The organism is Frankia sp. EI5c (assembly GCF_001636565.1).
Classification (GTDB): domain Bacteria; phylum Actinomycetota; class Actinomycetes; order Frankiales; family Frankiaceae; genus Parafrankia.
Genome location: NZ_LRTK01000028.1, coordinates 1 through 115,343 on the forward strand (window position 1 = coordinate 1; position 115,343 = coordinate 115,343).

General features: G+C 72.8%; 69 protein-coding genes, 1 tRNA gene and 45 pseudogenes (1 of these 115 running past the window's edge). 56 read left to right on the top strand and 59 right to left on the bottom strand.

The annotated features are described in order from the left end of the window. Positions 1–593 precede the first annotated feature (593 nt). Positions 594–666 (bottom strand) — tRNA-Asn (locus UG55_RS14630). A gap of 197 nt (positions 667–863) precedes the next feature. Between UG55_RS14630 and UG55_RS14635 the strand changes: the two genes are divergently transcribed. Further along, complete coding sequence (locus tag UG55_RS14635; RefSeq protein ID WP_066068520.1) at positions 864–1,148, top strand: hypothetical protein; 285 nt, start codon at positions 864–866, stop codon at positions 1,146–1,148. Positions 1,149–1,463: 315 nt separating this feature from the next. After that, entirely contained in the window at positions 1,464–1,823 is a 360-nt protein-coding gene (locus UG55_RS14640) for a helix-turn-helix domain-containing protein (protein ID WP_066068523.1), read from the top strand. Between the two features lie 77 nt (positions 1,824–1,900). On the opposite strand, the gene UG55_RS14645 is transcribed toward UG55_RS14640, so the two are convergent. Then, complete coding sequence (locus UG55_RS14645) at positions 1,901–3,454, bottom strand: LCP family protein (protein WP_066068526.1); 1,554 nt, start codon at positions 3,452–3,454, stop codon at positions 1,901–1,903. Positions 3,455–3,855: 401 nt separating this feature from the next. Here UG55_RS14645 and UG55_RS14650 point away from each other — a divergent pair, with 401 nt between their 5' ends. Beyond that, complete coding sequence (locus UG55_RS14650; protein ID WP_066068529.1) at positions 3,856–5,538, top strand: alkaline phosphatase; 1,683 nt, start codon at positions 3,856–3,858, stop codon at positions 5,536–5,538. A gap of 21 nt (positions 5,539–5,559) precedes the next feature. On the opposite strand, the gene UG55_RS37120 is transcribed toward UG55_RS14650, so the two are convergent. From UG55_RS37120 to UG55_RS14665, 4 genes and pseudogenes are all read right to left on the bottom strand, one after another. Beyond that, on the bottom strand, positions 5,560–6,351 hold a 792-nt coding region (locus tag UG55_RS37120; protein WP_242424379.1), incomplete at its 5' end, for an ABC transporter ATP-binding protein. A gap of 1 nt (position 6,352) precedes the next feature. Continuing rightward, positions 6,353–7,335: pseudogene (locus UG55_RS37125) on the bottom strand (ABC transporter ATP-binding protein); the annotation flags it as partial. Position 7,336: 1 nt separating this feature from the next. Then, positions 7,337–7,524: pseudogene (locus tag UG55_RS37130) on the bottom strand (ABC transporter ATP-binding protein); the annotation flags it as partial. A gap of 1,552 nt (positions 7,525–9,076) precedes the next feature. Next, positions 9,077–9,544: an SCP2 sterol-binding domain-containing protein gene (locus UG55_RS14665; protein WP_066068537.1), complete on the bottom strand. Its 468-nt coding sequence runs from the start codon at positions 9,542–9,544 to the stop codon at positions 9,077–9,079. Positions 9,545–10,123: 579 nt separating this feature from the next. Here UG55_RS14665 and UG55_RS14675 point away from each other — a divergent pair. Both UG55_RS14675 and UG55_RS14680 read left to right on the top strand, forming a co-directional pair. Continuing rightward, entirely contained in the window at positions 10,124–11,065 is a 942-nt protein-coding gene (locus tag UG55_RS14675; RefSeq protein WP_066068545.1) for a ParA family protein, read from the top strand. Further along, entirely contained in the window at positions 11,055–11,762 is a 708-nt protein-coding gene (locus UG55_RS14680) for a hypothetical protein (protein ID WP_066068549.1), read from the top strand. Before UG55_RS14675 ends, UG55_RS14680 begins: the two co-directional genes overlap by 11 nt. 11 nt (positions 11,763–11,773) lie before the next feature. On the opposite strand, the gene UG55_RS14685 is transcribed toward UG55_RS14680, so the two are convergent. Further along, a complete protein-coding gene (locus UG55_RS14685) occupies positions 11,774–12,181 on the bottom strand; it encodes a PPOX class F420-dependent oxidoreductase (protein WP_066068553.1) in 408 nt (135 codons plus the stop codon). An 862-nt stretch (positions 12,182–13,043) separates the two neighbouring features. Between UG55_RS14685 and UG55_RS14690 the strand changes: the two genes are divergently transcribed. Further along, on the top strand, positions 13,044–13,784 hold the full coding sequence (locus UG55_RS14690) for a hypothetical protein (protein WP_242424382.1): 741 nt from the start codon (positions 13,044–13,046) through the stop codon (positions 13,782–13,784). A 286-nt stretch (positions 13,785–14,070) separates the two neighbouring features. Here UG55_RS14690 and UG55_RS14695 read toward each other — a convergent pair whose 3' ends face one another. The 3 genes and pseudogenes from UG55_RS14695 to UG55_RS14700 form a co-directional block, all read right to left on the bottom strand. Continuing rightward, complete coding sequence (locus UG55_RS14695; protein WP_066068558.1) at positions 14,071–14,793, bottom strand: hypothetical protein; 723 nt, start codon at positions 14,791–14,793, stop codon at positions 14,071–14,073. 428 nt (positions 14,794–15,221) lie between these two features. Next, positions 15,222–15,292: pseudogene (locus UG55_RS37140) on the bottom strand (DUF397 domain-containing protein); the annotation flags it as partial. Between the two features lies 1 nt (position 15,293). After that, a pseudogene (locus UG55_RS14700) lies at positions 15,294–15,458 on the bottom strand (DUF397 domain-containing protein); the annotation flags it as partial. A gap of 1,480 nt (positions 15,459–16,938) precedes the next feature. Here UG55_RS14700 and UG55_RS14705 point away from each other — a divergent pair. From UG55_RS14705 to UG55_RS37160, 5 genes and pseudogenes are all read left to right on the top strand, one after another. Beyond that, complete coding sequence (locus UG55_RS14705; protein ID WP_066068563.1) at positions 16,939–17,805, top strand: helix-turn-helix transcriptional regulator; 867 nt, start codon at positions 16,939–16,941, stop codon at positions 17,803–17,805. 303 nt (positions 17,806–18,108) lie between these two features. Next, positions 18,109–18,322: pseudogene (locus UG55_RS37145) on the top strand (DUF1772 domain-containing protein); the annotation flags it as partial. Between the two features lies 1 nt (position 18,323). Beyond that, positions 18,324–18,414: pseudogene (locus UG55_RS37150) on the top strand (DUF1772 domain-containing protein); the annotation flags it as partial. Between the two features lie 388 nt (positions 18,415–18,802). Next, positions 18,803–22,945 (top strand): ATP-dependent RNA helicase HrpA, encoded by a 4,143-nt coding sequence (gene hrpA / locus UG55_RS14715; protein WP_066068785.1) that lies wholly within the window; start codon positions 18,803–18,805, stop codon positions 22,943–22,945. A 275-nt stretch (positions 22,946–23,220) separates the two neighbouring features. Then, positions 23,221–24,201, top strand: coding sequence for a PHB depolymerase family esterase (locus tag UG55_RS37160; protein WP_066068568.1), 981 nt, complete (start codon positions 23,221–23,223; stop codon positions 24,199–24,201). Positions 24,202–24,253: 52 nt separating this feature from the next. Here the strand turns inward: UG55_RS37160 and UG55_RS37165 are convergent. The 3 pseudogenes from UG55_RS37165 to galT form a co-directional block, all read right to left on the bottom strand. Then, positions 24,254–24,501 (bottom strand): annotated as a pseudogene (locus tag UG55_RS37165) (galactose-1-phosphate uridylyltransferase); the annotation flags it as partial. 1 nt (position 24,502) lies between these two features. Beyond that, positions 24,503–24,593 (bottom strand): annotated as a pseudogene (locus tag UG55_RS37170) (hypothetical protein); the annotation flags it as partial. A 1-nt stretch (position 24,594) separates the two neighbouring features. After that, positions 24,595–25,465, bottom strand: a pseudogene (galT, locus tag UG55_RS37175) (galactose-1-phosphate uridylyltransferase); the annotation flags it as partial. Positions 25,466–25,649: 184 nt separating this feature from the next. On the opposite strand from galT, the gene UG55_RS37180 reads away from it, so the two are divergent. The 4 genes and pseudogenes from UG55_RS37180 to UG55_RS14740 all read left to right on the top strand — a co-directional run. Then, positions 25,650–25,883, top strand: a 234-nt coding sequence (locus UG55_RS37180) for a MerR family transcriptional regulator (protein ID WP_242424385.1), incomplete at its 3' end; no start/stop codon positions are given. Between the two features lies 1 nt (position 25,884). Beyond that, positions 25,885–26,117, top strand: a pseudogene (locus tag UG55_RS37185) (MerR family DNA-binding protein); the annotation flags it as partial. 110 nt (positions 26,118–26,227) lie between these two features. Continuing rightward, complete coding sequence (locus tag UG55_RS14735) at positions 26,228–26,977, top strand: NADPH-dependent FMN reductase (protein WP_066068574.1); 750 nt, start codon at positions 26,228–26,230, stop codon at positions 26,975–26,977. A 291-nt stretch (positions 26,978–27,268) separates the two neighbouring features. Beyond that, the gene (locus tag UG55_RS14740; RefSeq protein WP_066068577.1) at positions 27,269–28,504 is read left to right on the top strand and encodes an ABC transporter substrate-binding protein; all 1,236 of its coding nucleotides are present in this window, start codon (positions 27,269–27,271) and stop codon (positions 28,502–28,504) included. An 81-nt stretch (positions 28,505–28,585) separates the two neighbouring features. Here the strand turns inward: UG55_RS14740 and UG55_RS14745 are convergent, their stop codons facing one another. From UG55_RS14745 to UG55_RS14770, 6 genes and pseudogenes are all read right to left on the bottom strand, one after another. Continuing rightward, positions 28,586–29,290 carry an ABC transporter ATP-binding protein gene (locus UG55_RS14745; protein WP_066068580.1) on the bottom strand — a complete coding sequence of 235 codons (705 nt, stop codon included), beginning with the start codon at positions 29,288–29,290 and terminating at the stop codon, positions 28,586–28,588. Further along, a complete protein-coding gene (locus UG55_RS14750; RefSeq protein WP_066068790.1) occupies positions 29,287–32,505 on the bottom strand; it encodes a branched-chain amino acid ABC transporter permease/ATP-binding protein in 3,219 nt (1,072 codons plus the stop codon). Before UG55_RS14750 ends, UG55_RS14745 begins: the two co-directional genes overlap by 4 nt. Before the next feature lie 361 nt (positions 32,506–32,866). Further along, positions 32,867–33,835, bottom strand: coding sequence for a CAP domain-containing protein (locus tag UG55_RS14755; protein WP_066068583.1), 969 nt, complete (start codon positions 33,833–33,835; stop codon positions 32,867–32,869). 103 nt (positions 33,836–33,938) lie between these two features. Then, the coding region (locus UG55_RS14760) for an amidohydrolase family protein (RefSeq protein ID WP_242424388.1) at positions 33,939–34,923 on the bottom strand (985 nt) is incomplete at its 5' end. Positions 34,924–35,097: 174 nt separating this feature from the next. Further along, positions 35,098–35,423: pseudogene (locus UG55_RS37190) on the bottom strand (hypothetical protein); the annotation flags it as partial. Positions 35,424–35,590: 167 nt separating this feature from the next. Next, positions 35,591–36,523 (bottom strand): LysR family transcriptional regulator, encoded by a 933-nt coding sequence (locus UG55_RS14770; protein ID WP_066068592.1) that lies wholly within the window; start codon positions 36,521–36,523, stop codon positions 35,591–35,593. 49 nt (positions 36,524–36,572) lie between these two features. Between UG55_RS14770 and UG55_RS45420 the strand changes: the two are divergent. From UG55_RS45420 to UG55_RS14790, 7 genes and pseudogenes are all read left to right on the top strand, one after another. Further along, a pseudogene (locus UG55_RS45420) lies at positions 36,573–36,701 on the top strand (hypothetical protein); the annotation flags it as partial. 1 nt (position 36,702) lies between these two features. Further along, positions 36,703–37,319: pseudogene (locus UG55_RS14775) on the top strand (succinate dehydrogenase cytochrome b subunit); the annotation flags it as partial. Position 37,320: 1 nt separating this feature from the next. Beyond that, the coding region (locus UG55_RS14780; RefSeq protein WP_242424391.1) for a fumarate reductase/succinate dehydrogenase flavoprotein subunit at positions 37,321–39,086 on the top strand (1,766 nt) is incomplete at its 3' end. 1 nt (position 39,087) lies between these two features. After that, positions 39,088–39,285: pseudogene (locus tag UG55_RS37195) on the top strand (fumarate reductase/succinate dehydrogenase flavoprotein subunit); the annotation flags it as partial. 199 nt (positions 39,286–39,484) lie between these two features. Further along, on the top strand, positions 39,485–40,008 hold a 524-nt coding region (locus UG55_RS37200), incomplete at its 3' end, for a succinate dehydrogenase/fumarate reductase iron-sulfur subunit (protein WP_255360485.1). Between the two features lies 1 nt (position 40,009). Then, a pseudogene (locus UG55_RS37205) lies at positions 40,010–40,228 on the top strand (succinate dehydrogenase/fumarate reductase iron-sulfur subunit); the annotation flags it as partial. Between the two features lie 231 nt (positions 40,229–40,459). After that, positions 40,460–41,704, top strand: coding sequence for an FAD-binding oxidoreductase (locus UG55_RS14790; protein ID WP_396230917.1), 1,245 nt, complete (start codon positions 40,460–40,462; stop codon positions 41,702–41,704). A 193-nt stretch (positions 41,705–41,897) separates the two neighbouring features. Here UG55_RS14790 and UG55_RS30045 read toward each other — a convergent pair. From UG55_RS30045 to UG55_RS14805, 3 genes and pseudogenes are all read right to left on the bottom strand, one after another. Continuing rightward, positions 41,898–42,371 (bottom strand): hypothetical protein (locus UG55_RS30045; RefSeq protein WP_206779372.1); only part of this gene is annotated, 474 nt, incomplete at its 5' end. 1,103 nt (positions 42,372–43,474) lie between these two features. After that, positions 43,475–44,860, bottom strand: a pseudogene (locus UG55_RS37210) (DUF4012 domain-containing protein); the annotation flags it as partial. Positions 44,861–45,267: 407 nt separating this feature from the next. Further along, positions 45,268–47,370, bottom strand: a complete 2,103-nt coding sequence (locus tag UG55_RS14805) for a polysaccharide biosynthesis tyrosine autokinase (protein ID WP_066068610.1) — start codon at positions 47,368–47,370, stop codon at positions 45,268–45,270. 115 nt (positions 47,371–47,485) lie between these two features. On the opposite strand from UG55_RS14805, the gene UG55_RS37215 reads away from it, so the two are divergent. The 3 genes and pseudogenes from UG55_RS37215 to UG55_RS37225 form a co-directional block, all read left to right on the top strand. Then, on the top strand, positions 47,486–48,573 hold a 1,088-nt coding region (locus UG55_RS37215), incomplete at its 3' end, for a nucleoside-diphosphate sugar epimerase/dehydratase (RefSeq protein ID WP_242424399.1). A gap of 1 nt (position 48,574) precedes the next feature. Then, positions 48,575–48,982: pseudogene (locus tag UG55_RS37220) on the top strand (polysaccharide biosynthesis protein); the annotation flags it as partial. Position 48,983: 1 nt separating this feature from the next. After that, positions 48,984–49,423, top strand: a pseudogene (locus tag UG55_RS37225) (polysaccharide biosynthesis protein); the annotation flags it as partial. A gap of 48 nt (positions 49,424–49,471) precedes the next feature. On the opposite strand, the gene UG55_RS14815 reads toward UG55_RS37225, so the two are convergent. Beyond that, the gene (locus tag UG55_RS14815; protein ID WP_066068616.1) at positions 49,472–50,479 is read right to left on the bottom strand and encodes an NAD-dependent epimerase/dehydratase family protein; all 1,008 of its coding nucleotides are present in this window, start codon (positions 50,477–50,479) and stop codon (positions 49,472–49,474) included. A gap of 309 nt (positions 50,480–50,788) precedes the next feature. Here UG55_RS14815 and UG55_RS14820 point away from each other — a divergent pair, with 309 nt between their 5' ends. The 11 genes and pseudogenes from UG55_RS14820 to UG55_RS14860 all read left to right on the top strand — a co-directional run bounded on the left by UG55_RS14820 (position 50,789) and on the right by UG55_RS14860 (position 59,871). Beyond that, entirely contained in the window at positions 50,789–51,526 is a 738-nt protein-coding gene (locus UG55_RS14820; protein WP_066068619.1) for a NeuD/PglB/VioB family sugar acetyltransferase, read from the top strand. Positions 51,527–51,533: 7 nt separating this feature from the next. Continuing rightward, a complete protein-coding gene (locus UG55_RS14825) occupies positions 51,534–52,289 on the top strand; it encodes a tyrosine-protein phosphatase (protein WP_066068622.1) in 756 nt (251 codons plus the stop codon). A gap of 108 nt (positions 52,290–52,397) precedes the next feature. Next, a pseudogene (locus tag UG55_RS14830) lies at positions 52,398–52,904 on the top strand (transglycosylase SLT domain-containing protein); the annotation flags it as partial. A gap of 9 nt (positions 52,905–52,913) precedes the next feature. Next, on the top strand, positions 52,914–54,338 hold a 1,425-nt coding region (locus tag UG55_RS14835; protein ID WP_242424401.1), incomplete at its 3' end, for a CdaR family transcriptional regulator. Positions 54,339–54,611: 273 nt separating this feature from the next. Then, entirely contained in the window at positions 54,612–55,598 is a 987-nt protein-coding gene (locus tag UG55_RS14840; protein WP_066068630.1) for an ACP S-malonyltransferase, read from the top strand. After that, on the top strand, positions 55,595–56,240 hold a 646-nt coding region (locus tag UG55_RS14845; protein WP_242424403.1), incomplete at its 3' end, for a beta-ketoacyl-ACP synthase 3. The genes UG55_RS14840 and UG55_RS14845, both read left to right, overlap by 4 nt. A 1-nt stretch (position 56,241) precedes the next feature. Then, positions 56,242–56,533, top strand: a pseudogene (locus UG55_RS37230) (3-oxoacyl-[acyl-carrier-protein] synthase III C-terminal domain-containing protein); the annotation flags it as partial. A gap of 288 nt (positions 56,534–56,821) precedes the next feature. Further along, positions 56,822–57,070, top strand: coding sequence for an acyl carrier protein (locus UG55_RS14850; RefSeq protein ID WP_066068636.1), 249 nt, complete (start codon positions 56,822–56,824; stop codon positions 57,068–57,070). After that, positions 57,067–57,552, top strand: a 486-nt coding sequence (locus tag UG55_RS37235; RefSeq protein WP_304440413.1) for a beta-ketoacyl synthase N-terminal-like domain-containing protein, incomplete at its 3' end; no start/stop codon positions are given. The genes UG55_RS14850 and UG55_RS37235, both read left to right, overlap by 4 nt. A gap of 1 nt (position 57,553) precedes the next feature. Continuing rightward, positions 57,554–58,293 (top strand): annotated as a pseudogene (locus UG55_RS37240) (beta-ketoacyl synthase N-terminal-like domain-containing protein); the annotation flags it as partial. Between the two features lie 174 nt (positions 58,294–58,467). Continuing rightward, positions 58,468–59,871: an acyl-CoA carboxylase subunit beta gene (locus tag UG55_RS14860; protein WP_066068642.1), complete on the top strand. Its 1,404-nt coding sequence runs from the start codon at positions 58,468–58,470 to the stop codon at positions 59,869–59,871. A 105-nt stretch (positions 59,872–59,976) separates the two neighbouring features. Here the strand turns inward: UG55_RS14860 and UG55_RS45425 are convergent. Both UG55_RS45425 and UG55_RS46255 read right to left on the bottom strand, forming a co-directional pair. Beyond that, a pseudogene (locus tag UG55_RS45425) lies at positions 59,977–60,080 on the bottom strand (hypothetical protein); the annotation flags it as partial. Position 60,081: 1 nt separating this feature from the next. Continuing rightward, a pseudogene (locus UG55_RS46255) lies at positions 60,082–60,588 on the bottom strand (DUF222 domain-containing protein); the annotation flags it as partial. A 148-nt stretch (positions 60,589–60,736) separates the two neighbouring features. Between UG55_RS46255 and UG55_RS37250 the strand changes: the two are divergent. Beyond that, positions 60,737–60,994: MFS transporter (locus UG55_RS37250; RefSeq protein ID WP_242424406.1), on the top strand; the 258-nt coding region annotated here is incomplete at its 3' end. Between the two features lies 1 nt (position 60,995). Beyond that, a pseudogene (locus UG55_RS27355) lies at positions 60,996–62,008 on the top strand (MFS transporter); the annotation flags it as partial. Positions 62,009–62,015: 7 nt separating this feature from the next. On the opposite strand, the gene UG55_RS14870 reads toward UG55_RS27355, so the two are convergent. Beyond that, entirely contained in the window at positions 62,016–64,466 is a 2,451-nt protein-coding gene (locus UG55_RS14870) for an AAA family ATPase (RefSeq protein ID WP_066068646.1), read from the bottom strand. A gap of 2 nt (positions 64,467–64,468) precedes the next feature. After that, positions 64,469–65,146, bottom strand: a complete 678-nt coding sequence (locus UG55_RS14875; protein WP_396230913.1) for a hypothetical protein — start codon at positions 65,144–65,146, stop codon at positions 64,469–64,471. Between the two features lie 421 nt (positions 65,147–65,567). On the opposite strand from UG55_RS14875, the gene UG55_RS14880 reads away from it, so the two are divergent. Further along, entirely contained in the window at positions 65,568–65,999 is a 432-nt protein-coding gene (locus UG55_RS14880) for a hypothetical protein (RefSeq protein WP_066068648.1), read from the top strand. A gap of 43 nt (positions 66,000–66,042) precedes the next feature. Here UG55_RS14880 and UG55_RS14885 read toward each other — a convergent pair whose 3' ends face one another. The 4 genes and pseudogenes from UG55_RS14885 to UG55_RS37255 form a co-directional block, all read right to left on the bottom strand. Next, the gene (locus tag UG55_RS14885) at positions 66,043–66,357 is read right to left on the bottom strand and encodes a DUF6457 domain-containing protein (RefSeq protein ID WP_066068804.1); all 315 of its coding nucleotides are present in this window, start codon (positions 66,355–66,357) and stop codon (positions 66,043–66,045) included. 102 nt (positions 66,358–66,459) lie between these two features. Next, a complete protein-coding gene (locus tag UG55_RS14890) occupies positions 66,460–67,173 on the bottom strand; it encodes a molybdenum cofactor guanylyltransferase (RefSeq protein WP_083986815.1) in 714 nt (237 codons plus the stop codon). Then, positions 67,170–68,041, bottom strand: an 872-nt coding sequence (gene moaA, locus UG55_RS14895; RefSeq protein WP_242424412.1) for a GTP 3',8-cyclase MoaA, incomplete at its 5' end; no start/stop codon positions are given. The genes UG55_RS14890 and moaA, both read right to left, overlap by 4 nt. Position 68,042: 1 nt before the next feature. Next, positions 68,043–68,156, bottom strand: a pseudogene (locus UG55_RS37255) (GTP 3',8-cyclase MoaA); the annotation flags it as partial. Between the two features lie 389 nt (positions 68,157–68,545). Here UG55_RS37255 and ppgK point away from each other — a divergent pair. The 4 genes from ppgK to UG55_RS14915 all read left to right on the top strand — a co-directional run bounded on the left by ppgK (position 68,546) and on the right by UG55_RS14915 (position 74,013). Next, entirely contained in the window at positions 68,546–69,373 is an 828-nt protein-coding gene (gene ppgK / locus UG55_RS14900; protein ID WP_066068655.1) for a polyphosphate--glucose phosphotransferase, read from the top strand. Between the two features lie 579 nt (positions 69,374–69,952). Next, the gene (sepH, locus tag UG55_RS14905) at positions 69,953–72,355 is read left to right on the top strand and encodes a septation protein SepH (RefSeq protein ID WP_066068657.1); all 2,403 of its coding nucleotides are present in this window, start codon (positions 69,953–69,955) and stop codon (positions 72,353–72,355) included. 158 nt (positions 72,356–72,513) lie between these two features. Next, positions 72,514–72,714 carry a hypothetical protein gene (locus UG55_RS14910; RefSeq protein WP_066068660.1) on the top strand — a complete coding sequence of 67 codons (201 nt, stop codon included), beginning with the start codon at positions 72,514–72,516 and terminating at the stop codon, positions 72,712–72,714. A gap of 198 nt (positions 72,715–72,912) precedes the next feature. Continuing rightward, positions 72,913–74,013 (top strand): YihY/virulence factor BrkB family protein, encoded by a 1,101-nt coding sequence (locus tag UG55_RS14915; RefSeq protein WP_066068663.1) that lies wholly within the window; start codon positions 72,913–72,915, stop codon positions 74,011–74,013. A 17-nt stretch (positions 74,014–74,030) separates the two neighbouring features. Here the strand turns inward: UG55_RS14915 and UG55_RS14920 are convergent. Both UG55_RS14920 and UG55_RS37260 read right to left on the bottom strand, forming a co-directional pair. After that, positions 74,031–74,937, bottom strand: a 907-nt coding sequence (locus UG55_RS14920; protein WP_242424413.1) for an LCP family protein, incomplete at its 5' end; no start/stop codon positions are given. Between the two features lies 1 nt (position 74,938). Continuing rightward, a pseudogene (locus tag UG55_RS37260) lies at positions 74,939–75,797 on the bottom strand (LCP family protein); the annotation flags it as partial. A gap of 1,657 nt (positions 75,798–77,454) precedes the next feature. On the opposite strand from UG55_RS37260, the gene UG55_RS37265 reads away from it, so the two are divergent. Then, positions 77,455–77,968: aminopeptidase P N-terminal domain-containing protein (locus tag UG55_RS37265; protein ID WP_242424414.1), on the top strand; the 514-nt coding region annotated here is incomplete at its 3' end. 1 nt (position 77,969) lies between these two features. Then, positions 77,970–78,861 (top strand): annotated as a pseudogene (locus UG55_RS37270) (M24B family metallopeptidase); the annotation flags it as partial. Positions 78,862–79,120: 259 nt separating this feature from the next. Here UG55_RS37270 and UG55_RS37275 read toward each other — a convergent pair. The 10 genes and pseudogenes from UG55_RS37275 to UG55_RS37300 all read right to left on the bottom strand — a co-directional run. Further along, on the bottom strand, positions 79,121–79,308 hold a 188-nt coding region (locus UG55_RS37275; protein ID WP_242424415.1), incomplete at its 5' end, for a histone-like nucleoid-structuring protein Lsr2. A gap of 1 nt (position 79,309) precedes the next feature. After that, positions 79,310–79,462 (bottom strand): annotated as a pseudogene (locus UG55_RS37280) (Lsr2 family protein); the annotation flags it as partial. Positions 79,463–81,432: 1,970 nt separating this feature from the next. Further along, complete coding sequence (locus tag UG55_RS14940) at positions 81,433–82,260, bottom strand: ABC transporter ATP-binding protein (RefSeq protein WP_066068672.1); 828 nt, start codon at positions 82,258–82,260, stop codon at positions 81,433–81,435. A 103-nt stretch (positions 82,261–82,363) separates the two neighbouring features. Next, the coding region (locus UG55_RS14945; RefSeq protein ID WP_242424417.1) for a SpoIIE family protein phosphatase at positions 82,364–85,482 on the bottom strand (3,119 nt) is incomplete at its 5' end. A 1-nt stretch (position 85,483) separates the two neighbouring features. Further along, positions 85,484–86,407: pseudogene (locus tag UG55_RS46260) on the bottom strand (histidine kinase); the annotation flags it as partial. Further along, positions 86,404–88,624: acetate--CoA ligase family protein (locus tag UG55_RS14950; RefSeq protein ID WP_242424418.1), on the bottom strand; the 2,221-nt coding region annotated here is incomplete at its 5' end. The gene UG55_RS14950 and the pseudogene UG55_RS46260, both read right to left, overlap by 4 nt. A 1-nt stretch (position 88,625) precedes the next feature. Continuing rightward, positions 88,626–88,670: pseudogene (locus UG55_RS37285) on the bottom strand (hypothetical protein); the annotation flags it as partial. Position 88,671: 1 nt separating this feature from the next. Further along, positions 88,672–89,085, bottom strand: a pseudogene (locus UG55_RS37290) (GNAT family N-acetyltransferase); the annotation flags it as partial. Continuing rightward, positions 89,082–89,539 (bottom strand): annotated as a pseudogene (locus UG55_RS37295) (acetoin utilization protein AcuC); the annotation flags it as partial. The pseudogenes UG55_RS37290 and UG55_RS37295, both read right to left, overlap by 4 nt. Before the next feature lies 1 nt (position 89,540). After that, positions 89,541–90,275, bottom strand: a pseudogene (locus UG55_RS37300) (acetoin utilization protein AcuC); the annotation flags it as partial. A gap of 524 nt (positions 90,276–90,799) precedes the next feature. On the opposite strand from UG55_RS37300, the gene UG55_RS37305 reads away from it, so the two are divergent. Together UG55_RS37305 and UG55_RS37310 are read left to right on the top strand one after the other, a co-directional pair. After that, positions 90,800–91,837 (top strand): AMP-binding protein (locus tag UG55_RS37305; RefSeq protein WP_242424419.1); only part of this gene is annotated, 1,038 nt, incomplete at its 3' end. 1 nt (position 91,838) lies between these two features. Then, positions 91,839–92,401: pseudogene (locus tag UG55_RS37310) on the top strand (acetoacetyl-CoA synthetase); the annotation flags it as partial. A 194-nt stretch (positions 92,402–92,595) separates the two neighbouring features. On the opposite strand, the gene UG55_RS14965 reads toward UG55_RS37310, so the two are convergent. Next, positions 92,596–93,870 (bottom strand): sigma-70 family RNA polymerase sigma factor, encoded by a 1,275-nt coding sequence (locus tag UG55_RS14965; protein ID WP_083986817.1) that lies wholly within the window; start codon positions 93,868–93,870, stop codon positions 92,596–92,598. Between the two features lie 974 nt (positions 93,871–94,844). Here UG55_RS14965 and UG55_RS37315 point away from each other — a divergent pair. The 3 genes and pseudogenes from UG55_RS37315 to UG55_RS37325 form a co-directional block, all read left to right on the top strand. Further along, positions 94,845–95,723 (top strand): MGH1-like glycoside hydrolase domain-containing protein (locus UG55_RS37315; RefSeq protein WP_396230914.1); only part of this gene is annotated, 879 nt, incomplete at its 3' end. A 1-nt stretch (position 95,724) separates the two neighbouring features. Continuing rightward, a pseudogene (locus UG55_RS37320) lies at positions 95,725–96,073 on the top strand (MGH1-like glycoside hydrolase domain-containing protein); the annotation flags it as partial. 1 nt (position 96,074) lies between these two features. Then, a pseudogene (locus tag UG55_RS37325) lies at positions 96,075–96,569 on the top strand (MGH1-like glycoside hydrolase domain-containing protein); the annotation flags it as partial. Positions 96,570–96,654: 85 nt separating this feature from the next. Here the strand turns inward: UG55_RS37325 and UG55_RS37330 are convergent. The 7 genes and pseudogenes from UG55_RS37330 to UG55_RS37355 all read right to left on the bottom strand — a co-directional run. Further along, positions 96,655–97,380: pseudogene (locus UG55_RS37330) on the bottom strand (vitamin B12-dependent ribonucleotide reductase); the annotation flags it as partial. 1 nt (position 97,381) lies between these two features. Continuing rightward, positions 97,382–97,841: pseudogene (locus UG55_RS37335) on the bottom strand (vitamin B12-dependent ribonucleotide reductase); the annotation flags it as partial. 1 nt (position 97,842) lies between these two features. After that, positions 97,843–99,418: pseudogene (locus UG55_RS37340) on the bottom strand (vitamin B12-dependent ribonucleotide reductase); the annotation flags it as partial. A gap of 1 nt (position 99,419) precedes the next feature. After that, positions 99,420–99,711, bottom strand: a pseudogene (locus UG55_RS37345) (vitamin B12-dependent ribonucleotide reductase); the annotation flags it as partial. Positions 99,712–100,049: 338 nt separating this feature from the next. Beyond that, positions 100,050–100,464, bottom strand: a 415-nt coding sequence (locus tag UG55_RS14985) for an ATP cone domain-containing protein (protein WP_242424423.1), incomplete at its 5' end; no start/stop codon positions are given. 1 nt (position 100,465) lies between these two features. Next, positions 100,466–100,604: pseudogene (locus tag UG55_RS37350) on the bottom strand (transcriptional regulator NrdR); the annotation flags it as partial. A 277-nt stretch (positions 100,605–100,881) separates the two neighbouring features. Continuing rightward, a complete protein-coding gene (locus tag UG55_RS37355) occupies positions 100,882–101,778 on the bottom strand; it encodes a LysM peptidoglycan-binding domain-containing protein (protein ID WP_242424424.1) in 897 nt (298 codons plus the stop codon). A 286-nt stretch (positions 101,779–102,064) separates the two neighbouring features. Here UG55_RS37355 and lexA point away from each other — a divergent pair, with 286 nt between their 5' ends. Beyond that, positions 102,065–102,808: a transcriptional repressor LexA gene (gene lexA, locus UG55_RS14995; RefSeq protein WP_066068699.1), complete on the top strand. Its 744-nt coding sequence runs from the start codon at positions 102,065–102,067 to the stop codon at positions 102,806–102,808. A 142-nt stretch (positions 102,809–102,950) separates the two neighbouring features. On the opposite strand, the gene UG55_RS37360 is transcribed toward lexA, so the two are convergent. The 7 genes and pseudogenes from UG55_RS37360 to miaB form a co-directional block, all read right to left on the bottom strand. Next, positions 102,951–103,602: GTPase HflX (locus UG55_RS37360; RefSeq protein ID WP_242424427.1), on the bottom strand; the 652-nt coding region annotated here is incomplete at its 5' end. Between the two features lies 1 nt (position 103,603). Then, positions 103,604–104,477: pseudogene (gene hflX, locus UG55_RS37365) on the bottom strand (GTPase HflX); the annotation flags it as partial. 152 nt (positions 104,478–104,629) lie between these two features. Then, positions 104,630–105,520: a diaminopimelate epimerase gene (gene dapF, locus UG55_RS15005; protein ID WP_066068705.1), complete on the bottom strand. Its 891-nt coding sequence runs from the start codon at positions 105,518–105,520 to the stop codon at positions 104,630–104,632. Positions 105,521–105,545: 25 nt separating this feature from the next. Then, positions 105,546–106,559 (bottom strand): EAL domain-containing protein, encoded by a 1,014-nt coding sequence (locus UG55_RS15010; protein ID WP_066068707.1) that lies wholly within the window; start codon positions 106,557–106,559, stop codon positions 105,546–105,548. A 115-nt stretch (positions 106,560–106,674) separates the two neighbouring features. Continuing rightward, positions 106,675–107,552 (bottom strand): annotated as a pseudogene (miaA, locus tag UG55_RS15015) (tRNA (adenosine(37)-N6)-dimethylallyltransferase MiaA); the annotation flags it as partial. Next, positions 107,549–108,340 (bottom strand): hypothetical protein, encoded by a 792-nt coding sequence (locus tag UG55_RS15020; RefSeq protein ID WP_066068714.1) that lies wholly within the window; start codon positions 108,338–108,340, stop codon positions 107,549–107,551. The gene UG55_RS15020 and the pseudogene miaA, both read right to left, overlap by 4 nt. Then, positions 108,337–109,863 carry a tRNA (N6-isopentenyl adenosine(37)-C2)-methylthiotransferase MiaB gene (gene miaB / locus UG55_RS15025; RefSeq protein WP_083986820.1) on the bottom strand — a complete coding sequence of 509 codons (1,527 nt, stop codon included), beginning with the start codon at positions 109,861–109,863 and terminating at the stop codon, positions 108,337–108,339. The genes UG55_RS15020 and miaB overlap by 4 nt, the downstream gene beginning before the upstream one ends. A gap of 470 nt (positions 109,864–110,333) precedes the next feature. On the opposite strand from miaB, the pseudogene UG55_RS37370 reads away from it, so the two are divergent. The 5 genes and pseudogenes from UG55_RS37370 to UG55_RS15045 form a co-directional block, all read left to right on the top strand. Next, a pseudogene (locus UG55_RS37370) lies at positions 110,334–110,480 on the top strand (ATP-binding cassette domain-containing protein); the annotation flags it as partial. A 1-nt stretch (position 110,481) separates the two neighbouring features. Next, positions 110,482–111,068, top strand: a pseudogene (locus UG55_RS15030) (amino acid ABC transporter ATP-binding protein); the annotation flags it as partial. Between the two features lie 114 nt (positions 111,069–111,182). Beyond that, complete coding sequence (locus tag UG55_RS15035) at positions 111,183–112,154, top strand: glutamate ABC transporter substrate-binding protein (protein ID WP_066068723.1); 972 nt, start codon at positions 111,183–111,185, stop codon at positions 112,152–112,154. A 113-nt stretch (positions 112,155–112,267) separates the two neighbouring features. Further along, positions 112,268–112,918: an amino acid ABC transporter permease gene (locus UG55_RS15040; protein ID WP_066068824.1), complete on the top strand. Its 651-nt coding sequence runs from the start codon at positions 112,268–112,270 to the stop codon at positions 112,916–112,918. Then, a complete protein-coding gene (locus UG55_RS15045) occupies positions 112,915–113,784 on the top strand; it encodes an amino acid ABC transporter permease (protein WP_066068725.1) in 870 nt (289 codons plus the stop codon). Before UG55_RS15040 ends, UG55_RS15045 begins: the two co-directional genes overlap by 4 nt. Positions 113,785–113,844: 60 nt before the next feature. Here the strand turns inward: UG55_RS15045 and rny are convergent, their stop codons facing one another. After that, on the bottom strand, positions 113,845–115,343 hold the 3' portion of the coding sequence (gene rny, locus UG55_RS15050) for a ribonuclease Y (protein ID WP_066068730.1). It continues 625 nt past the right edge of the window; the window shows 1,499 of its 2,124 coding nt (coding positions 626–2,124); the start codon falls outside the window, past its right edge; the stop codon is at positions 113,845–113,847.

The following is a 115,343-nucleotide window of genomic DNA, read 5'->3' on the forward strand; positions in this document are numbered from 1 at the left end:
GCCCTCCGGCAGGGGAGACACAACGAGCCCTTCAGTCGCTGTCGGCGCACACCCGCGGACGGGCGGCGCGGGGGCGGGTGAGAGCTGTCGCGGGGCCTGTGTGGGCTCTGAAAGCCCTGGTGGCGGCGTTGTGGCGGGTTCCGCCGGGTGCGGTGGCCCGCTGGCCGTGCCTCGATCGGGTCGCCGCGGGCCGAGGTGCCCACGGGCGGGGTGCTGAACATCGGAACGGGTGGGGCCGTGGTGTCCCGATACCGGCCCGGGGCCGTCGCCCGTCGAGCCTCGCGGCCCAGCTCGGCACCCGGGGCGCCCCGTCCGATCAGACAGGTCTGTCACCCCGAGCGGCGGGCGGGGCCCCGGGCTAGCCACCGCCACCACCCTGGCTGCGTCCGCGGCGGAACCGTCCACGGAGCGGATACCGGCAGAATACCCACCGGATCATGAAGATGAAGTTGCGGCGATCTTCATTTCAAGATCCCACCCCGAGGGCCGCCGTACTCCGGAGGCCCCTGCAATGTACGGGGTAAGTACGAGATGATCTGGATTTCCGCGCGGTCCAGAGCCATCGAAGATGGTGTCTGACCTGGGCAAACGTGCTCCCGCGATAGGACTCGAACCTATAACCTGCCGGTTAACAGCCGGCTGCTCTGCCAATTGAGCTACGCGGGACCGTTCTGGGTGCCGGTCACAGATCCGGCGCCTGGCCGATGGTACCCCAGCAGCCCGCAGCCCAGATCGTGTCTGACGTCTGTCAGCCTACCTGAGGTTCCCCGGTGGCTGTCAGTGGGGTAGTAAACAAGCCAGTGACCTGCCGGAGCGCCAGCGGTGTCCACCGCGCCTGCCCGGTCCTGCCCCACGGAGGAACCATGCGCATCAGGCCCAGTCTGGTTGTCGCCCTTGGCGTCGGATATGTCCTCGGTGCGCGCGCCGGGCGTGAGCAGTACGACGCGCTCATGCGCCAGGCGCGCGAGGTGCGGGAGCGCCCCGAGGTGCAGAGCATCGCCGGAGTCGTTTCGGCGCAGGCGGGAGCGCTGGTCCAGCGGGTGCGCTCCCTGGTGGGCGGCTCCGCTGACACCGAAGTGGAAAGCGCCTCGTTCTCGCTCCCCCACGGCACGCACAGTGCCAACGGGGTGGGGGTGCGAGCCAACTGATCGGGAACAGCCCGGCCGGCGCACACCCCGTCCGCCCCCACACCGCATGCGCCAGCGCCAGCGCCGTCCGCACCGGTACCAGCACCATCCGCGCCGGCGCCGGCGTCCCCAGTACCGAAACCGCACGCATCCCAGCTGGGTGTGGCGGCATCGCCATGCCCGGCATCGCCGGCACCGCCTGTGGCGGCTGACAGGGGACGTCGCGGCTCCCAGGGACGTCGCGGTGGCGCCGGTTCGCGGGCAGCGGCCCACACGGGTGGCGGGGGGAGCCGACCGGGCCAGGCGGGGGGTGCGGCGTCGGCCGGGGGGCATGCCGTGGGAGCGTCCGGTTCCGGGGCGCCGGCGGAGTTGCTCGCGCTGGTCGATCTGCTCGGGCGGCGGCACGCGTTGGCGGTGTTCTGGTGCCTTCGTGGTGGCTCGTCATCCTTCCGGGCGCTGGTCGCCCGGGTGGGCGCCAGCGAGTCCCAGCTCTCGCAGCGGGCCCGGGAACTTCGCGAGGCGGGCCTGGTTGAGGTCGACGAGGCCGGCGAGTACCGGCTGACCAGCCATGGGCGCCGCCTCCTGGGCGTGTTGGAACCGCTGGCCGGCTGGGCCGGGGAGTGGGCGTCACTGAGCCCACGCCAGCGCACACCGAAGGGCTCCGCCAGCCAGGCAGCCGACGAGCCCTACTCCTGACCCCCGTTTCAGCCCTCCGGTTCGGGCCCTGGGCTCGGCGGGTGCGGTCGGTGCCTCAGCAGGTGCAGTTCGGTGCCTCAGTAGGTGCAGTTCGGTGCTGGTGGCGGGGTCGCCGGTTGGGTGGTGGCAGCTCCGGGCGCCGGGACTGCCGCGCCCTGGCCGGTGTCCTCGTCTCCGCCGGCTGCCAGCGCGGCCGGCGAGGGCGGGGTGACCGGGGCGTCGGCGAGGCCGTCGAAGGACGTCCCGAGGATGAGTTGCAGGCCGTCGATGCCCGGGTCGCTTTCCAGGCGGGAGCCGGGCACGAGTGCCTGCAGGCTGGTCGCGGCCGCTTCCAGGCCGGTGCCGTAGCGGACCCGTGAGGTCACGTAGTTGCTGGTGGAGGCGTTGCCGGAGTTCGTCGCGCGGTAGCCCTTGTCGGTGAGCTCGTCGACGGCGCCGGCGGCGAGGCCGGCGATCCCGCTGCCGTTGAAGACCCGCACGGTGACCTCGGTGTCGTCGCCGCCGCCGGTGGCGGGGGCGGCGCCGGTGGAACCGCCGAGCGGAGCGATGATCTTCTCCAGGTCGGCGGGGTTGTAGAACTGCACGGAGACCCGCTGGCCGCCGACGAGGATCTCGCCCCGGTCGTTGACGGCTCCTTCGGCCCTGGTCGGAGCGTGGGTCGGCAGGGTCTGCATGCCGATCCCGCCGGAGGCGATGCCCTGTAGTCGGGTGGCGAGCTTGCGCAGATCCAGGATGTCGGTCTTGTCGTCCAGTGTGAGCGCGGACGTCGCCGTGTTGACCAGGCGTTCGAGCTGGGCGGGGTTCTTCAGCACTCCCCCGCCGACGACCTTGTGGAAGACAGCCCCCATGAACTGCTGCTGACGGCGGATGCGGTCGATGTCGCCGCCGGGCAGGCCGTGCCGCTGGCGGACGAACGCGAGCGCCATCGCTCCGTCGACGTGCACCGGCCCGGGACCGCCCACGAAACCGCTCATCGGGTCGTTGGTGTTGCGGCTGTTCCGGCCGTTCTCGGAGACGTACTCCTTGAAGTTCGACTCCAGCACACACACGTCGACGCCGCCGATGGCGTCGGTGATCGCCTTGAAGCCCTCCAGGTCCATCGACACGTAGTGGTCGATGCGCATGTTGGTGAGGGACTCGATCGTCCGGACCAGCAGGGACGGCCCGCCGTCGGAGATCGCCGAGTTGAACTTGCCCTTGTGCCTGGAGTGCTTCCGGCCGTCGGCGTCGGTGTATTCGGGGATCGTGACGTAGGTGTCGCGCGGGATGGACAGCATCGTCACGGTCTCGTCCTCGCCGAAGTGCACGAGGATCGTGGTGTCGGAGCGCTGTCCTTCGAGTCCCGCCCGGCTGTCGGTGCCGACGATCAGGTAGTTGGTGGCGCCCTCCCGCTCGGCGGGGCGGTCGTCACCGAGGTCGAGTTTGACCTGGCCGATGCGGCCGTTGGCGTAGGTGTAGATCGCCCAGCCGCCGGCCGTGATGGTGAAGACCAGTACCGACAGGAAGGCGAGGATCACTCTGGAGAACTGGGACGACGCGCTGCGTCGCGGGCGTCCACCGGCGCGCAGGTCGAACGGGAGCGTCCTGGAACGGCGTTGGGGATCTCCTGGCATTCCTGGCCGCCCGCTCAATCCAGGGTCTCCCTCCGGCGTCCNTCGTGGGAAACAGCGCTTGGGGCGGAAATACTAGGCTATGCCCGGCCCGGCGAGACCACCCGGTGGTCCTGAATGCGCTGGTCATGAGTCCCTCGGAGAACCACGGCCAGGCCGCCGCCGGCCTGTGCTCCGACCGTGTCCCGGCTGTGGTCCGGCCACCTCCCGGCTGGGGTCCGGCCGGGTGGCGGCTCCCTCCTACCTGCCCGTTCCGCAACGTTCATCACGCCGTCGGTCGGCTGTCGGCGAGTGGCCCGCCCTGATTGCCAGTCTNTTCCCCGCTGGGGGGCGACGAGACGCAGGCCGTGCCGAAGCCATGCGCGAGGCGGGCGACGACTCGGTTCGCGCCGGGAGGTACGGCCCCGAGAAGGGGGCACTCCATGACCACACCCGAGCACGGAGCGCATACGACCGAACCGGATGACGGCCCGGGCACCGCCGCGCCGATCCCGCGCCGCACGCTGCTGCGCGGCGGCGCCGTCCTCGCGACCGCGGGAACGCTCGGGCTCACCGGCGGGCTCGGCGCGGCCGCCGCCCGGGCCGGCACCGGTACGGGCACCGGCAGCGGCCCGGCGGCCGGAGCCGGAGCCGGCGGTGGAGCCGGGCAGGTGCTGGGCCGGCGGCCGGCGTTCACCTCCGGCATCCAGGCGGGGGACGTCACCGCCCGCGGTGGCGTGATCTGGGCCCGCTCGGACCAGCCGGCGCTGATGGCGGTCGAGGTGGCGGGCACCGAGTCGTTCCGCTCGGCGCGCACCGTGGGCGTCACCCGGCTGACCGACGCGACGGACCGCACGGGCGTCGTCGCCGTCGACGGCCTGCCGCCCGGCAGCGAGGTGTTCTACCGGGTCCGGCTGACGGCGGCGGACGACCCTCGGCGCGTCGGCGAGAGTCTGATCGGCCGCTTCCGGACGGCACCGTCGCGGGCCCAGGACGTCTCCCTGGTGTGGACCGGGGACGTCTGCGGCCAGGGCTGGGGCATCAACCCGGACGCGGGCGGCATGAAGATCTTCGAGACGATGCGCCGCACGTCGCCGGACTTCGCCATCTGCTCCGGGGACTTCGTGTACTCCGACGGCCCGCTCGCGGAGACGGTGCCGCTGGCCGACGGCACGGTGTGGCGGAACCTGGTGGTGGACGAGAAACGGAAGGTCGCCGAGACCCTCGACGAGTTCCGCGGGAACTTCCGCTACAACTTCCTGGACGCGAACCTGCGGGCGTTCAACCGCGAGGTGCCGTGGGTGTTCCAGTGGGACGACCACGAGACCACGAACAACTGGTACCCGGGCGAGGTCCTCACCGGGGACGCCCGCTACACCGAGAAGCGCGCCGACGTGCTGGCCGCCCGGGCGCGGCAGGCGCTGTTCGAGTACACCCCGACGCTGCCGGGCCGCGGCGACCCGGCCGGCCGCCTGTACCGGAAGATCTCCTACGGGCCGCTCCTGGACGTCTTCGTCCTGGACATGCGCAGCTACAAGAACGACAACAACGTGGGCCAGAACGACCCGGCCGGAGCCGCGATCCTCGGCGCTCGCCAGCGGGACTGGCTCATCGACGGGCTGCGGAACAGCCGGGCCACCTGGAAGGTCATCGCCAACGACCTGCCCATCGGCCTGATCGTTCCCGACGGCGCCGCCGTCGAGGGGGTCGCCCAGGGCACGGCGGGCGCCCCGCTGGGCCGCGAGGTCGAGATCGCGCAGGTACTCTCCGCGATCCGCCGCCACCGGGTGCGCAACACCGTCTGGGTGACCGCGGACGTCCACTACACCGCGGCGCACCACTACCACCCGGACCGGGCTGGCTTCCGCGACTTCGACCCCTTCTGGGAGTTCGTCGCGGGGCCGGCGAACGCGGGCACGTTCGGCCCGAACAGCCTGGACTCGACGTTCGGCCCCGAGCAGGTCTTCGTCAAGGCGCCACCGGCCGGCCAGTCGAACCTGCCGCCGTCCGCCGGCCTGCAGTTCTTCGGCCGGCTCGCGATCGACGGCCGCTCCCGGGCGTTGACCGTCCAGCTGCGTGACGTGGGCGGCGCGGTCCTCTGGTCGAAGGCGCTGCCAGCAAGCTGACCACGCCCGCGACCAGCGCTGTCAGGCGCTGCCGACCAGCGTGGGTCCGGTCCGGTCAGGCTCAGGCTGAACCGGATCGGGCTGCTCGGCACCGGGCTGGGCGGGCAGCCGCGCGGCCCGGTGCCCCTGCTCGTCGAACTGGGTGCGGTACAGCTCGGCGTAGCGGCCGCCCGCCGCCAGCAGCTCGGCGTGGTTGCCCCGCTCGATGATCCGGCCGGCCTCGACGACCAGGATCTGGTCGGCGCTGCGCACGGTGGAGAGGCGGTGGGCGATCACCACCGCGGTGCGGCCGGCGAGTGCCTCACCGAGGGCCTCCTGCACCGCGGCCTCGGAGGTCGAGTCCAGATGCGCCGTCGCCTCGTCCAGGACGACCACCCGTGGCCGGGCCAGCAGGAGCCGGGCGATCGTGAGGCGCTGGCGCTCCCCGCCGGACAGGCGGTAGCCCCGCTCCCCGACCACCGTGTCCAGAGCGTCCGGGAGCTGCTCGACGAGGTCTGCGAGCCGTGCCCGGCGCAGCACGTCCCAGAGTTCCTCCTCGGCGGCCTCGGGGCGGGCCAGCAGCAGGTTCGCGCGCACCGTGTCGTGGAAGAGATGGTCATCCTGGGTGACCATGCCGACGGTCTGGCGCAGCGACTCCGCCGTGAGATCGCGGACGTCCACCCCGGCCAGCCGCACGGCACCCGCGTCGACGTCGTACAGACGCGGGATGAGCTGCGCGATCGTCGACTTGCCGGCGCCGGAGGACCCGACCAGGGCGATCAGCTGACCGGGCTCGGCTCGCAGGGACACCTGGTGGAGCACCTCGGTGCCGCCNCGCTCGTCCAGCACCGCCACCTCCTCCAGCGAGGCCAGCGACACCGCCTCGGCGCTCGGGTAGGCGAAGCTGACCTGGTCGAACTCCAGGGAGACCGGGCCGTCGGGCACCGGCCGGGCGTCCGGTGACGGCATGATGAGCGGCCGCAGGTCGAGGATCTCGAAGACCCGCTCGAAGCTCACCAGTGCGCTCATGACCTCGACCCGCGCGTTCGCCAGCGCGGTCAGCGGTGCGTAGAGCCTGGTCAGCAGCAGCGCGAGCGCGACGACCGCGCCGGGCTCCAGGTCACCGCGCAGGGCGTGATAGCCGCCGAGACCGTAGACGAGGGCCAGCGCGAGGGAGGAGACGACCGTCAGGGCCGTCATGAACACCGACTGGAGCATCGCGGTGCGCACGCCGATGTCACGCACCCGGCGCGCCCGGCCGGCGAACTGGGCGGACTCCTCCGCCGGCCGCCCGAACAGCTTGATGAGCGTGGCGCCGGGCGCCGAGAACCGCTCCGTCATCCGCGAGCCCATCGCCGCGTTGTGGTTGGCCGCCTCCAGCTCAAGGGCGGCGAGCCGGGACCCCATCCGCCGCGCGGGCAGGACGAACACCGGCAGCAGCGCCAGCGCGAGCAACGTGACCTGCCAGGAGAGGCTGAGCATCACGACGAGGGTCAGCAGGAGCGACACGAGGTTGCCGACGACCCCGGACAGGGTGTTGCTGAAGGCGCGCTGGGCGCCGATGACATCGTTGTTGAGGCGGCTGACCAGGGCTCCGGTTCTGGTCCGGGCGAAGAACGCGACCGGCATGCGCTGGACGTGGTCGAACACAGCCGTGCGCAGATCGAGAATGAGACCTTCGCCGATGCCCGCGGACAGCCAGCGGTTGAGGATGCCCAGGCCCGCCTCGGCCAGGGCGATCACGGCGATGACCACCGCCAGGAGGATGACGGTGCGGGGGCGTGACCCGTCCACGATCGCCGTCAGGACCCGGCCGGCNAGCACCGGCGTGGCGACCGCCAGGACGGCCACCACCACGCTCGTTCCGAGGAAGAGGCCCAGCCTGCGGCGGTGCGGCCGGGCGAAGCCCGCGATCCTCGCGACGGTCGCTCGGGAGAACGGACGCCGCGGCCGCTGCGCGTGCATCACCGAGTACAACGAGTTCCAAGCCGTGAACTCCAGGCTCACCGCGCCACCGCCAGTCCGTCCAAGGTTCTCTGCCGCACGCATGGAAGCACGCCGCACCGACATTTCTGAGCGCCCCGGTCCGGCCGACGGGCCGGTCGCAGCCGGCGCCGCACCCGGCCGGCCTGCCCCGACCGGCCTGCCGGCCCCGACCGGGGCACGTGTGCGACAGTAGGACCTGAACCTGACTTCAGGTCAAGGTCCTTCCTGGGGGGCGGTCAACGGGGCGGGAGAACGCCGCGCCGTCGCGAGCCCGACCTGGGTTCGGACGAAGTGGGCCGGAAATCTCCGCCCGGAAAGTTCCGCCAGTCGGTGGGAGGGACACAAAACCGGGAAGTCCGGACTTCGACGGCGCCCCACACGCGTGCCAGCCGAGAGGAACCCGGCGGAGTCGCCGGTCGTCGACGTCGTCGTCGGTCGAGTGGACTTGTCGGTCGAGTGGACTTGTCGGCCGAGCGGAGTCGCCGGTCGAGTGGAGTCGCCGGGCAACCGGGAAGTCGCCGCTCGGCGGTGGGAGGACCGACCGGTTCCGGAAGAGATCAGAAGTGCCGCTCGGGGACCGACGGGGACCGCATGCCCCGGTAGGAAGCACGGCCGCGGCCGGAAAGGCGGCGCCGATGAACCCCGGGCCGGACCGCGGGCGGCGGAGCGAGGAGAAGTAGCCGCGCCCGGTGGCGGGAAAGGGCGCCGGAAACGGAGCCTGGAGCGGCGGTCAGCAGCCGCACCCGGCTGGCGGACGGGGCCCGCCGGAGGCTGAGTACCGGAACGGCGATGCGGGACGTGCGGGACGTCCGGCATGTGCGGGTGTGGGAGCTGCGGGAGCTGCGGGAGGCGTGCCCGGTCGCCGTTGACCGGACGACTTCCCTGACCTCACGGAAACGGAAAGCCCTGCTCAGGCGATGCGGACCGCCCGCTCGCGCGGCGACGGGACGACGCGCAGGGTCGTCACNGGATGGTCCGCCATCCAGGTGACGTCGGCTTCGTTGACCCGCATCCGGCGGGCGAGTTCGGCGATGGTCGAACCACCGTCGAGTGCCTGCCGGATCGCGGCTGCTCGGATACCACGGAGGGTGGAACGCTGCTGGTGCGCCGACCACATCAGATCGTCGGCGAGTGCCGCCCGTTCGACCGGGTCGGCCAGTTGCATTACATCGTCACAGGTCACGGTGATAGATGGTTGCGCGTGCNGGAAGTCTTGGCAACACCCGTGACAACAGCTATTCCGCGGCCGCCACACTGAAGCCGACCCACCTTCACGACATCTACGATCAGTGCACAAATGCAACCGTGCGTACGCGCATTTCCGGCCGCGACCGCGAACCGCTCGGCAGTCGTCGTCGCTACGGTGACAATGTGCCACGCGCCNGCCCTGCGCGAAGTGCGGCGTGACGAGCGAGACGCCGGCCTGGCGCGGACCGGCCCGCGGCGCGTCACCCCGCTCCGCGGGCCCGGCCAGGCGCGCCGTCAGCGCGACCCGGCTGACCGGGCCGACGGGCGCCGTTCCCACCGCTGGCGCCATCCGTCGGCTGTGACGCCCAGCGCGAGGGGGTGTTCCTCAGTCCTCGGTCGGAACCCCGAACCAGGAGAGGACCTGACCGCCGAACTTCAGGTCACCGTCGATCCGAACCTTGCGGGTGATGTAGAGCTTGGCCGCGTTGGCCTGCCCGGCGACGATGCGGACCAGCCGCACCCGGTCGGTCCGGACCGTCACGGTGCGCCCGCCGCCCGGCGCGAGGCCGCCGGCCGGGTCGATGCTCAACTCGCAGGCGGCGCCGCGCACGGCCAGCACGAACGTCCGCGTCGTCCCACCGGGGCCACCGCTCAGCTCGAACTGGACCTGGGCGTCCTCGCCGCTGGCCTTCTCCGGCTGGAAGCTGTCCCGCATCCGGGCGAACAGTTCGTCAAGAAACGCATCCCCGTTGGGACCGCGCAGTACCTCCTCGGTCTGGCGCTCCGAAAGTGCGGCCAGCCCGTCCACCAGGGTGGCCGGGTCGGCGGTCAGATCAACGGACGAGTCGGACATGGGTGCTCCCTGCTGCCGCGCCAATGCGGGTTGCCGTTGCCGGCCTTACGCCGGTACGCCCCATGATGTCGCTTCCCTCGGAATCGCTCGACCGGCCCCCCTGCCAGGCGGCGACGACCACCCGCGGGATCCGGCGCCTACCGGGGCGACTATTTTTCCAGTTCAGGTTGATATGCGTGGATGCGTCGATCTCCGGCTGGAACACGGCCGACGAGTGGGCGGAAGGGATGCCGGTGTGCTGAGGTCGTGGACGGAGCGCGACCGGTGGGCGCCCCGCGCCCGGCCCGCCGCCCGGGCCGTCACCGAGCGCCCCGGACCCGGCCCGGCCCAGCCCGGCCCCACGGCCCGGACGAACGGAAACCGGCCACACCGCCGACACCGGCCCTGCCGCCGGCACTGCGGACGCCTCCGGCGCCTCGGGTGTCACGGGCAGCGGGGACAGCGGGGACAGCGGGGACAGCACAGCGTGCGTCCGCGGAGCGTCTCCCGCCNGATGGCACACGAATCCCACCGAACCGGCATGTGGTTATCTCTTACCAGAGTTACCAGCGCCGGTCGGGATGCGGGAGCGGGGGTGCCGTGAAAGTTGTGGCCGTCGTCAACTACAAGGGCGGCGTAGGAAAGACGACGCTCACCGCGAACATCGGCGCGGACATCGCCGGCTGGGGAAAACGAGTCCTGATGATCGATCTTGATCCGCAGGCGAGCCTGACGTTCTCCTTCTACCGGCCCGACGAGTGGCGGGCGAATCTCGCCGACGACCGCACCATCAAGGAGTGGTTCGAGGCCTGGCGCGGCGAGGCCTACGTTCCGCACCTTTCGCCGTTCATCACCGCTCCCCCGGTGGTCAACTCCTCCATCACGCACAACGGCGGGAGCCTGGGGCTGGTCGCGTCCCACCTGTCGCTGGGCGACGTCGAGATGAACCTGGCCGCGCGGCTCGGCGGGGCGGCGGCCCACCGGTCGACCCGGTACTACTTCGACGTCTACCAGCGGCTCGCCGCCGGCCTGGCGACGCTGCATCCGCACGACTTCGACCTGGTGCTCATCGACTGCCCGCCCAACTTCGGCGTCATGACCCGCACGGCGATCGCCGCCTGTGACTTCCTGCTGATCCCCGCGCGGCCGGACGAACTGTCGACGCTGGGTATCGAACATCTCCTCAGCCGGCTGCACCGCTTCACCTGGGAGTACAACCGGGTGGCCGGCCTGCAGTCGGACCGGCACCCGGAGGTGAAGCGGCTCGACCCGCAGATCCTGGGCATCGTCTTCACCATGGTCCAGTACTACGGCGGGCAGCCCATCACGGCGATGCAGCCGCATATCAACCTGGTACGCAGCCTTGATGTGCCGGTTTTCGAGGCGATGGTCCGGGAGAGCAACACCTACTTCGCCGGCGCCGCGGGAACACGGTTGCCCGTGGTGCTTTCCGAGCGGATTCCCCGAGTGCTGGCGCTGGAACTGCGCACCCTCGTCGACGAGTTCCTCCGGCGCATCGGAGCGGCGAACCGTGGATACTGACTCCGTCTTTCCGGCGTTCCCGGGCGCCGGTCCCGTCGGCCGGTCAGACCGCCCGGCGCGGCCCGACGAGGCCGATCCGGGGCCGCGGCCGCAGGGCGAGCTCGCCGCGCTCCTGCTGCGGTCGGTCTCGGAACTGCTCGCCGGTCTGGACGGCCGGCAGATCGCCGATCTCGCCAGCGGTCGCGCCCGGCTCGCGGTCGTGCCCGTCCTGCAGGCGGGCTTCACGGCGCCCGCGGCGACCGTCGGCGCCGCTGCCACACCGACGCGCAGCGGCCCGGCCGCTGGGCGCAGGGCCGGTACCGCGGGTGGCGCCGCTGCCGCACGCGGTGCCGCTGCCGCAGGCGGTGCCAGCGCGGTGGATGGTGCCGGCAGCACTGGTGGCGCCGGCACCGCGGCTGGGAGGAAGGCCCCCGGGTCACGTGCCGCGTCGCGCCGCGACCGGCCGCACCTGCCCTCCGGCGCCGCGTTGGAGACCCTCGGCCGGTCGCTGCGTGACGCTCCCAGCCGTGCGGCGGCCGAGCGGATGCTCGACGAGCTGGGTCCACTCACGGTGGCCGCGCTGAAGGAGCTGGCGACCGGGTTGGAGATCAAGGGCATCAGCGGCCGGGCGACCAAGGCCACCATTGTGCGGATGATCGTGGATGCCACGGTGGGGCAGCGGCTGCGTTCCGAGGCGATGTTCGGCGAGAGGTTCTGAGTCGGGGCCGGTTACCAGCCCGGCATCGTGATCCGGATCGCCGTGGGACGTTCCTGCGGGCGCCGGCGTACCGCGCGCGCCAGCTTGGAGGCCACGGTCCACAGCGGTGCCGCCAGCCGGTACCTGCGGTTCACCATGGCGCGCGTGGCCCCCGTCCGTTCCGGGACCACCTCCGCCATGACCTCGATCGGGCTCTGTGTGGCCCGTCCCCTGACGTCGCAGGGGGCGACCGTCGCGCGCGGCGAGTTCCGCAGGCGGCGGACCTTCCCGCTGTCCTCATCGGTCAATACCAGCAGCTCAGCTCCGTTCACCACGAACCACACCGGGGTCGAGACGGGACGCCCGTCCTTGCGGAAGGTGGTCAGCGCGAGGTACTTCGACGTTTCGGTCCACGTAGGCAGAGTCACGGTCGACGACATGGGCGCGACGGTAACCGTGACCGTGCGGGGGCGCCCGGCGGCCGGCCGGGAGGACCGAAAGGTCCAGGTGGGGTGCCCGAAAGGTCCGGGGCGGATTCGGCCTGCCCCCGGCGACGGCCTGGGCGCCGCCGCTCTCGCCACGGGCGGCGGCAGGCCCAGTGGTCACGCGGTTCACGCGGTTCACGGTCACGCGGGGTCGCACCGCGGGGCCCGGCCCACCGCCCGACCCGCCTGACTCACCGACCTGACCGACCTGACCGACCTGACCGACCTGCCTGGTCTGCCTGGTCTGCCTGGTCCGCCAGGTACCGCCAGGTCCACCAGGTCCACCAGGTCCGCCAGGTTCCGTCCGACCCGCCCGATACGTTCAGGACGTCCAGTAAATCCGTCGGGCCGGCCGGCGGGCGGAGGGCGGGGAATGCGACCGAATCCGCGAATAGCGGCGAGCACAGCGGATCACCCCTTGACAGAATCCGGCCCTTTGACACAATCGGGCACTCCACAGAAACCCCGGCGCTGACCAGCGCCGACAACAGCGGACCGAGCACCGTATGCGTGGCATCGATCGAGGTCATGGCGCCCCTTGACGCGAGGGCGAACCGCTGCCGACCCCGCGTGGGGAGACGGCGCGAACATTACTGACACCAGAAAGCCGATGAATCGTCTAATCATTCCCTGCGTTCGACGCACGTCCGGGCTGGCAGCGGGCTCGGTGCCGCCTGCTCGGTGCCGCCTGCTCGGCATCGCCGTCGCACGCGGCCGACGCCTCGAACAGGACACTGTGGCGGCGCCCGAGCAGGCGCCGAGGGAAGGCACACAGATGACACAGACCGACAGAAAGGAACGGTCGGACAAGGGGTGCGTGCGTATCAACGCGCGCGATTTCCGATGCCTCAGCTGGCTGCTGGAGATGGGCTCGGCCTACGAGAACGATCTCGCGATAGTCCTCGACCCGGCCATGCGGACCTCCCGCGACGCCGCGAGGGCAGTCGTGCGGCGCTGGAAGCAGGCTGACCTCGTCCGGGCCGACGGCCTGCTGGCCAACCGGGGCCGGATCGTCCGGCTCACCCAGAACGGCGCGCGTCTGGTCGGCGAGGTCGAGCGCGGCGCCGTCGAGCCGGTCACCGCCGCCGTGCACGCGGCCGAGGCCGCCCGCACCCGGCTGCTGCTGGAGCTACGTCCACCTGTGGCGGGTCTCCCGGTCGTCGGCTGGGTGAGCGGCCAGCGGTGGCGGGTGGAGAACGAGTCGGCGGTGAGCGCCGGCGCCCGGGTCCCCGACGGCGTCGCCTGGCTCGCCGACGGCTCCAGCGCCGCGGTGCGGGTGGAGCGGGTGTTCCGCGGCATGCCCGCCGTGATCACGGGGGCTGTTGATCTGCTGCGCCGGTTCCCTCGGGTGATCTACGCCGTCCCGGAGATGAGCGACGGCCTGTCAGGGCTCGTCGAGATGGCCCTGGCGGAGGCCGTGGGGCAGCTCCGCGCGGACGGGTCGAGGCCGGGGACGGCCACCTTCGTCCGGATCCCCGACCGGCTCGTGCCCGATCGGCGCGCACCCGACCGGCTCGCGCCGGGCTCTGGTGCGCCACCTGAACGGGTGCTCGTCTGACCGACCGCGCCGGTCGGCACAGGGCTGCCGGTGACAGGAAGAGGCCGCCCGGGGTACGGGGGGATCCCCGGGCAGCCAGTACATGTTTGCACCTTCGAACCATCCAATGCAATGGGCGCGCGCCAGTGGATGGTCACACATGACCGGACCGGGTGGTGGCAGCCTGTCCGGGAACCCCGGGCGAGGAGGCCCGGGCGGGGCACCGGGTGCGGGAACACCGGTGAGGACCCCTGGTAAGGGAGAGCGGCTCGAACGGCTGCTCCGGGTCAGCCGCCGCGGCGCCCGATCAGGCGGCGACCGCCGCGGCGGCGAGCGGCAGGACGGCCTCGGGATGGCGATGGATCAGGCCGGAGGAAACCGTCCCCCCCGCCACCAGGTCGATCACGTCCCGTAACGCGGCGGCGCTGCGGCGGTCCAGCCGGCCGGAGCGGTGCAGGCCGCGCAGCCGAAGCAGGCCGGGCAGATGCGCCTCGATGGCGCGCTGGTCGGGCCGGGGCGCGCCGTCCAGCCAGACGTCGAACTGGCCGGGGGTCATGATCTCCCACACGACGGTGTCCGCGATCGCGCCGGTGGCATCGGTCACCGTCACCAGGTGGGGCACCCGGACCAGGTCAACCAGGCCGGTCAGGTCGGGCCGGGCACCGGAGGTGACCACGTGCGCCGGCCGCCCCGTCCGCAGCAGCACTGAGCGCAGATGGGAGGCGAAGGCGAGCGCGAGCGCGCTGCGCCCCGGCAGCCCGCCCTGGGTGTGCATCACCACCGCGTCGACACCGGCGTCACTTACCCGGTCGGCGGCGGCCCGGGCGAGCCAGCTCGGCTCGACGATGTCGAAGCCCACCTGAGCGCGGCGGCGTTCGAGTACCGAATCGACTCCGGAGTTCCACGGCCGCGCGACGACCGGGTCGGGAAGCCATCGGCAGATGATCAGCCCGTCTGCCCGCGGCAGCGACAGCAGCGGGAGATCCCCGGACGTGAAGATCCGATCCGTGGTCGGGGTCGGGCTCGGCATTCGGCTCTCCGGTGCGCGTACAGGGCGTGGCAGCGCTCGCGTCAACGCCGGGGGGTCGAGGTCGAATCGATGGGCGTCGCACCGGGAGGCGGTGCGACGGAGCCTGGGCCCGGATCGGGTGGCCCGCGGTCGAAACGATGCGGTCTGGCAGGAACCTGCCAGGTCGCCGGCGTACCAGCTCACACCAACAACCTCCAGACAGGCCGCACGGGCGTAGGGGACCCGTGCCGGGCTCAGCGGGAAAAAGCGAAGGCGGGCGACCCGCCAACCCCTTCCGCGGATCGGACCGGACGCCGTTGTCCGGTCACGGCCCCCGCGGGGCGGACTGCGTCGAGGTCAGTCAGACCTCGGTTCCTGCGATGGCGCGTCCTCGCCGCCACCCCCGAGGCGGCACGCCGGCACCCACCGAGTGCCGGGGGACGCCACCATCAGATGAGCAGGTTGTCGAAATCCCCGTCCTTGGCTCCAAGGATGAGCGCCTCAATCTCGGCCCGCGTATNGACGAGAGCGGGGCCGTCGGGATGCCTGGAGTTCCGGACGGCGACAGCGTCACCGGGCAGTCGCGCCATCTCGACGCAGTTGCCCTGGGAGTTGCTCCGCCGGCTCTTCTGCCACGTGACCCATTGAAGAGCCGTGGCCGGCATACCACTGTAGATCTTGGACAAGATCGGTCTCCTGAAGTTCCTTCATCCGGAGCCAGGCGAGCGCTTCCGGGGGTCTGGACCCCTTTGTTTCCCGGGCGGCTCACGGTTCGCCCCTGGCCACGAACCGCCCCCGCCGCAAAGGACTCCGGCCGGCGAGAAGCCTCGTCCTACCTCCCTCCGGGGGTCAGCTCGTGCGCTTGCACGGACTTCGGCTCACGATACAGCACGCGCGTGTGCACGTGCATACGACAGTTGCCCTCCTGCACACGACGTCCGACGGACTCCCACGACCGCGGACACCGGACATCCGCGGGCACCGGCAACACACTCGGGGAAACCTCCGTTCACATCGGAAACACAATTTGACCCATCGGAGCCGGGCCGGGCGACAATGNAATCCACGAGGGCGCGCCGGGCCGGAAAGCGGTGGACCGGCAGGAAGTCCACCGGACGAAACACGGCCCGCACCCCGGTTACCGAGGCGGCCGCAAGCTCGGCCACCGGGAGGCCACGCGACGATCACCCGATCGGGCCCACCCTCGCTGTGGGTCCGCGGTGACGAACGGCTCCCGCTCCGCGAGCGCCGCCCGGCCGCGAGCGGCGGGCCGTGAAGGCACCGGCATGTGCTCCTATCTGCACTCCCGCCGCCGTTTCCGTTTCCGTCGCGGCGCCGCGCGCCCCCGCCCGGCGGCACTGCCCCCGCGACGACGAAGGTCCCGAGGCCCGGCGAGGGCACCATGGCGAAGCTGTACGGTCGACACGCCGTCCGGCTCCGCCCGCACCCGCGGGGCCGGAACACAACGCGGCTCTGTCACCCGGCTGAGCCGCCGCCAGGACCACACACAACCGCACCCGCGAACGAACAGCACTCCACATGAACAACACTGCAGGTGGACGGGGAACAACGGAGAACGGGGAACGCCGCGCACCTCGCGGGCTGCATTTCGGGCCCCGCGACGGAGGCGGGCGAACGGGGCGGGCGAGGGGCCGGCAGCACCCACCAGCGGGGGGCAACCGGTCGACCACGACGCGGCGCATCTGCCACAGTGGCCTTCCCGCAACACAGCTCTGGATCTCCTGCCAACACAGCTCTGGTCACCTGGTTCCGAACCGGGCTTCCCGGGCCCGGGAAGCAGTCGGCGACGATGCCGGCAGCCGGGCGCCCGGGCGGTGAGGGGCGCCGGCCACCGTCGCACCGGCCATCTCGACCGGCGCCGGTTCCGGAGCGTCCCGGCCGCGCGGCCCCGGTCCACGACGCAGTGGAATACGCACTCTGTGTGGGGCGGCATTGACCAGGCAGTGTGCGGAACGGCCTGACCACGGGTGGCTTCCCGGCAGCAATGGGAGCCGAACACGAACACTCAACGTCAGCCGTGTATACGTATCTGGTTCACATCGCGAAGGCCGACCCGGTTGAAGGGGGCGGAGAACTCGCGGGGTGAACGAGAGCAGAAGATCGAATGCAGTACTCTTGTATTGACCTATGACGAGGGGGCCGACAGTGACGAGCACTCAGCCGGGCGGCGGTCCGACGGTCCGTCGGATCCTGCTCGGCTCGCAGCTGCGTCGGCTTCGGGAGAAAAAGGGCATAAGCCGTGAGGACGCCGGTTACCACATCCGGGCCTCCGAATCGAAGATCAGCCGGATGGAACTGGGCCGGGTGAGCTTCAAGGGGCGTGACGTCGAGGATCTCCTCACGCTCTACGGCGTCACCGACAGCGACGAGCGCGAGCCCCTCCTCGCCCTGGTCCGCGAGGCCAACCGCCCGGGCTGGTGGCACGGCTACGGCGACGTCCTGCCGAACTGGTTCCAGCCCTTCATCGGGCTCGAGGAGGCGGCGGCCCTCATCCGGACCTACGAACTCCAGTTCGTCCCCGGCCTGCTCCAGACCGAGGAGTACGCCCGGGCGGTCATCGTCCAGGGCAGTGCCGGTGATCCGCCGGACGTCATCGAGCGCCGGGTGAACGTCCGGATGAACCGGCAGAAGGTGCTCTACCGCGAGAGCCCGCTTCGACTCTGGGTGGTGATCGACGAGGCCGCGCTGTGCCGGCCGATCGGCGGCCCCAAGGTCATGCGTGGGCAGCTCGAACACCTGATCGCCCTGTGCGCGCTGCCGAACCTGACGCTGCAGGTCATGCCATTCGCGTTCGGCGCGCACGCCGCCGAGGGCGGCGCCTTCACCATCCTGCGCTTTCCCGAGTCGGACCTGCCGGATGTCGTCTATCTGGAGCAGCTCACCGGCGCCGTCTACATGGACAAACGGGAAGAGGTGGACATTTACGCGCGGGCGATGAACCGGCTCACTGTGGACAGCCCGCCGCCCGCCGCCACCCCAGAACTCCTGAACCGGATCGTCGCCCAGCTCTGAACCACCTCTGACCCCCGGCCGGCTCCTTACCGGCCCCCCGGCCAGGTTCGATGCACGAATAGGACAGCGGGCCGCCCGGAGCTCCNCGGCTTGGTATGAATGCATCCCACTCAGCCAGGTCCGAAGGATGGAGAGCCGGAAGCCATGGTCTCGGCGTTCGTCGTGGTCTCACTCGTTCTGACCGGGCTCGTCGCGGGGACGATGACCGTCGGCCTCGTCGCTGTGCGGCCCGCGATGCACTCGCTGCCCGCGAGCACCTACGTGCTGGTCAAGCAGGCGTTCGACATCAGCTACCCGAAGATGATGAAGCCGCTGCAGATCGCCGGCCTGCTCTCGACGGTGGCGCTGACGGCGGCCGCGGCCGTGACCGGAGCGACCGCCTGCGCCATCCTCGCCGCGCTCGCCACGGCCGCGGTGCTCACCAACATCATCGTCACCGTTCGCGGTGACCTCCCGATCAACAACGCGATGGCCACCTGGCAGCCGGAGACACCGCCGAGTGACTGGCAGGCCCAGCNGGCCCGCTGGGACTTCTTCAACTCCATCCGGACCACCGCCGCCATCAGTGCGCTGCTGCTGCTCGCACTGGCCGCGACCACCACCTACTAGCCACCGCCACCCACTGGCCACCACCTCCCGGCGACGACACCACCGCCTACTGGCGTCCACCGCCCGGCCGGTGGACGCCGGTGGGGCCGGGCACGAGCCCGTGGGAATGGATGGCGGGATCCGGACGCTGCGAAAAGCAGGTGCCGGCGCGCGGCGTCGGGGGCAGAATGCTCCGTCGGGGGGAATGCTTCCCCCGGGAGCACCGCCGCGCCACGGCGGCACCCACCGCCACCGCCCGGGCGGGGTGTGACCGGCCAGGTACGCGGTCGATCAACCCGGCCCGCCCCACCAGACCACCAACCGCCGGGAAAACACGCTGTCCGTGATCTCTCCAGCCGATTCGCCGCCGCCGCGGCTGTCCGAGCTGCGCGCGCACCTGCCCGAGCTCATGGCGCACGACGCGCACCGCCTCGGCCGACGTCTCGACCGGGCGCGGAAGATGCGTGACGACGCCGCCCGTGCCTCCTCGATCGCGCGGCTCGCCGCCGAGGTCGAGGCCGCCCGCCAGCGGGTCGCGTCGCGCCAGGCCAGCGTGCCGGTCATCAGCTACCCGGAAGAGCTGCCCGTCAGCCAGCGCCGGGACGAGATCCTCGCCGCCATCCGGGACAACCAGGTGGTGGTGATCGCCGGCGAGACCGGTTCCGGCAAGACCACGCAGATCCCGAAGCTGTGCCTGGAGCTGGGCCGCGGCGTGCTCGGCATGGTCGGCCACACCCAGCCGCGCCGCATCGCGGCCCGCACCGTGGCCGAGCGCATCGCCGAGGAGCTCGGCACCACGCCCGGCGAGCTGGTCGGCTACCAGATGCGGTTCACCGACCGGGTCGGGCCCACCACACTGGTCAAGCTGATGACCGACGGCATCCTGCTGAACGAGCTGGGTACCGACCGGCTGCTGCGCCAGTACGACACGCTGATCATCGACGAGGCGCACGAACGCAGCCTCAACATCGACTTCATCCTCGGTTACCTGCACGGCCTGCTCCCCCGCCGCCCCGACCTCAAAGTGGTCATCACGTCGGCGACCATCGACCCGCACCGCTTCGCCCGCCACTTCCACGACGCCCCGGTGATCGAGGTCTCCGGCCGCACCTACCCGGTCGAGATGCGCTATCGCCCGCTGACCGGCCCCGGCGAGGGCGCGGCGGAACCGGAGCCGCCGCGCGACGGCAGCAGGGACGGAGCGCGGGACGGCAGCCGGGACGGCAGCCGGGGCGGAGCGCGCGGCGGTGGCCAGAGCCGCAACCGCGAGCAGAGCCGCGACCGGAACCGCGATCAGGGCAGGGACCGGAACCGGCAGCCTGACCAGCGGCCGGACCGGGACACTGAGCGTGACCAGGTGTCAGCGATCTGCGATGCCGTGGACGAACTGTGCGCGGAGGGGCCGGGCGACATCCTGGTGTTCCTCAGCGGCGAGCGGGAGATCCGGGACACCGCCGAGGCGCTGTCCCGGCAGGACCGGCCGGCGACCGAGGTGCTCCCGCTGTACGCGCGGTTGTCCTCCGCCGAGCAGCACCGGGTCTTCTCCCCGCACACCGGCCGCCGGATCGTGCTGGCCACGAACGTCGCCGAGACGTCGCTGACCGTCCCGGGCATCAGGTACGTCATCGACCCGGGGCTGGCCCGCGTCTCCCGGTACAGCCACCGGACGAAGGTGCAGCGGCTGCCCATCGAACCGGTGTCGCAGGCCTCGGCGAACCAGCGCGCCGGCCGGTGCGGGCGGACATCCGACGGCATCTGCATCCGGCTGTACTCCCAGGAGGACTTCGAGGCCCGGCCGGCGTTCACCGACCCGGAGATCCTGCGCACGAACCTCGCTTCGGTGATCCTGCAGATGGAGGCCCTCGGCCTGGGCGAGATGGCCGACTTCCCGTTCCTGGACGCGCCGGAATCCCGCCAGGTCAGCGACGGCGAGCGGCTGCTGACCGAGCTGGGCGCCCTGATCGAGGACGCCGAGCCGGGCCGGCGCCTCACCCCGGTCGGGCGCCGCCTCGCCCAGCTGCCGGTCGACCCGCGGCTGGCCCGGATGGTGCTCGCCGCCGCGGAGCTGGGCTGCCTGTCGGAGATGCTGGTCATCACCTCGGCGCTGGCCATCCAGGATCCGCGGGAGCGGCCGGTGGAGCAGCGCGGCGCCGCCGACCTCGCGCACGCCCGGTTCACCGACCCGACGTCGGACTTCCTGTCGATTCTGAACCTGTGGCGGCATCTGCGTTCCTCGCGCGAGGAACGGTCGTCCAACCAGTTCCGGCGCATGTGCCACACCGAGTTCTTGAACTACCTGCGTATCCGGGAGTGGCAGGACGTCCACGGGCAGCTGCGTTCGATCACCCGGAACCTGGGGCTGGAGGTCAACGACAGCCCGGCGGACGTCCGGTCGGTGCACCAGGCCCTGCTGACGGGGTTGCTCTCGCACATCGGGCGTTACGAGCCGGAGAAGAAGGACTACCTGGGGGCACGCGGCGCCCGGTTCGCGATCTTCCCCGGTTCCGGGCTCGCGCGCCGGCGGCCGGGCCGCCCCGAAGGCCCGGACGCGCCCGGCTCCAGCCCCGCGGGTGCGGACGGGGCGGAGCCGGGCGGCGACGCCCAGGGTGACCGGCGCGGGCCGGGCATCCCCACCTGGGTGGTGGCCGCCGAGCTGGTCGAGACGTCCCGGCTGTGGGCCCGCACGGTGGCGCGCATCGAGCCCGACTGGGTCGAGCCGCTGGCCGAGCACCTGCTGCGCCGCACCTACAGCGAGCCGCACTGGTCCCGCCGGCAGGGCGCCGCGCTGGCCTACGAGAAGGTCACGCTGTACGGCGTCCCGCTGGTGACGGCGAGGCTGGTGCAGTACGGCCGGATCGATCCGGTGACCAGCCGGGACCTTTTCATCCGGCATGCGCTCGTGGAAGGCGACTGGAACACAAGGCACGCGTTCTTCCGCGCGAACCGGGAGCTGCTCGCCGATGTGGAGGAGCTGGAGCACCGCGCCCGGCGGCGCGACATTCTCGTCGACGACCAGACGCTTTACGACTTCTACGACCAGCGCATTCCCGCGCATGTCGTCTCCGGCCGCCATTTCGACTCCTGGTGGAAGGAAACGCGGCGGAACCAGCCCGACCTGCTCGACTTCTCCGCGGCGATGCTCATCAACGACCAGGCCGGCACGGTCCGCCAGCAGGACTATCCGGACGTCTGGCTCGCGGACGGGGCGGAGCTGGCGCTGACCTACCAGTTCACACCCGGCGAGGCCGCCGACGGCGTGACGGTGCGGGTCCCGCTGCCGCTCCTGGGCACACTGCGGGCCGAGCCGTTCACCTGGCTGGTGCCGGGACTGCGCGAGGAGGCGATCACGGCGCTGATCCGCGGGCTGCCCAAGGTGGTCCGCCGCGGTTTCGTGCCCGCGCCGAACTACGCGCAGGCGGTGCTGGAGCGCATCACCCCGGACGAGCGCCCGCTGGCCGACGCGGTCGCCGCGGAACTGCACCGGATGAGCGGCTCCGCTCTCCCGCCCGGAGTCTGGTCACCGGCCCGGCTGGCCGAGGTGCTCCCGCCGCACCTGCGGATGACGTTCCGCGTGGTCGACGACCGCGGCGCGACCCTGGGTGAGGGCAAGGATCTGGCCGAGCTGCGGGCCCGGCTGCGGCCGAAGACCCGCGCCGTGGTCTCCGCCGCGGCCGCCGGGGTGGAACGTTCGGGCCTGCGGACCTGGGATGTCGGCACATTGCCGCCCGTGATCGAGCGCACCCGCGGCGGGCATGTCGTACGGGCCCACCCGGCGCTCGTGGACGCCGGGGACACCGTGTCCGTCCGGGTCTTCGACAGCCCGGAGGAGGCCGACGCGGCCATGTGGGCCGGCACCCGGCGGCTGCTGCTGCTGGGCGTGCCCTCCCCCGTCCGGAGCATCATCGGCCGGCTGCCGAACTCCGCGAAGCTGGCGCTGAGCCACAACCCGCACCGCGATGTGAGCGATCTGCTGGACGACTGCGTCGCCTGTGCGGTGGACGCGCTGCTGCACCGCGCCGGCGGGCCGGTGCGGGGCGAGGCCGGCTTCCAGGCACTGCTCGACACGGTGCGCGCCGAGCTGCCCGAGACGGCCCTGGCCGTGGTGCGCGGCACCGAGCGGGTACTCACGCTCGCCCACGAGATCGACCGGGGCCTGCGCACGCTGAGCAGCCCGGCACTGCTGGCCACCGCGACCGATCTGCGGGGCCAGCTCGACGCCCTGATCCACCGCGGCTTCGTGACCGAGACGGGCGCTGCCCGGCTGCCCGACCTGGAGCGCTACCTGACAGCCGCGGCGCGGCGGGTCGACCGGCTGCCCGGTGACGCGGCCCGGGACCGCCAGCTCGCCGCCCGGGTGGGCCAGGTGCTGGCGGCCTACCGCGAGCTGACCGACGAGCTGGGTCCGGCCGGGTCCGCGGCCGAGCCGGTGCGTGAGATCAGGTGGATGATCGAGGAACTGCGGGTGAGCCTGTTCGCGCAGTCACTGCGCACGCCGTACCCGGTCTCCGAGGAACGCATCTACCGGGCGATCGACGGCCTCCGGGGCGTCTGACGCCCGTCCGGGGGCGCTGCCGCCCGCGCTGGCACGTGGTTCCCACCCGGATGCGTGCCCGTACCGGCACCCGCGCCGCCGACGCGGCGAGCATCACGCCTGGCAGGGGCTACCGGAGGAGCCACCGGCGGCCATTACGATGACCTCGGCCTGAACCTGCGGCGAAGCTAACGGCGTATGAAGATCTACCTGATCTAGCTGTTTGTTTTCCCGGTGATGGCCGTCCTTCCTGTCTTCGGCGGACCCGGCTCGTACGGGCTCGGGTTGGGGGTCTGGTGGCGCTGGGCGGCAGATACACGATCGCCATCCTCGCCGCACTCGCCCTGCCACTCACGGCACTCGCCGTGGCACGGACCGCGCTCGACGGGTCGGCCGACCCCACCCGCCCGGCCGCCGCCTCAGCCGCGCACATCGTCGTCGCCTCACCCACGACCGCCTCACCCACGACCGTGTCCCCCGCCGCCGACGGCGCGACCGCGGGCAGTGGCGTGGCCGCCGCAGGCGATGCGGCGGCGGGCGACGCGGCGGCGGTCGGGTTCGGTTTCCCCGGAACGGAGGCCACCGATCCGGGCGGCAGCCACACCACCGAGATCACCCTGCGGTCGGGGCGAAGCTACGAACTGCACACCACCGCCCGCGCGGGGAAGGCGCGGCCGCTGGTGATCCTCCTGCACGCCTATCGCCACGACGCCGCCACGATGCGTGACCTCAGCGGCGCGACCCCGTTCTCCGAGGTCAAGGACTTCGTTCTGGCCTACGGGCACGCGATCGGCGGCGCCTGGAACTCCGGGTCCTGCTGCGCCGGGACGAACAGGACGGACGACGTCGCCTACCTGCGCGAGCTGGTGGCGGATGCGGAGACCCGGACGCCGGTCGACCCGACCCGCATCTACGTGTGGGGGTACTCGAACGGCGGGATGATGGCGGCCCGGGCCGTCTGCGAGGCCCCCGAGATCTTCGCCGCCGCCGGAGTCGTCGCCGGTGGCCTTCTCGTGCCCTGCGAGCAGGCGCCCATCCGGATGATGCACATCCATGGCACCGCGGACACGACCGTGCCCTGGCGCGGCGGCTGGTCGGACTATGTGCAGGTCTCGTTCCCCGATTCGCGCACCGAGTCCTCGCGGGTCACCAGCTCCTCGGTGGTGACCGGAGTGCCCTGGCCCGGCGGTCACGAATGGCCGTGGTGGGCCACCGGCCTGCTCTGGGACTTCTCCGCCCCGCAGCGGCTGGTGACGCCCCCCGCCAGCGCGCGCTGAGATCCGTCCGCGCCCCGCGCCGCCCGCACCCGCGCCGCCCGCACCCGCGCGGTCAGCCCCGGCGCTGCGACTCGACGCGCAGTCCGGCGGCGCGCAGGCGGGCCGCCGCGTCCTCCGGGGTGATGTCCCGCTGCATCCCGGCGAACATGTCGTAGCCCACCACGTGCTTGCGCACGGTCGGCGACCGCAGCAGCGGCGGGTGGAAGTGGGCGTGCAGCTGCCAGTGGGCCGCGGGCGGTGCCCCGGCGCCGACATGAGGCCCCGGGGCGGCGTGCCAGCCCATCGAGTACGGGAACGGGCNGTCGAAGAGCGCGTCGTAGGTGCGCAGCAGCGTGCCCAGCAGGACCGCCAGGGCCTGGCGTTCCGCTCCGGCCAGGTGGTGCAGCAGGCCGNCCGGACGGCGCGGGAGAACCAGGGTCTCGAAGGGCCACAGCGCCCAGTACGGCACGACGGCGACCCAGTGGTCGTTCTCGACGACCACCCGGCTCGGCCCGCCGGCGGCACCCGCGGCGTGGAGCCCGCTTTCGAGCTCCGCGTAGTCGACGAGCAGCGAGGTCCCGTGTGAGTCCAGGTAGGCACGCTGGGCGCGGTCCTCGGCGGCCGGCAGGTCGGGCAGGAACGACGAGGCCCAGATCTGGCCGTGCGGGTGCGGGCTGGAGGCACCCATCGTGGCCCCGCGGTTCTCGAAGATCTGCACCCATGTCCACGTCCGGGCCAGGTCACGCTCCTGCTCGGCCCAGGTGTCGACCACCGCGCGGACCCGCTCGGGCGGCAGGCTGGCCAACGTGCGGTCATGACGCGGGTCGAAGCAGACGACGCGGCAGGTCCCGGTGCCGGGCTGGGTGCGCAGCAGGTCGGCGGCGCGCGCGTCGGCGCCGCGGGCCGGCCCTGCCGGGTCCGGTTCCGGCGGCTGACCGGGGTCGAGATCGTCGGGCCGCAGCGCCGGGAAGTCGTTGTCGAACACGTAGACACCGGCGTAGTCCGGATTGCCGATGCCGGAAGCGCGCACATTGCCCGGGCACAGATGACATTCGGGGTCGTAGGTACTCAGCTCGGCGGGGACTGTTTCCTGCCCGCCGCGCCACGGGCGGGCGACCCGGCCCGCTGAGACGAGGATCCACCGGCCGGTCAGCGGGTCGTACCGCCGGTGCGTGCCTTCCTCGGGGATCGGCTCCGGCGCGGCGGGCTCCGCCCGCTCCGCCGACGGGCCACTGGTATCGGCCGACGCCGAACCGTCATCTGAGCGGGAAACCGGGGCCAGCACGGTCAAATCGTATCTAAATGGGAAATCTGTCTCTACTGGCCGCATTCCGGGGGTCACCCCTCCCCCATCACACCTCACCGTGACCGTACTATCACTCCTCGCTTCACTCGTCGACCGCGGAAGGCCGCGCACCCGCGGCACCAACCTGAAGTTCACTTCAGGTTGAAGGTTGTACTGTCTGGAGATGGACGCCACCGACCTCCTCACGCTCGGCGAGGTCGTACGCCGCAGCGGTTTCAGCGCGTCGGCCCTGCGCTTCTACGAGCGCGAGGGGCTGCTGAGCACGAGCCGCACCAGCGGCGGCCAGCGCCGCTACCCCCGGCACGCACTTCGCAGGCTGGCCTTCATCCGGGCGGCCCGCAACATCGGGCTCAGTCTGGACGAGATCCGCGAGGCGCTGCGGAGCCTGCCCGCCGAGNGCACCCCGACCAAGGCGGACTGGAGCACGATCTCGCGGGGCTGGCGAACCCGGCTGGACGAGCAGATCGAGGCGCTGGAACGGCTTCGGGACGGCCTGGACTCCTGTATCGGCTGTGGATGCCTGTCCCTGCGGCGCTGCCACATGTCGAATCCCGACGACCGCGTCGCGGCCTACGGGCCGGGGGCGGTGGCCCTCCCCTCGGCGTTGCGACGCCGCCCTGACCGGCCCTGACACCGGGCACTACGCTTTCCGTCGCATCTGCCCGGCACCTTGCGGTAAGCCAGATCAGCCCGCGAGCACGCGCGGGTGGAAACGGCAGAGGCCTCGGCGAGGAGGTAGTGATGGTCAACGCGCACAGCGCGTTAACGTCGAACGGCGAAGGCCCGTACCCGGACGAGGGCCAGCAACTGGCCCGGCGGGGGCGCACCGGCGCCCGAGCCGCCGACCAGGCGGGCAACGAGATACTCGGTGACCTCGCCGGGCTGGCCGTCAGGAGCGGGCAGGTGCCCCGCGCGGAGCGCCGCCGCCGGCCGACCGTCGTCGGCCTCGGGGGGACCACCCGGCCGGAGTCGACCACCCTGCGGGCGCTGCAGACCGTCCTGGCCACGATGGCCGCCGCGGGCGCCGAGACCGTTCTGCTGGGCACGGCCGACCTCGACCTGCCGATGTACTCCCCCGACCTGCGCGAGCGCACCCCGGCGGCGCGCCGGCTGGTCAGCGAGATCGCCCGGGCCGACGCCCTGGTCATCGCCACACCGGGCTACCACGGCGGCATGTCGGGCCTGGTCAAGAACGCGCTGGACTATCTGGAGGACCTGCGGGACGCACCCCGCCCCTACCTCGACGGCCGCGCCGTCGGGCTGATCGTCTGCGCCGACGGCCCGCAGACCGCGGGCACCGCGCTGGCGAGCCTGCGCTCCTCGGTGCACGCCCTGCGCGGCTGGCCGACTCCGCTCGGAGTCTCCATCGACACCTCCACCCCGCCCTTCGGCCCGAACGGCGAGGTGTTCGACCGGCGGGCCGCGAGCCATCTGGAGACGTTGACGGACCACATCATGGGCTTCGCCTACGCCTGGTCCCAGGTGATCTGAGGAGCCGCGGCCGGAGCGCCGAAGACGTCCGGCACCGGGCACTTCCGGGGGCCGCCCACCCGACGTCGCACCTGCCGGGCGAGGGTGTGGGCGGTCTCGCGCGGCCCGGCGGGCGAGAACAGCCGCGACGTCACATAGCGTTACCCGGGTGCCACCCCAGGGCATTCCCGGCTCACCTGCCGTGGGGATCACACCCCGACGGGTCTACCGTGGCGGGGCCTGCGGGGCCGCGGGGTGGCTTCCACCTACCCCGCCGCCCCAGCCCGCCAGGATCATCAGGAGGACGAACCGGTGAGACGAGGTCTGGGTCTGCGGCTCGGTGCCGCCTGCATCGGAGCCGCGCTGGCTCTCGCCGCCTGCGGCGGGGGCGACGGCGAGCCGGCCGCCACCACGGCCGTCGGTTCGGGGGACCCGGTCAAGCTGATGATCATCGCTCCGGTCGGGACCGCGGGAGCCAACCATCCGGAGATGGTGGCCGCCGCCCGGGCGGTCAACGGCCGCGGCGGTATCAAGGGCCATCCGGTCGAGATCCTGCACTGCGACGAGAAGAACGATCCCGAAACCGCCAAGAAGTGCGCGCAGCAGGCCGTCGACGAGCAGGTCCTGGCCGTCGTCTCGGCGGTTTCGCTCGCCGGCGGGATCATGCCGATCCTCGAGAAGGCGGGCATTCCCGCGATCGGATCGGCCGGCATCGCCGTGGACGGCTCCGAGCTCAGCTCGGAGGTGAGCTTCATGCTCAGCCCGCTGACCTTCTACCCCGCGGTGTGCCCGTCCCTGCTGCGCAAGGCCGGCGCGTCGAGCATCGGCCTGGTCGGCTACGACCTGGCCGCCAGTGACCGGCTGATCACGATGGCCGAGGCGGGCGGGCGGGCCGTCGGGGCGCCGCTATCCCCCGAGATCCGCATCCCGATCACCTCCAGCGACTTCACGCCGACCATCGCCCAGCTCACCCGGGCGAAGGCGAACGGCGCGGTGCTCGTGGTGTTCGACCAGGCCGCCTACGCGGTGATCAGCGGCGCCGGCTCGGGCCTGCGGACCTGCCACGCCGCGGGCACCCTTTCGGAGGAGTACCTCAAGGGCCTCGGGCCGGCCGCGGACAACCTCGTCGTGGCCAGCGCGTTCCCCGAGCTCAGCCAGGCTGACGAGTTCCCCGAGCTCGCCCGGATGCTCGCCGAGCTTGACGCCGAGCAAGCTGCCGGGAACGCCGACGCCCGCGCGGAGCTGCGGTCGTCGACCTCGTCCACGGCGGCCTGGCTTTCGGTGCAGGTGGCGGAGAAGGTCGGCAACGCGGTGCCGGGCGAGCTGACGTCCAAGGCCCTGCTGGAGCAGCTGGGGGCGACCAAGGGCCTCGATCTCGGTCTGGTCCCGCCGCTGAACTTCACCACTCCCAACGCGGTTCCCGGGGTGCCCCGGGTGTTCAACACGACGATGCGCGGCGCCCGCTGGGACAGTGCCACCGGCGGCTTCGTGTCGCTCGGGGCGGAGACCTACGACGCGATGTCCCTGCTGACCCGCGGCGCGTCCTGACCGGCAGACGTCCTGACCGGCGCGTCCTGAGCTGACCCCGGCCCGTCCCGCCGGCTCCGCGCGGGACGGGCCGGACGCACGTCAGGCCAGCGGCAGGTAGGCGCCGACCAGCAGCTCGGGATCTTCCCGGGCCCGCCGCGCCGGGCCCGACCAGGCGACCTGCCCGTGCCGCAGCACGACGACCTGGTCAGCGACCGCGAGGGCGCTGCGCACGTGCTGTTCGACGAGGAGCACGGCCAGCCCGCCGTCGGCGGCGGCCCGGACGACGCCGAGCAGCCGTTCTGCGAGGCGCGGCGCGAGGCCGAGTGAGAGCTCGTCGGCCAGCAGCGCCCTCGGCCGGCGGGCAAGCGCCCGTGCCAGCGCCACCATCTGCTGCTGTCCACCGGAGAGCAGCCCGGCCCGCCGGTCGAGGTGTTCCGCGAGCTCGGGGAAGGTCTCCAGCGCGAGCGAGGTGTCCGCCCGCCCGATCCGCAGGTTCTCGCGGACGGTGAGATCCATGATCACCGACCTGTCCTCGGGGACGAGGGCCAGACCCGCGCGGGCCCGCTGGTACAGCGGCGCGGTGGTCGGCCGGCCCGCCCAGCACACCATGCCGGAACGCGGGCGCAGCGCCCCGCTCAGCGCGAGCAGGGTGGTCGTCTTCCCCGCGCCGTTGGGCCCGAGCAAGGTGACGATCTCGCCGGGTCGCAGGTCCAGGTCAAGGTCACGCACCACCGGCCCGGCATCACCGTAGCCGGCCGACAGCCCGCGCGCGGTCAGGACCGGCGCGGTCCCGCCGCGGCTCACGACCGGCGCCTCGTGGCCGGGCGGGCCGGCGCGGTGCCCATCGGCGCGGTGCCCATCGGCGCGGTGGCCACCGCGGCGGTGCCGGCCGCGGCGGTGCCGGCGAGCGCAGCCGCGCGCTCCCGAGCGGCGGCGACCGCCTGGCCCGAGCCGAGGTACGCCCTGCGCACCCGCGGGTTGACGCGGATCTGGGCGGGTGTGCCGCGCGCGATCACCTCGCCGCCGTCGAGGACCACAATCTGGTCACAGATCCGCATCACCACGTCCATGTCATGCTCGTTGAGCAGGATTCCCAGGCCCCAGTGGTCCGCGAGCCGGCGCAGCAGGGCCGCGACCGCGGCACTCTCGTTCTCGTCGAGTCCCGCGCACGGCTCGTCGAGCAGAAGTACGGACGGGCAGGTCGCGACCGCGCGCGCGATCGCCAGCAGCCGCCGCCGGCCGTAGGAGAGCTCCGAGACGGTGCGGAGCAGGTCGTCACGCAGCCCGAATGCCTCCACCACCGCGGCGGCGGCGGCGGGCAGCGGCCTCGACCGCGGCAGCACGAGGTCGCCGAGGTAGGCCACGGCGTCCCGGGTGTCGCACGCCGCCTGGATGTTCTCCAGCACGGTGAGGTCCTCGAAGAGCTCCAGGTTCTGGAACGACCGGCTGATCCCGGCCCGGGCCCGCAGGTGGGCGGGCAGCCGGTCGAGCCTGGTCTCGCCGAGCATCAGGGACTGTGCGGTGGCCGCCGTATAGCCGGTGATCGCGTCGATCACCGTGGTCTTCCCCGCCCCGTTCGGGCCGATGACGCCGACTATCTGCCCTGGCTCCACCCGCAGGTCCACCCCGCGGACCGCCTCCACGGCGCCGAACCGCACCGACAGGCCCCAGGCCGACAGGGTGGCCGGACGGGCGGGATAGGCGACGGCGCCCACCTGGTGGACCAGACCTGTCTCCGACCCGGCCGAAGCGGTTTCCCCCGCGGGAAGCGGGCCGCCGACGGGAAGCGGGGCACCCGCGGGAAGCGGGGCGCCAGCCGGAAGCGGGCCGAGGAGACGGGCCACTCGCGCGGTGTCCACCGCCGCCCGCCGCTCGACCGCCTTCGGGAAGCGCCGATCGAGCAACCGCCGGGCGTTCCGGGCGTTCTCCGGTGCCATCCCGCCACCCGAGCGGGAGAGCACCGTGACGAGGACAAGCCCGCCGATGAGCGGAACATAACGATCCAGGTCCGCGAGCCAGTCGATGATCCGGCCGCCGAGCGCGAAGGCGAGGACCGCGAAGACCGCGGCGGTCAGCCACGGCACCGCCCGACCGGCCCGGCGCGCCCTCGCCCGCGGCGCCACCGCGCGGCCGAGCCCCAGCCCGACCAGCGCGGCGAGGGCCGCCAGCAGAATCCGCAGGACGGCGCCGACCCGTTCCAGCAGGCTGCCCGCCCAGGCCCCGAACCTCGTGGCCAGGGCCTCGGCGGCCATGGTCGCGCCGGCGAAGGCACCGCTGATCCAGCCGACTCCGCCGACCACCGCGTAGGCGATCAGCAGGATCGACGCGAACGGGGAGAACAGGCCGCCACCGTAGTCGATGTTGCCGCGCTCGCCGTAGGCGTAGAAGGCGTACAGCACCCCGCCGAAGCCCGCGATCGCCGCCGACAGCGCGAAAGCGTAGATCTTGGCCCCGACGACGCTGATCCCGAGAGCGGCCGCCGCCCGTTCGTTCGTCCGCACCGCGATCAGCCGCCGGCCCGCCCGCCCCCGGCGCAGGTTGGCCACCAGCAGGCCCAACAGGACGAACGACAGCAGCGACAGGGTCGCGAAGCCCCGGGGATGCGCCACCTTGTCGAGGCTGACGCCGAGCAGGGTGACGTCGCCGACCTCGGTCCCCTCCAGTTTCGAGAGGTCACCGAACAGATCACCGAGCGGGCTCGGCGGCGCCGGCGAATGGTAGCCGCGCTGGAACAGCAGCGCGTCCACCGCGGCACCGAGGCCGAGGGTCACCACGGCCAGCTGCAGACCTCGGGTGCGCAGCGCCGGCAGCGCGAACAGCACGCCGACGACCGCGGTTCCGGCCACCCCGACGACGAGGGCGGCCTCCAGCGGCCAGCCCCGCACCGCGATCAGGCGCCCGGCGATCAGTGCCGCCGTGCCGGAGAACGCGAGCTGCGCGAGCGAGAGCTGGCCGGTGAAGCCGACCAGGACGACGACCGACAGGATGATCGTCGCCCAGATCGCGTTCGCGTTGAGCGCGTTCACCCATGGTTCCGGCAGCAGGCACCAGATGCCGACCACCGCGCAGGTCACCGCCACACCCAGCGCCCGCCAGGGCACCCGCCCGTTCCCCAGCGAGGGGTGCCGTTCGGCGACGTGCCCGCGGTCGGGGATGCCGCGCCCGCGCACCGCCAGATAGAAGACGATCACTGCCAGCGGGACGGCGCGGTCGACGCCCCGCCAGGCGGGATGATCGGCGACCAGCTGCACCTGCAGCTCAAGCTCCACCGCCGCGAGCGCGAGCGCCCCGGCGAACACCACCGGCAGCGATCTGAACCGGGCGACCAGCGCCGCCGCCAGCCCCGGAACGATCAGCAGCATCAGCCCGCCGGCCGACAGCGGGTTCTGCAGCGGCGCGAGGAGCACCCCGCCGAGACCCGCGAGCGCGGACCCCGCCAGCCAGGCCCAGCTGGCCACCGCGTCCGGCGACCAGCCCAGCGACGCCGCGGCCCGCGGGTTCTCCGTCACCGCGGTCGCCGCGAGCCCGAGCGTGGTGTGGCGGAACACCGCCCACAACCCGGCCACGATCGCACCCACCACGGCGAGGCGAACCAGGACGTCCACGCCCAGCGCGGTGTCGGCCACCGTCACCTTGGACGTCGGCAGGACGGTGGGCGAGTTCCGTATGTCATTGCCGTACATCAGGGTCAGCGTCGACTGGATGATGATGAGCAGGCCGAGGGTGGCCATCAGCCGCAGCACCGCCGTCGCCTGCCGCATGGGGCGGAGCACCAACTGGTGGAAGGCGAGGCCGATCGCCATCGTGGACCCCACGGCCACCAGCGCGGCGGGCACCAGCGGCAGCCCCCGGACGACGTGCGCCCCATGGAAGGCATACGCGGACCAGGCCAGCAGCGCCCCCTGCGCCATGTTCAGCACGCCGGCGCCGCGCTGGATCACCACCACACCCGCGGCGACCAGGGCGTAGAGCGCGCCGGCGCCGAGGCTCAACAGGGCATAGCCCAGGACGTCGTCCACGGCCACCCACCTCACATCGCACCGGTGGCCGGTGCCCGTCTGTGCTCGGGAAGGGCCTCGGGGATCCCCTCGGTGATCCACCAGGTGCAGCGGGGATCCGGGTCATCGCGACGACCCTGATCACGGTGACTGTCGGAACGTACGGTGCCTATACGCGCCGGACAAGCAAACAACTCACAATTCGTGCCCTCGTGACAGAGCGGGGCCACCCGACGCCCACCACTGCCAGGACCCGCGTACCCGCCTCGGTACCCGAACGGGACCCACGCCACACCGGCCGGCCGGCCGCGCACCCTCCCTGGTGGCACTCCCCGGCAGGCACGCCGGTCAACGGGACGAACCGGTCAACGGGACGAGCCGGTCAGCGCGGCGAGCCGAAGACCTGCGTCCAGTACACGCCGTACTCACCGCCCTCGACCCGGCCGACGCCGAGCTCGCGCACCTCGGGCCGCAGGATGTTCGCCCGGTGCGGCGGGCTGTCCATCCAGCCGGTGACGACCTCGCGCGCGGTGCGCTGGCCGGCGGCGATGTTCTCGGCAACGACCGAATAGGCGTAGCCGCAGGCCAGGACCCGGTCCGCCGGCGTGCCGCCCTCGGGGGTGTCGTGGGCGAAGAAGCCGCGGGCGGCCATGTCCGCGCTGTGCCGGGCGGCCGCCGCGGCCAGCCGGGGCTCGGCGGTGAGGGGCCGCAGGCCCGCCCGGGCGCGCTCGGCGTTGGTGAGCGCCAGGACCTCGGCGAGGATGTCCGGCGCGGCCCCGGGGGGCGGGATCCCCGGCGGGCCGGCGGGAGCGCCGGGAGCGCTGGGCACGCTGGGCGCGCTGGGCGCGCTGGGCGCGGAGGACGCCTCGTCGACGTCGACGCCGAAGTCCCGGGCGAGCCCGGCCAGCCCGTCCGCATACCCCTGGCCGAGCGCGCGGAGCTTCCATCGTGACCCGCGGCGGTAGAATTCGGCGATCTGCAGGGCCGTCTGCGGGCCCAGGTGCGGCGGCCGCACGGTGGCGACCGCGCGGCCCGCGGCGCGGACGGTGGCCAGCGGCGCGGGCAGCCGGCCGAAGGGCGTGCTGCCGTCGGCCGGACTGGCCACCAGCACGACCCTCTCGGCGCCCGGGCGCAGTCCCGCCAGGTCAAGGTCGATGACCTGGGCACCACCGGTGTTCCGCAGCGTGACACCGGCCGCCGCGGGCTGGTTGTAGAAGATCATGTCCCGATCGCCGGTCACCCGCCCGCCTGGCCCGAGCACCAGCGCCGAGAGATCGAACGGGCCGGCCAGTGACAGGGAGACCACACCGGCGGGCAGCTCCGTGTTGGCCCCCGACACCAGCTCCGTCATCGGGCCTCCCCCGCGAACCGCGCGGCACCGGGCGGCCACCCGCACCGGTGACAACGAGCGGCCCGCCGGGAGGTTCCCGCGCCATCCGCGAGAAACGCCCGCGTCACAGCGCGCGGCCGCGGATGACGATCAGCTCGGGGGCGCCCAGGACCCGGACGTCCGCCCTGGGGTCGGTGGGGTAGACCACGAGATCCGCGGACGCGCCCTCCTCCAGGCCTGGCCGGCCCAGCCAGCCGCGGGCCTCCCAGCAAGCGGCGCCCAGCGCGGCCCGCGGAGGGAGGCCCGCCGTGACGAGCTCGGCGACCTCGGCGGCGACCAGCCCGTGCGGCAGCGAACCGCCGGCGTCCGTCCCGACGTAGATCGGGATGCCCGCCTCGAACGCGTTCGCGACCGTCTCGTACCGGCGGGCATGCAGCGCGCGCATGTGCCGGGCATACACCGGGAACCTCGCCTCCGCGCCGGCCGCTATCCCCTCGAAGGTCGCGATGTTCACCAGCGTGGGAACGATGGCGATGCCCCGCTGGGCGAACAGGCCGATGGTGTCGCCGGTCAGACCGGTGGCGTGCTCCACGCAGTCGATACCGGCGCGGGCCAGATCGGCCAGCGAGTCCTCGGCGAAGCAGTGCGCCGTGACCCGGGCGCCCAGCGCGTGCGCGGTGTCGATGGCGGCGCGGGCCGCGTCCGCCGGCCAGCACGGCGCGAGGTCGCCCTCGGCCCGGTCGATCCAGTCGCCGACCAGCTTGACCCAGCCGTCGCCGCGACGGGCCTGCTCGGCGACCTCGGCGGCGAGATCCGGCGGCTCGACCTCCGCCGCGTAGCCGCGCAGATAGCGCCTGGGGCGCGCGATGTGCCGGCCGGCGCGGATCAGGCGCGGCAGATCCGGACGGTCGTCGATCCAGCGGGTGTCGGACGGTGACCCGGCGTCCCGCAACAGCAGCGCACCGCTGTCCCGGTCGGCGCGGATCTGTTCCTCCGCGGTCTGCGCGTCGGTGGCCCCGGTGGAGACGAGACCGACGTGGCAGTGCGCGTCGACCAGGCCCGGCAGGGCCCAGCCTGTGATCGTCCGGACGTCACGGGCGCCGATGCCGNCCGGGGCGGTGTGACTGACCCGCCCGTCGACGACCCAGATGTCGTCCCGCACGTCGTCCGGCCCCACCAGGACCCGGCCGGTGATCCGCAGCGTCGGCGTGGTCGTCATGCCCACCATCCTGACCCGGCTCGACCCGGCTGGGCTCGACCCGGGCCACCCGAACCGGTTCGTTTCAGATGTCGAGTGAGGCCTCGATGGTGCGCAGGCGGTGACGGGCCAACGCGAGGTTGGCGCGCGGCTTGTCGAGGACGAGGTAGAGGAAGAGACCCCGCCCGGTGTGGCTCTGCAGCAGCCGGATCAGGTGGTACTGGCGCCCGAGGGTGATCAGGATGTCCTCGATGGTGTCGGTGACACCCAGACTCTCCATCGTCCGGATCTTCGCCCGGATCACCTCGGTGTTGCCCGCCGCGGCGACCTCGAGGTCGAAGGCGGGGTTGGTGCCCAGGGTGCCGAGGGTCATGCCGCTGGTGAAATCCACCAGGGCTATCCCCGTCGCCCNCTCGATCTCCATCGCTTCCTTGAGCGCGACATCGACGCTGTTCAACCGTTCCTCCCNACCCGCACGAACCTCCTCGGTGCGATCAGGAGCATAGGGCACCGGTTCGGGGCGTCCCGACTGCGGTCCGCATCCCCGTCACCGCGCACCGCGCAGGTCACCGGGGCCGTCACCCGGGCAGGAGGTCGGTCCCCGGCGGGAGGGTGCCCGCGGCGGCCGTGCTCTTCAGATACGCGCGCAGGCTGCGCCGCAGCTCCCGGGCGGCCTGCGGAGGCTCGACGTCCCGGCGGTGCGCCAGCCCGATCGTCCGGTGCAGCCCGGGGGGCGCGAAGGCGGTGCTGCGCAGCCGCTGCCGGCGGGCGACCATGCTCGGGATGACCGCCGCCCCCAGCCCGGCCTCGACGAAGCCGACGACGGCGTCCATCTCACCGCCCTCGATCGCGAAGGTGGGTTCGAACCCGGCGATCCGGCAGGCACCCACGGTGAAGTCCCGCAGGTCGTAGCCCCGCCGGAACATCACCAGCGGACGGTTGCGCAGATCCGCCACCCGCAGGTGGCCGTCGCGCGCCGGTGGCGGGGAGTTCTCCGACGTGACGAGGACGAGGTCCTCACGCAGCAGCGGGGTGGTCGACAGGGCCGGATCCGAGCTGTGCAGGGGCAGAATGATCAGTGCGAGGTCCAGGTGGCCCTGCGCGAGATCACGGATGAGGTCACGGGAGCCGCCCTCCTCGACGATCAGCCGGATGCCCGGGTACTCCCGGTGGAAGGCGTACAGCACCTCGGGCAGGAACCCGGTGCACAGGCTGGGCGTCGCCCCCAGCCGGACGGTGCCGCGGCGCAGGTCGAGCAGCTCCTGCACCTGCCGGCGGGCCGTCTCGGTGTCGGCGAGGATCCGACGTGCCAGTGGGAGCAGAGTTTCCCCTGCCGGAGTGAGTGTGATGTTGCCCCGCATTCTGTTGAACAGGGGACTACCCATCTCCTGTTCCAGGGCACGGATCTGTTGCGAGAGGGAGGGCTGCGCCACGTGCTCGCGCTCGGCCGCACGGGTGAAATGCCTGGTCTCGGCGACGGCGACAAAATACGCAAGCTGATGAAGCTGCACACCTTAGGGTAACCGACGATAGCCAGAGGCTATCGAGATCAGGCCCATCATGTCTTGGACCACTCGCGAACTTGTCCCTAGGGTTCGCAGCGTGGCTGTAACGAACGACGCGCGGCCTACGTCCCCCGTAGGCATCTTCTGGCGGTCCACCATCGGCAAGAAGGCTGTGATGGCCGTCNCCGGGGCGGTGATGCTGCTCTATCTACTCGTCCACATGCTCGGGAACCTGAAGATCTTCTACGGGCCCGAGAGTTTCGACGAGTACGCGCACTGGTTGCGCTCGATCGGGGTCCCCGCACTCCACGGAGCCTGGTTCCTGTGGATCATGCGGGCCGTCCTGGTCGTGGCGGTCGTGCTGCACGCCACGTCGGCGTACCAGCTCAGCCGGCGCGATCTCAAGGCCCGGCCGCAGAAGTACTCGCACCGGCAGCGCCTTGAGGCCAGCTACGCGGTGAACACGATGCGCTACGGCGGCATCATCATCGGCCTGTTCATCATCTACCATCTCCTCGATTTCACGAGCCTGACGCTGAACCGCCACGGGGTTGAAGGCGCCGCGTACGACAACGTGGTGTCCAGCTTCTCTGTGTGGTGGGTCACACTCTTCTACATCATCGCCATGCTGGCGCTCGGACTACACATCCATCACGGATTCTGGAGCGCTGCTCGTACTCTCGGCGTGCACAGCGCGGCCCGGGAAAAGAACCTGAAGATCCTCGCGACCGTGCTCGCGGTCCTCATCTCGGCGGGCTTCATGGTCGTTCCCATCGCCGTACTGGCCGGATTGGTGGACTGAGATGTCCGAGACGACGTCCCTCGGCCCCGGCGGAAGCGCCTACTGGACGGTCGGCGACGACATCGTCGACACCGCCGCCCCGGACGGCCCGATCGAAACCCGCTGGGACCGCCGCAAGTTCTCCGCCAAGCTGGTCAACCCCGCCAACCGCCGCCGGCACACCGTGATCGTGGTCGGTACCGGCCTCGCCGGCGGCGCGGCCGGCGCGACGCTGGCCGAGCAGGGCTACAAGGTCATCCAGTTCTGCTTCCAGGACTCGCCCCGGCGCGCGCACTCGATCGCCGCGCAGGGCGGCATCAACGCGGCGAAGAACTACCGCAACGACGGCGACTCCGTCTACCGGCTGTTCTACGACACGGTCAAGGGCGGCGACTTCCGCGCCCGCGAGTCGAACGTCTACCGGCTCGCCCAGATCTCGACGCAGATCATCGACCAGTGCGTCGCCCAGGGTGTGCCGTTCGCCCGCGAGTACTCCGGCCTGCTCGACACCCGCTCCTTCGGCGGTGTGCAGGTCCAGCGCACGTTCTACGCGCGGGGCCAGACGGGCCAGCAGCTGCTGATCGGCGCCTATCAGGCGCTGTCCCGGCAGATCGACGCCGGCGGCGTGGAGATCCACCCCCGCACCGAGATGCTCGACCTGATCGTCATCGACGGTCGGGCCCGCGGCATCGTCGCCCGTGACCTGGTCACCGGCAAGATCACGCCCTACCTGGCGGACGCGGTCGTGCTCGCCACCGGCGGCTACGGCAACGTCTTCTACCTCTCCACCAACGCCAAGGGTTCCAACACCACGGCGACGTGGCGGGCCCACCGGCGCGGCGCGCTGTTCGCCAACCCCTGCTACACGCAGATCCACCCGACCTGCATCCCCCGTTCCGGGGAGTACCAGGGCAAGCTCACGCTGATGAGCGAGTCGCTGCGTAACGACGGCCGCATCTGGGTGCCCAAGCAGAAGGGCGACACCCGCTCGCCGGACCAGATCCCCGAGGCCGAGCGCGACTACTACCTGGAGCGCATCTACCCGGCCTTCGGCAACCTGGTCCCGCGGGACATCGCGTCCCGCGCCGCGAAGTACCAGTGCGACGACGGCCGCGGTGTCGGCCCGGGTGGGCTCGGCGTGTACCTCGACTTCGCCGACGCCATCAAGCGCATGGGCGAGGACAAGGTCCGCGAGAAGTACGGCAACCTGTTCGAGATGTACGAGCGGATCACCGGCGAGGACCCGTACAAGGTCCCGATGCGGATCTACCCGGCCGTGCACTACACGATGGGCGGGCTGTGGGTCGACTACGACCTGCAGAGCTCCATCCCCGGCCTGTTCGTGATCGGTGAGGCCAACTTCTCCGACCACGGCGCGAACCGCCTCGGTGCCAGCGCCCTCATGCAGGGCCTGGCGGACGGCTACTTCGTCCTGCCGCCCATGCTCGGCAACTACATCGCCAGCACCAAGCTGGGCTCGGTCAGCCTGGACGACCCGGCCGTCACGTCCGTGATCGGCGAGGTCACCGGCCGCCTCGGCCGGCTGCTGGAGGTCAACGGCGACCGCACGCCCGACTCGTTCCACCGCGAGCTCGGCGAGCTCATCTGGGACGAGTGCGGGATGGGCCGCACCGAGGCTGGCCTGCGCAAGGCGCTCGCCCGCATCCCGGAGCTGCGCGAGGAGTTCTGGCGGCGGGTGAAGGTGCCGGGCGACTCCGGCGAGCTGAACCAGTCGCTGGAGAAGGCGAACCGGATCGCGGACTTCCTCGAGTTCGGCGAGCTGCTGTGNATCGACGCGCTGCACCGCGCCGAGTCCTGCGGCGGGCACTTCCGCGAGGAGAGCCAGACGCCGGACGGCGAGGCGCTGCGCGACGACGAGCGCTTCGCCTACGCGGCGGCGTGGGAGTACACCGGCGGGGCCCCGGTGCTGCACCGGGAGCCGCTGAAGTTCGACTACGTCCACCTGGCCCAGCGCAACTACTCGTGATTCTCGTTGCCGGCCGTCGCCCGTCCGCCCCGGTCGGGGCGGTACGGTCGCGGCCGGCTCCGGGAGCACCGGCCGCCTGTACATCCACCGCGGCCCTGCCCTCCCCCGCCATCCGCTTCCGCGGCGCCGCTCAGCGGCGCGATCAAGGACGTGCGCGCGCCGCGCGACGAGCCACACAGCACTCGAAGGAGCCCCGACCGTGAACCTCACCCTTCGGATCTGGCGGCAGCGCGGCCCGGAGGACCGCGGTGCCATGGTCACCTACGAGCTGGCCGACGTCAGCCCGGACATGTCCTTCCTTGAGATGCTCGACGTGCTCAACGAGCGGCTCATCGTCGACGGCGAGGACCCGGTGGCCTTCGACCACGACTGCCGTGAGGGCATCTGCGGCATGTGCGGTCTGGTCATCAACGGCCAGGCACACGGTCCGCGGGACCGGACCACCACCTGCCAGCTCCACATGCGCGAGTTCGCCGACGGCGACGTCATCGACATCGAGCCGTGGCGGGCGGCGGCCTTCCCGGTCGTGCGCGACCTGGTCGTCGACCGCTCCGGGTTCGACCGGATCATCGGCTCCGGCGGCTACATCTCGGTGGTCACCGGCAGCGCCCCCGAGGCGCACGCGACGCCGGTGCCCAAGGACATCGCCGACGCCGCGTTCGACAACGCGACCTGCATCGGCTGCGGTGCCTGCGTGGCCGCCTGCCCGAACGGCTCCGCGATNCTGTTCACCTCGGCCAAGGTCACCCACCTCAACCTGCTGCCCCAGGGCGCGCCGGAGCGGGAGAGCCGGGTGCGTGACATGGTCGCGGCCATGGACGACGAGGGCTTCGGCGGCTGCACGAACACCGGTGAGTGCACCGTCGCCTGCCCGAAGGGCATCCCGCTGACCAGCATCGGCAACCTCAACCGCGAGTACCTGCGGGCACTCACCAAGCGGTAGCCGAGGCGGTCACCGGCGACAACCGGAGAGATCCACTCCGCCCACGGCCACCCCGGACGCACCCGAACGTGCGTACGGGGTAGCCGTGGGCGGTTGTCGTCCGGTGACAGTTTCGTTGCGTGAGGGCTGCGCCGCCCGGCCGGGGGGAACATCTCAGATGTGGACCCTCGTCCCGGATCGACCTCGTCCCCCGCCCCCCACCCGGACCATGTGGCCGTCGTCGGCGGCGGCATGGTCGGCCTGTGTACGGCCTGGTACCTGCAGGAGCACGGGGTGGGCGTCACCGTCCTCGAACGCGACCGGGTGACACCCGGCCCGGTGCACGCCGGCGCCGGCGCGTCCTGGGGCAGCGCCGGCTGGCTGACGCCGGGTCTGGCCACGCCACTGCCCGAGCCGGCGGTGCTCCGTTATGGGTTGCGGGTGCTGCTGCGGCCGGACTCGCCGGTCTACCTGCCGCCCGCCGCCGACACCGCGCTGGCCCGCTTCCTCGCCGGTTTCGTCCGGCACAGCACACAGCCGCGGTGGCGCCGGGCGATGCGGGCGCTGTCCGCCCTCACCCGGCAGAGCCTGGACGCCTTCGACGAGCTGGCGGACGGTGGCGTCGCCGCGCCCACCCGGGCCGCCGCCCCGTTCCTCGCCTGCTTCCGCGACCGGCGCGGCGCCGAGGCGCTGCTCGCCGAACTGGCGGAGGTGCGCGCCTGCGGCCAGCCCGTCGACAGCGAGGAACTCGACGCGCTGACCGCCCGGGACCGGGCACCCATGCTCTCCGACCAGATCACGCACGTCATCCAGGTCCACGGCCAGCGGTACTGCGACCCCGGCCGGTTCGTGGCCGCGCTGGCGGACGCCGTGCGCGAGCGGGGCGGGATCATCCGCGAGGGCGTCGCCGTCGACAAGGTCATCGATCTGGGGACCGGGGTGGTGCTGGCGATGGCCGACCATGCCAGCCCTCCGGCCCGGTTCGACGCGGTGGTGCTGGCGGCCGGTTCCTGGCTGCCCCCGCTGGCGGCCCGGTTCGGGGTGCGCATGCCGGTGCAGGCCGGTCGCGGCTACAGCTTCAGCGTGCCGGTGAAGGAGCCACCGACCGGCCCGGTGTACTTCCCGGCGTCCCGGGTGGCCTGCACTCCGATCGGCTCCGAGCTGCGGATAGCGGGAATGATGGAGTTCCGCCGACCGGACGCGCCGCGGGACCCACGCCGGATCGACGCGATCGTCGCGGCCGCGGGCGGGCTGCTGCGCGGCGTCGACCTACGGGCGCGGGCGCTGGAGTGGATGGGGCCACGGCCATGCACCCCGGACGGGCTGCCGCTGCTCGGTCCGACGTCCTCGCCGCGGGTGCACGTGGCGGGTGGGCACGGCATGTGGGGCATCACGCTGGGGCCGATCACCGGCCGGCTGGTGGCGCGGGCGCTGGTCACCGGGCGGACACCCGCCGCGCTGCTCCCGTTCGACCCGCTGCGCCGCGGCACCGCCTGAGCGCCCACGCCATCCGACGGACGGCCACGCAAGCTGGCTGACGGACCAGGGCACCCGACGGGCCAGGGCTGCCGACGGCAACGGGCCGCCCGCGTCGTGCGCGGACGGCCCGTGCCTTTTCTGTCTCTTACTGGTGCCGATTCTCACTGGTGCCGAGGCACCCTGCGCTTCCTACCGGTTGTGGATCTCCGGGTCAGCCCTGCACCCGGCCGGTGAGGCGCCGGCGACGGGCAGCCACCCGAAGCAGGACACCGCCACCGAGCAGCGCGAAGGCGATGGAGGCCATCGCACCGGTCTCGACACCGGTGAAGGGCAGGGCACCGGTACCCGCACCCGCGCCGACACCGGCACCGCCGACACCGACACCGACCACGCCACCGGCGATGATGCAGTCGCCGCGGTCACGGTCCTTGTCGCGGTCCTTGTCGCGGTCCTTGTCGCCGAACCAGTCGTCCTTGTCGCGGTCCTTGTCGCCGAACCAGTCGTCCTTGTCGCCGAACCAGCCCTCCTCGCGGCCGTCACCGTCGGCCAGCGGGTTCACCACCGGCGAAGCGAGACCTGTGCGCTCCTCGTCCTTGACGCGGCCGTCCTTGTCGGCGAAGTCCTTGTCGCGGTTGTCCTTGTCCCTGTCCTTGTCCCTGTCCTTGTCGATGCCGTTGCCGAAGCCNTCGCCGAAGCAGGATCCATCGCGGTCGTGGTGCCGGTCGTCCTTACCGTTCTCGGCCGCCCACTGGCCCCAGTTGCTGATCCAGCTGGCGACGAGCGCCGGGTCGAACGGCAGGCCCGTGATCCCGCCCGCCCCGATCCCGATCGCCGTCACGGTCGCGGTGATCACGCNGGGCCCGAAGGGCCCCTGGAGCGGGACGCGGGTCGCGAGTCCCACTTTCGGCAGGTCGCCGACGACGGGGGCCTCAGCCCCGGCGACTGCCGGGACATCTGTGGCGGGGCCCCCGGTGGTCGTGCCAGCCACCCCGTCCTCGACCTTGTCCGGGAAGATCGAGTCTCCGACGGCCCCGGCCGCCGCCTCCTCGGGCTTGTCCGCGAAGATCGGCTCGGAGAAGATCCCGCCGCCCTCGTTCGCCGTCGTCACGCCCGGCGCGCCGGCCTCTCCCACGCCGGCGATCGTGTGCGTGCCGGCGGAGTTGATGATCACGAGCGCGGTGAACCTGCCGCCTGCGTCCGNGACCGTCTCGCTGTAGGCGACTCCGTCGAGCTCGATCTCCACGGGCGTCCCCGGCAGGAAGCCGCACCCGCTGAAGAACGTGCCTTCACCCACCAGTAGAAGGGACTTGGTAACGCTGCCTTCACCGGTTGGTCCGGAGCAGGAAATCGGCGGGTACGGCTTGTCGTCGAAGGCCGCCGCCGGAGAAGCCGGCAGCGCGGCGAGCGCTAGCCCGCCGCCCGCCACCAGCGCGACGCCGAGAGTTCGGAACTTCATTCAGACACTCTCCCTGCGGGTGATCCGTTCAAGAAGTCGGATGATTGACTACAGGGAGAGTACAGAGAGTCACTCTCAGTGTCTAGAACGTAGCGTCGTCAGTTGCTAACTCTGCGTGACCATGGAGGCTCGGCCGGCAGGCCCTCTACCACCAGGTGCTCAGGAAATGGCAGAGGCTGACTCCGGAGAGTCAGAACAGGTCCGGCCGAAGGCTCCAGAACCCGCAGCCGCAGGGTCCGGGTCTGCCCGCGATCCACCGTCAGATAGGTCGACAGAACGGGACGGCCCTTCTCCTGTCCCACCGCCATCGAGACCGGTTCCCCGTCGAGGANGGCGTCCACGAGCAGGCTCCCGTGGCCCGTATAGAGGGAGACCCAGAGGTGGTTCTGGGCCTCTTCGTTGCGCCAGCCGGGGATGTCGACGTCTCCGCGGTTACGGACGTAGTCGCTGAGACCCTCCGGGGCCGCATTCGTCAGCGAAACAGTGATCGTCGCCTGTCCGGTTCCATCGGGCTGGCGCTTCATGCGGTATTCGGTACCGCGCCGCAACCAGTAGTCGAGCTTGCTCGCTGTCGCGTTCTGCGTCACCACCCCCAGAAAGGGGCCGGGAACGTCGAGCAGCGCGCCGCCGAGCGCCGTCGAGGAAAGCGCGCCCTGCTCGTCGGCGTGGTTGCTTGACACCTGGAGCCGCCCTTCCCGTGCTGCGCGCGCCATCGCCTGGAACAGCTTCGACGTCTCGCCGGCGGACCCGCCGCCGGTCACCACGGCCTGGTAGACGGCCTCGCCGACGGTGGCGAAGAACTCGTCCCGCCCGGCGACATCGTCAATCTGTGCGTAGACCCGGGACTCGACCAGCTCGACCAGCTCGTCCGCCCTGATCGAGGTGCCGTCGGGCAGCACCGCGGGTCCGGTCGCCGCCAGCAGGTAGGCCAGCGTCGTCGGGTCGACGCTGATCGTCCCGTCGACCTCCTTCCCGGTGCCGGCCCGGTAGAGAGCGGAGTAGAGCCGGCCGACGGTCGGGTAGTCGGGCGTCAGGTTGGCGTTCGCCCAGATGCGGTCCGGCCGGAACGAGCCGTAGCGGGCCCTGAACTGGGGACTCAGGGCGGCGGCCGGCTGGCTCTGGGTCGGCCCGCCCGGCAGGTTGCCGTTACCGGAGATGTCGTCGAGCTCCAGCCGGCCGTCTGCCGCCGTGAGCACGCCGAACCCGCCCACGATGCCCCCGTTGGCGCGCGACTCGGCCGGGTTCTGCACCACCAGCAGGTAACGGCGAGGCCCGCTCGCACCGAGCATGTCCGGGCCGATCCTGGTGGCGAGCACCAGGGTGTCCAGCACACCGTGCAGTCGCTCACCGGTGGCGACCGCCTCGCCGCGGGCACTGTCGAGGCCGACGCGGTGGCCGATCCCCCCGCACGGCGACGCCCGCCGCGCCGCCTCCTCGAACGCGGCGACCGCGACCCGCGCCCGTTCGGCAGGTGCCCGGGCTGCCGCCAGCGCGGCGACGTCGACGGCCGTCCCGGAGCGCAGGGTGTCGGGGGCGAGTCGGTCACCCAGCTCCACGACCGACGGCAGCGCGCCCGTGGCCACGTCATCCAGCGCCGCCGCCAGGGACGCGCTCGAGCGCAGCGGGCAACCGGCGAGCGGCAGGTGCCCCGCGAGCGACCAGAGCGGGTCCGAGGTCAGCGACCTGGCCGCCCCCGTCCCGGCGACGACCTCGTCCATCGCCCGCCGCAGATCCGCCGGCTCGGGCACGGCACCGCTGGTGATCGCCGACTGTAGTTCGGCTATCCGGGCCCGCGCGTCGTCCAGGTGCGAGCGGGCGAGCAGGCCGCGCACCACAATCCAGGCACCGGCCGCCACCAGCGCGACGAAGACCAGCAGGGTGGCCAGCACGAGACGCCGTCCCGGGCGCCAGTCCCGCCGGCCCACCGGGCCCCACCGGCGCCCGCGCCGATCACCGCCGGCGCCGGCCGGCTCGCGCACCCCGAGCTGACCGCGGAGGTCACCCCCGTGGTCAGCGCCGGGCTCACCCCCGCGGTCACCGGCCGCGGGCGCACCGGCGGCCGGCTCACCGCTGGCGTGGGCCTGCCCCGCCTGGTCGAGTTCCGTTCCCCCCGTCGACCGTCCCGTCACCGGCCCGTACGGCGGTCCGGCTGTTCTGCCGCACCATAGGCAAGTGGCGCGGTGTGATCATCTGACCGCCGCTGGGTCGTGATGTCCGCCGCTCGCGCCTCCCCGGACTTCCGTGGCGGCGCGCCGCGCGGCGCCGCCGGTGGCTGCGCGGGGGTCGCGGGAGCGGGCGCCGAGGACTGCGCGGATCCGGTCACCGGCGAACCGCCGGTGACCGCCGGACCCTCCTGAGCACCGGTGCCACCCGTTCTGCCCGCGGGGCCCGCGGGTTCGGTGGCGGCCGGCCGCCGCGCGTTCGTCGCCCCGTCCACCGGACTGGCGGTGGGTTTCGACCGGGCTCGCGACGTCCCGCGGCCGCCCCGGCCGCCGAGCGGGGCGCCCGGGTCGGCCGCCGCCCGGGTGGCCACCGGCGCGGACGCCGACGTAGCCGAGGCCGCGGCGGCCGAGGCCGCGGAACTGGTCGAACTGGTGGGAGTGGTGGAACTGGTGGGAGTGGCGGAGGTCGCCGGGGAGGATCCCGCCGACCGTGGGGGCGGTGACACCGCCTTCGCCCCGGTGCGCGCAGGCCCCGCCTGGGCCGGAATGGAAGGTCCTGACGTCTCCTCGGGGGCGGAGCCATCCCCGGCGGCCGTGGTTCGGCCCCGGGCGGATTTCCCGGCGGGACGCAGGCCCCGATCGGCGGGAGCCGGCTGGGCCGGAGCGTCCCGCCGGGAGCGCGTGTGGCGGGGAAGCGGGGCGTAGGTGCCGTCCTTGCCGTAGTACTGCGCGTTCACGCCCTTCATCGGCATCATCGTCAGCACGGTGCCGAGCAGGTTCGCATCGACGGCTCGCAACGCCTCGGCCGCGCGGCGGAGCTGATCGCGGCGCGTCCGCCCGGACCGGGCGACGAGCAGGACGCCGTCCACCCGGGTCGACAGCACGGCGGCGTCCGTGACCGGCAGCAGCGGCGGCGCGTCGACGAGGACGATGTCGAAGCGGCGGTCGAGTACGTCGAGCAGCTCGGCCATGTTGCGCGACCCGAGCAGCTCACTGGGGTTCGGCGGGACGGGGCCGCTCGGCAGGATCTCGAGCCGGCCGTCGCCGACCCGGCCCTCGCCCCACGGCTGGAGCACGTCGTCCAGGTCGGCGGCACCGATCAGGACCGAGGTCAGGCCGGCGGCGGACTCGATACCGAGGTAGTCACCGAAGGACGGCCGCCGCAGATCGCCTTCGATCAGGCAGACCCGCGCCCCACCCTGGGAGAGCGTGATCGCCAGGTTGCAGGCGGTGGTCGTCTTGCCCTCGTCCGGCACCGAGCTGGTGACCAGAATGGACCGCGGGCCGGTGTCGATATCGACGAACTGCAGGTTGGTGCGGAGCTGGCGGAATGCCTCGGCGCGCCGCGAATGGGGGCTCACGTGGACGATGAGCGGACGCCGGCCGGCGTCCGAGTCATAGTTGATCATCCCGAGGGTGGCCAGCCCGGTGACGGCGCTGGCGTCGGCGTCTCCCGCGATGCTGGTGTCCAGGCGCTGGCGGACGAAGGCGGCGGCGACACCGAGCAGCAGGCCCAGCAGCACACCGAGCGCGCCGTTGCGGACCGGCTGCGGAGAGATCGGCGCGGTCGGCAGCTTCGCGTGTTCCCAGACCCGGACGCGGACCGACGGCGGCTCGTCCGCCGACGGGCGTTCGATCTGGTCGACGGCACTGGAGAAGACCTCCCCGATGCCGTCGGCGATCGACTGCGCGCGCCGGGGATCGGTGTCCCGCACGACGGCCCGCAGCAGGACGGTGTCCGGCACCGCCTGCGCGTCGATCCGGCTGCTCAGCTCGGCCGGGTTGTCCGTCAGGCGCAGGCGCTCGATCACCGCGCTCGCGACCCGCTCGCTGGCCACGAGGCTGGCATAGGACTTGACCCGCTGCTGGGACAGCAGTCCACCCTGGTAGGCCGAGGCCGCGCCCGCCTCCTCGTCCGAGGAGGAGACCAGCATTGTCACCGAGGCCGCGTACGTCTTCGCCTGGCGCCAGCTCACCATTGCCGCGAGCAGGCCTCCCAACAGCACGCAGGTCAGGACAAGCAACCAACTTCGACGCAGGATGCGCACGTACTCGCGCAGTTCCACTCGTCGACCACCCTCCCGGGATACTCTCCCGACCACTCACCGTGACACTCAACAAACACAACGTACCTATTGGTAGTCGGTCATTTACGTACAGCGACGATTACGCTGTGGACTCATGTGGAGACGTAGAGTAGACGGACCGCGTCACGGTCTGTGGACGACAGCGGTCGCCCAGCGCGTGTCGCGACTCAATCTCCGTCAACGGGTCGGGTTGCAGATCGCCACGGACGTCTGCGCACTGGCCTTCGGCCTCATCGCCGCGCAGGTGGGGCGGCTCGACCTCGACCCCGCCGCACTCGCGGATCCGGGCTTCTGGGTGATTCTGTTTCTGGCGGTGTGCCTGCTGCACTTCCTGGGCACAGCGCTGCATCTGTACCTGGGCCGGTACCGGTTCGGCGGATTCGACGAGGTCCTGGGCATCCTGGTCGCGGTCACGCTCACCGTCACCGGGGTGCTGGTCGTCGTCCTGGCCTTCGGGTCACCGCGGCCGGTGCCGCTCAGCGTGCCGCCCCTGGGCGGCGCTGTGACGCTGGTGCTGATGTTCGGCGTCCGGTACCTGTGGCGACTGCTGGAGGAGCGGCTGCTCCGCCCGTCCCTCGAAGGCGCCGAACCGTTGATCGTCTTCGGGGCCGGCGACGGTGCGCAACGGGTGCTCGCCGCGATGCTGCGCACACCCGACAGCCCCTACCTGCCGGTCGCGCTGCTCGACGACGACCCCGACACGTGGAACCTGCAGTTGTCCGGAGTGCGGGTCCGCGGCGGGCGGGAGGCGATCGCGGCCGTGGCCGAGACCACCGGAGCCCGCACCCTGCTGGTGGCGATCCCGAGCGCGGACGGCACGCTGCTCCGCGAGATCAGCGCGCTCGCCGAGCCCGCGGGCCTCGCCGTCAAGGTGCTCCCCCGGGTCGTGGATCTGGCCGACGGCGCGGTCGGGGTCGGCGACATCCGCGATCTCGACCTCGCCGATCTGCTCGGCCGCCGCCAGGTCCGGACCGACATGACCGCCCCGCGGGTGTACCTCGCGGGCCGGCGGGTCCTGGTGACCGGCGCCGGCGGCTCCATCGGATCCGAGCTGTGCCGGCAGATCCACGCCTTCGGGCCGGCAGAACTGATCATGCTCGACCGGGACGAGTCGGCACTGCGCGCCGTCCAGCTCTCCCTGCACGGCCGGGCGATGCTCGACGACGACGCGATCGTTCTCGGNGACATCCGCGACGCCGCGCTGATGGCCCGGCTGTTCGCCGAGCGCCGGCCCGAGGTCGTCTTCCACGCGGCGGCGCTGAAGCATCTGCCCCTGCTGGAGCGCTTCCCCGGCGAATCGGTGAAAACGAACCTCTGGGGCACGCTGAACGTGCTCGACGCCGCCGTGGCCTGCGGTGTGCTCCGTCTGGTCAACATCTCCACGGACAAGGCGGCCAACCCGAGCAGCGTGCTGGGCTACTCGAAGCGGATCACCGAGCGGCTCACCGCCCACGTCGCGAAGAGCGCGGACGGGGTGCTGGTCAGCGTCCGCTTCGGCAACGTGCTGGGCAGCAACGGCTCGGTGCTCACCGTCTTCGCCAGCCAGCTTGCCGCGGGCGGGCCGCTGACCGTCACCGACCCCGAGGTGACCNGGTACTTCATGACCATCCAGGAGGCCGTCCAGCTCGTCCTGCAGGCCGGCGCGCTGGGCTCGGCCGGCGAGGCCCTCGTCCTGGACATGGGCGAACCGGTGCGCATCGCGGATGTCGCCCGCAGCCTCGCGGCCCGCGCGCCCAGGCCGGTCGACATCGTCTACACCGGGCTCGGCGCGGGCGAGAAGCTGCACGAGGAGCTGCTCGGCGCGGACGAGGTCGACACCCGGCCGCGCCATCCGCTGATCTCCCAGGTGCCGGTCCCGCCGCTGGACCCGCGGGCCGCGCAGGCGATCGACCCGTACGCCGACCCGGAGACCGTCCGCGCCGCGCTGCGGACGCTCGCCCACGACCAGCACGCCCCGCAGGCCCGGGCCGAGGTGCCCCGCCAGGAGGGACCGGCGGCCGACCGGGCCGTCGACGACGCCGGGCGCCGGTGAGCCCCGCGGATCGTTCTGGGGCGTGGGGCGTGGTCAGCCGCCGCGCGGTCAGCGCCGGATGACGGTGGCGCGGGCGGCGCCACCGGCGCTCTCGTGCAGGCGAGCCCGGTACCAGTGGGCCGTCGCCGCGAGGCCCGCCCGCAGCTCCTGGCCCTCGACGCCGCCGAACAGGGAACGCATGACCGCCGTGCTGGCCCGTGAGTCCCGGATGTCCCCGGCGCGGGGCGCACTGTGCTCGACGTCGAGCCGGCACCCGAGGACGACCTCCAGGTGGCCGACCAGCGACAGCAGGTTCGTCCGGGTGCCGAGGGCGAGGTTGACCGGCCCGGGGTGGGTCAGCCGGCGGCAGGCGGCCTCGGCGAGCAGTTCCGCGACCGCCCCGACGTAGGTGAAGTCCCTGGTCTGGCGTCCGTCGCCGTGCACGGTCAGCGGCCGGCCCCGCAGGGCGGCGTCGATGAACGACGGGATGACCGCGGCGTGGGCGTGCCGCACGGACTGGTAGGGGCCGTAGACGTTGAACAGCCGCGCGACCAGCACCGGCAGCCCGAAGCTGGTCCGGTGGCCGAGGGCATAGCCTTCGGCCGCCAGCTTGCTGGCCGCGTACGGGCTGTTCGGGCGCGGCGGATCGGTCTCGGCGCACGCCTCGACGACGCCGCCACCGCCACCGCCACCGTGGTCGGCGGCGGCGGCGCGATCGCCGTACACCGCGGACGACGAGACGATCACCGCGTGCGTCTCGCTGCGTTGTGCCACGTCCAGCACGGTCAGCGTCCCGGTCGCGTTGACGTGGTGGGTGGCCATCGGGTCGAGCAGCGAGCGCTCGACGGAGGGCCGCTCCGCGAGGTGGACGATGCTGCCGGCCCCGACGCACGCCTCCTCCATGAGCTCACGGTCGGTGACGCTGCCCATCACGAGCTTCACCGGCAGCCCGGTGAGGTTCGAGCGGACGCCGCTGCTCAGGTCGTCGACGACGACGACCTCGCAACCGCGGGCGAGCAGGGCCCGGGTGAGGTGGGCGCCGATGAAACCGGCACCCCCGGTCACCACGACCTTCATCGGGCCCGCCCCGCCGTCCCGAGCCGTGCCGCCAGTCCAGTCCGCATCGTCCGGATCACTCCTCACGGGCGCAGTCGGCGGCCGCGGGCACACCTGGATGGCCGCGGGCACACCTGGACACTATTAGCGATTGATTGGACACCCATAGTAGTAGATCGTTCGGGGCAGGCCCATCAGGACACATCCCCGCCGACTCCAGACAGTCGCCCGACACCCTCGAAGACCACCGTGGAGACCACCATCAGGAGATCGAACAACTACCCAGAGTGTCCAATTGAATGATCAGTGTCATCGCTCTACGTTCGCCCCGTGCCAGCCGACCGACGCCAGCTCGTCATCGTGGGAGCGGCCGGCTACGGCCGCGAGCTCCTCGACCTCGTCGAGGCGATCAATGCCGCCGGGGGGGACGCCTACGGGTTCCTCGGGTTCCTCGACGACGGCCACGCCGACCCCGACCCGCTCGCCCGCCGCGGATCCAGCGTGCTGGGCGGCCTCGAGCTGCTGGCCGGCCTGGACGCCGACTACCTGATCGGCATCGGGGCGGCGGCCGCCCGGGCCCGGATCGACCGCTACGCGAGTGCCTGCGGACGCCGGCCCACGACCCTCGTCCATCCCCGCGCACACCTGGGCGGCGACGTCAGGCTCGGGCCCGGGACCGTCGTCTGCGCGCTCGCGAGCCTCACCACCAACATCAGGACGGGCCGGCACGTCCTGGTCGACATCGGGGCCGGGATCGCCCACGACTGCCACCTCGGCGACTACGCGACGGTCGCCCCGGGCGCCCGCCTCGGCGGCGGCGTGCAGGTCGGCGCGGGGGCCTGGGTGGGCATGCAGGCCAGCGTCGTGCCCGGCCGGCGGATCGGCGCCGGCGCCGTCGTCGGGGCGGGTGCCGTGGTCACCGACGACGTGCGCCCCGGGCTCGTCGTGGCCGGGGTTCCCGCGCGCCCGATCGACCCCGCCGACGGCAGCGCCCAGGCCGCCCGGCCACCGATCGTCCTGCCGCGTATGCCCGAACTCGCACCGGGAGCGCCTCAGGCCGACCTATGATCAGCCGGTGCACCGCTGGTTCGATCTCGCAGGCACCGACAACACCCGCGACCTCGGCGGCATACCCACCGCCGACGGCCGACTGACCCGGCACGGAGTTTGCCTACGCAGCGACACGCTGCAGGAACTCACCGCCACGGACGTGCTTCGGCTTCGCCAGACCTACGGGCTGCGTACCGTCCTCGACCTGCGGGCCGAGGAGGAGATCGCCGCTGAGGGCCGCGGCCCGCTGGAACACGAATCCATCACGTACCACAACCTGTCGTTCCTGCCAGGCCGGTGGATCATGCCGGACGACCCGCGGCACGCCGCGATCGTCCAGGACATCGACTCGGCGGCGCGGGTCGAGCGCTACCTGGACTACCTGCGCCACGCCGGGGACGCGGCGGCCCGGGCCGTCCGCCTGCTCGCGGAGCCCGCCTCCGGGCCGGTGCTGTTCCACTGCGCCGCCGGCAAGGACCGCACCGGTGTGCTCTCGGCGCTCGTGCTCGGCATCGTCGGCGTCGACCGGGACGCGATCGTCCACGACTACGTGCTCACCAACGAGCGCATCGCGCAGGTCGACGCGCGGCTGGCCCGGCGCCCGTCCTACAACCGGCCCGACAACCCGCTCACCGTGGACAAGCTGGTCTGCCGTCCCGAGGTCATGCAGGGGTTCCTCGACTCCGTGCAGCAGATCTGGGGCGGGCCGGTCGGCTGGGCGCTGGGCGCCGGGCTCACCGAGGACGACCTGAACTCGCTGCGGGCGCGCCTTGTCGGCTGAGGGCGCGACGGCAGACCGGGGAGGCCACCCGGAAGTACCCGGTCATCCGGACACGGCTCCGCGGCGGGACGGACAATGAGGGCCATGATCCGGCGCGCTCCTGTCCCNGCGGTCCTGGCCACGTTGGTGGTGATCAGCCTGCTCTCCGGTTGCAGCCACATCTTCGAGCGGCCGTTCGGTGACGTGCCCGCCGACCTGGTTCCGGTGTTCCAGGCGGCCGCCGCCAGCTACGGGGTTCTCAGCGCCGCGCAACTCGCCGCCCAGGCCAGGGTCGAGAGCGGGTTCGACCCGGCGGCGGTCTCCCATGCCGGCGCCCGCGGGATGATGCAGTTCCTGCCCACGACCTGGGCACAGTTCGGCCTGGACGGGGACGGCGACGGCGTGGCGGACCCGCTGGAGCCCAGGGACGCCATCCCCTCCGCCGCGAACTACGAGGCACATCTCGCCGAGGCGCTCGCGGATCTTCCCGGGGACCGCATCTCGCTGATCCTCGCCGCGTACAACGCCGGGCCGCAGGCCGTCCGCACCGCCGGCGGGATCCCCGAGTTCCGCGAAACCCGGGCATATGTCGCGCGCGTGCATGACTGGGCCGCCACCTACCGGGACCAACTCTGACGCCGTGTCATGCTGGACCCCGTGGCGGTCGAGCGGACGGGTGATGCGGCCGGGAAGGCGCCGGACAACGGCCCGCCGCTGCCGCCGTCGCTCTCCCCCGCGACCGCGGCGTCCTTCTCCTCCTCCACTCCGGTCTCCTCCACCTCCACTCCCAGCCAGGTGGCCACCTCCGGCCGATCGACGAACGGCGGCCGGCGCTCGTCAGCCGGCGCGATCCCGGTCCGCGGAACCACCGACGAGGTGATCCGCCGGGTCGAGCTGGCCAGCGGGCACCTCGCGGCGCGGGCCGCGGCCCAGATGACCGAGGTGCTCCCCTGGTACCCGGGCATGTCGGCGCGCCACCGCGCCGACATCCAGCTCGTCGTCCAGGCCGGAATCTCGTCCTTCGTCGAGTGGTGTCGCCGCCCCGAGCACGCTCGGGAGCTGTCCGGGGACGTCTTCCGGGTCGCGCCGCGCGAGCTGGTCCGCGCGGTCACCTTCCGCCGGCTGGTCGACCTCGTGCGCGTCGCGGTCGAGGCCATCGAGGCGGAGGTGCCCGCGCTCGCCGGGCCGGAGCACGAACAGCGTCTGCTGGCGGATGTCCTGCGCTACTCCCGGGACATCGCCTTCGCGGGCGCGGTCGTCTACGCGCGGGCGGCCGAGGAGCGCGGCGCCTGGGACGCCCGGCTGGAGGCCCTGGTCGTCGACCACGTCGTACGCGGCGAGGTCGACCGCGGCCTGCCCTCCCGGGCGGCGGCGGTCGGCTGGCGCAACCCGCCGGCGGTGACCGTCATCGTGGGCTCGGCGCCGCCGACCTCGCCGGAGGCCGCGGTCGACGAGGTCCACCGGCGGGCACGGGCGGCCGGGCTCGAGGTGCTCGCCGGGGTGCACCACGACCGGCTTGTGATGGTGGTCGGCGGGGCGTTCGGCCCGGCCGACGGCGAACAGCCCGGGGCCGGCACCGCGGCCGCGTCGACAGCCGGGCAGGCCGACGCCACGGCGGCCGCCGGCAACGCCGAGACCGCGCTGGACGCAGCCCGGGCCCTGCTGCCATCCTGCGGACCGGGCCCCGTCGTGGTCGGGCCGATCGCGGCGGATCTCACCGGGGCACCCGGCAGCGCCCGGGCGGCCCTCGCCGCCGCGGACGTGGTGGCCGCCTGGCCGGCCGCGCCGCGCCCGGTGTCCGCCGGCGCGCTGCTGCCCGAGCTGGCACTGGCGGGCGACCAGGACGCGCGGCACCGGCTGATCAGCAAGGTGTACCTGCCACTGCGGGACGCCGGCACCCCACTGCTGGAGACCGCCGGGGCCTATCTCGACTTCGGCGCGTCGCTGGAGGCGACAGCCCGGGCGCTCTACCTTCATCCGAACACAGTGCGTTACCGGCTGCGCAAGGCCGCGGATGTCTGCGGGCTTGATCCGGCCGACCACCGGGAGCGGTTCATCCTGCACATCGCCNTGGTACTCGGCCGTCTGAACGGTGCGCAACCTACAGAACGAACCGGACCCGAGCCCCGTCCGTGATCCGAGCCACCGACCGACACCGGCGGTGCAAGAAGGGTCACACCAAGCAGATTCGCCCACCGGTCACCAGATTTCGGCCAGGTGACCCACCGCGGGACTAACGTACCGTCGGTGCCAGCCCTTTGTAGGGCATCGACAACGAGCTGACGAGACATCGGTGACTCGTCGCCAGCGACAACGACCGGCCACACGGGGTTAGGTGGATACGTGCTCGCGATCCTCGCACCGGGACAGGGTGCTCAGACGCCCGGACAGCTACGTCCGTGGCTGGAGCTTGACGGCGTCCAGGACCGTCTCCGCTGGTGGTCCACAGCGGTCGGGCTGGACCTCGTCGAGGTCGGCTGCGACGCGCCGGCGGAGACGATCAGGGACACTGCCGTCGCCCAGCCGCTGATCGTCGCCAACGGCCTGCTCGCCGCCGAGCAGCTCGGGCTGCTGCCGGCCACCCCGGCCGTCGCCGCCGGCGGGAACGCGCTGCTGGCCGGGCACAGCGTCGGGGAGATCACCGCCGCCGCGGTCACCGGATCGCTCACGCCGGAGGCGGCGCTGCTGCTCGTCGGGCTGCGCGGGCGGGCGATGGCCGAGGCCTCGGCCCGGACCCCGACCGGAATGACCGCGCTGCTCGGCGGGGATCCGGAGGAGGTCGCCGCGGCGGTCGAGGGCCTGGGGCTGACCGCCGCCAACCGCAACGGGGCCGGGCAGATCGTCGCCGCCGGCACGCTGGAGGACCTGGCCAGGCTGGCCGAGGCACCCCCGGCCGGGGCCAAGCTGCGCCCGTTGTCGGTCGCCGGAGCGTTCCACACCCACCACATGGCCCCGGCCCGGGACGCGCTGCGCGCCGTGGCCGCGGGAGTCACCCCGGGCGTGCCCGCGCTGGGGCAGCTCTCCAACGCGGACGGCGCACTGGTCCACGACGGCGCCGACCTCGTCGCGCGGCTGGTCACCCAGGTGGCCGCGCCGGTGCGGTGGGACCTGTGCCTCGCGGCGATGCGGGAGGCCGGCGTGACCGCCGTGATCGAACTGCCGCCGGCCGGCACGCTCGCCGGCATCGCCCGCCGCGAGCTGCGCGGCGCGAAGATCGTCGCCGTGAAGACCCCGGCCGACCTGGACGCGGCCCGCGAGCTGATCGCCGAGCACCTGCCGGCAGTCACCGTGCCCGCCCAGGCGGGCGCCCTGGTCGGGGCGGATTCATGACCGGCGCGGGAGTCCTGGGCCTCGGCACCTACCGGCCGGCCAGGCTGGTCACCAACGACGACCTCGCCCGTCAGGTCGACACCTCGGACTCGTGGATCCGGACCAGAACCGGCATCGCGACCCGGCGCATCGCCGACAGCGACGAGTCCACGGTCGCGATGGGAGCCAGCGCGGCGGAGAAGGCGCTGGCCGCGGCCGGGCTCGCGGCCAGCGACGTCGGCGCGGTGATCACCGCGACCTGCACCTCGCCGTCCCAGATCCCGGGCGCGGCGCCGCAGATCGCCGCCCGCCTCGGAGCGTCCGTCGCCGGCACGTTCGACATCAACGGCGGCTGCGCCGGCTTCTGTTACGCCCTCTCCACCGCCTCCGACATGGTGCGGGCCGGCAGCGCGCGGCACGTGCTGGTCGTCGCGACGGAGCGGCTCTCCGACTACACCGACTGGAGCGACCGGTCCACCTGCGTGTTGCTGGCGGACGGTGCGGGTGCGGTGGTGGTCGGCCCCACCGAGACGGACCGCATCGGCCCGGCCGTGTGGGGCCACGACGGCTCCCGGCCCGGGGCGATCCAGGTTCCCGGCAACGGTGACAACTCCTTCCGGATGGAGGGCCCGGCCGTGTTCCGCTGGGCGATCTCGCTGGTACNGAGCCTGCGGAAGATCTGCGAGCGGGCCGGAGTCGCGCCCGAGGAGCTCGCCGCGATCGTGCCGCACCAGGCGAACCTGCGCATCGTCGAGGCGCTCGCGGGCGGCCTCGGTGTACCCGACGTACCGATCGCCCGCGATGTGGTGGACTCCGGCAACACGTCCGCCGCCAGCATTCCACTCGCCCTCGACCGGATGATGGAGGCCGGTGAGGTCGTCTCCGGAGACCCGGTACTGCTGTTCGGGTTCGGAGCCGGCCTGACCTACTGCGGGCAGGTGGTCCGGTGCCCCTGAGCNCGACCAGGTCCACGGGCAGGCCCAGGAACGTGGGCACCCCGCGGCGCCGGGCAGACCTCAGCACCCTGACCGTTCCAGGGCATCCGAGCGCTCCGGCACTCGGATGCCCGCATGCCCCCGGGTGACCTCGAATGCCCCCGAGCACCCGAACCACCGGCGCCCCGCCATACGACTGGCGGCGCGCCCAACGCACCACCGCTGCCCGGACCGGCCCACAGCGGGCCGACCGCCAGCAACCGGCCCGGCCGGAACGCTGATCCCGCATCCCGCACAGGAGGAAAGTTAATGTCGCAAGCCGATATCCTCACCGGCCTCGCCGCCATCCTCGAGGAGGTCGCCGGTGTCGAGCCGGCCGACGTCACCGCGGACAAGACCTTCATCGACGACCTGGACGTGGACTCGCTCTCCATGGTCGAGGTGGTCGTGGCGGCCGAGGAGAAGTTCGGTGTGAAAATTCCGGACGAGGACGTCAAGACCCTCAAGACGGTCGGTGACGCGGTCTCCTACATCCAGCGAGCGGGTGTCGCCGCGTGACACCCACCCCCAGGCAGGTCGTCGTTACCGGCCTCGGGGCTACCACTCCCCTCGGCGGCGACGTGCCGTCCACGTGGGAGGGGCTGCTCTCCGGCCGCTCCGGCGCACGTCGCCTCACCGAGGACTGGGTCGAGCAGCTCCCCGTGCACATCGCCGCCCCGCTGGCGGTGGAACCTCCGCTGGGCCGGGTCGAGGCGAGGACCCTCGACCGCAGCCAGCAGATGGCACTGGTCGCCGCGCGGGAGGCCTGGGCTGACGCGGGTTCGCCGGAGGTCGACTCGGAGCGCCTCGCGGTCTGCGTCGCGTCCGGCATCGGTGGGGTACTGACCCTGCTTCACCAGCACGACGTGCTGCGGGAGCGCGGGCCGCGGCGGGTCTCCCCGCATGTCGTCCCGATGCTGATGCCGAACGGGCCGGCCAGCACGGTCGGCCTGGCGTTCGGCGCCAAGGCCGGCGTCCACGCCCCGGTCAGTGCCTGCGCCNCCGGCTCGGAGGCAATCGCGCTGGCGCTGGACATCATCCGCGCCGGGCGGGCGGACATCGTGATCGCCGGTGGCACCGAGGCCGCGATCGCGGCGCTGCCGATCGCGGGGTTCGCCCAGATGCAGGCGCTCTCCCGGCGCAACGACGCTCCGGAGACCGCCTCGCGGCCGTTCGACAAGGGCCGGGACGGGTTCGTGCTCGGCGAAGGCGCCGCTGTTCTCGTGCTGGAGTCCGCCGAGCACGCGGCGGCGCGCGGCGTGCGGGTGCTCGGGACCCTGGCCGGGGCGGGCATCAGCTCGGACGCCTACCACGTGGCGGCGACGGACCCGACCGGTGCCGGTGCGGCCCGGGCTGTCCGGGCGGCGCTGCGGTCGGCCTCGCTGGTTCCCGAGGACGTGATCCACATCAATGCGCACGCGACGTCGACGCCTACCGGCGACGTCGCCGAGGCAGTGGGTCTGCGGTTGGCGCTGGGCGACGCCCTCGACTCCATCGCGGTCACGTCGACCAAGTCGATGACGGGTCACCTGCTCGGTGCCGCCGGCGCGCTGGAGGCCGTGGTCACGCTGCTCTCCCTGCGCGAGCGCGTGGTTCCGGCGACACGCAACCTCGACGCCCTCGACGACGAGATCCCTCTCGACGTCGTGAGCATCGACAACCGGAAGCTGGGCTCGGGCGCGGGCCTGTCGAACTCGTTCGGGTTCGGCGGGCATGACGTCTGCCTCGCCTTCACGGTCTAGAAAGATCGATCGACGCTCCGCGGGTGCGCCGCCACGACGGTGGCGTGCCCGCGGCGGCGGAACAATGTCTTGCGGGCCCGGCCTGTAGCCGACATCCAACGTTCACGGTGGCCGAATTCATCGCCGCCATCTGCGCCGGAGCAGACTGATACCGCTCAACCGAGGAGACCTACGGTGAGTCTGTCCACCATCGATCGTACCGACCCAAGGACACCTGTCGCGCGGCTGAGCCGCTTCTTCGACCCGGACTCGCTTTCGTTGTTCGCCTCCGCCGACGGTTCGGGAGTCGTCGCCGGCCAGGGTCTCGTCGACGGCAACGAGGTCGTTGCCTTCGCGACGGACCCCACCGTCCAGGGTGGCGCGATGGGGCGGGACGGTTGCGCGCGCATTGTGCACGCGATCGAGTCGGCCGTCCGGATGCGTTGCCCGGTCATCGGTATCTGGCACTCCGGTGGCGCCCGGCTGCAGGAGGGTGTGGCCTCGCTCGACGGAGTCGGCCGGGTCTTCGCGGCCACTGTCCGCGCCTCCGGCCAGGTTCCGCAGCTCTCGCTGGTCCTGGGCGCGGCAGCCGGTGGCGCCGCCTACGGCCCGGCCCTGACCGACCTGGTCATCACCGGGCCGGACGCCAAGGTTTTCGTCACCGGCCCCGATGTGGTCCGGTCGGTGACCGGCGAGGAGTGCACGGCGGACAGCCTCGGCGGGCCGGAGGTTCACTCCACCCGCAGCGGCGTGGTCCACCTCGCCTGCGACTCCGACGACGCCGCCTTCGAGCAGACCCGCGCGATCACCGCGCTGCTGGCCGACCAGGGCGACATCGGTCTCGTCCCCGAGCGTGAGCTCGGCCAGCTGCTGCCGGAGAACCCCCGGCGCGCGTATGACGTGCGCCCGCTCGTCGCCGGCCTGCTCGACGACCAGGTCGTGGAGCTGCACGCGAAGTGGGCCCGCAACATCGTGACGGCCCTCGGCCGCATCGGCGGGCGAACCGTCGGCGTGGTCGCGAACAACCCGCTGCGCCGCGGCGGCTGCCTCGACGCCCTGTCGGCCGAGAAGGCCTCGCGGTTCGTGCGGATGTGCGACTCCTTCGGGGTACCGCTCGTGGTCCTGGTCGACGTTCCGGGCTACCTGCCCGGCGTGGGTCAGGAGTGGGAGGGTGTGGTCCGCCGCGGCGCGAAGCTGCTCTACGCCTTCTCCGAGTGCACCGTGCCGCGGGTCACGGTGGTGACCCGCAAGGCCTACGGCGGCGCCTACATCGCGATGAACGCCCGCTGCCTGGGCGCGACCGCCGTCTACGCCTGGCCGACCGCCCAGGTCGCGGTCATGGGCGCCGAGGCGGCCGTCGGCATCCTGCACCGCAGGCAGCTGGCCGAGGTTCCCGCGCAGCGCCGTGGGGATGTGGTGGCCGAGCTGGCCGAGGAGCACGTGCGCACCGTCGGCGGGATCAACCGCGCGGTCGAGCTGGGTGTGGTCGACGCGGTCGTCTCGCCTTCGGAGACCCGCGGCGCGGTCGCCACCGCACTGGCCGAGGCGCTGGCCGGCGCGCGTGCGGACAAGAACGTCCACGGCAACATCCCCCTGTAGTCAGCTCACCCGGTCGGGGAGTGTCGGCGATGCCGGCCTCCCCGGCCCGGGCTGCATCCGCGCCGGGCCTGGGTTGAGCCCGGCGCGCCAGACCACCGGCGTGGATCACGGGCCGCGGCCGGTGGACGGCGGTGTGGCCGGATGCTCCGCCTCGGTCAGGCGGATCCAGGTCCGCACCACGTTGCCCAACTGCCGCGGGTTCATCCACANCGCCGCTCGCGCGAAGATCGGGTCGGCGTTCCGCACCAGCTCACCGCGACCACCCTGCACCGCGGGCGCGATCGCCCGGACGTGCTCGAAGCTGATCGTGCCGGTACGGAACGCCTCGGCGGTGGCCGGCAGGAACCGCAGCACGCTCGCCACCAGCAACGCCGTCGTGGTCGACGGGTGCACGAGCCGGCACTCCCTGCGCAGCCAGGCCGCCGCGGACCGCGCGCCGCCCCGCCGCCACGGCCCACACCGCCACAGACCGCGCCGGTCGAACTCCGCGAGCAGGCGGATCCAGCCGGCCTCGGTGGCGTCGACGAGGCGCCGCATGTCAATCAGAAGCAGCGCCAGCTCGGCATCCGGCATCGCCGCCGGATCGACGGCGGCCATCCTGGCCACCCACCCGTCGACATCCCGCATCGGCATCTCCGGATCCTCCGGACCGGCCCCTCCCGGCTCGGTGGATCCGATGCCCACCGGCTGAGCGAATTCGAACATGCGTTCGATCATAGGGGCGGATCGAGGGCGACGCCACCCCAGGACACCGGAAGATCACAGCTTCCACCTCCAGACCCGGGGCCGATCGGCGCGACAGATATTTAGCAAGGCGAAATAACTTCCGGCCGATGCACGTTGGACCGGTGCGGAGGTGCACCGGATGAGACGCACGGCCACGTCGAGGGCGCGAAAGCCCACCGCGGACGGCGCGAGAAGACCACGGGGCGGCACGTTCGCGGCCTTGCAGGTACCGAACTTCCGCCTCTTCCTGGGCGGCCAGGTGGTCTCCCTGTGCGGGACCTGGATGCAGACGATCGCGCTGGGCTGGCTGGTCCTCTCCCTCGGCGCGTCGGGCACCGAGCTGGGGCTGGTGACCGCGGCCCAGTTCCTGCCGGTCCTGCTGTTCGGCGCGTACGGCNGGCTGATCGCCGACCGCTCGGACTCCCGCCGGCTGCTGATCACCACCCAGATCCTGCTGGCCGTGCTCGCGGTCGGGCTCGGCATCCTCGACCTGACCGGCCAGGCCCGGTTGTGGATGGTGGCCCTCGTGGCGGCCGCCATCGGGACGATCAGCGCGGTGGACAACCCCACCCGGCAGAGTTTCGTCCAGGAGATGGTCGGCGCCGAGCACCTGCCGAACGCCGTCACCCTGAACTCGGTCACCATGAACGCGGCCCGGGTCGTCGGCCCGGGCATCGCCGGCGTGGTCATCAGCCTGATCGGCACCAGCGGCTGTTTCCTGCTCAACGGCGCGTCGTTCGCCGCGGTCGTGCTCGCGCTGCGGCGGATGGACACCGCCGCCCTGATGCCGCGCCGGCCCGTGCCGCGGGCACCGGGTCAGGTGCGTTCCGGCCTGGCCTATGCGATGCGCACGCCGGAACTGCGGATCCCGCTGGTCATGATGGCGGTGATCGGCGCGCTGGCCTACGAGTTCCAGGTGGTGCTGCCGCTCGTCGCACGCGAGACCTTCCACGGGTCGGCCGCGACGTACAGCCTGCTCACCGGGGCGATGGGCGCGGGCGCCGTGGCCGGCGGGCTGCTCGTGGCCCGGCGCCGCCGGGTCGGCGTGGCCGCGCTGGCGATGGCGTCCGGAGGCTTCGGCGCGGTCCTGCTGCTCGCCGCCGCGGCTCCGACCCTGGCGCTGGAGGTCGTCGCGCTGGTCGTGGTCGGAGCGGCGAGCGTGGCCTTCATCTCCACCGGCAACGCCACCGTCCAGTTGTCGTCGGCCCCCGAGATGCGCGGGCGGGTGATGGCGCTGTGGTCCGTGGCCTTCCTGGGCTCGACGCCCGTCGGCGGGCCGGTCGCGGGCTGGGTGGCCGAGACCTTCGGCCCGCGCGCCGGCCTGCTCCTGGCCGGGGCGGCGGCCATCGCCGGATGTCTCTACGCCCTCGGGTCGTTGCGCCGGGCCGCCGCCGGCAACGGGCGGGCCGCGGCGCTGGTCAGTCCGCCGTGGACGCGTCCTCCGGGCGCGACCACGGCGCGGCGATCGCCTCGCGCGCCGCGGCCTGCCCCAGCCCCGGCAGCCGCGGAACATCCTGCTGGTACATGCCCCGGTGGACCTGCACGGCCCAGCTGTGGTACCGCTCCATCTCGGTCATGAAGCCGGGCTCGGTGTAGCGGCTGCCGTCGATGGTGGGCCCCGCCGTCCCCTCGAGGATCGCCTCCACATCCTCGCCACTGATCGTCTTGTAGGTCTCCAGCGCGTGCGTCAGGGAGAGCACCTCGCGCCGGTTCGCGGCCAGCACGGCCTCGGTGCGTTCGTAGAGCTCCCGCAGCTTGGCCTCGACCTGCTCACCGAACGGGCGGTCGGCGTCGATCGACGCCGACCCCATCTGGTTCTCGATCATGCTCAGCCGGGAGGCGAGCGTGTCGCCCATCGCCGCCGACGAGATGTTCCCCGACACCAGCAGAGTGGCGCTGCGCAGGTCACCGCCCACCCCGACGGTGTTGTCGCCGTCGAAGAACATCCGCTCACCGACCAGCGAGGCGAGCGACACCATCACCTGGATCTCGATCTCTGACTTCCACATGAACATGCGTTCCTCGATCGCGACGTGCGCGACGAAGCCGCCCACTCCCCCGCGCCGCTCGATGGTCGCCAGGTCGATGACCCGGCCGCGCTGGGTCCGGTAGGCGACCACCGCGTGACAGGCCTCGTGCAGCGCGATGCTGTGCCGTTCGCGGGCGATGTGCTCATGGTCGTCGGCGAGGCCGTACTCCTTGACCACCCGGGCACGGAGCATGTCCTGCCAGGTGATCACCTCGCGGCCGTCCTTGATGGCCTGGACGAGCGCCTCGTTCACCGTGTCCTTGATGGTGGCGCCGGTGGCCTCCGGACTCATGATCGCCAGCCGCTCGATCTGGTCGGAGGTCAGCTCGTGGCGCACCTTCGCCAGGTAGCCCTCGAAGGTCCGGATCCGGCCCTCCTTGCTCGGGTAACCGACCTTGTAGATCCGGTCGATACGGCCCGGCCGCAGCAGCGCCTCGTCCAGCGACTGGGGCATGTTCGTCGCCATCATCACCAGGATGCGGTATTTCGGCGGCGGCTTCGGGCGCATACCGAGGGTGCGCCGGACGACCCGGTTGAGGAAACCGCGGGGCTTCTTCAGCCCCGACATCTCGGTCAGCAGCGCCTGCAGGGTGCCGTCGAAGTTCCCGCCGCCGCCCATTCCACCCATCACGAGGTTCTCCCGCTGGGCGCGTTCCCGGGCGATCTGGGCCTGCGCGAAGGAATCCAGATAGGAGAAGCCGTTGCAGGCGTCCAGCGGCGCCTGGCCCGCCGGCATTCCGAACGCGTCGAACGCGCCGGGTACGGATGAGATGGCGTGCCGGCCACCGGCGGACCCACCGCCGCGAGAAAAGGCCCGGGCCGCGCCGCCGAGCTTTCCACCGAACCCGGTGGCGAGCTGCCCGCGGTTACCAAGAGTGTCCGCCTCGTCGAAGAAGACGATCACGCCGCCGTAGCGCAGCGAAAGCTTGCGCAATCGACGGAAGAGCGACTTCACCTTGAGAATGCCGACACCGATGAACATCGCCGAGAAGGCGCCCGGATCCACGAACACGTAGGGCTTTCCGGTCTCGCCGGCGACGGCCTCCGCGATCAGCGTCTTGCCCGTCCCCGGCGGGCCCCACAGGAGGATTCCGCCGGGGACGTAGCCACCCCGGTCCTCGATCTCCTCGGGGCGCTCCAGATAGAAGACGTTCTCCCGGACCCGGCCGACGACATGGTCCTGGCCCCACACGTCGGAGAACCTGGTCTTGATGTCCTCCGGGAAGTAGACCTCGACGCCGCCCTTCGACAGGAACCAGAAGATCGCGACGAACTGGCCGACCATGAGGCCCAGGAACAACACGAGCTGCAGTACGTACGGAATCGCGCCCCAGACGGCGGCGGGCATGCCGACCGTGGCCTCGAACAGGGACTGGTCGACGACCCGCGCGTAGACGAAGAGGACCAGCGCCAGCGCGGTCACGATCTTCAGGGCACGGCTGACCCGGTACCGGTTCCAGTCGTTGAGGCGCAGCAACCGGCGTTCGGCCCGGCCGAAGACCCGATCCGTCCAGAACAGGTAGTAGGCGGCCGACCGTTCGCCGAGGAAGATGTGGATCTGGTGGACCACCTCAAGACCCAGCAGGGCCAGGATCCACCAGCTCGACCGCGCCTGGATGCGGAACGCGTCGCCCCAGGTCATCAGCGGGTTACCCGAGACGTCCGCCGCCACCACGAAGGTGAACAGCGCTCCGAGCAGGAGCAGGAACTTGATCCTGTCCCAGAGCGCCGCCGGCCGGCGGCGCTGCTCGGCGCGGGCTTCCGAGCCGCGGTCGCGCCCGGCGGCATCACCCGCGGCGGAGGAGGTAGCCGGGCCACCCGCCCGGTCGCTTGCGCTCATGGCTACTGCCCTCGGTCCGTCGGCTTGATGGTGAAGGAGCCCGTGACCTCGCCGATCTGCCCGCCGTGCTGGGCGTAACACAGCGCTGAACAGGCCAGGACGAGTTGGTAGAGCACGGTCTGGTTCTGGTCGAGGAGGCTTGTCTGGTCGATGGTCACCAGACCGGCCGCGGTGGCCACCTGGTAGATCAGATGCACGCCGTGGACGCCCTCGTCCCGAGACACCGACTCGTCGGCCATGAGCAGGAAGCTCGGCGCGAGGCGCGCGCCGTACGGGTCGCGGCGGACCGCCTCCTGCTGGGCCGCGACCGCTTCGTCCACGGAGACGACGAAGTTACGCAGATCATTGACAGAGACCGCGCGGGCTTCCTCCGGAAGGAGGTGGCGCACCTGGACGAAACCCTTCGGCAACGGGGCATCCGGCACGAAGAGGCTGGTTTCGTCGAACTTCTCGGACGCGTCGAGGCCGACGACCCACTCCCGCGACATCAGCGTCCGCAGCATCTCCGGGCTGACATTGCGGGCGTCAATACCGAACAGCGCGGGGCCGGCCATCTCCTGGTGGGTCCAGCCGGCCGGCACCTTCAGGAAGGCGCCGTCGTTTTTGTTTGTCACATATTCGTAACTAGGCGAACCACATCCGGACGCCGCGGCCAGCAGCGCGACCACCGCGGCGATCACCAGGGCGGGCCCTGACCTCGGACACAGGCGCGGTCGGGGTCGGGTTCCTGGCCGGGATGGCGTCAGCGGTCGTGGCAGGNGGCCACGACTTTTAACCTCCACGGCGATCCTCCAGCCTCGCGAGGTCGATCCCATGGTGCGGCGACGGGCCATGGATCTCACATTTCCCATGGCAAGTGTGACTCATTCCGGCGGGACGTCGCGGAAGCTTCACCGGAAAGAGGCATTGCAGATACCCTCCGCTGTCACATCTGACGCCTCCGATCCAGGTGGCGCGCCGGTTCCACCCTGCGGTCACCCCCGGGAGGGCGCCAGTCGGAGGGCACCCGTCCGGTGACCCGGTGACGCGAGACGGAACCGGTCCGGGGTGGCCGGGTACCCCCTTCTGGACAGTTGCCACACAGGGGGCACACTGTTGGGTATGGCGCATTACCGGCGTGGTCGTAAGGTGCCCGCGCTACCCCCGGTACGCCGGCACATCGTCGGCGGGCTCACCGTCGTCGCCGTCTTCGTCATGGTCGGCCTGGCGGCCTGGCGGCCGATCGCCGCGCTACCCGCGATCGCCGCGATCGCCGTTCTGGGCGTGCTGGACTTCGTGCTCGTCACCACCTCGCCGGCGGCGCAGAGCCTGCCGTCGGGGCCGCTGAGCGGCAAGGAGCTCGACTGGGAGTCCGGGCTGATCGAGTCGGCGCCCGGCCTCGTCGACGCGCCGACGCAGATGCTGCCGCGGCTGTCCTTCCGCTACGCCCAGGGGCCTGAGGACGGCCCCGAACCGGCTGTCGAGGACGTCCACACGATGGCCATCGACATGCGGGGGTACCTGGACGAGACCGGCGCGATGCGCATGCGCTGAGGCGGGCCCGCACCCCCGTCGTCCACGACGGCCCGGCGCCCGGTCAACCGCGACCGGCAGCGTCCTCCTCGCGCCACCCGGGCAGCAGCCCCAGCACCGTGCCCACGGCGGCCTGGACCTCCGCGACGCTCCCACCGGCCCGGCCGGCCGCCAGACCGGCCAGAAAGGCCGTCAGCGGGGCCGCGGGACGGGCCACGCCATGTGCCACGTCTCGGGCGAGGGCGAGCACCAGCGTGGCGTCCACGCTCCCGGGAGCCAGCTCCAGTGCGGACGACACCCGCTCCAGCCACTCGCCCAGGATGTCCTCGCCCGGCCCGCCCGACTCTCCCGGTGCGCTCGGCTGCTGTCCCGCGGTCATGGGATCCGCGGCGTGCAGACCCCGCCGTTCACGGCAGGGATGGAACGCCGCTCCATCGTGGTGATCACCGGTCAATGTCCAATCTGTGGGATCCGGGGGCTGTCAAGGTCTCCCGGCCGCGGCATCCAGCGCCCGGGCGGTGGCCAGTCCGCCGGGATCATCGCAGTCCAGGCAGGCACGCGCACTCGCGGGAACCGTGGGCACCGCCCGGCCGGCCAGCAACGACCGCACCGCACAGCCCGCGGGGTCGACCGGCAGCCGCGCGCGCAGCGCGGCGGTGTGCCACGCCGCCGCCAGGTACTGCGGACGTCCGGACGGATCACTCAGCAGGACGACCTCCGCCCCCGGCACCCGCACCCGCCTCAGCAGGCCGCGGATCTCCACCGCACCGAGGAAGGGCAGGTCCGCCGCCAGCACGACGACGAGCGGCGCCGCGACCAGGCGAAGGCCTGCCGCGATCGCGGCGACGGGCCCACCGCCCGGCGGGTCCTCACGGGTCCACCGGAGCGGTCGCGCGCCCGGAGCCGGTGCCCGCGGCGGGCCGACGGCGATGATCCGACCCACCGAGCCGGCCGCCTCGACCGCGCCGAGCACCCGATCCAGCAGCCGCACGCCGCCGACGCGCAGTGTGATCTTGTCGTCTCCGCCCATTCGCCGGGATCCGCCACCCGCGAGGACGAGCGCGTCCCACGAAGCTCCCACGACGGCGCCTTCCCCGACGGCGCCTTCCCCGACGGCACCGACATCCGGGCCACCGACACCCGGGCCGCCGACACCCGGGCCGCCTTCGTGCCGGGGCGGCGCTGGGAAGCTCATCCCCCGATGGCCGACATCGGCCGGTCCGGCTGGCGGAATCCGGGCGCGTCGATGCCGTGACCAGCGCGCTTGACCCAGACCGCCTGCGCCCATCGGCGCGCCAGTTCGTCGTCGTCGGCACCGGCGCGCAGCGGTCCGCGCAGGTCGGACTCGTCCCGCGCGAACAGGCAGTTGCGGACCTGGCCGTCGGCGGTGAGCCGGACCCGGTCGCAGGCCGCGCAGAACGGCGCGGACACCGAGCCGATCACGCCGACGGTGCCGGGACCGCCGTCGACCAGGAACAGCTCGGCGGGCGCGCTTCCCCGGCCGGGCACCGGCTCCAGGGCGAACTCCTCCTGGAGACTGGTCATGATCTCGCCCGCCGTGATCATTTCGGCACGCCGCCAGCCGTGCTGGGCGTCCAGCGGCATCTGCTCGATGAACCGCAGCTCGTACCCGTGTTCCAGGCACCAGCGCAGCAGCGGTGCCGCCTCGTCGTCGTTCAGCCCGCGGAGCAGCACCGCGTTGACCTTGACGGGGGTGAGGCCGGCCTCGGCAGCGGCGGCCAGACCAGCCAGGACGTCCGCCAGCCGGTCACGCCGGGTCATCCGGGCGAAGCGCTCGGGGTCCAGGGTGTCCAGCGAGATGTTGACCCGGTCGAGACCGGCGGCGGCGAGGTCGCCGGCGAGGCCGGTGAGCCGTAGGCCGTTCGTCGTGAGCGAGATCTCCGGCCGCGGGACGAGCGCCGACATCCGCTCGACCAGGTGGACGAGGCCGGGGCGCAGGGTGGGCTCCCCCCCGGTCAGCCGGACCTCCGTCACGCCGAGCCGGGTCACCGCGAGGCCGACCAGGCGCAGGACCTCGTCGTCGGTGAGGATCTGCGGACCGGNCAGCCAGTCGAGCCCTTCCGCCGGCATGCAGTAGGTGCACCTGAGATTGCACCGGTCGGTCAGCGACACCCGCAGGTCGGTCGCAACCCGCCCGTAGGAGTCGGTCAGCCGCATTGGGCCAGACTAGGTGCCCGTGGCAGGCGGCACACGCGTTTGCCCCGCATCCCGCCCACCACGGGTGCCGCCACCGGTCGCGCGGCCCCGATACCACTGTCGGCCGCCGGCCGGTATCCCCGACCGACCCACTCCGCTATGAACGACCGTCACCGCCGAAAGCGCCCGTCACTGCCACGTCGTCGTGGCGGCCTGCGAAACTACAGCAGGTACCGGCAAGGCTGGCCCAAGGTGGAGCGCCCGGCGGCGCCCGAGTCGGCCACCGGCGGGCGGGGCGGCACCGGCCGGGCGGCACCGGCCGGGCGGCGCACAGCCCGGCGGCAAGGCATCGGCCGGGCGGCGCGCGGCGGCAGAACGCATAGCGAGACATTGCGGAGAGGACGGGGTAGATGCAGGTCTTCGGGGTCGACATCGGTGGGACCGGAATCAAGGGGGCCCCGGTCGACATCGAGGACGGTTCGCTGGCGGCCCCGCGGTTCCGGATCCCCACGCCGCAGCCGGCGGACCCGGAGTCGGTCGCGCGGACCGTGGCGGAGGTGGTCGCGCACTTCGAGTGGACCGGCCCGGTGGGCGCCACCTTCCCCGCTGTGATCAAGTCCGGCGTCGCGCACACCGCGGCGAATGTCGATCAGGGCTGGGTGGGCACTGATGTGTCCGCCGTGTTGTCCTCGGCACTCGGCCCGGCGCTCGGTGGCTCGGAGGTCGCCGTCGCCAACGACGCGGACGCCGCCGGGGTCGCCGAGATGGCTTTCGGGGCCGGCCGCGAATCGTCCGGCCTCGTGATCATGACGACCTTCGGCACCGGCATCGGGACGGCGCTGTTCCTCCATGGCCAGCTGGTCCCGAACACGGAGCTGGGGCATCTGGAGATCCACGGCCATGACGCCGAGACGAAGGCATCCGAGGCCGCCCGGGAGCGCGAGGACCTCTCCTGGGAGAAGTGGGCGAAGCGGGTCAACCGCTACCTGACCAGGCTTGAGGACCTACTCTGGCCCGACCTGATCATCATTGGCGGCGGAGCGAGCCGGAAGGCCGAGAAGTTCTTCGACCACCTGGAGCTTCGGACCAAGGTCGTACCGGCGCAGTTGCTGAACGAGGCGGGCATCATCGGTGCCGCGCTGGTCGCCGCCGGCGACCAGACCCGCCCCCGCCCGGCCCCCCGCCCCGCCCGCCGCCGCGGCCCGGCGACCAGGCCCCCGGGCGGCAGGCGCCCCTGACGACCCCCGGGCGGCAGGCGGCCGACGGGCACACCGCGCCCTGCCGACGTCCGCGTCCTGCCGACGTCCGCGTCCTGCCGACGTCCCCTGAGGGCACCGAAGTTCTCCCCCGAAAGGGCCATGGACGCGTTCGCGGGCACAGGCCCACGCGGCGACGGAGCACGGCCAGCGCGGACCCGCGCGGCCAGCGCGGGCGGGGGCGGCCCGGGCGGGCGGGGGGCGACCCGGGCGCGATGCCCGCCCCCCCCGCCCGATCGGTCCACCCGGTCGGGTGGGATCGCGGACGGTGATGCGTCACATCGGTGCCCGGGACAGGCCCCCGACGTGTCCAGAACCTTCAGCGAGAGTCAGACTGTGCGTGTCGACGGCCGCAATGCGACCGTCTGGCGCCATCAATGGCAGGCTGTCATCTACCGGGACGCATGGCGGCGAGGCGGTTTTCGCGCGCACTCCACGCGCCGGTGCGCCCTCAGGGTGTCCCGCGGGGCACACCGGATGCTCGGCCCCGTGCGGGTGCCCGGCACGGTGTGTGCGCCGCGCCGGCCCCACGGCAGGAGATCGACGGGAGGAGAAGGCGCCATGCGCGAGCTGCGGGCGGTCGCACTCAGCGAGGACGGCGGCTATCTCGTACTCGCCGATGCAGCGGGGCGTTCGGACGCGGAGCAGTTCCGCGTCCCGGTGGACGATCGACTTCGGGCCGCCCTGCGCGGGGCCCGACGTAGTGAAGTACGCGCGGAGAGCGCGTTGACCCCCCGCGAGATCCAGGCCCGGCTGCGCGCCGGCGAGACCGCGGCGGACGTCGCCCGCGCCGCCGGCATCCCCGTCGAGCGGGTCGAGCGTTACGAGGGCCCGGTGCTCGCCGAGCGCGCCCGCGTGGTCCAGGAGGCCCGGGCTGCGCTGCTTCCCAAGGACCCGGGTGGCATCCCGGGCCGGCCCCTCGGCGAGGTCGTCGACGCGCGTCTGCTCAGCGTCCAGGACGACCCGGAGTCCGCGCAGTGGGACGCCTGGCGGCGCGTGGACGGGATCTGGCTGGTCCAGCTCACCTCGGACAGCCGCTGCGCCCGCTGGACGTGGGATCCGGTGGTCCGCCGGGTGCGTCCGCACGACGACGCGGCCCGGGCGCTGGTCGCGCCCGAGTCCGCCGAACCGCCTTCGCAGCCGCCGACCCGCACCAGCGGCCCGGCGCTCACCCTGGTGCACGACCAGGGGGCCGCCCCTCCATATCCGGGGGCGGTGAACGGGTCCGCCGGCTTCGCCCAGCCACCCGCGCCCGCCGCGCCTCCCGCCGCGCCTCCCGCCGTCCTGCCCGCCGCGGCCGCCGGGAACGCGGCGGGGTACCTGCCGACCGGTGCCGGGAGCCTGTCCGGGTACGGACCGGCCGCCGCCGACGAGCCCGGGCAGGCGGCGGGCCGCCACCTGCCGGGGGCGGAGGACAACGGCTACGGCGCCGCCGGGCGGGAGGCGGCCGCCGGTCGCGACACTGCCGGGTACGAGCGGCAGGAATACGACCAGGGCCGTGCCGGGGCCACCAGCCACCCCGCCGCAGCGGTCGGCCGGCCCGACGGCGGCGCGCCCGGCGCCCCCGGGGCAGCGGGCGCCGGCCACTCGCCGGCCGGATACCCGCCCGCCGACGGGGTCCGATCCGATCGCGCCGCCGACAGCTACCCCCCCGGCGCCGCCGCGCAGCCCGGCCCCGGGCAGGACGACTACCCGGCCGCCCCGGCTCCGGCGCACCGCCAGGCGCCCGCCGCTCGCCGCGGTGGCGCGACGCCGTGGCCCGGGGCCCCGGGAGTTCCCGCCACCCGGCCGGGGCAGGGCCGGCGCGTGGCCCCGCCCACCGGCCGGTTCGGCTCCCGCGACCGTGCGGTTCCGCCGGCGGACAGCCTGCCGGCGCCGGAACACCTGCCCGCGGCAGAACACCACCTGCCCGCGGCAGAACGCCACCGGCCCGCGCACGCCGACGAGCGGGTGGACGTCCGGCAGCCGGCCGAGGCGGGCAACCGTGCGGCGGGCCCGCACACGACCTGGTACGGGGCCGAGGCAGACCCGCGCTACACGGCACCGAGTCACGCCGCACCGAGCCATGACGAGACACCGGCCGACCACGCCGGTACCCAGGCTGCGGACACCGCCGACGACTTCGGTACCGCGGGGCCGCTGCCCGGCCCCGACGCCGGCCCCGGCGCCGCCACCGGCGCTCCGGGCGCCATCGAGAACGGCGCCGTGACGTCCGAGGGCGACTACGCCGACGACCTCGGCGCGGAGCAGCCCGCGGGCGCCTGGGCAGACGCGGAGCCCGCGGACCGGACGCGCGCGGCCAGCTCCGCCGCGCCGGCCCGCGACCGCGAGTCCACCCAGGGTGCCGACCAGCCCCGCGTGACCGGACTTCCCGGCAGGACCGAGGCGCCCGGCGAGACCGAGCCGGCGCGTGAGACCGAGCCGGCGCGGCGAACGCCGCGGCGGCCCGCAGCCGCGGCGGCCAGCGCCCGCCGGGCCGCCACCTCACCGGTCACGGCGGTTCCGGGCGTCGAGTCTCCCGCCGACGCTCCGGCAGCCGGCCAGGCCGAGGTCACCGGGCGCGGCACGGCTCCCCGCCGGTCTGCGGCCGCCCGCGCCGCGACCGGCCGGCCGGTGCCCCCCGGAACCCCCGCGGCGGCCTCCGCCGGCGCTGCGTCGGCAGCCAGCGGCCCACCGGCCAGCGAGCCGGCTGGCAGGACTGTGGCCAGCACCGGCGACCCGAAGAACGCGGCCGGGGACGAGACCTCCGACACGCTCGCCGCCGAGGCCGATGTGAGCCCCACGGACGAAAACACCACGGAAGGCACGCCAAAGTCATCTAAGAGCAACCAGGCGGCTGCCACGGGTAACCGCGGACGCCAGGGCGGGACAGGTCGTGGAAGCGAACGTCCCGCAGGCGGTCGACGCGGACGCAAGTCGGTGCCAGCATGGGACGACATCGTGTTCGGCGCTCGTCGGCCCTGACGGCGGACGCCGAGGACGAAGGCCGCCACCGGTTCACCGCGAGGAGGTACCGGNGGCGGAGGCCGCTCTGGATGCAACGACGCCGAGAGAGCCGGCTGTGAGTAAACCGTCACATGGTCAGGCGGAACGTCTGGCCGCTCAACACAGTTGGAGAAGGTGTGACAGGGACTACCACGAAGCCGACGCTGACCAACCTCGACCGTTGCGACAGGTGCGGCGCACAGGCGTACGTCCGGGTCGTTCTGCCTGGCGGCGGAGACCTGCTGTTCTGCCGCCACCACGCGAAGTCGCACGACTCCAAGCTCCGCTCGGTCGCGGTCGAGTACCACGACGAGACCGACAAGCTGAGCGTCTCCTGACACATCGGGCAACCGGGGGCATGCCATGGGCCATGGCATGCCCCCGACTCACGTCCGGCCTGGTGTCGTGGCAACCAGGCCGGGCGACGTCCGAGTGCCGGCCACGCCGTACCGGGCAAGTACGCGGTACCGCCGCTGGTGAACGGGCACACAGGTGCCCTCACCATCCACCCGGGCGGGTAGTCATACGGTAAGCACGTGTCCTCCTCGGGGAACGAACCGGTTCCCGTTCTCGCCTCCCCGGCAGGTGGGCTTCGGTTTCTTCGGAGCGGCGCCCGGTCGGCGACCAGGCAGGCGATGCGTGCCGCCGGCTGGCTGCGGCTGTTCCTCCGCCCGGGCGCGCCGAACCGCGCCGAGGCGGTGCGTGACCTCGTCCTGCGGTTGTTGAAGCCCCGGTCGTGGATTCCGTGGGGGGCGCTGCGCCTGGTACGGACGACCATGGCGAACGCCTGGCGACATCGCGTCCTCGGGCTCGCGGCCGAGGCCGGTTTCTGGCAGCTGCTGTCGATGCCGCCGCTGCTGCTCGCGCTGCTCGGAACGATCGGCTACGTCGGCGACATCCTGGGCGGTGACGCCGTCGACAACGTCCGGCAGAGCATCCTCGACGGTGCCGACAACCTGCTGACGACCTCGGTGGTCGATGGCACCGTCCGGCCGACGATCGACGAGATCCTCTCCCGCGGCCGGCCGGACGTGATCTCCATCGGCTTCCTGCTGTCGCTGTGGACCGGGTCCACCGCCATGGCGACCTACGTCAACACGATCACCATCGCCTACGGTCAGCGCGACTTCCGCTCCGCCGTCCGCAGCCGGCTGGTCGCGCTCGGGCTGTTCCTGGCCCAGGTCGCCACCGGCGTCATCCTGCTGCCCGCGCTCGTGCTCGGGCCCGGCATCCTCTCCGACCTGTTGGACTCCAGTCGGCACCCGCTTGTCGACGAGCTCCTGAAGGACCTCTTCTGGCCGGTGGTGGGCGTCGTGGCGCTGTCGATGCTCACCACGCTGTACCACCTGGCACTGCCGGTCCGTCGGCCCTGGCGCCGGGCGCTGCCCGGCGCCGCGCTCGCGCTGTTCCTGTGGCTGGTGGGCAGCTACCTGCTCCGGATGTACCTGGAGCTGGTGTTCAGCAACGAGCTCGTCTACGGCTCGCTGGCCGCGCCGGTCGCCGCCCTGCTGTTCTTCTACATCACCGCCCTCGCGGTGCTGCTGGGCGCCGAGCTGAACGCCGCGATGGACGAACGGCAGCCTCGTCGGCCCGGCGAGCACCGCCGGCGCTCCCACCCGGAGCCACCAGCTCAGTAGCGGCCCCGGCGGCGGGCTCAGTAGGTGCAGCCAGCCGCTTCGGACGGAGTGGGCGGGCCAGCCTGGGCCAGCGTGAGCCCACCTGAAGGACTCCCGGACACCGCCTCGGCGGACAGCGCACCACCGGACAGCGCACCACCGGACAGCGCACCGCCCGTGACCGTCGAGGAGCCGGCGAGCGAACTGACAGCGGAGACGACCGGGGCCGCGGCCGAGACGACTGGTGCCGCGGTGGGGACGCGCCCCAGCCCGACCGCGCCGTTCGGCCGGGACCCACCGAGCTCGTCGAGCAGAACGGCCAGCTCGTCGTCCTTCGCGAGCAGCACCGACTGCTGGCCCACCGTCGACGGGGTGGCGGGAACCGTTTTGAAGGCCACCCCGCCGCTGCTGATGCCCTGCATCCGTACCGCCAGTCCGCGCAGGTCGGTCAGGGACGTGTTCTGGTCCAGCGTCAGCGCGGACGTCGCCGCACCGACGACGTCGAGCAGCCGCCCCGGATTGAGCAGGGTGCCGGCCGACGCGACCTCCCGGAAGATCACCCCGAGGAACTGCTGCTGGCGGCGAATACGGTCGATGTCCCCCTCGGGGAGGCCGTAGCGCTGCCGGACGAAGGCCAGCGCCTGCCCGCCGTCCAGGGTGTTGTCGCCGACCTGGCCGTGCCAGCCGGAGTAGCGGTCGTTGAGGTTGTCCAGGCCACGCGCCTTCAGCTCGGCCGGCAGCTCCTTCACGCAGACCGTGACCCCGCCCAGCGCGTCGGTCATCGCCTGGAAGCCCACGAAGTCGATCTGGAGATAGTGGTCGATCCGGATGTTGGTGAGCGTCTCGATCGTGCGGACCAGCAGGGACGGGCCGCCATAGGCGAAGGCCGCGTTGAGCTTGGACTTCTGCGCCGCGTGTTCCGCGCCGTCGGCGCCGGTGTAGGCGNGGATCTGGACCCACAGGTCCCGAGGGAACGAAACCAGGGTCGTCGAGCCGTCGGCGTCGAGGTGGGCCAGGATCGTCGTGTCCGAGCGTTGCCCCTCGGTCTCGCCGAACTCGCCCTCGGTGCCCTCCCGGCTGTCTGAGCCGACGAGCAGGATGTTCTGGGTACCGCCGCCGGCCGCGGCGGGCCGCGCCGCGGCATCCGAGAACGTGAGCTCGATGTGGCCCACCTTGCCGTTGTAGTGCCGCAACACAGCCCAACCGGTGGTCGCGATCAGCAGCACGACGATCGAGACGAGGGCCGCGCAGGCGGTGATGGTGCGGCGCAACCCACTGACCGGGCGGCGCGGGTCCTCACCGGGCTCGGCCTCGTACTGCTCGGACGGGCCGTAGGGGTCGGGGCGACCGTACTGATCAGGGCGGCCGTAGGGAGCCGGCCGCCCGTAGGGATCGGACGGGCCGCGCCGCGCCTCCCCCCGGTCGGCGGCGCGCGGCGGCCCGGGAGGCCCACCGCCCAGGCCGGGCCGGAGCGGCTGCCGCCCTGGTCCCTGTCCCGGGGCGTTCGACGGGTTCGGCGGGTTCGGCGGGTTCGGCGGCAGCCGGCGGGTCGGCGGGACCGCCCTCGGCGCGGCCGATCCGGGATCGCGGCGCGGCCAGCCGCCGGCGGGCCAGTTCTCTCCGCCCCCGGACGGTCGCCGCGCACCACCCGGCGGCGGATCGGGGCGACCGGGAACCTGCCGGCCCTGGCCCGAGCGCTGCCCAGGGCGGCCCTGCCCCTGGCCCTGCTCCGGATACCGCGGCGGACGGCGGCGGTCGCGTGGGTCCCGGCCGCCCTGATCGCCATCGTTCGGAGGCCAGGCCATGGCAACGTCCCCTCGCTCACCCGCCAGGACGAAGGTCGCCGCCCCGTGCGGACCCGGCGAACTCGCGCCGCCGGGCGCCTGCCCGTTCACCCCACCAGCCACGGCGAGCGGCCGAGCGGGTTCCGGGCCCCACACTGTTCTACCTGTGTTCGGCGGGCATGCACCGTTGTAACCGCATCTCTGTCTGCATCCGGTCACACCACGCCCCAACTGCCGACATCCACCATCTGCCGGCCTCCGCCGACCGCCGACATTCCCGGCCGCTAACCCCCTGCCGCTAACCCCCTGCCGCTATCCCACCCGCCCGTATCCCATCTGCCGGCTCCGACCATCCATCCCGGCGGTACCGAGGGCTGCCGCCGCGACTGCGCCGAGCCCGGGGGACAGCTGCTCCGCCGGCGACTGACGGAGCCGTACCAACGCGCCGATCCGCCCCCGCCCGGCGGAAAGGTGGTCCCCGCGGTCCTCGTGATGCGCAAACCAGCCCGGGAGCGGATCACACGCGGGCCACGGATTTCCGCAACCTCCGCGCGGGATTGCTCGCCGGTCGTGGTAGGAGACACAGCCGGAGATATGCCAACACGGCCCGCCGGCGGGACGAACGATCAGACCGAACGTGGCAATATCAGGACGGATCACCCTACTCGGGTGACACGTCGGCCGCGGACCGCGATAGCGACTGACGCCGAATGCGCTGCCGTCCGCGGTGGGATCCGCAACCGGAACTCTGTGTTTGGCCGTCCGTCCGGACAGCCCGTGATGGACGCCATACTCGGTTCTCTTGCGCGAAGCAGTCGCGGACCGGATGGGCCCGTAACCTCATCGACCTGCCCGGGGTCCGGACATGGTCGCCAAATTCGCGGCGGGATTGCCCGGCACCACCCGACCCNCCCGAACGCCAGCCGACCCATCACAGCAGGCCGATACTTCTCCCGCCGGAACACCCACCCGATCGACGATCCGCGACATAAGGTCACGGTCCGTCGCAACCACGAGATCCGGAACGACGGATTGCCGGCCGCGGCCGACCATCCGGGAGTAAGTGGGCCGGCCGGCCGTGAACGGACCGCGGTACCCGGGAGGCGCCCGCCCGCGAAGCTTCACCGGTGATGACCGACCATCGGCCCCGGCACGCGTCATCGGCGCTAAGGGAAGGCGGCCGAAAGCCGGCCGAGATCGAGGATGAGAAGATCCGCCGACGCCGCCGACGGCGGTCGCCACGGCGAGTGCCGCTACCCGACCATGGTGCCCGCGGCCTACCGTTAACGGTATGAGCGCCCAGTCCCACCAAACACCATCTTCACATCCCGTCACGGAACCGGTCCCGGGCGGCGGGAGCGACCACCTCCTACCGCGGAGCTCGCTTGCTTCGCACCGCCTGGAAGTGGAACCGGGCACGCATCCGGCGGACAACACGACACCGGCCGCGCCCACCACCGCCACGCCGCCGAAAATCTCCACCGGATCTGATCAGGAATCATCCGGACCGCTGCCCGGGACAACTCAGGCACCCGGGGTGACGGAGATAGACCCGGCCCCGGCGGCTCTGGCCGGGGACACTGCCCGCCCGACGGCTGAGGAACGCGCCGCGGACGAACCGGGCAGGAGCGGGCAGGCCAATCACGACGAGGAACCCCACGCGGCGTTCAGGCGTTTCATGGCAGGCGGCTGGGCCCCGGTGGGTGAGACCGTCGCGCCGCGTGACGAGTGCGCTCCCTACACCACCAAACGACGGTCACTTCTCGCCACAAGATTCCCTTCGGACACCCTGGTCGTACCCAGCGGCGGGCTCCATGTGCGGGCGAACGACACCGATTACCCGTTTCGCCCGGGCAGTGACTTCTTCTGGCTCACCGGATGTCACGAACCTGACGCCGTCCTGATCCTGCAGCCCAACGCGGCTGGTGACCACGACGCCGTGCTCTATCTCGCGGACCGTTCCGACCGCTCCAGCTCCGCGTTCTACACAGATCGCCGTTACGGTGAACTGTGGGTCGGCCCCCGCCCCGGGGTCCGGGAGACCACGGCGGCGCTCGACATCGAATGTCGGCCGTTGCCAGAACTGCCAGAGGCCCTCGCCCGCCTGGCACCCGCCAGGACAAGAGTGTTGCGCGGTCTGGACACCCGGGTGGACCGGGCGGTGAGCCGCTGGGCACCGGGCGGATCATCCGNCGACCGGGATGCCGTGTTCGCCCAGACGTTGTCCGAACTCCGACTGGTCAAGGATGATTTCGAGATCGCCCGGCTGGACGAGGCGGTCGCCGCGACCATTGTCGGCTTCACCGAGTGCATGAACGAGTTCGGCCGCGCGGCGACCCTGCCCAACGGCGAGCGCTGGCTGGAGGGAACCTTCTGGCGGCGGGCCAGGGTCGACGGCAACGACGTCGGATACGGATCCATCGTGGCCTGCGGGCCGCACGCCACGACGCTGCACTGGGTGCGGGACGACGGTCCGGTGCGGCCCGGTGACCTGGCACTTCTCGACATGGGGGTGGAGGGCCGCTCGCTGTACACCGCCGACGTGACGCGGGCCCTGCCGGTGAGCGGGAGCTTCAGCCCCCTGCAGCGGCAGGTCCACGACGTCGTGTTCCAGGCACAGCAGGCCGGAATAGCGGCTGTCCGTCCGGGCGCGGCCTTCCTCGATCCGCATCGCGCCGCAATGCGCGTGATCGCAGCGGCTCTGCACGACTGGGGACTGCTGCCGGTCTCCCCCGACGAGTCACTCAGCGAGGATCCGAAGGCGCCGGGGGCCGGGCTGCACCGGCGTTACACCCTGCACTCCACGTCACACATGCTCGGGCTGGACGTGCACGACTGTGCGCACGCCCGCGACGAGACATACCGGGATGCCGCGCTTGAGGCGGGGATGGTGCTGACTGTGGAGCCGGGGCTCTACTTCCAGCCGGATGACCTCACCGTTCCGCCGGAGCTGCGCGGGATCGGCGTCCGGATAGAGGACGACATCCTGGTGACGGCGGACGGAAGTCGGAACATGTCGGCCGCGCTGCCGCGTTCGGCCGACGATGTCGAAAAATGGATGGCCGGCGGAGCCGGCGGGCGCTGAAACCACGGGAGATCCAGCCGGCCGGCCGCCCATTTGGCCGCCCCCGGCCGCGGTGCGGCCGCCGGCCGGCAATCGGCACAACGTGGTCTGGTCCCTGCCCATCGGACACCCGATGGGCAGGGACCAGGACGCGAAAGGGTGATCACGTCTTCTTCGGCCGCCGACCCGAGGAGACCCACACCAGCTATCACGGTGGTACTCGGGTAGTACCAGGGTCGAGCGCGCGGCGCGTCGACCCGGAAAGCAGTTGGACCTGACTCTAGTGAGCCTTGTCGTACGCCTCGACGATGTTCGACGCGATACGGCCGCGGTCACTCACCGTGTAGCCGTTGCTGCGCGCCCACTCGCGAATGTCGGCGGTGCGGTCGGTTCCACCGGTACGACGCGAAGCGGCCCGCGCGCCACGCCGGCTACCGGCGGCACGCCCACCCGAACGGCGCGCGGCGGNGACGAACGGCGCCAACGACTCCCGCAACTTCGTGGCGTTCTTCTCCGACAGGTCGATCTCATACTGTGCGCCGTCCAGTCCGAACCGGACGGTCTCGTCAGCCTCTTCTCCACTGAGATCGTCAATCAACGAGACGATGGTCTTCTGGGCCATGGCTCTCTCCTTCAGGTCAGCGGACCGCAGAACTTNCGGGTCTAGTATTACCACGAGAACACCGTGAACTGTCACGCCTGGTTCGTCGGACGCGCGAGCCAACCGCGTCCATGGTGCAAGTCCCCGGCTCGTGGTGGCCTGTCGACGCAGCCCAAAGGAGCGGATCGACATCGACATGATAGAGAGATGATCATGTTCTTCGAATCACACCTTCCGGTTCGAAACGTCGACCNGCGAACCGCCCCGGCGCGACACACGGCAACCCACCGGCGCCCCGCCGCGGGGCCGAGACGCCGCTACCCGGACGGGAGCCGGGCTTCGCACGCGTCCGGACCGTTCGATTGCCCGGCAAACGAGGCCCCCCACACAGCAGCGACTTTGGACCGGCGCGCGCCCGGGAACCCACCGCCGTGTTTGCCAAAGCCGACCCCCGGCGCCGGATGAGTACGCCGGATTCCGCTCCTGACGCTATGCACCCGCCCGGCGCGGACTACGGGCTCACGTGGGTCGTGGACGCTGCGAACGTGATTGGCGCACGACCAGACGGCTGGTGGCGCGACCGTGCGGGTGCCGCCAGGCGACTACACAGGGACATTCTCACCNTGCTCCACCGGATGGACGGACTGGGCACTCTGGCCGATCGACCGTCACGGGTGCTTCTTGTTCTCGAGGGGGCCGCCCGGTCGGGTGTAGCGGCCGGGCCGAGCACAACAGAGTTCGTACCACCCGGCGGGGGTACGAGCGATATCTCCGCCGGCCAGTCTGAAGACCAGACACCGACAGGACAGCTCCAACTGAACGCCCAGTTACCTGGAATGTACGCGGAACCCCCACACCTCCTGGTGATCCACGCATCGTCCAGTGGGGACGAGTCCATCGTGGACGCGGTACGCGCGACTGCCCCGCCGACCCTGGTCATCACCTCGGATCGGGAGCTGCGGGATCGCGTTCGCGCACTGGGCGCGCGGGTTACGGGCTCTCGCTGGCTGCGGGATCTTCTCGACGGAGTAAGCGCACCGTGATCCGGCATGCCGAGATCCGCTCCCGCGACCGCCCCCACACCGGCGGCCGCCACATCAACAGCCAGTGCATCAATATGCCGGAAATCACTATGCCCGGAATCACACCCGCGTGGCCCCGGGGAGGAACCCGGTCGACGAGCTCCCGCCGTCCCGGGTAACGCCGACGAGCGTCCTCGTCGACGTCACCGCGCGGCTGACCCGCGGGCCGCTGCCCGGTGAGGAGAGCGAGAACGGGGCCCAGCGAGCGAAGCGGCGGCGCGGGGCCGGGAATCACGGACCGGGGACCGAACCGGAATGAGAGGGCGTCCCGCCTCGGCACCGCAGGCTGCCGGACCCACCCGACACGGCTGGCCCGAAACCGGCTGCCCGGCGCCGCGGGCCCGAAACCACTGGCCCGCAACCACGGGCTCGGTGCGCCGGCGGGACGCCCCGGCTCCGTCGGGGCCGCACGCGCCCGTCGCTCCTGCCGAGGGGCTGCGATCGCGCGGCGACAGGCGGGCACCGGCGCCTCAAAGCGCCGGAGAGCGCCCGAACGGCGACAGGGGAAAAGAACACTTCGGTTTGCGGATGCATCGCCGCACAGGCGCTCTGAGCCGTTCCAGCGGCGGACGTCGCCGCGCCCGCCGGGAAAACCCCGCCACGCCCCCTGGGAAGCCACCCCGTCACCCGGCCGGTCCACATCCCGACGCCCGGCCTCCCGCGGAGCCGCGGGCACTCCGGTGGGCGCTCGGGCCCTCCGGTGGGCGGCCCCCGCGGGGCTCGGGCTCACGGTGTCGGGCCGGGCCCGCCGGCATTTCACGCCAGCGAGCGGTCAGCGCCGGATCAGGCACCACGGGACGGGCGCGACGGGCGCGGGTCGGGACAGGCGCGGGTCGGGACAGGCGCTTTCGGGACAGGCATGGGCGCGGACGGCCCCGAGGAGACGCGGTCAGACCGGGGCGGGTGCGGTCAGACCGAAGCCGGCGCGGGCGGCCGAACCCGCGGCCCGGGCGCGGCCAGCCGCGCCGCGTACCGGCCCGCCGAGGCCGTGATCTCCAGCGGCAGCCCGAAACAGGCCGACAGATGCTCGGAGACCAGCACCTCGCCCACCGGCCCGGCGGCCAGCACCTGCCCCCGGCGCAACAACAGCGCGTGCGTGACGCCGACCGGAATCTCCTCGACGTGATGGCTCACCAGCACGGTGACCGGCGCCGCCGGGTCGGCGGCAAACCGGGTGAGCCGCCGCAGCAACGCCTCCCGCGCCCCGAGGTCGAGGCCGCTCGCAGGCTCGTCCAACAGCAGCAGCTCCGGGTCGGTCATCAGGGCCCGCGCGATCTGGACGCGCTTGCGCTCGCCCTCGGAAAGCGTGCCGAAGGTGCGCTCGGAAAGATTCCGACAGCCGAACTGGCCCAGCAGCTCGGCGGCGCGGCGCAGGTCGACCTCGTCGTACTCCTCGTTGCCGCGGCCGAGTACCGACCAGCCCGCGGTGACCACCGCGTCGAGCACGCGCTCCTCCGGCGGCGGCCGATCGGTGAGCACCGGGCTGACGACACCGACGCGGTAGCGCAGCTCCTGCAGGTTCACCCGGCCCAGCCGCTCGCCGAGCAGCTCGACCGAGCCCGAGGTCGGGAACATCCGCGACGCCGCGATCTGCAGCAGGGTGGTCTTACCCGCGCCGTTGGGGCCGAGCAGCACCCAACGTTCACCCTGGTTGACCACCCAGTTCACGCCCCGCAACAGATGGGCCCCGTCGCGTCTGACCGTGACGTTCTCAAGGCGTAGCACCGCGTCCGGCATGACGCTCACGTTACGCGAGCCGAGAACGCGCCCGCGGGGCCGGCGGCTGATCCGGCGGCGGGGGTGGACGGGCCGCGTCCGGCCCGGCCACCCCCGCCGGAGGTCATACGCGGTCGGGGTCGATCTCCGCCCACACCAGCTTGCCTTCGGCCAGCGGCCGCGTTCCCCACCGCAGCGCGAGCCGCCCGACCAGGTCGAGCCCGCGGCCGGCCTCGTCGTCAGGACCGGCCCGGCGCCGCCGCGGCATCCGTCCACCGGCGTCGGTGACCTCTACGAGGATGCGCGGGGCGCCACCGGGGACGGTTCGCGCGGTCTCCATCCTGCGGACCCGCGCCAGTCGCGGCGACCGGCCGTGGACCAGCGCGTTGCCGACCAGCTCGGAGAGAACGAGCACCACGGTGTCGATGACCGCCGGCTTCACCAGCGCGTTCTCCAACGCGACCCGCACCTGCGCCCGGACCCGGCTGAGGCCCTCAGCCGGATCCGCCGTGATGTCCAGCGGATCCACCGCCGGATCCCGCCCGGGCAGCCTCGCCAGCAGGAGCGCGACATCGTCGCCCGCACCCGCACCCGCACCCGCACCCGCACCCGCACCCGCACCCGAGCCCGTGCCCGAGCCGGCGCCCGAGTCCGTATCCGGCCCGCCCACCCGCGGCCTGGCGGCGCAGGCCGCGGCGGCCAGCAGGTCGAGCCGGCCGTCCCAGTCCTCGGCCGGCCGGGCGAGGACCGCGGCCAGCTGCGACACGCCCGCGTCGATGTCCGTTCCGTGGCCGCGGACCAGCCCGTCGGTGAACAGCGCGAGCAGCGCCCCCGGGCCGAGTTGCACGGTGTACTCGGTCATCGCGTCGCGGGCCAGCCCGAGCGGCGTCGCGACCGCCATGTACAGCCGCGACACCAGACCGTCCGGAGCCACCACCAGGGGCGGCGGATGTCCGGCGCTGGCCAGGGTGAGCTGGCCGGTGTCCGTCTCGATGACGGCGTAGATGCAGGTGGCGACCATGTCCTCGGCGAGGTCGGCGACGAGGCCGTCGAGGTGGGTGAGGACCTCCCCCGGCGGCAGGTCCAGCCGCGCGCAGGTGCGTACGGCGCTGCGCAGCTGCGCCATGAGCGCCGCCGCCGGGAGGCCGCGGCCCATCACGTCGCCGATGACCAGCGCCACCCGGCCGGCGCCCAGGTCGATGGCGTCGTACCAGTCACCGCCCACGTCGTCGGCCTCGCCGGCGGGTACGTACCGGGCGGCCAGTTCGAGCCCGGGCAGGACGGGCATCCGGGGCAGCAGGGCCGTCTGGAGCGCGCGGGCCTCCCCGCCGCCGCGGCTGCCCGCCTCCGCGCGTTCGAGGGCGGGCGCCGCCCGGGCCGCGATCTCGGCCAGGAATGTCAGATCATCCTGGGTGAACGCGGCCCGCCCACCGGCGGCGATCAGCGTCATGACTCCGACGGGACGTCCGCGGAACAGGACCGGGACGGCGGCGACGCTGTGGCTTTCGGCGTCCCGGGCCCACCGGGCCAGATCCGGGGACAGCACTCCGTCCAGGAACGGGGAGGGTTCGGCCACCGGCAGGCTGTCGGGCAGTCCCGCGTCCCGCCCCGCCGTGATGAGGACGGGCGCGGTCTGGAGGGCCGCCAGCGGACTCGCGGCCGGCAGGACCAGCGCACGGCCGGCAGGCGGCGGCCCCGCGGGCAGCCCCTCCCCGACCGTGAACACCGCCGGACGCAGCCCTGGTCCGGCCACGGCCTCCTGGCCGGGATCGTCCGCGGCGGCCAGCAGATGGACGAGGCAACCGTCGGCGACCTCCCCGACCACCGCCGAAGCCAGCGCGGCCAGCGCCCGGTCGGTGTCCGGGGCCGCGGCCACGGCGGCACCGGCCCGGGCGAGCAGGTCCAGCCGGCGCCGGGCGGCGTCGGCCGCGGCCGCCTCGGCCCGCGCTGCCATCCGCGCCGCCGCCAGTTCCGCCTCGTGGGATTCGCGGACTCCGCGGTGCTCGGCCGCCTCGGCCGCGAGCCGCTCGAACAGCGTCGCGCGCTCCAGCGCCTGCGCGCACTGGTCGGCCAGGGTCAGCAGGAACTCCTCGTCCTCGCCGTCGAAGTCACGCGCGTCGGGGAAGCCGAGGTGCAGCACGCCGAACGGCGCGTCCGCGGTCGCCAGCGGCAGCAGCGCCCAGGAATGCTCGGGCCCTGTCTCCACCGCGCCGAGCAGGTCCGCGACCGGCCAGCGGGCTCCGAGCTCGCCGCGGCTGCGCAGCAGGATGGGCCGCCGCCCCCGGACGACCTCGGCCAGCGGGTGGATCGCGCCCAGCGGGACCTCCGACCAGCGCTCGGCGTACTGGGCCGAGGTGCCGACCAGGGACCGGAAGCGGAGGCGGTCGTCGCCGGAGTCGACGAGGGCCACGCCGCGGCTGACGGCGCGGACGGCCCGGCCGCCGTGCTCGAGCACCGCCGCGACCACGTCGTCGACGGTGGCCGCCCGCCCGAGTGCGGTGGTGAGGCGCCGGACCTGTTCCCGGCGCCACCCGGTTTCCTCCGCCGCGGCGGCGGCCGAGGCCCGTCCGGCGGCGGCGGTCCGCGCCTCGGTGACGTCGGTGAGCACGCCCACCCACTCGACCTGCTGACCTTCGATGACCGGAACCAGCCGGGCGGTGACCGTTCGGAGCTTTCCGGCGGCGTCGGCGACCGCGAACTCGCCGTCGAAGGGCTCCCTGCGCTCGACCGCCCCGCGCCAGGCCCGGCGGACCGGCTCGCGGTCGTCCGGATGCAGCGCGTCCAGCCAGCCGAAACCGGCCACCTGCGCCCGCGACTGCCCCGTCATGCCCCGCCAGCGGGGCAGGTCGGTGTCCAGCCCGCCGTCGGCGGCCCCGTGGAAGACGTCGGCGGCGGCGGCCTCGGCCAGTACTCGTTCGCGGGCCGCGGCCCGCTCGAGGTCCGCCTGAGCGCCCTTGACCCGGGTCGCGTCGAGCGCGACCAGGACCGCGCCCGCGGGCCCGCCGAGCCGGTCGGTGGCCGGGTACCAGCTCGCCGACCAGGTCTGATCCGGTCCGGTACCGCCGGTGGCGACGCCGATCTCAAGATCGGTCACCGGCTCCCCGGTGCGCAGCACCCGATCCAGCAGGATGTCCATCTCCTGGCCGATGTCGCCCAGCAGCTCGGACATCGTGCGGCCCAGGTGCTCGGCGGCGGGCCGGCCGTTGATGCGGGCCAGCACCTCGTTGACCTGAACGTAGCGACNGGCGGCGTCATAGAGGGCCAGTCCGACGGGCGCCCGCTCGAACAGGGCCTCCCGCAGAGCCTGCCCGGCCGCGTCCACCCCCGGCGGTGACGGCCGCTCGGCTCCCCCCGCGCCCGCCCCGCCGCCGGTTTCGAGGGCCGGTGTGTTCCAGGACGTACCGAAGTCAGACGGCATCGGCCCCGCGCCCGGCGGCAGCGAGCCCAGGGGAAACGGGGGAAGCCCGGGAAACCCCGGTCCGGCATCGCCACCGGGGCCGCGGCCATCCCCGCCCCGCCCGTCCGAGCTCGGCCCACCGGCGGCGGCCAGCGCCGCCGGCGGTGCCACCGCGGACGGCGGCAGCAGCGGCAGCGACGACGCCGCGGACGACGCCGCCGAGGACATATCGGGCGGCGCGGTCCCCGGCGGCGGTGTCAGACCTGGCGGCGGTGTCAGACCCGGCGGCGGCACGGTGGACGACGGCGGCGGGCCGGACGGCAGCCCGGTTGCCGGAACCGGTGCGGTGGACGGCGGGGGCGCGGTGGACGGAGCCGCCGGCGGGAGGTGCCGCGGGGGCATCTCGCTCGGCGGAGGTGTGCTCGGCACCGGGATACCCGGCGGCCCACCCGGTGACAGCGGCTGGTAGGCCGCGGCCGCGCTGTCCCCCGGGAGGGGCTCCCAACCGGACGGCGTGAGCGGCGGGCCGGCGGTGGCCGGACCACCGAGGTCCGGGTAGGACGGCCAGCTGTGCGGGTTGGGCTGGCCGTTCCATCCGCCCGCAGACCCCTCGACACCGTCCCAGCCGGCGGCGGGCCCGCCGAGGCGGCCCGCGCCCGCCGGACCTGGAGCGCCCGGCCCGGCTGGTTCGTCGCCGGCGGCGTCTGCGCCGCCCGCTTCGGGGCCGACGGACGGCCGGCCGGCTGGCTGGGCAGGGTACGGCGTGGTCATGGCAGACGATTGTGGACGGTGTGGACACGTTGTGCCGAACCGGGCCGTGGCTCGGAGTCGACCGGCTGCTCCGTCCTCGGGCGCCAGAAGCGGCGGGGGCCGGCATCCGCGCGGGGCAGCGGCGGGGCGAGGGTGATCTCCGCCGACAGCACGCTGACCCGGTCGACGGAGACGATGACCGGGTCGAGCGCGAGGCTGCGCAGACCGCCGATGTCGTCCACGAGGCGGGCCAGCCGCAGCAGCAGGTCCTCCAGCGCGGCCACGTCGACGGGCACCGCGCCGCGATAGCCGAAGAGCAACGGCGCCGCGCGCACCGACCGGACCAGCCGGGCGGCGTCGGCGTCGCTCAGCGGCAGGATGTGGTGCGCCCGGTCGCCCAGCAGCTCCGTCGCCGGACCGGCCAGGCCGAAGGACACCAGCGGACCGAAACGCGGGTTCTCCGCGGCACCGAGCACCACCGCCACGCCCGTCGGCACCATCCGCTGCACGACGAGTGGGCCCTCGGGGCCGACCCGCTCCGCCAGTGCCCGCCACGCGGTCCGCAGCGCCGCCGGATCCGTCAGGTCGAGCCGCTGCCCACCCAGCTCGGGCCGATGCCGGAAGCCGCCCGATCGCGCCTTGAGCACGACCGGCCAGCCGAGCCGCTCCGCGGCCGCCACCGCCTCGTCCGCGCCACGGACCGGGATGCTGGGCACGACCTCGATGCCGTAGCAGGCCAGCAACGCGGCCGCGGTGTCGTCGGGGAGCCGCCCCGTGGTTCCCGCCGCCAGCCGCCGGGCGTCGTCCGCCCGCACCGGCATCGTGGGAACCGCGCCCGCCGGCAGGTCGCGCCAGCGGGCATAGGCGACCGCCCGGCGCAGCGCCCCGACCGCCGCCTCGGGCGATGAGTAGGCGGGAATTCCGGCCAGTTCCGACGGCACCCGCGAACCGCGGACGGTGGCCAGCATCGGCACGGTCAGCTCCGCCGCCGCGGCCGCCGCGCCGAGGGCCGCGGGTACCGGACCGGGTAACGCCGGCGGCAGCCGGACCGCGGTCGTGATCAGCGCGTCGACCCGGGCCGAGGCCGCGACCATGGCGTCCCGGAACGCCTGCGGACTGCTGCCGACCGGCAACAGCACCTCCTCCACCGCGAGGCCGGCCGCGTCGGCCGCGCGCGCGGTGAACCGGACCAGGGCCCGGGAGTCACCGACCACCGCGACCCGGTTGCCCGCCGGCAGCGGACCGGCGGCGAGCAGCAGGGCGACGTCGAGGCCCTGGGAGACCCGGTCCACGCCGATCACCCCGGCCTGCCGCAGCAGCGCCTCGTCGAGCGGCGTCCGCTCGGACAACACGACGACCACCGGGGTGTCCCGCCCCAGCCAGCGAGCCAGCCGGGCGAACTTTCGCGGGTTCCCGAAGGTTTCCAGGTGCATCAGGGCCACACCGGTCGACTCGTCGTCCTTCCAGTACTGCAGCAGGTCGTTGCCGCTGACGTCGGCGCGGTCGCCGGCCGAGACGAAGACGGAGAAGCCCAGCCCGCGGCCGGCGGCGGCCTCGAGTAGCGCGCCCCCGATCGGACCGGACTGCGAGTAGCAGCCGATCCGGCCGGCGCGGGGCATTTCGCTCACCAGCGACGCGTTCAGGCCCACCGCGAGGTTCTGCAGCCCGAGGCTCGCCGGGCCGACCACGCGCATACCGAACGCGCGGGCGTCGGCGGCGAGGCGGGCGTCGGCGTCGTCGTCGCGCTGGTCCGTCATGACCACCAGCCCCCGCACGCCGTGCCGGCCGCAGGACGCGACCACGGATGGGATCTCGCGCGCGGGCACGCACAGCACCGCCAGGTCGACCGGGAGCGGCGTGTCCTCGACGGAGGCGTACGCCCGCACCGACGCGACGGCGCCGTCCGCCGCGGCGGCCACCGGGTTCACCGGGTAGACCGGGCCGTCGAAGCCACCCGCCAGCAGGTTGCGCAGGACGATGTTGCCCACCGAGCCGCGGTCCCGGCCGGCCCCGATCACCGCCACCGCCCGGGGGTGCAGCAGCCGGTTCACCGACGCGGCCTCCGCCCGGTGCTCACGCGCCCGCATCACGTCGACGGACCGCGCGGTGGGCGCGATGTCGAACGACAACCGGACGCTGCCGGACTCCCAGGCGCGCGCGACGGTGTAGCCGGCATCGAGGAACACCCTGATCATCTGCTGGTTCTCGCTGAGCACCTCCGCGTCGAACCGGCGCACCNCGCGCTCGGCCGCCGCCGCCGCCAGGTGCTCCAGCAGGACGGACCNGAGACCCCTGCCCTGCTGCGCGTCCTCGACCAGGAAGGCGATCTCCGCTTCCGGCGCGGTCGTCCCGGTCGTCCCGGTCGGCCCGGTCGGCCCGGTCGGCGGCCGGCCGCGCTCCCAGTGGGCGAGCGCGACGATCTCGCCGCCGATCAGGGCCACCAGCGCGCCCCGCGTCCGCTGGTCGACGTTGGTCGTCCGCGCGATGTCCTCGTCGCTGAGACCGCGGCGGACGTTGAAGTACCGGAAATAGATCGTCCGGGTGGACAGGCGGGACCAGAACGGCCGCAGCAGCGCCCCGTCCGCCGGCCGGATCGGGCGGATGTGCGCCGTCCCGCCGTCGAGCAGGATGACGTCCGCCTCCCAGTGGGCCGGGTAGTCGGGCGGCGGCGCACCGGGCTCGGACGCGGCGGCGCTCACCTGTCCCGGAACGGATCGAGGCCGTGCAGGGGCAGCACCGCTCGCCGGGTCGCGGCGACGGCCCGGTCCAGCGGATCGTCCGGGTCGCCCTCGCCCGCGTCCCAGCCGTGGTAGGACGCCGGGGCGCCGTCCCCGAAGGCAGCCGGCATCCTGGCGGCGCCGACCGAGTCGTGGCCGGTGGCGGCGCGCACCCGGGCCGGGGCGCTGGCGGCCCAGTCCGCCGGCAGCGGCCGCGCCGGGTCCAGCGGGCGGTGGGCGGCGATCGCCAACAGTTGCGTCCAGGCCCGCGGCACCACGGCGTCGAGGGCGTAGCCGCCGCCCCCGCAGGCCAGCCAGCGGCCCTCGCACACCTCGTGGGCGAGCGCGTGCAGCGCCGCGTAGGAGGCGCACTGGCCCTCCAGCGACAGGCGCAGGTCGGCGAGCGGGTCGAGCGCGTGCGTGTCGCAGCCGTGCTNGGTGACCAGGACCTGCGGCCGGAACGAGCGCAGCAGCACCGGGACCACGCCGGAGAACGCCCGCAGCCAGCCGGCGTCCCCCGTCGACGGCGGCAGGGCGACGTTGACCGCGGTGCCCTCGCCCGCGCCCTCGCCGGTCTCGCGCGGGAAACCGGTGCCGGGGAACAGGGACATCCCGCTCTGATGCAGCGAGATGGTGAGCACCCGCGGGTCGTCGTAGAAGGCCGCCTGCACCCCGTCACCGTGGTGGACGTCGACGTCGACATAGGCGACCCGGGTGGCACCGGCGGACAGCAGCCAGGCGATCGCGACCGCCGGGTCGTTGTAGACGCAGAAACCGCTGGCCGCCCCGCGCATGGCGTGGTGCAGTCCACCGGCGAGGGAGACGGCATGCCGGTGGGTGCCCTCCCACACCGCCCGGGCCGCCGCCAGCGTCCCGCCGGTGATGTGGGCGGCGACGGTGTGCATCCGGTCGAACAGCGGGTTGTCGGCGGTGCCCAGGCCGAACCGCGCGGCGATCCGGGCACCGGCGGCCGAGTCCGGCGTGGCGGCGCGCACGGCCCGCAGGTAGGCGGGGTCGTGGACGAGCTCGATCAGGTCGTCGGTGGCCAGCCCGGCCGGAGCCACGGTGAGCCCTGGTACGTCCAGCAGGCCGACAGCCCCGGCGAGATCCATGGTCAGCGCGAGCCGCACCGGGTGCAGCGGGTGCGCCGGGCCGAAGTCGTAGTCGAGCATCCCCGGATCCCAGGCGAGCAGCGTGCCACCGCCCTCGGCCGGCCCGACCGGCTCCGGCACGCTGGTCGGCACGGTTGGCGCGGACGACGCCGACGACGCCGACGACGCCGACGACGCCGACGGTCCGGGCCCGGTGGAGGGCGGCTGTGCCGCATCGGCGTTCCTGGACCCGCTCACACGACAAGACGGTAGCTCCCGGCGCCGTCCGGCACGACCGCTCTGCGCACAGGCACCCGCGGCGCAGCCACCCGCGACGCAGCCACCCGCGGCACAGGCACCCCGCGACACGACCACCCGCGGCACAACCACCCGCGGCACAACCCGTGGACACGGCCGTGAATCGTGTCGACCGAACGGCCGAAGGCTGACGGTGTGGCGGACGGACCGGTCGACGGCACGCATTAGGGTCAGATCACGTGGCGGGTGACGAAGGACCAGCAAACGACGAATCAGGTGACCGGTCGCACGAGACCGCGGGCCACGGAACGCCGCGCGGCGCCCTGTCTCGAACACCGTCGGGAACGGTGCTGTGGGAGCCGCCGCCGCGCCGAGCCGCCGAATCGTCCGTGACCCGGTTCCGCGAATGGGTGACCGAGGAGACCGGTCTACACCTCGACGACACGGCCGCGCTCGCCCGCTGGTCGGTCATCGAGCCGGGCCGCTTCTGGGACGCGATCTGGGAGTTCTGCGCCGTGGAAGGCGACCGCGGCGACGGCCCGGCCCTGTCCGGGCGGGGGCTGGCGGACGCCCGGTGGTTTCCCTCCGCCCGGCTGAACTACGCGGAGAACGCGCTCACCCGACACGGTGCGGCGCCGGGGATCATCGCCGTCCGGGAGGACGGCGCCACCGCGGTGATGAGCTGGGACGAACTGCGCCGCCAGGTGGCCCGGGCCGCCACCGGGCTGCGCCGGCTCGGCATCGGGCCCGGGGACAGAGTCGCCGCCGTGCTGCCCAACACAGCGCACGCGGTGGTCGCGATGCTCGCCTCGGTGAGCCTCGGAGCGGTCTGGGCGGCGTGCCCACCGGACCTCGATCCGGCCTCGCTCGCCGACCGATTCGCGCCGATCACACCCCGGGTGCTGATCGGCGTCGACGGATACACCCACGGCGGCCAGTCGTACGACTCGTCGGGCCCCCTGGCCGAGCTGGCCCGGCGCCTGCCCAACCTGGCCGCCACGGTGGTGGTTCCCTACCTGTCGGCGGATGCGCTGGCCCGGGCCAGCGAGGCGGGCACCCCCGCCCTGCTCGCCTGGGACGATCTCCTCGGCGAGGAGCAGGAGCTGACCTTCACCCGGCTGCCGTTCGACGCGCCGCTGTGGATCCAGTTCACCGCGGAGAACATCGGCCCGCCCCGACCGGTCGTCCACGGGCACGGCGGCATCCTGCTGGAGCATCTCAAGTCGCTCGCCCTGCACCTGGACCTGGGACCCGACGACCGGTTCTGCTGGCTGGCGACGACCGGCGACCTGATGTGGAACTACCTGCTCTCCGGCCTGCTCACCGGCACGACGATCGTGCTGCACGACGGGAGTCCGGCCCAGCCCGACCTGTCGATCCTCTGGNGGCTGGCGGAGGCGGTGGAGGTGACCTGCCTGGGGCTGCCCGCGGCGTTCGTCGAGGCCTGCCGCGACTCCGGACTCGTCCCGGCGGAGGTCGCCGATCTCTCGCTGCTGCGCACGGTGGGGGTGTTCGGCACTCCGTTCGTGCCGGACGCGGCGGCCTGGGTGTACGAGGCTGTGAACCCGTCCGTGGCCTTCACCGCCATGAGCGGCAGCGTCGAGCTCGGCACGGCGCTGATCGTGGCACTGCCCACGGAGCCGGTGCGGGCCGGCGAGGCCGGGCCCGCTCTCGGCTGCGCGGTCGCCGTGGTCGACCGGGCCGGCCAGGTGACCAGCGCCGCGGGAAGCGCCGACGGCGACCTGGTCGTGACCGCGCCGATGCCGTCGATGCCGCAGTTCGTCTGGGGGGACCCGTCCGGGTCGTGGCTGTTCCAGACCCGGCTGGCGCGCTTTCCCGGCTGGTGGTGGCAGGACGAACGCGCGCGCTCGACTCCCGCCGGTGCGTTCTCGGTGGGAGACGTGCGCTTCCCGACCCTGGTTCCGTCGGGCGCTCGCCGAGGCTTCTAACGGCTCGGCCGCGCGGGACTGCGCGGGACTGCGCGGGAAAGGAAAAGCCGGATCCTCGCTGACGGCGAGGATCCGGCTTCCGACCACCCCTGCCGGAGCGGGACGGCTGCCCTGCCCCGGGCTGCTGCGGGCGCCGGCCCGCGATGCCGGCGCCCACCAGACGACCTCGTCCCAGACGCCCGTTCCTCAGTTGATCAGTCGAGGAACTCGCGCAGCCTTCCGGCCACGGCGGGCTTGCGCAGTTCCCGCAGCGTGTCCCGCTCGATCTGGCGGATCCGCTCACGGGTGAGGCCGAGCCGGTTGCCGACCTCGGCGAGAGTGTGCTGCTTTCCGTCGGCCAGACCGAAACGGAGCCGCATCACCTCACGCTCACGAGGGTTCAGCGCGCCGAGGACGTTGTCGATCTCGTCCTGCATCGCGCCGTAGGACGCGGCGTCGGCCGGCGACGTGGCGTCCGAGTCCTCGATGAAGTCGCCGAGCACGGAGTCGCCGTCGTCACCGACGGACGACTCCAGGCTCACCGTGTCCTGCGCGTAACGGCGCAGCTCGACGACCTGCTCGATCGGCATGTCCAGCTCGAACGCGAGCTCCTCGTCCGTCGGCTCGCGGCCGAGGGTCGAGACGAGCTGGCGCTGCAGCCGGGTGATCTTGTTGATCTGCTCGACCACGTGCACCGGGATGCGGATCGTCCGGGCCTGGTCGGCCAGCGCGCGGCCGATGGCCTGGCGGATCCACCAGGTGGCGTAGGTCGAGAACTTGTAGCCCTTCGCGTAGTCGAACTTCTCGACCGCGCGAATGAGGCCCAGGTTCCCCTCCTGGACCAGGTCCAGCAGGGTCATGCCGCGGCCGCTGTACTTCTTCGCCACCGACACCACGAGGCGCAGGTTGGCGGAGACCAGCTGCTGCTTGGCGGCCTGGCCGTCGGTGACGAGGACACCCAGGTCCCGACGGAGGTCCTCGGCCAGGTTCTCGTCCGTCTCGAGCTTGTGCTCGGCGAACAGACCGGCCTCGACCCGCTTGGAGAGCTCGACCTCCTGGGCGGCGTTGAGCAGCGGCACCTTGCCGATCTCACGCAGGTACATGCGGACGAGGTCGGCGGTACCAGCGTGGTCGGCGACGGTCCGGCCGGCGGCAGCGGTGGTGCCGGCCCCGGCACGCTCGCCTTCCTCTTCCTCGACGAGGTCGATTCCGGCGGCGCCCAGACGGGCGATCAGCGCGGGCAGCAGCTCCACGCCGATATCAGCGGCCTCAAGGGCCTCGCGCAGCTCGGCGCGGCTCAGTTCGCCGGTCTCACGGCCCCGGGCGATGAGCTCCGCCACAGCGGAGACGTCGAGCTCGTCAAGCTCGTCAGGGACCGCGGCCAGCGTGCGGCTGGTGGTACGGACAGGAGAAGCGGAGCGACGGGCACGCCGCGCACGCGGGCGTGGCTCGTCGGTGCGCTCGGCTAGTTCAAGGGCAGGCAGCGTCATCAGTGGCAGATCCGATGGTCGGTGCGGGTGGGTCGTCTACTTCCTTGCACGTGGAGGTAACGACCGAAGAGGCGCAACCATTCCCGTGCAGGCACAGCCGGACGTCAGCGATCGCCGGGCCTACTGCGAAGTGTAGACCCCTGCCTTCGGGACGCTGAACCCGCTGTCGCGAAGACTACCTGGCAGATCGCGCCCTGTGGCGAGAACGAGCAACTATCTCGCCGACTCCCACCGTCGACCCTCGACTATCAGTGACAATTCACAACGGAGAGTGATCTCCCTACCACTTTCGGGAGCCCAACCCAGAGATCGACGTCACCTTCCCACCGCTGCGGCGAGGGTAGGCCACGCTGACGCCGTCCCGCGCCGGGCTCGGTTCACGGACCCGGCACAACGGAGCCGGTACCGAACGGACCACCAGGAGACCCACGCGATACCCGGTGGGCGTTCGCGCCATGCCTCCGCCGGCCCGTTTCCGTGGCTTCCCAGCCTTTCCNCCAGCCATAGGTGGCGGTGGCGAGTGACCGGACCCACATCGAGGCCCGCGACCGGCCCGCGGCCGCATTCCGGAGCCGACGGCGCGCGACGCTCACCCACCGCGTCAGCCCTCGGACGCACGCGACCCGCGGACACGACTTCTTCGCCGGGATGACAGGCCGGCACCCGCACCCGGCGGCCAGGCGCGGCCGACACCGGAGATCTTCCGTACACCCGAGCAAACATCACTCTGCGTAACAGGCCACCGTTGCCGTGGACCGCTCGATCCGATCTTCACGCTGTGCGTGACGCCACCCGGCGCGACCCCGGCCATCCACCCCTGGCATGGCCTCCGAGCCGGACTTTTTCGACGGTTAGCGGCGAAACACGCGCCTGTCACAACATCACCACGGCCCCGGGAAGTCATCTTCCGTTAGCCCGGCCACACCGGGGACCCCCACCAGGCGAGCACGGCGTGTAACCGCTACTCTCTCACGATGTCGGTTTCCCCGATGCCCGGGTCGTTCCCCTCCAGCCCCATCACGCCGACCTCCGCGCGCGGTGCGACCGCCGCCGCGGCGCCGCCGGAGACTCCCGCCGGCTCGGCCGCCGGCCCCCCTCCGGTGGCGGCTACGGGCACGAAGCGGTCGCCGGCGCACGCCGCCGGGCTCGGCACCACACACCCCGTCGACATCCCCGCCCCGGCGGACGCGACGGCTGTGACTCCGGCCACTGCCCGGCCGGCCGGTGCTCCCAGTGGCACGAGCGTGCCTGCTGCCGCGTCGCCGGAAACCGCCGTCCGGCCGGCGCCCCCCGCGCCCCGAAGCGCGACCGAGGCCCCGCCCGCGCCCACGCCCGGAACCGCACCCACGCCCACGCCCGCAGGGGAGATTCCGCTGCCGGCGGACCTCGCGGCGCTGCGGGAGACGGCCGTGGGCGTCCTGCGCGCGAACGACCTGGGTGACATCACCCGGCCGTCCCCGACGCTGTACCCGCACCAGTGGCTGTGGGACAGCTGCTTCATCGCCATCGGGCTGCGGCACCTCGACCCCGCACGGGCCGCGGCCGAGCTGCTGTCGCTGCTGCGCGGGCAGTGGCCCGGCGGCATGATCCCGCACGTGATCTTCGCGGAGACCTCCGACTACTACCACGCCGGCCCGCAACGCTGGCGCTGCGACCGCGTGTGCACCACCGCCGGCGGAGCCCAGTCGACCGGCGTCACCCAGCCGCCCATGATCGCGGAGGCGGCCGTCCGGGTCGGCGAGGCCATGAGCCGCGACGAGCGCGTCGACTTCTACCGGCGGCTCGCGCCCGGGCTGATCCGGTTCCACGAGTGGCTGTACCGCGAGCGCGACCCCGACGACACCGGGCTCGTCNCACTGGTCCACTCGTGGGAGTCCGGGATGGACAACACCCCCACCTGGATGGAGATGACCAAGCCGGTCGCGCCGCGCACGGTGCGGGCACTGCGCCGCATCAACGGTGACGACGCCCTCGACGCCCTGCGCCGCGACTCCAAGGAGGTGCCGCCGGACGAGCGGCTGACCTCCGCGGACCTGTTCACCCTGTACCGGATCGTCCGCGAGCTGCGGCGTAGCCGGTATGACTTCCGGACCATCCGGAACACCTTCATCCCGCTGGTCCAGGACGTCGCCTTCAACGCGATCCTGGTCCGGGCGAACGAGCACCTCGTGGCGATCGCCGAGGAGGCCGGCATCCCCATCCCNCGCTGGCTGGAACGGTCGATGCGCCGCACCCGCACGGCGATGAGCGAGCTGTGGTCGGACGGTCTCTACTACAGCCGGGACTTCCGGACCGGCGAGCTGCTGCACCACCCCACCATCGCGAGCTTCCTGCCGCTCTATGCCGGAGTCGTCCCGGAGGACCAGGTCGACGGCCTGGTCGAAACGCTGACCTCGCCGCGGTACTGGGCGAAGTACGGCATCGCCAGCGTCCCCACGGACGACCCGGCCTTCCTGGCCCGCTGCTACTGGCAGGGCCCCGTCTGGGTGAACATGAACTGGCTGATCGCGGACGGGCTCGACCGCTACGGCCGGCAGGAGGCCGCCGACGCGATCCGCCGCAACACCGTCGAGGTGATCAGCTCGTCCGGCTCGATGTTCGAGTACTACTCGCCACTCGACGGCTCCGGCGCCGGCAGCAACCGCTTCTCCTGGACGGCAGCGCTGCTCATCGACATCCTCGCCACCCACCCGCGGTGAACTGACGCCGAGTGCCCCCGGAGCGCCCCCGGGAGGCGAGCTGTCGCCTCCCGGGGGCGCGGCGGTCTGACCCGGAGCCGCTCGGTCAGCTGCAGCCGCTGGTGGAGCCGCACTGCTCGCAGACGTAGCAGCTGCCGGCCGGGCGCATGTTCACACCGCAGGTGAAGCACAGCGGCGCGTCGACCACGGTCTGCGCGGTGAGCGAACCGCCCGGCGTCGCGGTCCGCAGCTCGCGCGCCACCAGCTCCGGGCCACCGCTGGCAGCCGGCCCGGCGAGGCCGTTCAGGCCGGCGGACCGGGCCGGGTCGGCGACCGACCCGCCGGCCGCCGGGGCCGCACCCGCGCTCGGGCCGCCTCCCGCCGCGGCCGTCGCCCCTGTCGTGGCGGTCGCCCCCGTCGCGGCCGGGCCACCTTCCACCGGCGCGGACGCCCGCAGCCCATCGATGTCGATCTCCGGCTCGGTCGGCGCGGCGGCCGGGTCACCGGACTGGTCGGCAAGGCGCCGCGTGCGCTCGGAGGCCGACAGGATGCCCAGCTCCAGGCGCTGCTCCTCGCTGAGGTAGTCCAGCGCCAGCCGGCGGAAGAGATAGTCCATGATCGACTGCGCGATCCGCACGTCCGGGTCGTCCGTCATGCCCGCGGGCTCGAAGCGCATGTTGATGAACTTGCTGACGTAGGCCTCCAGCGGAACGCCGTACTGCAACGCGATGGAGATCGCGATGGAGAAGGCGTCCATCACCCCGGCGAGCGTCGACCCCTGCTTCGACATCTTGACGAAGACCTCGCCGAGACCGTCGTCGGGGTAGGAGCCNGCGGTCATGTAGCCCTCGGCACCGCCGACGGTGAACGAGACGGTCTGCGACGGACGCTTCTTGGGCAGCCGGCGGCGGACCGGGCGGTGCTCGCCGGGCGTACCCGGCCACTGCGGAAGACCGGTGCCGGCAGCACCCGCGGCACCCGCCGCCGTTGCCGTTGCCGACGGCGCCGCGGGGCCGGCCGCCAGGGCGGCGGCCGCGTCGGCATCCCGCCTGGCGCCCTTCACATCGGTCAGCGGCTGCCCGACCTTGCAGTTGTCCCGGTAGATCGCCAGCGCCTTGAGCCCGAGCCGCCAGCCCTCCAGGTAGATCTCCTCGACGTCCTCGACCGTGGCGGCGGCAGGCATGTTCACCGTCTTGGAGATCGCGCCGGACAGGAACGGCTGCACCGCCGCCATCATCCGGACGTGCCCCATCGGGCTGATCGCGCGGTCCCCGATCGCGCAGTCGAACACCTNGTAGTGTTCCGGTCGCAGGCCGGGGGCGTCGACCACGTGGCCGTGCTCGGCGATGTACTCGACGATCGCCTCGATCGTCTCCTCCGGGTAGCTCAGCGCGCGCAGCGCCGCCGGGACGGTCTGGTTGACGATCTTCATGCTGGCCCCGCCGACCAGCTTCTTCATCTTCACCAGCGCCAGGTCGGGCTCGATCCCGGTGGTGTCGCAGTCCATCGCCAGCCCGATGGTCCCGGTCGGCGCGAGCAGGCTGACCTGCGCGTTACGCCAGCCGTGCTTCTCCCCCACCGCCCGCGCCCGCTCCCACTCCCGGGCGGCGGCGGCGATCAGACGGGTGTCCTCAGCGTGGTACGGGCGCACGGCGTCGTTCGCCGCCGAGTGCTTGCGCACCACCCGGCGGTGCGCGTCGGCGTTGCGGGCGAAACCCTCATAGGCGCCGACCGTGCCGGCGAGCTCCGCGGAACGGCGGTAGGCGGTCGCCGTCATCAGCGAGGTGATCGCCGCGGCGAGCGCGCGCCCGCCCTCGGAGTCGTAGGCGCGCGCACTCGCCATGAGCAGGGCGCCCAGGTTGGCGTACCCGATGCCGAGCTGCCGGTAGGCCCTGGTCACCTCGGTGATCTCAGGGGTCGGGAAGTCGGCGAAGCAGATGGAGATGTCCATCGCGGTGATGATCAGCTCGACCGCGGAGACGAACCCCTCGGCGTCGAACGTACGGTCCGGCCGCAGGAACTTCATCAGGTTCAGCGAGGCCAGGTTGCAGCTGGAGTTGTCCAGGTGGACGTACTCCGAGCACGGGTTCGACGCCGAGATCCGCCCGGACTCCGGGCAGGTGTGCCAGTCGTTGATCGTGCCGTCGTACTGGATGCCCGGGTCGGCGCACGCCCAGGCGGCCTGGGCGATCGTGCGGAACAGACCGCGGGCGTCCACCGTCTCGATCACCCGGTTGTCGAGCCGGGCCCGCAGGTCGAACGACGTCCCGTCGACGACGGCCCGCATGAACTCGTCGTTGACGCGGACGGAGTTGTTGGCGTTCTGGTACTGGACGGAGGCGATGTCCCGCCCGCCGAGATCCATGTCGAAACCCGCGTCCCGCAGGGCGCGGATCTTGTCCTCCTCACGGGCCTTCGTCTCGACGAACTCGACGATGTCCGGGTGGTCGACGTCGAGCACGACCATCTTCGCCGCGCGGCGGGTCGCGCCGCCGGACTTGATCGTCCCCGCCGAGGCGTCCGCCCCGCGCATGAAGCTCACCGGGCCGGAGGCCGTCCCACCGGAGGAGAGCAGTTCCTTCGACGAGCGGATGCGGGAGAGGTTGAGGCCCGCGCCGGAGCCGCCCTTGAAGATCAGGCCCTCCTCCCGGTACCAGTTGAGGATCGACTCCATCGTGTCGTCGACCGCGAGGATGAAACACGCGGAGACCTGCTGGGGCGCCGAGGTCCCGACGTTGAACCAGACCGGGGAGTTGAAGCTGAAGACCTGGTGCAGCAGCATCCAGGTGAGTTCGTGCTCGAAGACCTCGGCGTCGTTCTCCGAGGCGAAGTAGCCGTGCTCGCGGCCGGCGGCGCCGTAGCGGTTGACCNCCCGGTCAATCAGCTGGCGCAGGGACGACTCGCGCTCGGCGGATCCCAGCGCGCCACGGAAGTACTTGCTGGCCACGATGTTGGACGCGTTCACCGACCAGCTGGTCGGAAACTCCACCCCACGCTGTTCGAAGTTGACGGAACCGTCCCGCCAGTTCGTCATGACTACGTCCCGGGTCTCCCACTCCACCTCGTCGTAGGGGTGGACCCCGGGTGTGGTTCGAACCCGCCGGATCTTCAGCCCGGCCGCCTTCGCGGCCGATCTGCCGCCCTTGCCGCGGGTCTCGGTCATGGCACTCCTCGTGTTCGCTCTCGACAGGTTCAACAGCCGCGGCCGGGCCCACCTGCCCGCCCGGGCCAGGTGTTCCGAGCCGGCCGGCCGGGGTGTGGGCACGGCGAAAAGACCGGGTCAGCCTCGTCGCTGACCGGTCGGACGTGCTTCCGGGTTCTGTGGCGGCACGCGCGACCACCGCTGCCCGCGGGGTGCGCGACCGCCGATGTAGGTCAGCCGACGTGAGTCAGCCGATGTCAGTGATACGTCTGGTGCCGGCGGCGCCCTGACCTGCGACGCAGGCCCGGCCGGCACCCACCGGGTCGGAGCATGGACCCGGGGCCTCGTCGCCCCGTGGGTCAGCGGCCCATCCGGGGGGCCCGGACCGTGGGCACGGCCGGGCCCTGCTCGGCCGCCACGGCCAGGGCCGGCGCGACCGCGACGATTCCGCCCCGCTCAGATTCGTGCCCAGCCTCAGCACGAAGTGCGGCGATGGCGACCTCGAAGTCCGCGAGTGACTCGAACGCGAGGTACACCGAGGCGAACCGCAGGTAGGCGACCTCGTCCAGCTCGCGCAGCGGGCCCAGGATCGCCCGGCCGACATCCTCGGCCGCGACCTCCGCGGAGCCGGAGGAACGCACCGTCTCCTCGACCCGCTCGGCCAGCAGCGCGAGGTCGTCCGACCGGACGGGACGCCCCTGGCACGCCTTGCGCACGCCGACGATCACTTTGGCCCGGCTGAACGGCTCGGTGGCACCGCTGCGCTTCCGTACCNGCAACGATGCCTCCTCCATGGTCGTGAACCGGCGCCCGCAGGCCGAGCAGGATCTCCGCCGCCGGATCGCGGCGCCCTCCTCGGCCTCCCTGCTGTCGACGACACGGCTGTCGGGATGCCTACAGAAGGGACACCGCACAGCCCACTCCTCTCGATGCCGGGCAGGCCAACGCCGCCGCGCGCGGAGCGACTCCGACGGGCCCACCGCCGCCGACGGGCTGCTCCTGCGAGCGACCTGCCGACGACCTGTGGATAGCGGCGCACAAGCTGTGGATGACTTACCGGTATGTAACTACAAGATGTTGTGTTCACCGTAGCGCACACGCCCGACTCTTCCGACACCGCCCCCGCCGGCGTGTCACCCGGTTCCCGCGCCGTGACCACCCCGGCACCGCCCGGCAGGCGCCCGCGGCGCGTCAGGGAAGGCGAAGCTCCTGACCCGGCAGGAGCGCCGGGGTGCGCAGGTCGTTCAGGGACATGAGCTGCCGGACGACCTCGCGGGTGTCGGCGTCGGGGTTCGCCCCCAGCGCGATCTCCCAGAGCGTCTCGCCCGGCCGTACCAGGTGCGTCCGATAGCTTTCCTGGCCGCCGGTGAATGCCTGCGAGGCCGTGACCAGCGCCAGCGAGAGGACCACGGCGAGCGCCGCACTCGTGAGAGCCATCACGACGACCCGGCCGCGCCTGGTCAGCCGCAGGGGCGGCTGCCGCCGCTCCCGGCGCGGCCGAAGCGTCTCGGGCAGCCGCTGTGCCGGCACCGACCGACGCGGCGCCGGTACCGACCGACGCGGCGCCGGCGGCAACCGGTGCGGCGCCGGCGGTTCGGGTCGGTGCTGTTCGGGTCGGTGCGGATTGGTGCGGTGCGGAGCCAACGCCCCGGACACCGCCAGGACCCGCCACTGGATGCCGGGCATCACGATGATCTGCGCCGACCCCGCCCCGGCCGCCGGGACCTCGGAGCCGCCCGCGCCCACCGCCGGGAAGGCGACCTGGCCGCCGCCCCGGCAGTGGGCGGTGCCCGGACGACCGATCCGCCGCCGGTCGACCGCGGGCACCGACCGGCCCCGCACGACCTGCCCCCGAACCACCCGGCCGCGCACCGCCCGGCTGCGCACGGCCACGCCGCCGACCCCGGCACCCCGGCGCCCGGAGGCCCGCCGCCCGCCGGGCGCGACCGCGCCGACGAGCGCGACCCGCCGCCCCGGAACAGCCGCGGGCGCTCTCGTGCCGGCGCCGACCGAACCACCGCCACCAGTGACGCCATCGCAGTGGGCCACGTCAACCTCCCAGGCGCGAACATTCGTTCGATCGAACACCTGAGCGATTCTTACACGGCCGCCACGCACACTTCCCCCGACACGCTCGAACAGACGTTTGAGATTCGGCGACCGGCCGACTACCGTCAAGGACGATCAGTTGTGGACGATCGTGCGAGAAGCAGCGAGCACGAAGAATCACCCGAACCGGTCAGAAGTTACTAATAGGACAAAGAGATAGATCGACCGGGTGGGTCACCACGAGCAGGACCACCGACCGCCCGGTCGCGGGGAGGCCGGTGGCGGGAGCCCCGGCGGAGAAAATCGACAGGGAGAGCGGTAGGCCATGACCAGCCAGGGACGTACCCGCCAGGGCGAGGCACGCGGCAACGTCCGCGATCTTCCCGACAGCCCACCGGACGCCTCGGGCCTCACCCAACGACAGAAGAAGATACTCGAGGTCATTCGGGGTGCCGTGGAGCTGCGCGGCTATCCGCCCAGCGTCCGGGAGATCGGCGAGGCGGTCGGTCTCACCAGCACCAGCAGCGTCGCCCACCAGCTCAAGGTGCTCCAGGAGAAGGGCTTCCTGCGCCGCGACCCGAACCGGCCGCGGGCGATGGAGGTGCTCCCGATCGGCGGGCAGCGGGCGGGCGCCCGGGCGCGGGCCGCCGGCAGGTCCGCGGAGCCCGCCGGCCCGGTCGCCGTGGAAGGTGGCACGCCGACCTACGTGCCGCTGGTCGGGCGGATCGCCGCTGGTGGGCCGATCCTGGCCGAGCAGGCCATCGAGGACGTCTTCCCGCTGCCGAAGGAGATCGTCGGCGAAGGCACGCTGTTCCTGCTCAGGGTGGTGGGCCAGTCGATGGTCAACGCGGCGATCTGCGACGGCGACTACGTCGTCGTACGGCAGCAGCCGGTGGCGGACAACGGCGAGATCGTGGCCGCGATGATCGACGGCGAGGCGACCGTCAAGCGCTTTCGCCAGCGTGACGGCCGAGTGTGGCTCGCCCCGGAGAACCCGGCCTTCTCTGACATCCCCGCCGAGGACGCGACAATCCTCGGCCGGATCGTCGCCGTCATGCGCCGGGTCTGAGGCGCGCCCTTACCGCCGCGTCGGGTACGACGGCCAGGTTCTGACCGGCAGGGCCTGAGCGGCGACACGACAAAGCGCCGGGCGGGCACCCTGGCGGTGCCCGGCCCGGGCGCTAAGGCGGCCTGCCCCTGATCCCCGGGGGCTACGGCACGGTGCTGGGCTGCTGGGCGGTGCTGGGCTGCTGGGCGACCCGGTACGGTTCCAGCTCCGCGGCCAGACCGGCGGGGAGCCTGGCGGCCACCTCGGTACCGGCACCCGTGTGCTCCAGGCTCAGCACCTCGCCCTCACGGTGGATGCGCGAGACGAGGTCGCCGCGGGTGTAGGGCACCAGCAGGGACATCTCGACTTCCGGGTGCGGTATCCGCGCGGACAGCGCGTCGACCAGCTCCGGCAGGCCGGCCCCGGAGCGCGCCGAGACGAGGACCGCGTCCGGAATCGCCTTGCGCAGCACCGCCAGCGTCGTCGGGTCGACCGCGTCGACCTTGTTGACCACGACGAGCTCGGGCACCCCGGCGGCGTCGATCTCGGCGAGGACTTCGCGCACCGCCGCGATCTGGCCCATCGGGTCCGGGGCCGACCCATCCACCACGTGCAGGACGAGGTCCGCGTCCGCGACCTCCTCCAGCGTGGAGCGGAACGCCTCGACGATCTGGTGCGGCAGGTGCCGGACGAAGCCGACGGTGTCCGCGAGGGTGAACACCCGCCCGTCCGGCAGCGTGGCCCGCCGCACGGTCGGGTCGAGGGTCGCGAACAGCGCGTCCTCCACCAGCACCCCGGCGCCGGTCAGCCGGTTGNGCAGCGACGACTTCCCGGCGTTGGTGTAGCCGGCGATCGCGACCGCCGGGATGTCACCCCGCCGGCGCGCGGATCGCTTCGTCGCCCGGACCGTTGCCATTCCAGCGAGGTCCCGCCGCAGCCTGGCCATACGCGTACGCAGTCGCCGCCGGTCGGTCTCGATCTTCGTCTCACCGGGACCGCGGGTTCCGATGGGAGCCCGGCCACCACTGCTCGCGGCGGCCCGGGACATCGACTCACCCCAGCCCCGCAGCCGCGGGAGCATGTACTGGAGCTGGGCGAGCTCGACCTGGGCCTTGCCCTCCTTGGACGTCGCGTGCTGGGCGAAGATGTCGAGGATGAGGGCCGTCCGGTCGATGACCTTGACCTTGACGACCTCCTCAAGCTGCCGCAGCTGCCCGGGGGTCAGCTCACCGTCGCAGATCACCGTGTCCGCTCCGGTGGCCTGGACGATCTCGGCGAGCTCGCGGGCCTTGCCGGAGCCGACGAAGGTCGCGGCGTCCGGCCGGTCACGGCGCTGCACGACTGCTTCCAGGACCATCGAGCCGGCCGTGGTGGCAAGTGCCGCCAGCTCGGTCATCGACGCCTCGGCCTCGGCGGGCGTTCCCGAGGTCCACACGCCGATCAGCACGACCCGCTCCAGGCGGAGCTGGCGGTACTCGACCTCGGTGACGTCCTCGAGCTCGGTGGTGAGACCCGGGATGCGGCGCAGTGCGCTGCGTTCCTCCAGGTCGAAACCGTCGCCCTGCTCGTCGAAGAACGCGAAGCTTTCGGCGGCGTCGAGGCGGACCACGCCCTCGTCGTCGCTGTCGCTGTCAGGGTTCGAGGTCGGGTACCGGGTGGACGCCGTGACGGCGTCGGTGCGAAGACTCATACCATCCGTTCTCAACGCGGCGCGGTGGCCGTGTCATTCCTCGCCCGCCCCGGTCGGGGCGGCGCGGCACCGCCGGCCGCGGCCCGTCGGCTCCGGCCAGCGGAACATCCACCAGCCAAGAGTGACACGGCGTTGCCGCGATCGCGAACCCTTTACCCGTGGGCGCAGCCGGTCCTTCGTCCCGAGACGGCTGCCCCGACGGCACCGCGCGCCAGGCGCAGCCAGTCCGGCCGGAGGACACCATCGGACACGAGGACGGCCGGCCCACGCAGGACGACCGTCGACGGCCGCCATTCGACGGCCAGCCGGCCCCCGGGCAGATCGACCTGGACCTCGGCCGGTGGCGCGCCGTCGGCCCGGGCCGCCCAGGCGACCGCGACCGCGCACGCTCCGGTACCGCAGGAGGCCGTCTCGCCGACTCCCCGCTCGAACACCCGCATCGCGACCCCGTCGCCAGTCGGCACGACGACCTCGACGTTCACGCCTTCGGGGAACGCCTGCGCGGGGAAGACGGGAGCCCGAAGATCGAGGCCGGCCAGCTCCCCCGGCCCGAGGTCGTCGGCGAAACAGACCGCGTGCGGGTTGCCCATCGAGACCGCGACGGCCGCGAACTCCCGGCCCACGACGGTGACCGGTACCGGACCGGCACCGAACGCCGGGGGGCCCATCTCCACACTCACGTCGCCGGTGGGCGGCACCTCGACCAGACGCAGGCCCGCCCTGGTGGCCACCACCATCTCGCCGGGCGCCTCGTAACCGGCGTCCACCAGATAACGGGCGAAGACGCGGATCCCGTTGCCGCACATCTCGGCGATGGAACCGTCGGCGTTGCGGTAGTCCATGAACCAGCGGGCCGCGCCCCGGAACGCGGCGGCCGCGGGCTCCGCGGCGGCGAGCACCACCCGCAGCACGCCGTCGGCGCCGACACCCTTGCCCCGGTGGCAGATCGCGCGCACCAGGTCTCCGGTGAGGTCGAGTTCTCCGTCCGCATCCGGAATGATGACGAAGTCGTTGCCCGTCCCGTGTCCCTTGACGTACCGCACGCGGCGATCGTACGGCGCCGGGCACTCAGCCCGCCGCGGTCGCCCGAGGTCGGTCGGTACGCCCGGAACAGCCGGAACGGGCCCTACGCGGGTCATGCCCCGCCCTGGACGGGTCGTGGCCCGCCCTGGACGGGTCGTGGCCCGGCCTGGACGGGTCGCGCGCCGGGGTGGGCCCGGGCGGCCGCCCGGCGGAGCGGTTGCCGACATCGGTCCAGGAGTCGGCGGACGGCTTGTACCAGCGGTCCGGCCGCCCGCGACCGAGCGCGATCAACCGCGCGTCCTCCACCGGAACGGGCGGGCAGAACAGCGGCCCGGACACCCGGTCGCAGTCCAGCCTGCCCACGGCGGTCGCGAGCCGCGCCGTGTCGACACCCTCCGCGACCACCACCAGCCGCCGGCGGTGGGCGACGCCCACCAGGGACGCGAACGCAGCCTGCCCCTCCAGGTCGCGGATGGTCGCCCGCAGGAACCGGCCGTCGATCCGCACGAGGTTCAGCGGCAGCGCCTCCAGCGTGGACAACGATCCGGACCACGTGCCGAAGGCGTCGACCCCGACCGCGATCCCCAGGGCGTGCAGGCGCCCGAGCAGCCGGGGCAGGCCGGGTGCGGCGAAGGCCAGGGCGTCCTCGGTGAACTGGAGGCCGACCGCCCCGGGCGGCAGCGAGCGGCCGAGCACCAGCCGTTCCACCTCCGCGGCGAACTCCGGCCGGGCGAGCTGAGCGCCCTCGACGCGCACCCACAGCCTGGGCGGGCGCACCGCGGTGCCCGCCGCCATCCGGTGCCAGGTGCGGGCCTCGGTCACCGCCATCCGCAGCACCCACTGATGCACCTGGCCGACGAGCCCGGCGGCCGCCGCGACGGGCATGAACGCCTCCGGGCCCAGCAGGCCCAGCTCGGGGTGCGCCCAGCGCGGATGTGCCCGCATACCCGGGACGGAGCCGTTGCGCAGGTCCACGTCGGGCTGGTAGTGCAGGCGCAACGTGCCGTCGTCGAACGAGGCGTACAGCGCGGGAACCAGGGCAAGGTCGAGCGCGGTCACGTCGGACTCCAGACGCCGGGAGGGCCGGGGCCCCGACTGACGGGTCAGGCCGACGGATCAGCCGTGGTCCCGTGGCGCGAGGCCCGGCACACGTCAGAGTGAGCACACCAGACGNCGCACCGCGGCGAGGTCCGGAGATTCGAACCAGGATATCCGCCGGTCGCGCCGGAACCAGGACCTTTGCCTACGTGCAAAACGCCTGGTAGCCGTTGTTGTGGCCTGTTTGGCCTCGGCCATGGACTCCATTGCCCCGTCGAGGGCGGCCAGCACCTGCGCGTAGCCGAGGGCACGCGAGGCCGTCCGCCCCTCCCGCAGCCCCTGCGCGGCCAGGCCGGCGACCTCGTCGACGAGCCCGGCCCGCCACATCACCTCGACCCGGCGCTCGATCCGCTCGTCGAGGTCCGGGCGGTCCAGGCCGACCTGGACGACGTCGTAGACCGACCGGTGCTCGGGCAGCGTCGCCTCGAAAGTGCCGGTCAGCTCCACCACTTCCAGGGCACGGACGATGCGTCGCCCGTTGCTCGGCAGGATCGCCGCCGCGGCGGCCGGCGCCAGCCGCGCCAGCCGTTCGTGCAGCGGCCCCGGCCCGACCTCGGCGAGCTCGGCCTCCAGCGCGGCCCGCACCACCGGATCCGTCCCCGGGAAGGCCAGATCGTCCAGCACGGCCCGCACGTAGAGGCCCGAGCCGCCGACGAGGACGGGAGTCCGACCGGCCGCGAGCAGGCGGTCGACGACCCGGCGGGCGTCGGTCTGGTAGCTGGCCACGTCGGCGGTGCGGGTCACCTCCCAGACGTCGAGCAGATGGTGCGGCACCCCCCGGCGCTCGTCGAGGGGGATCTTGGCCGTCCCGATGTCCATTCCCCGGTAGAGCTGCATGGAGTCGGCGTTGATGATCTCCCCGCCGAGTTCCAGCGCGATCTCGACAGCCCAGTCGCTCTTGCCCGCTCCCGTTGGTCCCACCACCGCGACGACCGGGCCGCCGCGGGTCGTCACCGGCCGCCCACCGGTTCCCAGCCGACGACCAGATAGCCGACCCCGAACGGAGCGTCGTCGTAGCGGACCCGGCTCGTCCAGGACCGGGCCGGCTCCGCCGGCGTCGCCCGGCGCACCGCCCCCGCCAGGACCTGCCAGGACGCCCGCCCCGGCGCGAGCAGGTCACGGGAGAGGCTCGGATCGAGCGCCAGCAGGGCGTCGACGTCCACGGCCGCGAGCGCGGCGGCGACCGACGCGTCGTGGGCCGCGGCCCGCGGGTCGAGGCTGCCGGGTGCCTTGACCGTGCGCCGGGCGCTGGCGTCACCCATGATCAGCAGGGCCAGCCGGGCCCCGTCCGCCTCCGCCGCCGCGACCAGGCCGGCGCCGAGCGCGGCCGCGGCCGCCGGGGTCGTCGTCGCGGGCACACCCCGGGCCTCGCGGTGGCCCGGCCACCCCACCTGCCGCAGCAGCCAGGCACCGATCGTCAGCGAGAGCGGGAGGCGCCGCCCGGCCCCGGGAACCGCCGCGGTGGGACGGGACCCGGCACCCGAGCCGCCCGCCGCCTCGGCCGGCGGGGCGAGCGGGAAACTGAGATCCACCCCGAACCCGGCGAGCGAGCCGGTGGACGTCCCGTCGTACGCGGTGTCCGCGCCGTCGTCACCGACCAGCACGATCCGGTCCGGCTCCAGGGCGCACAGCCGCCGCACGGCGGACAGGGCGTGCTCCCGCACGTCGATCGGGTCCTCGCCCGCGACCTGCGGGACGAGCAGCGGGGGGTGCGGGCAGACCGCCGCGGCGAGCAGAGTCACCGCGCGGGCGTGCTCGGCCGGAGCGCCGGCATACCGAGGGAGACCACGGGCCGGCCCACAGCGGAATCCTCCGCGGTGGCGCCGCCCGCGGCGGTGGCACCCCCGGCCGCGCCCGCCGCCCCGCCGGACCGGGCGGCCTCCCAGTTGTCACCGGCCCTGGTCCGCCGGTGGCTGCGCAGCGGACCGTCGGCGGTGAGGTGGTGGGGCGCGCCCCTGGTCACCACGGCCTCGATCACGTCTCCGGGCCGGACGACCCCGTCGGCGGCGTGCGGGTCGGTCACCAGCAGGTGGACGAGCCGCCCGTCCCGCGCGCGCCCGGAGAGGCGGCCGGTCTCGGAGTCCTTCCGGCCCTCCCCCTCGGAGACGAGGACCTCGACCTGCCGCCCGACCTGGGCACGGTTCTCCGCCCAGGACATCTCGTCCTGCAGGCTCGCCAGCCGCTCGTAGCGCTCCGAGACAACCGCCGGATCGACCGCGCCGTCCATCTCGGCCGCGGGCGTCCCCGGCCGCGGGGAGTACTTGAAGGTGAAGGCTCCCGCGAACCGCGCGGCCCGGACGACGTCGAGAGTGTCGGCGAAGTCGGCCTCCGTCTCGCCCGGAAAGCCCACGATGATGTCGGTGGTGATCGCCGCGTCCGGCAGCGCCGCGCGCACCCGCTCGACGATGCCGAGGAAACGCTCCCGGCGGTAGCTGCGCCGCATTCGCCGCAGCACGGAGTCCGACCCCGACTGGAGTGGCATGTGCAGCTGCGGGCACACGTTCGGGGTCTGCGCCATCGCCTCGATGACGTCGTCGGTGAAGTCGCGGGGATGCGGGGAGGTGAAGCGCACCCGCTCCAGGCCCTCGATCCGGCCGCAGGCGCGCAGCAGCCTGGCGAAGGCCCCCGGGTCGCCCAGCGAGCGCCCGTAGGAGTTCACGTTCTGGCCGAGCAGCGTGATCTCCAGCGCGCCTTCGGCCACCAGTGCCTCGACCTCGGCGAGCACGTCACCGGGGCGCCGGTCCCGCTCGCCACCGCGCAGGCTGGGGACGATGCAGAAGGTGCAGCTGTTGTCGCAGCCGACGCTGATGCTGACCCACGCCGAGTGATGGCTCGCCCGGCGGGCGGGGAGGCTGCTGGGGAACACCTCCAGCGCCTCGGCGATCTCCACCTGGGCGGCGGAGTTGTGCCGGGCGCGCTCCAGCAGGACCGGCAGCCGGTGCAGGTTGTGCGTGCCGAACACCACGTCGACCCAGGGCGCGCGCTCCAGGATCACCGAACGATCCTTCTGGGCCAGACACCCACCGACCGCGATCTGCATCGCGGGGTTGCTCTTCTTCGCCGGGTACAGATGACCGAGGTTTCCGTACAACCGGTTGTCGGCGTTCTCGCGGACCGCGCAGGTGTTGAACACGACGACGTCGGCGTCGGCTCCCTGCGCGGTCGGCACGTAGCCGGCGGACTCAAGGAGGCCGGCTAGCCGTTCGGAGTCGTGCACGTTCATCTGACAACCGAACGTCCGGACCTGATAGCTGCGGCCGCTCACCCGACCAGCCTACGGCCCGCGGGCGGATGCCGTTCGGCGCGCCGGTGCGCGGTGATCGGCGGCGGACGTCACCGGATGCGGGACGATGGGATACGCGCCGCGCCAAGGCCCGCTCCGCGTGCGTCGCCGGGACCGCGGTTTCGGGACGCGGGATCAGCGGGCCGCAACGCGCCGCACACGGTCAACGGCCGGGCGCACGCCCTCCGACGTGCCCGTTCCACCGGCGAGCCGGGGCGGGTCGGCGCGAAACGGCCCACCTCATACCCGCCGGAACGGCACGCCATACGCCGGTGACCCACAGGCGCGACTCCTCACAAAGCGTCGCCATTGCGGATGATTGGGGCGTAAAATCCAGAAATGCGCGCGAGCAAGATGCGGCGAGGCCTTCCGGCCGCCCGGGGCCGCCAGACCCGGCGCGGGCGGCCCGCGCCGGCCCACACGTTCCCGTTCCCAGGACCCGGGAGTGTGTCATGCCGTTGGTGACCCTGGAGGGTGTCGGAAAGTCGTTCGGGAAGAACCGTGTCCTGAGTGACATCAATCTTGAGGTCCACGCCGGCGAGGTCGTGTGTGTCATCGGCCCGTCGGGCTCAGGCAAATCCACGCTGTGCAGATGCGTGNACCGCCTGGAGACCATCGACGAAGGGCGAATCACCTTCGACGGACGTCCGCTGCCCGCCGAAGGGCGGGAACTCGCCCGCATGCGCGCCCAGGTGGGCATGGTCTTCCAGTCGTTCAACCTGTTCGCGCACCGCACGGTGCTCGACAACATCACGCTCGGTCCGCGCAAGGTGCTCGGAGTCGGGCGCGCCGAGGCCGAGCGGCGGGCCCGCGCGCTCCTGGAGCGGGTGGGAATCGCGGACAAGGCCGACCGGCTGCCGCGCCAGCTTTCCGGCGGGCAGCAGCAGCGCGCCGCGATCGCCCGGGCGTTGGCGATGGAACCGAAGCTGATGCTTTTCGACGAGCCCACCTCCGCGCTCGACCCGGAGATGATCCAGGAGGTTCTCGACGTCATGCGGTCGCTGGCGTCGTCCGGAATGACGATGATCGTCGTGACCCACGAGATGGGCTTCGCTCGCTCGGCGGCCGACCGCGTCGTTTTCATGGCCGACGGCCGGCTGCTGGAGGTCGCGCCGCCGGAGTCCTTCTTCGCGGCACCGAGCAGCGAGCGCGCGGCGGATTTCCTGGCCAAGGTGCTCACCCACTGAGCGGATCCGCCATCAGACCCGACCGGCAACGCAACAGACCGACCGGCGACACCCGACCGAAGACACGGCCCCGCCGCCCGAACGCAGCTGCCAGATTCCCTGGAGGGGATTGCCATGCGCATGTCGCTCACCCGGACCAGACAGCGGTCGGCCCGCGCGACCTCGCCGGCGGCCACCGCCGGCCCACCCGCACCCCGGCGCCGCTCACCGCGCGGCGTCGCCCTCGTCCTGACCACGGCCCTGGTGGCGACGTTCGCGCTGGCCGCCTGCGGTGGCGATGACGATGACGAGAGCGACACCGCGGCCGCACCCGCGACCACTACCTTCCCGGCCGGCAGCACCATGGCCAAGCTCCAGTCCGCCGGGTCCATCACCGTCGGAACCAAGTTCGACCAGCCGCTCTTCGGGCTGCGCAACCTGCGCGGCGAGCCCGAGGGCTTCGACGTCGAGATCGCGAAGATCATAACCAACGCCCTCGGGATTCCCGCCGACAAGGTGAAGTTCGTCGAGACGGTGTCGGTGAACCGGGAGCCGTTCATCCAGCAGCACAAGGTCGACATGGTGGTGGCCACCTACACCATCAACGACAAGCGCCGGCAGATCGTCGACTTCGCCGGGCCCTACTACGTCGCCGGCCAGACCCTGATGGTGCGGGCCGACGAGTCCGCCATCACCGGCAAGGACACGCTGGCCGGCAAAAAGGTCTGCTCCGTGAGCGGATCGACGCCGGCGGAACGTATCCGCAGCGAGGCCCCGGACGCGCAGCTCACCCTCTTCGACGTGTACAGCAAGTGCGCCGAGGCGCTCAAGAACCGGCAGGTGGACGCCGTCACCACCGACAACGCGATTCTGCTCGGCCTGATGGACTCCGACCCGGGCACGTTCAAGCTCGTGGGCAAGCCCTTCAGCACGGAGCCCTACGGCATCGGCATCGCCAAGGGCAGCGAGCAGTTCCGCACGTTCATCAACGACACCCTGGAGGCCGCTTACAGCGACGGCCGGTATGAGGCGGCCTACGAGTCCACGATCGGCAAGGTCGAGCCGGACATGCCCACGCCCCCCGCCGTGGACCGCTACGTCTCCTGACCGTTTCGTCCTGACCCACGCCGGCCCGCTCCCGGATTCGTCCGGTAGCGGGCCGGTTCCCGGTCGACCCGCCTGATCCGGCTGATCCGGCTGATCCACAACGGGTGGTCCCCATCGACGCCGTCCTCGACAACCTCGACATCTTCCGCGCGGGCTTCCTCCAGACCCTCAAGCTGAGCGTGTGCACCGCGGTGGCGGCGTTGCTGCTCGGCAGCCTCCTCGCGACCATGCGGGTCAGCCCGGTCCCGCCACTGCGCTGGGCCGGAACGGCCTACGTGGAGACAGTTCGCAACACGCCGTTGACCGTCGTGTTCTTCTTTGTGGTCTTCGTCCTGCCACAGGTGGACGTTCGCTTCAGCTTCTTCATCTTCGCGGTAATGGCGCTGACGATCTACCACACGGCGTTCGTCTGCGAGGCCGTGCGCGCGGGCGTGAACGGCGTGGACGCCGGTCAGCCCGAGGCCGCGCGCGCCCTCGGGCTGACCTTCTCGCAGACCCTGCGGCTGGTCGTGCTGCCCCAGGCCTTCCGCAACGTCATCCAGCCGCTGGGCAGCGTCTGCAGCGCGCTGATCCGCAACACCTCGATCGCGGCGGCCTTCGGCGTCGAGGAGCTGACGAGTGTCAGCCAGCGGCTGTCGACAGCCAATCCCGGCGACGTCATCGCCGTGCTGCTGGCGGGCATCGCCGGCTACCTGGTGCTGACCCTGTCGCTGGCCGCGGCGGTCGGCTTCGCGGAGCGGCGGCTCGCCGGGGTCCCCCGATGAGCCTCCAGATGGCGGATCCGCCCGGCCCGCGCGGACGGCGGCGGATCCTCATCGCGAGCCTGCTCGCCGGAGCGGGTCTGGCGGCGCTCGCCGTGCTCGCCGTGCTGCGCCTCGACGACGCCGGCCAGCTCGACCCGAAGCTGTGGCGCGTCCTGCTCGACGAACCCGACCTGCGGACGCTGCTGTGGGAGGGCCTGCTCGACACGCTGCGCGCGGCCGCCACCGGGATGGTGCTCGCCATCGTCCTGGGAACCCTGCTGGCCTTCGCGCGGCTGTCGAAACGCCCCGCCGTCCGGGCCCCCGCCGCCGCGATCGTGGAGATCCTGCGCGGCCTGCCGCTGCTCATGCTGATCTTCTTCGCCTATCTGGGACTGCCCGCGCTCGGCCTGGAGCTCTCCGCCTTCTGGGCCCTCGTGCTCGGCCTCACCGCCTACAACGGCGCCGTGCTCAGCGAGATCTTCCGCGCCGGCGTGCTGTCCATCGACCGGGGGCAGACCGAGGCCGCGGAGGCACTCGGACTGCGCGGCACGCAGATCTTCCTGTCGATCCAGTTCCCGCAGGCAGTGCGCCGGATGGCCCCGACGCTCGTCAGCCAGCTCGTCACCCTGCTGAAAGACACCTCACTCGGCTACGTCATCGGCTACACCGAGCTGCTGCGGCAGGGCCGGTCCGCCGTGGAGGTTCTGGGCGGGCGCTACGCACTCCCCCTGTACACGACCCTGGCCGTGATCTACATCATCGTGAACGGCTCGCTGTCGCTGACCGCCCGCTGGCTCGAACGGCGCCAGAACGTGCGGGCCGGCAGGTCACCACTGCCCGTGGACGTCGGTGAGAACCCCGGGCCGGTACCCGCGGTCCGGATCTGACCGCCCCCGCCCGCCGGGCGGGGGCCGACGCCAGCGGGTGTCAGCGGGTGTCAGCAGGTGTCAGCGGGCGAGGCCGATCGCCCGGGTCTCGCGCACGACGGTCACCCGGATCTGGCCGGGGTAGGTCAGTTCATCCTCGATCTGCTTCGCCACATCACGGGCCAGCAGGTGCGCGGCGACGTCGTCCACCAGTTCCGGCACGACCATGACCCGCACCTCCCGCCCGGCCTGCATGGCGAACACCTTCTCGACCCCGGGGCGCTCCGCCGCGATCTGCTCGATCCGCTCCAGCCGTTTGACGTAGGACTCCAGGCTGTCGCGGCGCGCCCCGGGCCGCCCGCCGGAGATCTGATCCGCCGCCTGGGTCAGTACCGCGCCGATCGACCGTGGCTCGACCTCGTTGTGATGCGCCTCGATCGCGTGGACGACATCCTCGTGCTCACCGTACCGGCGGGCGATCTCCGCGCCGACGATCGCGTGCGAGCCCTCCACCTCGTGGGTCAGCGCCTTGCCCAGGTCGTGCAGGAGCGTGCCGCGTTTCGCGATGGCCGGCGGCAGCCGCAGCTCCGCCGCCATGATCCCGGCCAGGTGCGCGCTCTCGACGAGATGCGCGAGCACGTTCTGCCCGTAGCTCGTCCGGTAGCGCAGGCGCCCGAGCAGGGTGATCAGCTCGGGATGCATCTCGGCGATGCCGACGTCGATCAGTGCGTCCTCGCCGGCCCGGACGCACTTCGCCATCACCTCACGCTCGGCGCGGGCGTACTCCTCCTCGATGCGGTGCGGGTGGATCCGCCCGTCCGACACCAGCGCGGCCAGCGTGATGCGCGCGGTCTCCCGGCGCACCGGGTCGAAGCAGCTCAGCAGGACGGCCTCAGGCGTGTCGTCGATCAGGACGTTGACCCCGGTGACGGACTCGAAGGCGCGGATGTTGCGCCCCTCCCGCCCGATGATGCGGCCCTTCATCTCGTCGCTGGGCAGGTGCAGCACCGAGACCACCGACTCGGCCGTCTGCTCGGAGGCCACCCGCTGGATGGCGAGGGTGACGATGCGCCGGGCGCGGTCCTCCCCCTCCTCCTCCGCTCGGGCCTCGACCTCACGGACCCGCACCGCGGCCTCCAGCCGCGCCTGGTCCTCCACCACCTTGACCAGTTCGGTCCTCGCCTCGGCGGAGGTCAGGCCGGCCGCGCGTTCCAGTTCCCGGCGCAGGCGGGCCTCCTGGCCGGCCAGGTCCGTCTCCCGACCGTCGAGGCCCGCCTCCCGAGCCGCCAGCTCCTCCTCCCGGAGCTGCAGCCGGCGCGCCTGTTCCTCGACCGCCGTGCTCTGTTCCGCGAGCCGCTGTTCGCGCTGGGACAGCCGAGTGTCCCAGCCACGCAGCTCCGCCCGCTGGGAACGCAGGTCCTCGTCCAGCTCCGCCCGAAGCTGCTCGCGTTCAACCCGGATCGCCTCGCGGGCCTCGGCCTCGGCCTTCGACGCGCGCAGCTCCGCGTCGGCCACCGCGCGGGCCCGGATCGCCTCGGCCGCCTCCTCGGCATGGCGACGGATCTGCGCCGCCTCCCGCT

What these genes read in the sequence shown, in the direction of transcription:
- UG55_RS14695 (WP_066068558.1), bottom strand. Translation starts at nt 14,793, where the DNA reads ATGCCGAGCCCGACCCCGACCACGGATCGGATCTTCACGTCCGGGGAT.
- UG55_RS14735 (WP_066068574.1), top strand. Translation starts at nt 26,228, where the DNA reads ATGGTCAACGCGCACAGCGCGTTAACGTCGAACGGCGAAGGCCCGTAC.
- UG55_RS15035 (WP_066068723.1), top strand. Translation starts at nt 111,183, where the DNA reads ATGCGCATGTCGCTCACCCGGACCAGACAGCGGTCGGCCCGCGCGACC.
- lexA (WP_066068699.1), top strand. Translation starts at nt 102,065, where the DNA reads ATGACCAGCCAGGGACGTACCCGCCAGGGCGAGGCACGCGGCAACGTC.
- UG55_RS14870 (WP_066068646.1), bottom strand. Translation starts at nt 64,466, where the DNA reads ATGAGCGCAAGCGACCGGGCGGGTGGCCCGGCTACCTCCTCCGCCGCG.
- UG55_RS14790 (WP_396230917.1), top strand. Translation starts at nt 40,460, where the DNA reads ATGGTCGGCCTGTGTACGGCCTGGTACCTGCAGGAGCACGGGGTGGGC.
- UG55_RS15045 (WP_066068725.1), top strand. Translation starts at nt 112,915, where the DNA reads ATGAGCCTCCAGATGGCGGATCCGCCCGGCCCGCGCGGACGGCGGCGG.
- sepH (WP_066068657.1), top strand. Translation starts at nt 69,953, where the DNA reads ATGCGCGAGCTGCGGGCGGTCGCACTCAGCGAGGACGGCGGCTATCTC.
- UG55_RS14890 (WP_083986815.1), bottom strand. Translation starts at nt 67,173, where the DNA reads ATGAGCTTCCCAGCGCCGCCCCGGCACGAAGGCGGCCCGGGTGTCGGC.
- UG55_RS14815 (WP_066068616.1), bottom strand. Translation starts at nt 50,479, where the DNA reads ATGAAGGTCGTGGTGACCGGGGGTGCCGGTTTCATCGGCGCCCACCTC.
- hrpA (WP_066068785.1), top strand. Translation starts at nt 18,803, where the DNA reads ATGGCGCACGACGCGCACCGCCTCGGCCGACGTCTCGACCGGGCGCGG.
- UG55_RS14885 (WP_066068804.1), bottom strand. Translation starts at nt 66,357, where the DNA reads ATGACCGCGGGACAGCAGCCGAGCGCACCGGGAGAGTCGGGCGGGCCG.
- UG55_RS14665 (WP_066068537.1), bottom strand. Translation starts at nt 9,544, where the DNA reads ATGTCCGACTCGTCCGTTGATCTGACCGCCGACCCGGCCACCCTGGTG.
- UG55_RS14965 (WP_083986817.1), bottom strand. Translation starts at nt 93,870, where the DNA reads ATGACGCTGCCTGCCCTTGAACTAGCCGAGCGCACCGACGAGCCACGC.
- UG55_RS14755 (WP_066068583.1), bottom strand. Translation starts at nt 33,835, where the DNA reads ATGACGGAGCTGGTGTCGGGGGCCAACACGGAGCTGCCCGCCGGTGTG.
- UG55_RS14650 (WP_066068529.1), top strand. Translation starts at nt 3,856, where the DNA reads ATGACCACACCCGAGCACGGAGCGCATACGACCGAACCGGATGACGGC.
- UG55_RS14880 (WP_066068648.1), top strand. Translation starts at nt 65,568, where the DNA reads ATGGCGCATTACCGGCGTGGTCGTAAGGTGCCCGCGCTACCCCCGGTA.
- UG55_RS14635 (WP_066068520.1), top strand. Translation starts at nt 864, where the DNA reads ATGCGCATCAGGCCCAGTCTGGTTGTCGCCCTTGGCGTCGGATATGTC.
- ppgK (WP_066068655.1), top strand. Translation starts at nt 68,546, where the DNA reads ATGCAGGTCTTCGGGGTCGACATCGGTGGGACCGGAATCAAGGGGGCC.
- UG55_RS14940 (WP_066068672.1), bottom strand. Translation starts at nt 82,260, where the DNA reads ATGCCGGACGCGGTGCTACGCCTTGAGAACGTCACGGTCAGACGCGAC.
- UG55_RS14685 (WP_066068553.1), bottom strand. Translation starts at nt 12,181, where the DNA reads ATGTCGTCGACCGTGACTCTGCCTACGTGGACCGAAACGTCGAAGTAC.
- UG55_RS14850 (WP_066068636.1), top strand. Translation starts at nt 56,822, where the DNA reads ATGTCGCAAGCCGATATCCTCACCGGCCTCGCCGCCATCCTCGAGGAG.